The organism is Bradyrhizobium sp. SZCCHNPS1003 (assembly GCF_032381555.1).
In the GTDB taxonomy this organism is placed as follows: domain Bacteria; phylum Pseudomonadota; class Alphaproteobacteria; order Rhizobiales; family Xanthobacteraceae; genus Bradyrhizobium.
The window spans coordinates 113,213-225,362 of record NZ_JAUHIU010000012.1 but is presented as its reverse complement, the minus strand read 5'-3'; the positions used below and the strand labels follow the sequence as shown (position 1 = coordinate 225,362).

The following is a 112,150-nucleotide window of genomic DNA, read 5'->3' as shown; positions in this document are numbered from 1 at the left end:
CGATCAAAAGGAGGAGGTGTTGTGAGGCACTTTCCTTGTCTGGAGAGAAGAGTTCAGTCCGAACATTCTGGTTTCTGTTCGCGAATGTGCTGGGTGATCCAATGATCAGCTTTGCCTTCAAGCGGCTGTTGCTGGCCATCCCCACCTTGCTGGTGATGCTGACAGCAATCTTCGTGCTGGTGCGTCTCGTTCCGGGTGATGCGGCATCCGTCATCCTTGGCGACCAGGCAACCGAAGCCTCGCTTCGCGCGATGCGAGCCCGGCTCGGGCTCGATCAGCCGATCCAGGTCCAATATCTTCACTTTCTCGGTGAGGTGCTCACCGGAAATCTCGGGCAATCGCTGAGCAGCGGCCGGACTGTCGTGCAGGAGGTCCTGCTGGTGTTGCCCTCGACGATCCAACTCACCTTGGCGGCCATCGTGATCGGAATCGTCCTGGGTCTGCCGCTCGGAATCCTCGCCGCGCTCGGCCGCAACAGCTGGATCGACTACGTCTCGCGGCTGGTCTCGTTGGTCGGGCTATCGTTCCCAGCGTTTGTGTCAGGCATTCTGTTGCTCATCGTATTCGCAATCCAGCTGGGATGGTTCCCCGTTCTCGCGTCCGATAGCACTGATCCGATCGAGCGATTACGAAGCCTTGCCTTGCCTGCGCTGAATCTCGGCTTGATCCTGATGGCCTATGTGGTGCGTGTCACGCGGTCATCCATGCTGGGAGTCCTTGGTGAGGATTACATCCGCACAGCGCGCGCGAAGGGAGTGACTCCCACCCGCCTCGTCATGCGACACGCTCTGCGCAATGGCCTCATTCCGGTGGTTACCGTTGTTGGCCTCTACTTCGGTACGTTGATCGGAAATTCGGTGCTCACGGAGATCATCTTCAACCGGCCCGGCCTCGGCAAGCTCATCTTCGGGGCACTCAACGCTCGCGACTATACGCTGCTCGAGGGGCTGATGATCATCTTTGCCATCTGCGTCATCGTCGTGAATACGCTGACGGACATTACCTATGGGCTTATCGATCCGCGGGTGAAATACAAATGACGGTCGGGGTTGCATCGGCTGCAGTGTCGCAGCCTAGTCGATTGTGGCTGGCCTTCTCCAGAAATCCTCTCTTCTGGCTGGGTGCGCTGCTCCTCGCGCTCATCATCGTCGTGGCGGTGCTCGCGCCGCTGATCGCGCCTCATGACCCGCTGGAGCAGAATATCGTGGCCAGGCTCGAGCCGCCGTCAGCGGAGTTTCTGTTCGGAACGGACAATTACGGCCGAGATGTCCTGTCCCGTCTGATCTATGGAGCCCGCATCTCCCTGATGGTCGGTTTCGTCGCTATCCTGATTGCGATGACGATCGGCTGCACGATAGGAATCGTTGCGGGTTATGTCGGAGGAGCGCTGGATCAGCTCGTGATGGGGGTGCTCGATGTGATGCTCTCGTTTCCAGCTCTCCTGCTCGGCCTCATGATTGCGGCGATGCTCGGCGCCAGCCTTCAGAACCTGATCATTGCAATCGCAATCACGGAGATCGCGCCGTTTGCGCGAGTTGCCCGGGCGCCAACGATTGCATTGAAGCAGCAGGACTTCGTGATCGCGGGCCGAGCGCTTGGGTTCGGACCCGTCCGGATCATGGGGGTTCATATTCTCCCCAATCTCATCTCGGATGTGGTGGTGATGAGTTCACTATGGATGGCTTCCGCGATTCGCACGGAAGCATCGCTGAGCTTCATCGGGCTAGGCGTTCCGCCACCGACACCGACCTGGGGCAGCATGATCCGCGAAGGGTTCGACAACATCCTCGACGCCTGGTGGCTCGCGGTCTTCCCAAGCCTTGCGATCTTGTTGACCGTGCTCGCCCTCAATCTCCTGGGAGACGCTCTGCGCGACGCCATCGACCCAAAGCTGCGGGGGGAATAGCAGGCATGACATCGTTTCCTAGGCCAGCTCTCGACCTGCGCAATCTGCGGACCGAATTCCGAATCGGCGGCCATTGGTACCCGGCAGTACGAAACGTCTCGGTATCACTGATGCCAAACGAGACGCTCGCGGTCGTGGGCGAGTCGGGCAGTGGCAAGAGCGTCACGGCCCTGTCCATCCTACGGCTGCTTCCGCATGCCGGTGCTCGCATCCAAGGCGGAGAGGTGTTGTTCGAGGGTCAAGATCTGGTGACCTTGTCCGAGCGGGACATGAGCACGATCCGGGGCAATTCGATTGCGATGATCTTCCAGGAGCCGATGACGAGTCTCAATCCGACCATGACCGTGGGAGACCAGATCGCGGAGGCGATCCTCATTCATCGCGGAGGGTCGCGCATGGAGGCCAAGGCTGAGGCGCTTCGGCTCTTGGCGGAGGTCAAGATTCCATCGCCGAAGAGCCGACTAGATGAGTATCCGCATCAATTTTCGGGAGGGATGCGCCAACGCGTCATGATTGCCATGGCACTTGCCTGCCATCCGAGGGTTCTTCTGGCCGACGAGCCGACGACGGCACTCGATGTGACGATCCAGGCGCAGGTGCTGACTCAACTCGAAGAGCTCAAACAGGCCTACGGAATGTCGATGCTGTTCATCACGCACAATCTTGGCGTGGTTGCGCAGATCGCCGACCGCGTTGCCGTGATGTATGCGGGCGAGATTGTCGAGCTTGCGACTGTCGACGCGCTGTTCGCAAAGCCCATGCACCCTTATACGGCGGCGTTGCTGCGCGCCATGCCGCGAGCCGACCGGGCCAGCGAGAGTCTGGAGCCGATCCCCGGCAGCGTTCCCGCCCTGTCTGCTGTTCCAGCAGGCTGCGCCTATGCGCCCCGCTGCCCGTTCAAGGACCGCAGCTGTACCGAACTGCACCCAGAGCTCGTATCATCAGGTGATCCCGGACATTTGGTGCGCTGTCCCGTCAGACCGGTCGGAGGAGTGCATTGATGACGACATCCCTGGGAAGCGGCGACTTTGTTGTACGTCATCTTTCGAAGACCTTCGTGAGACACGGAGGTTCAGGCGCCAGATGCGTCCGGGCGGTCGATGATGTGTCTTTCCGCATTCCAAAGGGGGCTTCCCTTGGCCTCGTGGGCGAGTCCGGTTGTGGCAAGTCAACGGTCGCGCGTACCATCCTTCGGCTCATTGAGCCCGATAGCGGATCAATCTTATTCGACGGCATCGATGTCCGCGCCGCCAAGGGGGCCACCTTGCGCGCGTTGCGGCGCCGGATGCAGATCGTGTTTCAGGATCCGTATTCTTCGCTCAACCCGCGCCGAACAATCCGGCAGACTCTGGAAGAACCCCTTCGTGTTCATCTGCGACTCTCGTCCAAGGACATCCGCGAGAAGGCGGAAGCCGCCATGCTCGAGGTCGGGTTGCCGCGAGACGCACTGGAACGCTACCCGCACGAGTTCTCCGGCGGACAGCGGCAACGGATTGGCATTGCACGGGCGCTGGTCTTGGATCCCGAACTGGTCGTCGCAGACGAGGCCGTTTCTGCTCTCGATGTGTCGGTCCAGGCGCAAATTCTTCGACTGCTGGAGGGGCTGCGCGAACGCCGCGGCCTGTCGTTCTTGTTCGTTTCGCATGATCTCGGGGTGGTCCGCCATTTCTGCGACCGAGTCTCCGTCATGTATCTTGGGCGCATCATCGAAGAGGGGCCGACGGCAGATGTTCTTGACCGTCCGTTGCATCCTTACACCAGGCTTCTGCGCGACAGTTATCCAGTGCCGGATCCGAGGGCCCGCCGGCCTCTGATCCAGATCGTGGGAGAGGTTCCTTCTGCAGCCAATCCGCCTCCGGGCTGTGGCTTTCATCCGCGTTGCGCGCGAGCGGAAGGTCTATGTTCCGTCGAAAGGCCGCAGTTGGAGACATCGGGGGACGGCCGATTCCGGGCATGCTACTTCCCGGAAACAAGCGAGATCGCGTGGGGGGGCCTGCGCATCGGAGCGCGATGACTTGAAGCCCCGCCAAAGAAGTTCATTGGCGAGTGTGCCGTGATCGTAATCCAGTCGCCCAATTCCTTGGATTGAAGTCGACCGAGCGGAAGCTTCGCTGGAGGCTAGCGCGAGAGCCGCTCCCTGATCAGCGGCGAGCGGGGCTTATCCGATCCGATCGGTGCAGCATTCGCGCGTTGCTGACCGGCTCAGGTCGGGGAAGGTAGGTGGCAGGTCCGTCCGGGGCGAAGTCGAGCGAATAGCCCAATCCTCGCACCGTACGGATATAGTTCGGCTCGCCACGTTCACAAAGAGCCTTGCGAATCCGGCTGATATGAACATCGATTGAGCGAACGGCGTTCTCCTGAGTATGTGCTCGAATGCTGGATAGGATCTGCTCCCGAGAAAAGACCTTTCGGGGGCATTCGAGGAGCTGTTGCAAGATCCGATATTCGACGGGGCAGAGGCGAATGCAGCGCGCTCCTCGGGAGACGCGATGCGCGTCGGACTCCATGACAATGTCGGCAAATCGAAGCACTTTGGGACTGGAACAAGTCGATTCGCGCAGAAGGCCACGCAGCCGGTCGATGAAGATGTCCGGAAGAAACGGCTTCAATATATAGCTTGTCCGATCCGCATGGACGCACGCCTCCTCGAGGTGAGGCGATACGCTTGCCATGATCAGCGTCGGGACATTCTGCGTTGCAGGGTCCCGGTGCAACTGTTCGAGCGCGAAGGCTACGCGATCCCCGCACGATACATCGTCCAGGGCGATCAAGCCGGGGCGCGCGGCGGTGGCGGAGGCGATCGCATCTGTCAGGGTGTCAGTCAGCATGCAGTCGAAGCCGTTGCTCTCGAGAATGTATTTGAGCAGGCTCGTGAATCCCTTGTCGCCGACCAGCAGGACGCGTGGTCTCGAAGGCACGGAGATGGAGCGGCCTTCGTCGCGGGCTCTAGAACCAGGCGCGGATATCTGGTCGCATCCCGCCGCGGATTGGTCGACCCCCGAATCCGGTGTCCAGCCGGTCGCGAATGCAAGGCCCTTGTCCTGATTTTTAGCTGAGTTTGCGACACTGCAGAACTCCTCGGCAGGCTCGTCACTGCCAGCTAGGACTGCCTTGTGCACCATTCCAATCTCCATCATGTGTCTGCATCATCGGATGCAGTAGAGCAGCTTCCGGCGCGCGCGGAAGCTACCAAGCCGGATAGGGGGCTGGACGTGTACGGCTGCCGTCGGCAACCTTGGGACGGGTACGGATCCGTGAATGGTGATGCAATTCCGCATATGGCGGTCGTCGCTGCGGAACAAGAAGACTGCGCTCCGGACCGCGGACCTCTACCAGGGTTGGTAGTGGCAGTGTGTGGTCGGCCGCCCTATCTTTGCGGTGCAGGCTCTCCGTGCCGCAGCCGGTCGCAAGTCATCAAGCTTTGGCGCGTCCAGTCGAAGGATCCATGATATGATTTTCGGAGAGGCGCAGATGGTCAGCCGCATCGGATTTGTGCAGGGTGATCTGATGGAGCCGGCTGACAAGAGAGGACGAGGCTTTCTCACGGATTGCTGGCGCGAGGAATTCTCGGTTGCCCAAAAAGTCGGCTTCGAATTGATCGAGTGGAGAATCGGTGACGAGCCGATCCTGATGAATCCTGTGATGTCGACCACCGGACGAGATCAGATGCGGCGGCTTAGTCGCGAGTGCGACATCTGCATTCCATCGCTGTCCGCCGACTTCATGATGCAATCCCCCTTCTACAAGGTCACCGGCCGTGAGCATTGGGCGAGGCTCGATCTGCTCGGTGCCGTGATCGAGGCGTGTGCTGAGATCGGCATCAAGCTCCTCGTGGTGCCACTCGCGAACGGCGGGCAACAGCTTTCCCCCCGCGAGGCGGCGGCACTTCGATCCGGACTGGATCGGCTTGCGCCGCTCCTCGAGGCTTGCGGCGTCGTCCTCTCCCTTGAGTCTGATCTCGATCCGCCGCTCTTGGCATCGCTGATCGAACCATACCCGGCAGACCGGTTCGGCATCACATACGCGGTTGGATGTCGAGCTTCGACGAGCGCTGATGCGCATGAGGCCCTTGCCGCCTGCGGCAACCGGATCGTGAACGTCCACCTGAAGGACTGGAATTTGCACGTCAACCGCGCTTCGCCGTCTCGTCAGCGAACCAACCTCGCCGGCGCGCTCAATCAGCTGAGACTCGCAGGTTATCGGGGCGATCTTATTCTTCAATCGACCCCTGGTAACTGTCGAGCAGCATTGCTCGCCCAGTATGGTGCCATGGCTGCGACCTGGTGGAGCTTCGGTGGGCCAGATCATCTCAGTCTTGCTCCAGGGATGGTCGAGGCGAACGAGAACCTGCAACAGCTGTCGCATACGCGGTGAGCTTGGAGCTCGACGCCACGCCGAGACGAATTCCCTGCAGGCTGTGACTTCGCACCTCTCTGCATGAATTGGTGCGTCCCAGAGCTCGCTTTGGACGAAGCATGATCCTGGCGGTTGCCCTTGACCGAGCGAGGATGACGCCTCCGCGCGCGTGAACAAGTCGTGCAAAGATAAAGGCGATCTGTTGACTGCAAAGGCAAGTCAATGCGCGCATCTTTGCGTTTCCTCGCCAGCCCATTATTAGTGTCAGAGGCGCATACGTTAGCGAGATGCTTCCGTATGTTTACAGGATTATTATGTTGACCGGATCGCGCTGCTCCAAGAATACTTGAATCTACGTTAGGTTGCGTCATGGAGCAGCGACATGCAGACGTCGGTTTCGATCATTGGTGCCGGGAATTGCGGATGTGCGTTCGCGGCCGATCTTGCCAGTCGAGGAGCGAACGTACTGTTGTACGCGCATCCCGAGCATCGCCGGCACGCGGAGACAATCGACCGCAACGGCTATCTGGAAGCAGGCCTCAAGATCGAAGGCCGCTTCCATCCGGATGTCAGCTCGGACATGGCCGACGTCGTCCGGTTCTCCAAGTTCATCATCATCACGGTCCCGTCATATGGCCATGAGGCCGTCCTGAGCGAACTCGCAAAGTTCGACCTCAGCAAGCATGTCGTCATTTCGATCACGGGCAACTTCTTCGCTCTCATGGCGCGCAGACAAATCAATGCGCGGTACATCCTCGAAACCGCCACGGCGCCCTACGCCTCGAGAATGCAGGATGGCAAGGTGACGGTGATGGGCATCAAGAGCATCATGCCGATCGCAGCGATGCCGGTCGACGTCAGTGAAGCGTTGCGCGATGAGATTGGCGCGATCTTCCCGATGCCGCTGGAGTGGCGCAGCAATGTTCTCGAGATCGGCATGTCTTGCATTACCGGAGTGATTCATCCGACGCCGGCGCTGATGAACGCCGGATGGATCGAGACGCGAAGGGGCGACTTCTATTTCTATCGTGAAGGAATGTCGGCGTCGGTCGCCCGCGTCATCGACGAAGTCGACAAGGAGAGAATGGCGATCGCCAGGGAATTTGGCTTCAAACCGCAGTCTGTCGTGGCGATCATGAACAGCTACTACGACAGGGCCTTCGCCAGTTTCGGCGAGTTCGCCAGAGAGACGGTCGAACACAACACGACCAAGATGGCACCGACGCACATGCGCGACAGGTTTATTGTGCAGGACGTTCCATACGTTCTGGTTCCCTGGTTCGAGCTCGGCGTCAAGGTCGGCCTCCATTCCACCGCGATCAAGTCGATCATCGATCTGGCCTCCATCGTCAACGAGACGGACTATCTGGAGACCGGCCGAAATCTGCGCAGGCTGGGACTGGATGCGGCTTCCAAGGGCCAGGTGATCGAGACATTCAGCGCACCGCTTGCGCCCTGGGACGATGAGCTTCGCCGTATCGCGTAGATCTTGGCCGCTTCTCGACCATGAGGCTTGTATGACGATCATCAGCAGCCGGCAGGACGTGCCAAACAGCTCGGTGTCATCTCACCTGCCGGCGATCGGCTATAAGGTGCTCTCGGCAGCGGTGCTCGCCGTCATGTTCGCCTTGATCAAGAAGTTGGGCGGCGAGTACCCCGTGGGACAGATCGTCTTCGTTCGGAGTTTCTTCGCTCTGCTGCCGATTCTCTGGCTTGTCCGGCGTCTCGGCGGTTATCGCGTGCTTCGCACCGAGCGGCCGGGCGCTCATCTGCGCCGCTCCGTTGCCGGTCTTTGCTCCCTCTTCTTCAGCTTCACGGCGGTCGGGATGCTGCCGCTCGCGACCGCGACGGCGCTGGGCTACGCAGCACCGTTGTTCATTACGCTGTTTGCCATTCCCTTGCTCGGGGAGAGCATTCGCCTCCATCGTCTTGTTGCCGTCGTTTTCGGATTTGGCGGCGTGCTGCTGATGGCCCATCCCGATGGCCGGGGGCTCTCCTCGGGAGTCTTGTTCGCGCTGGCCGGTGCGGTGGCTACGGCCCTTGCATTGATCTCCATCCGCAAGATGCGGGACACCGAGACGAGCATGGCCATTGTTTTCTACTTTTCGCTGTCGGGCACATTGGTGAGCGCAGCGACACTGCCGTTCTCTGCAGTCTGGCCGAGCGTGACTGACTTGCCGATCCTCGTCACAATTGGTGTTCTGGGCGGCGCTGCTCAGATTCTGCTCACCAAGGCCTACCAGATGGCGCCGGCGAGCGTCGTTGCACCCTTCGAATACGCCACCTTCGTCTTTGGCTTTCTGCTCGGTCTCCTCGTCTGGCGTGAGATGCCGGTCCCGATCGAGCTGGCCGGGATTGCCGTCGTGATCGCCTCAAATCTCTTCATTGCGATGTACGAGCAGCTGGCCGGAGTTTCGCCAAAGCTTCGCCTGCCCGGCAAGTGGCACCACACCGCGACGGTCCGCGCCAAAACCGACTGAAATGATCGGCGCGGATCCGGCTCAACCCCATAACTCCGACGAATAGGTGCTCGCAAAATTCGACTTTGACTTCCTGCTGCCATTCGCGCGGAAGATGCTCAAAGGCCAGCTTCGTGCCACATCGATAGAGTTCGGTTTGCCAATCATGAGTCGGACGGCTGCGCTACCTCACCTCGTCCGATCAGCACACATGTTGAAGATCCCTGGAGGCCCGCATGACATACACCGCTGCCGAGCTGTTGGCCGAATGGGTCAGCGCGAGCAAAGTTCCAGAAGAAGCCCGGATCAGCGCGGCGAAATGCGTGCTCGATTTGATGACCGCCGCGATAGCCGGCCATGAGACGCCAAACGCGGTGGCCGTGCGCCGAATAGCGAGCGCGACCTGGGGCCATGGACCGGCGGCGATGTGGTTCTCAGGAGAGCGGTCGACCGCTGCGGGGGCAACCTTCGTCAATGCGGCCTGCGCGTGCTCGCTCGACCTGGATGATGGCCACCGCGCCGCTTCGGGGCACCCCGGCGCAGCGATCATTCCGGGGGTATTGTCACTGCTCGGCAGTCCGTCCTTGGATGGGCAACGGGCGCTTGCCGCCATTGCCATCGGATATGAGATAGGCATTCGTATTTCTGCTGCCCGGGATCTGCGAAGCGTCCCGACGGTGAACAGCGGCCTCTGGAGCGGTCAAGCCGTTGCGGCAGCGGTGGGTTGGCTGAGAGGGCTGTCGCAGAGCCAGATCGCACACGCGATCTCAATCGCTGGGACAACGGCACCGAGCCAGTCGGCTACTCCATACACCAGGTTCAGAGGCAACAGTGTCAAAGAGGGCATCCCATGGGGAGCTGCCAATGGCATCCTGGCGGCCGATCTGGCCAAGCAGGGCTTCACCGGACCGATCGACATTCTGGACAGTTCAGAACGTTACGATCGCGCGCGGCTTCTCGACGGGCTAGGAACGAGTTGGCTCATCAACAGCACCTATTTCAAGCCCTATAGTTGCTGCCGTTGGATTCACGCGCCGATTGACGCGCTGATCACATTGCTGAGCGATCATGACATTCATCCGGGAGCCATCATCAGCATCGATGTGGAGACCTTTGGGAGGTCGTTGACCCTGAGCAACGAGGTGGAGCCGCGTACGCTGGAAGGAGCGCAATACAGCCTTCCGTTCTGCCTCGGTGTCGCCGCGACCAGCGGCGCACCAGCGTTGCTCCCCTTGAGCAACGGGTCGCTGACAGACCAACGAGCCATCGAGATCGCTGGACGCGTCCACATGACGGTCAATCCCGAATTTGAGCTGATGTTCCCGGCTGCGGTTCCTGGGCGGGTTCGCATCACCACGGCTTCGGGCACCTTTGAGCGGACCGTGTTGGCGCCGAAGGGAGAACCTACGAACCCCATGAGCTGGGACGACATCGGGTTCAAATTCCAAGCCATTGCAGCTGGTCGCGCTGATGCTCGTGTCGCGGCTGGGATTCCAAATGCGATCGGCGCGTTGCGAAGGGGAGATGTTGCGCCGTTGCAATCGATGCTGGAAGCAAGGCTGTTCGCCAGCTCGAATGACGCGTCGCCCGTCGAGCGGCTTGAGGTCGCCCAGTAGGCCCAGCGAGCGATGAGACGGCGGCAAAGAGTCATCCTGGCAACAGGTCTATACAGATGGCTTTGTCCCATCCCCTGGACGGGAGCGTACGTGTGAAGCCGGCGAGGAGGGACCGGCCACTCAGTTTCTGCATATCGGGAAATCCTTCAGTGCGGTGAAGACGACGCTACGGTCGCCGTCGACGTGAAAGCGCCATACGTCAATCGGATCGACCTTTAGTCTCTGTTTGAAATCTTGTTTTGAGCAGCGAGAAGGCCGGCATGGTCAAGACACCAGTTTTCATCGGACCTAGCGTCGCAACGGATGCTCCTTCCCTTGCACGAGCGGATACTGCCCGTCTGCTCTGTCCCCATCGGGCAGATTGCGGGACGAACTGGCGGTGGTCAAAGGCGAACCTTGTGTTCGCAGCAAAGCTGCTCGGCTGCTTGCGCACAGGAACGTCACCGCCACCATCTGCGCTCGAATGGTCCGGATTTGTTGAGCACTGGACTGTCATCGTTCGCGACGACATATGTGTGCTTGAGGGAACGGTATGGCGTCTCCCATTGTGCCAGGGCAGCTTGGCTGCACCTCTTTTGGCTATTGATCCTGCCGCAGGGTGGGCGCGCGCGCTCGGGGAATGGCTTACGATAGGGGCGCCTCACAAGAGCACCGGCGTAGCAGGACTTCGTCCGGAGCTGATCTCCGATCGTGCTGCACGATGGCTGGAACATCAGCTCGCCCCCGCAGATTGAGCTGTGGCCCAGATCGCTTGACCGAAATTGCCAAGGGCGGACGAAGCGCTTCTCAAACGGGTGTGAGCGCCATTTGAGAGCGCGCGTGAGCTTCGAGCGTAAGCAAACTTGATAGGGTCGCGCGACCGCCGCCGATCTGCTGAAATCCTTAGCAAAGTGGACCTGAGGCAAGGCTGGTATGCCGCAGACAGCAGCGGGGCCTCATCATCGCTGCCCGGAATCGCGCGATTTGAGTGAAACCGAAAGTCCCAGGAATACGCAAAATCCACTGTGTTGCGCTCGATCGGTGTCAACTCCGCAGATTGATAGCCCCGTGCAGGAGCCCTCGTTGCTAGCCTCTGCATACGTTGGTGAGAGAGCGGAAATGGTAGGGACGAGTGTGTAATGAGCGAGTTCAACTGGCGGTCGTCCGAATCTTACAAGAAGCTCGAAACAGCCGATGCGGCCGACTTTGCCTGGGAATGTCTACGTCGTAATCCAGACTATCGGCGAGATTACAGCGATCTGCTTGCACAAGACAAAGACGGCCCGACCGATCCTGAATTCCGGCAGCGATGGGGGCTTTCTTTTCGCGGCTGACCCAATGCGCCGGTTTGATGCTCAGGCCATATTCTGGGCGCCGGAAGTGCTGCCGACTGTGCTTCGGGTTGCTCCGACCTCGCAAGGTGCGCTCGCGCCATTCTCTCATCTCGACCTTCGCGGATCGCCCGGCGCCGAGCTGAGACGGGCGTCCGACGGCTGGTACGCGGTGCTGCAGTTGGGCGGCGCCACGCACCGGCTGATGCTCTCCCGGCTTCCGGCGAAGGGGACGGCCGTGGCTGTCGAACTGCCGCTCGACCGTGATTTCGATTTGCAGACGCGCGCGGCCTATCGGCTTTGGACGGCGCTGAGACGAGGTCCGATCCGGCTGCCGGCTCACACCGGGCCCATTCAGCAGCGCCGGCGCCTCGTTCTTGCGCTGCGCGCCTTGGATGGCCGCCTCGAGGGCCAGAATTATCGGGCGATCGCCACGGTTCTGTTCGGGTCCGAGCGAGTTGAAGATCGGGGATGGAAAACGCACGACCTGCGCAGCCGGACGATCCGGCTGGTTCAAACAGGTCAGACCCTGATCCGAGGCGGCTATCGAAATCTGCTGCGTAGCCAACGGCGATCAGCATGATCGGCGCGCTGGTCCGTCTCGCAGCCGCCGCGGACGTCGACCCTCTGGCAAGGACTGCATCAGGGGATGCGAAAACTCAGTCATTCGGCTTGGCCGATGTCCTGAGCGCATTACTCGTCGTCGCGCGAGCGGAGAAGTTCAGCCATCTGCAGCGCCTTTCGGCGAAGCCGCTCGTCGGATATGCCGAAATAGAGCTCGAGCAGTTGGCGAGATTCGCGTTTGGTCACAAGCTCACCGAAGTCCACCGTCTGCTCATGAGACGCCTCTGGCACAGCGGCGCCTGCCTTGACGTCAATCTCGTCAAAGAACCACGTGATCGGAACAGCGAGCTGGTTTGCGATTTCGTACAGCCGAGATGCGCTGATCCGGGTCTCGCCCGCTTCATACTTTTGAATGAGTTGAGCTGTCACGCCGAGGCGTCTTGCCAGGTCATCCTGGCTGAGATCGAGCAGGTTCCGTCGCAGGCGCAAGCGCGTTCCCACGTGCTGATCGACATGATTGGGCTTCTTGGATGACCTCCTGAGCCGCTTGCCTTGGTTTGAAGCTTCGGCAGATCCTGGCAACGGCATGCGCCGGGATTGCCGCTCGAGGAGCAGCCGGACTATCATTACGGCCAATGGTCCGTGGCGTTTACGACTATGTGCTTCGTACAGGCAAGCCGCTCTTCGACGACGTTGATGCCGTCATCCGGCGCCCGCACCGAAATGACAGGTTGCGGGTGCACTACAGGCGCCTCATCCTTCCCTGCGGTTCGACTGGCTCCAGACCAGCTCGGCTTGTCGGTGCGTCTCTCGTCGAGAACGTTACATCAACCCCTTGATAGCTGCGCGATGCAGTACGAGGATGATTGATGCACCCCTGATGGCGAGTGGTTGAGTGCGGTCTTGCGAGCTTTCCGGCTGTTGAGCGGCCCGCTTGCAATGCGTCAATTGCCTTGAAACCTGGCAGTTCGTGCTTGGGTCCGCAGCAACGCGGCGCGGCATGCCTTTGGCTCAATTCAGGCGCGACATGTCGCAACCGTCTGCTCAACCGGAACCGTTGATTGCGCCGTCCCATGATATGACGCGGATGGGACGGTTCGGACGGCCACAGCGACTGCGAATGACCAAGCTGGCACCGGCAAGAATGGAAGATTGGTCCGTTCGCGCCACAGCATGCATTCTGACCGCGCGGGTGTTGAGGCTGGCCGTGAGGCGGGCCCGCGGAACATCTCAGGGCATGATCTGGGAGATCGAGGTTCATTCTGGATGGCGCAACGATCGGACCCCGCATCGGCTTCCAAACGTGCGTCCGCGCCATGACGGAGGCCGTTCAGCGCCGTGCCGAGTGAGGCGAACAGGTGACCTTGCCCCTCGGGCTTAATCCAGTTTGAAGTTCGTTCTGGCCCAACGAGGACCAGAGCATGAAGCGCAGCCGCTTTACGGAAGAGCAGATCATCGGGATTTTGAAAGAGCACGAGGCCGGCGTTCCGGTCGCCGATCTGTGCCGCAAGCATGGCGTGAGCGACGCCAGCATCTACAAGTGGAAGGCCAAGTTCGGCGGAATGGACGTCTCGGAGGCCAAGCGGCTGAAGACGCTGGAGGACGAGAACACGCGGCTCAAGCGGCTGCTGGCGGACGCCATGCTGGACAATGCAGCGCTGAAGGATCTCCTGGGAAAGAAGTGGTGACGCCCGCGGCGAAGCGGAAAGCTGTCGCACATCTCGTGGGCGTTCACGGGATGAGCGAACGGCGGGCGTGTAAAGCCATCGGCTGTTGCCGCATGACAGTCAGATATCGGACGAGCCGGGCCGATGATGCCGGGCTGCGGCAGCGCATGAGGGCGATCGCCCATGAGCGCCGCCGCTTCGGCTATCGTCGCCTGCACGTCCTGCTCAAGCGGGAGGGCTACCTGGTCAATCACAAGAAGCTGTTCCGGCTGTACCGGGCGGAACGGCTCACGGTGCGCCGCAGAGGTGGCCGCAAGCGGGCCCTCGGCACACGAGCACCGATGACGGTGCCGCTGCTCTCGAATGATCGCTGGTCGCTCGACTTCGTGTCGGATCAGATGACCGACGGCCGGCGCTTCCGCATCCTGACCGTGGTCGACGACTGCACCCGCGAGTGCCTGGCGCTGGTGGCCGACACTTCACTCTCGGGCGCCCGGGTCGCCGGGGAGCTGGACCGGCTGGTCGCCGAGCGCGGCAAGCCCAAGATGGTGGTGAGCGACAACGGCAGCGAGCTCACGAGCAATGCCATCCTGACATGGACCGATCAGAGCCGTGTCGCCTGGCACTACATCGCACCGGGGAAACCCATGCAGAACGCCTTCATCGAGAGCTTCAACGGCCGCCTGCGGGATGAACTGCTGAACGAGACGCTGTTCACCTCGCTCGCCCAGGCCCGCGTTGCGCTCCGATGCTGGCAGGCCGACTATAACGACGCTCGACCGCACTCCCAGCTCGGATGGAAGACGCCATCCGAGTTCGCGGCCACCTGCAATCCGCGTCGGGATCTGGCGCTGCGCTATGTCGAGAGCTCCGCGCCAGCTCCCGTCGCTACCACCGCCCGGATGGGCACATCCAACCGCCCGAACGAACTCAGATCTGGATAAAACTTGGGGGCAAGGTCAGGTAAACTATCGGAAAGCCGGCAACGCGCTGAGTTCACGATGGCAGACGCGTTCGCTGAGATGAAACCCTATTTCCGGCCGTAGTGCGAATGGTGGGTTTGGTCTCGGGAGACCGAAAATGCTCTATCTTTCAATAAGGATTGACTGACACTCTCTCCTACACGCTACGAAAGCAGTCCGGAACACACCAGCAGTCCCTCAGTTCTGATCATCGAGGTGTGATCCCGAATGACGGTGCTTGATGTCTGTTTCGAGTTCGGCCGTGCGTTCAATCATGCTGTGGACAATCGTTTCACGGTCGAGCTTGGTTAGTCCGCGGATGCCACGTTCTCGCAACTCCTCTTCGAGGATCGCGGCCATGATCGATACGACGCTCATTCGCTCCAATCCTTGCATCGAAATTGAGCAGCATGAAGATCTGTAAGACGCGACTATTTCTCTTCTTTTGAGTTCGACTCGAAGGAAAATGGTCTGGAGGCCACGTCGCACACCGCTTCAATCAAGGAACGAACAGCCCGGGCATCCCAGTCGATCTGATCAATCGGCGCATCCCAATGTTCGGAAACGACGTAGGCTGCATGGCGAGCTTTTACGCCCAGACCGGCTAGAGTTCGTGCTGGTGTGGCCATAATGGCCTGTTCTATGGGCGCTAGATCCGCGAGCATGCTTTCAATTCGTTCGAGATGACTTGGTAATGCCGGATCGTACAAGGCTGCTATTTTGGTAATAGCCTCTTCGAACTGCTTGCCCAATACGATCAAGCCTGAATCGTCGTCCATTGCCTTCAACCGTATGTTGGCGAAGTCTGAAGCTGAACGTCTGTAGGCCTTGTCGGGATTGTCGCCGTCACGGCTGCCAGAGTGAGAACCGACTTTGGTCTGAGACTTGTAAGACGGTCGGGACGAGGGGGTCTTCATTGTTCAGGCATCCTCAACGAACGGCAACATGCACCGAAAATTGCGCGGACGGCTCAGTTCGGAAATCTCGCGGCTATCCACATGAGATCTCATTGTCAGTAGGGTTTATAATACCCTTAAGAGGTGTATTTATAACCTTATAGTGGCGCTTTTGCTAGGGGTGTCGATGGTGATCTCATGATCACCTCTCGACAAATTCGGGCTGCTAGAGCGTTGCTTGGCTGGTCCCAGCAGCAACTCGCGGACAAGGCGATCGTGTCGCTGAACGCCGTTGCCAGGCTCGAAGGCGGTGTCGTGGATTCTCGGATAAGTACGGTGCAAGCTGTTCAGGACGCTTTGGTCAAGGCCGGCATAGAATTTCTCGACGCCGACCAGAAGGGCGAGGGCGTGAGGCTCAAGAGCCCCAAGGCCTAACCAGCCCCAAATCTGTGCGCCCCGCTTGCCCCGATCGACGGCGTCAGGACCGAGGTTCGCAACTCAAGTAAATGAATTGGCTTCTAACGACCAACCGCAACCGGCGATGGCGCCGTTTCGCGCTGAACGCATTTCTCACGAGTGGCGGGTGATGTGCTGCTAGCTCATCTCGGCTTCCGAGAGAGCTATCCATTGGGTGGCGCACCCGACACGATTCGAACGTGTGGCCTTCGCCTTCGGAGGGCGACGCTCTATCCAGCTGAGCTACGGGTGCCTGCGCTGCTTACGCAGTGCTTACGCGGAAACTTCGTGGCTGTGAAGCGATCCGCGCCGATTTCTTAAGTCTCTGAAAACTCGATTTCTTTTTAGTTTCGCGCTCCCGGAAAACAGCTTGACATCTGCCTTCGGAGGGCAACGCTCTATCCAGCTGAGCTACGGGTGCGTACGGCAAATCGTTTAGCCGATTGCCCCGGCGACGGCAACGGCCTTGGATGCTCCCGGACCGGGCGGACGGCCGCTCGCGCCGCGAGGCACGCGGGCAGTTCGGCGGGGGGCGCGGCCGGCCCGCTCCCGCCGACCGCCCTACGCCGGCACGATGGTCTTGCCGATCGGCCACAAGGCGAGCCCGGCGAGCTTCAGATGGGCCCAGGCGAAGGGCAGGCCGATGATGCTCACCGCGAGCACGATTGCGGTCAGGAGGTGGCCGAGCGCCAGCCACCAGCCGGCCAGCACGAGCCAGATGATGTTGCCGAGCAGGCCGAGAACGCCGGTTCCTACGTCCTCCATGCCGGTGAGCTCGTCGCGGCGGACCGCGCGCGAGCCGAACGGCAGCAGCGTATAGGCGGCGATGTTGAAGGCGGCGCGGGACCAGGGCAGGCCGACGATCGTGATCGCCATCACGACCGCGGCGACCAGCCAGCCGAACGCCATGTAGGCGCCGCCGCACAGGATCCAGAGGATGTTCAGAAGCATGGAAACCGGCTGCATGACGACCTGCCAACTCCGTTGTTGCCGCTCCGGATATAGGAACGCCGCGCCGAGGCCGGTAGCGGGCCGGTCGTCGAAATCTGCGTGGCCTCGCGCCGCAGCCTCGGCCGGGACGGCCGGGCGTGGACCGTGCCGGCGAGCCGGCTCAGCCGGCGACCTGCAGGCCCCCTGCCGCCGCCTCCAGGGCAAACAGCTTGCGCAGCTCGGCCGCCGGCTTCGGGGCGCTGAACAGATAGCCCTGCATTTCGGTGCAGCCGAGCTGGCGCAGCGCCGTCTGCTGCGCCCCGGTCTCGACGCCTTCGGCCGTGGTCGTCATGTTGCTGGCGGCGGCGATGCTCACCACCGCCTGGACGATCGCCGACGAGCTGCCGGCGCCGATGTCGCTGACGAAGCAGCGGTCGATCTTGATCTTGTCGAACGGGAACCGCTTCAGATAGCTCAGCGACGAATAGCCGGTGCCGAAATCGTCGAGCGCGATGCGCACGCCCATGTCGTGCAACTGGTGCAGGATGCCGAGCGCGGCGTCGTCGTCGCTGATCAGCACCGCCTCGGTGATCTCGATCTCGAGCCGTTCGGGTGCAAGGCCGGCCGCCGACAGCGCGCCTGCGATCCGCAGCGCCAGGGTCGGCGATTTGAGCTGCACGGGCGAGACGTTCACGGCGATGCGGATGTCGGCGGGCCAATGCGCGGCCTCGGCGCAGGCGGTGCGTAACACCCAGTCGCCGATCTCGTTGATGAGCCCGGTGTCCTCGGCGAGCGGAATGAAGTCGAGCGGCGGCACCATCCCTCGCTCCGGATGACGCCAGCGCAACAGCGCCTCGCAGCCGGTCATGACGTTCTCGCTGAAGCCGAGCAGCGGCTGGTAGTGCAGCTCGAACTGGCCTTCCGTGATCGCCCGGCGCAGGTCCTGCTGCAACTGCAGCCGCGCGCGCGCGTTTTCATCCATCGCCGGCTCGAAGAAACGGAAAGTGCGGCGGCCGCCGGCCTTGGCGGCATACATTGCGAGGTCGGCATTCTTGGTCAGCTGGTCGCGCTCGACGCCGTCCTGGGGCGCCAGCGCGATGCCGATGCTGGCGTCGGTCGACAATTGGTGGCCCAGGCATTTATAGGGCTCGCGGATCGCGTCGAGGATCTCCTTCACGGCCACGATGACCTCGTCCCGGTCCGCAACGGTGGTCAGCAGCACCGCGAATTCATCGCCGCCGAGCCGGGCCACCATATCCTCCGGCGCGAGGCAGCTTTCGATGCGGCGCGCGATCGTCTTCAACAGCTCGTCGCCGACATGATGGCCGAGCGAATCGTTGATGCCCTTGAACTCGTCGACATCGATGTAGAGCAGCGCGAAGAAGGTGCCGTGGCGCACGCGTTCCAGTTCCTCGTCGATGCGCTCCTGGAACAGCACGCGGTTCGGCAGCTCGGTCAATGCATCGAAATGTGCGAGATGGGCGATCTTCTCGTCGGCCAGCCGCCGCTCCGTGGTGTCCTCGATCACGTTGATCAGATAGCGCGGCCGCTGTGCATCATCCGCGACGGCGATGCGCCGCGATGTGATGTAGCGCAAGCCCAGTCCCGGACTCTGCCAGGGATGTTCGGCGAGAAACAGCCCGTCCGACTGCTCCAGAGCCCGGTCGTCGTCCGCCGTCACCTTTTCCGCGACCGGTCGCGGCAGCAGGTCGAACACCGTCTTGCCGACGATCTCGTCGCGTGGCACGCCGAAGCGCTGCTCGGTCGACTGGTTGACCAGCACGTAGCGGCGGTCGCGGACGTCCTTGACCATGATGTGTGACGGGATGTGGTCGATGATCTCGCGCAGGAATGCGTAGTTGCGGTCGCGCTCCTGCTCGATCCTGCGATGCTCGCTGATGTCCTCGATCGTCGTGACCCATCCGCCCGACGCCAGCGGCTTGTCGATGATGTTGAAGAAGCGTCCGGCTCCGCCCTCCGCGATCATCTGCGAGGTGCCGCCTGCTGCGGCTCTGTCGATGATGTCGGCGCAGAAGTCGGTCACGTCGCCGTTGAAGGATCCGCGCGCCTTGCAGTGCGCGATGACCTCGCTGAGGTGGGCACCGGGCCTGATCGCGTCTCTGGACAGGCCGAGCAGGTCGATGAAGCGCTGATTGAACATCACGACGCATGCGTTCGCGTCGAACGAGATCAGCCCCTGCGTCATGTTGTCCAGCGCAGTCTCGACCCGTTGCTTCTCGGTCTCCAGTTGACGCGTTGCCGCACGCCCCTGTCGCACGATCTGCCGGATCATCAGGCTGAACGTCAGGGCGATGACCGCGATCGCAAGCATCGCCGCACCTACGAGCAGCACCATCTGCGATCGCCAGTCCGCGAGCGCATCGTCGACCAGCCTATTGGCCGAGATGACGAGCGGGAAGCGCCCGATCCTGGAGGCGGACGCGATCTTCTCCAGGTTGTCGACGGAGCTCGTGAGCAGGGTCGTGCGCAGGCCACTCTCCGCGACCCCCTTCAGCAGCTCGTCGTTCCCGATCCTGGCGCCCATCAGGGATTCGGCGTGCGGGTAGCGCGCCAGCACGGCGCCGTCGGAATGGACCAGCATGATCGACGAGCCCTTCCCGAGAGCCATCGATTCCAGGAACGTCTCGTAGGTGTGCGGATCCACCCGGCGGGTCAGGAGGCCGAGGAATTCCCCGTTCGGGCCGTTCAGGCGATGCGCGACGATGGTCGCCCAGCCGCCGGTGACGCGGCTCATGACCGGCAGGATCACGAAGCTGTCCGGCCGCGATGCCGATTGCAGGTCCTTGAAGTAGGAGCGGTCCGCGACGTTGATGGCCGGCAGCGGGTCGTTGGACGACCAGTTCACGAAATTGCCGTCGACGTCGATGATCGTGAGGTCTCCCATATAGGACAGGCCACTGACCTGAGACCGCAGCATCTCGCTGATCTCGGGTTTTGCCATCTCGGTCCGGAACGCCTCCGGCGAACCGATCGACCCGAGCTGCATGCGGTGGATCGCATGCGACACCGCGGTCTCGGCATCTTCGAACTGCTGCGCGAAATGCCGGCTCAACAGCAGCACGGTATTTTCGAGCTCGCGCTCGTTGTTGGCGATCGCACGTGTCCGAAAGCCGCTGGCCATGACGATCGTCCCGATGACGATCGCTGCGATCAGAAGCGCGCCGCACGCGATCAGCCATGGCACCGGACCGCGCCAGAGGGACGTGCCAATCCGTTCCGGCTCGCTACCGCCGGTCCCTGACGTGTCTGCTGCGCCCTGCATGCCTTGATCGACCCGGGGAGGAAATGACTTGTTGCAAGCAAGCTTGATAACAAGGCACTGGTGCCGGACCGGTTAGGAAATGCGGTTAGCCGTCGCTTAAGGGCGCGTCGAAACTTCGCGGCAAACGATAATTTCCGCATGCGAATACCGTGCGGCCAAAGCTGCGGCGGCGCCGCAGCGCGGAATTTTAAGGGTACTTGCAGCTCAGCGTGTCGCGCCCGGCTTGTTGCGGAGGCGCCCGACGACGCCGGTCGGAAAGAAATAGACGCTGGCGATGAACAGGAGGCCGAGCCACAGCAGCCAGCGGTCGGGGTGCAGCAGGCCGGGCAGAAGCGGCAGTCCGGCGTCCGCCGCCGCGGTCGAAGCGATCCCCATCAGGGCCTGCAGATAATTCTGCGCCAGGATGAAGATCGCAGCCCCAATGATGGCGCCATAGATCGTGCCCATGCCACCGATCACCACCATCAGAAGGATGTCGAGCATGATCGAGAAGGCGAGGGAGGTGTCGGGGCCGGCATAGCGCAGCCACAGCGCGTTCAGCATGCCCGCGCACGCCGCGATGACGGCGGCGATGCAGTTGGCATAGGTGAGATGGAAGACGGTGCGGTAGCCGAGCGCCTCGGCCCGGAAGCGGTTCTCGCGGATCGCCTGCAGCACGCGGCCGAACGGCGAGTTCACGACGCGCAGCAGCGCCAGGATCATCAGCGCGCAGGCCACCAGCACCAGGTAATAGGTCAGGATGCGGCCGTTGATCGGGAAGCCGAACCAGTCCTTGCTAATGAAGACCGTGCCGGGTCGCAACAGCTCAGGCAGCTGAAAGCTGCGGCCGTCCTCGCCGCCCGTCAGCCACGAGAGTTGCGAGGCCAGCACCAGGAAGGCGGAGGCGACGGCGAGGGTGATCATCGCAAAGAAGATCGCCTCGACGCGCAGCGAGAACAGGCCGATCGCGAGCGCCAGCAGCAATGCGAGCGGCAGCCCGGCGGCGACGGCAACCGCCACCGCGGTCCAGTTGGGACCGAGCCCGTAGAGCGCGATCGCGATCGCATAGGAGCCGATGCCGTAGAACATCGTATGCGCGAACGACACCGAGCCGGTGTAGCCCAGCAGCAGATCGTAGGAGGCGACCAGCGCGGCGAAGATGCAGATCTTGGCGGCGACGTTGAGCGCCTTGGCGCCAGGAAAGATGAAGGGTGTCGCCAGCAGTGCCAGGATGATGACGGTGAGCAGGATGGACAGCGCGCGGCTGCGCGGTGGGTCGCCGGACAGGATCATCATCGGCTGGTCACCGCATAGAGGCCGCGCGGCCGCCACATCAGCACGGCGACCATCAGCAGGATGTTGGAGACGAGGGCGAGCTTCGGCACCAGGAAGCCGCCATAGTTGGCAACCATCGCGACCAGCATCGCGCCGATGAAGCAGCCGGTGATCGAGCCGAGCCCGCCAATGATCACGACGATGAATACCAGCACGGTGAGCTCGTCGCCGATCGAGGCATGCACCTGCTCGCGATACAGCCCCCACATCACGCCGCCGACGCCGGCCAGCGCCGAGCCGGCCATGAACACGCCGAGGAACAGCCGGCGGATGCGATAGCCGAGCGCCTCGACCATCTCGCGGTTCTCGACGCCGGCGCGGATCAACAGGCCGATCTTGGTCCGGTTCAGCACCAGCTCGATGGCGACGAAGATCGCGAAGCCGACGAGCATGGCCAGCAACCGGTATTTCGAGATCGCGACGTCACCGATGATGAAGGATCCACGCAACGCCGTGGGCAGCGGCATGGGAATGATCTGCGGGCCGAACAACGCATACAGGGTCTGCTCGGCAACGATGAGGCCGCCGGTGGTCATCAGGATCTGCTTGAGGTGCTGGCCGTAGACCGGCAGCACCAGCACGCGCTCGACGACGAGGCCGAGCGCGCCGGTCACGCCCATCGACAGCAGCGCAGCCGGGACGAGGACGGCGAGATTGGTCAGCAGCGAGTCGGACTGGGCCCAGCCCGCCAGCGGCAGCAGCACCAGGGTCGCAACGTAGGCGCCGACGGCGATGAAGGCACCGTGGCCGAAATTGAGCACGTCCATCAGGCCGAATACGAGCGTCAGGCCCGAGGCCATGATGAAGATCATCATGCCCATCGCGAGGCTCGCAACCGTCAGGGTAACCCAGGAACTCGCTGACCCGACCAGCGGGATCATCAGGAGCGCCAGCACGACCGGCAGCAGCAGCGGCGCGATGTCGCGCTTCGGCTTGGGCAGCGCATCGGTTGCCGCGATCTCGCTCATTGATGCGCCTCCAGGCTGAGGCCGAGCAGGCGCTCCTGCAGCGGCACGTCGGCCGCGAGCACGGCCATCTCGCCGCGATGGACGATGGTGCCGTTGTCCATCACCAGCACCTGGTCGCCGAGCTCGCGCGCGGCGTGAAAATTCTGCTCGACCAGCAGGATCGTGGCGCCACGGCGCTTGATCTCCTTGAGGCATTCGATCAGCGACACCACGATCGCCGGCGCCAGGCCCTTGGTCGGCTCGTCGATCAGCAGCAGCTTGCGCGGCTCGACGATCGCGCGCGCGATCGACAGCATCTGCTTTTGGCCGCCGGACAGGCTGCCGGCGCGGGACAACCAGAACTTCTTCAGGGCTGGAAAGAAGCCGAAGATCCAGGCGAGCTGGGCATCGTCGAGCGGACCGTTGCGCGCCGCCAGCACCAGGTTCTCCTTGACCGTCAGGTCGGAGAACACCGCCATGCTCTCGGGCACGTAGCCGACGCCGCGCTGTGCGATGTCGGGCGTCGCGAGCTTTTCGATCGCTTCGCCCGCGAGCGTGATGGTGCCGGTCTTCGCCTGCCACAGCCCCATGATGGTGCGCAAGGTTGTGGTCTTGCCGGCGCCGTTGCGGCCAAGCAGCATCGTGGTCTGGCCCTCGGGCACCTCGAAGTCGACGCCCTGCAGGATGTGATAGCGTCCGATATAGGTCTCGACGCCCGCAAGCTTCAGTAGCGTGCTCATGCCGCGCTCCGCGGCGCGACGCCGAGATAGGCTTCCTGCACGATGGGCGAGGCGATGACCTCCGCCGGCTCGCCGTCGGCGACCAGCTGGCCGTTATGCAGCACGATGATGCGGTCGGCGAGCGAGCGCACGACGTCCATCTTGTGCTCGACCAGCAGGATGATCCTGCTCTTGTCCTGCTTGAGCCTGCCGATCAGGTCGAGCACGACAGGGACCTCGTCGATGCTCATGCCGGCGGTGGGCTCGTCGAACATGAAAACCTTCGGCTCGAGCGCCATCATCAGCGCGACCTCGAGCTTGCGCTGGTCGCCATGCGACAGCGTCGTCGCGGTGATGCTCCGGCGGCTGCCGAGAGCCACCTGATCGAGGATTGCATCGGCGCGCGCAATCAGGTCACGGCGTGCCATCCAGGGACGCAGGAGATCGTAATGGACCCCGCTTTGGGCCTGGACCGCCAATCGCACATTCTCTTCGACGCTGAGATTGGGAAACAGATTGGTGAGCTGGAAGGCGCGGCCAAGGCCGGCGCGGGTGCGCAGCGGCGCCGAGAGATTGGTGATGTCACTGCCGTCGAAAACGATGGACCCCGCGGAGGCGCGCAACTGGCCGGAGATCAGATTGAAATAGGTCGTCTTGCCGGCGCCGTTGGGGCCGACGATCGCGGTCAGCTCGCCCGGCCGGAAGCTGCAGCTGACGCTGTTGACCGCGACATGGCCGCCGAAGCGGATGGTGAGATCGCGGGTTTCGAGGGTGAGGGCCATATCGTCAGCTGTATGACTTCCAAAGTGGACGTGCCCGGCGCGAGGGCCGGGCACGGATGTCAGCATCTCAGCGCTTGTTGCGGATCGGGACGGTCATCTCGTCGATCTTGATCTCGCGCACCGGCTCGTTGACGGCCCAGGCGAGGTTCGGGTCGACCTTGACGCGGAAGTGATACATGCTTTGCAGCGCCTGGTGATCCTCTTTCCGGAAGACCATCTTGCCCTTCGGCGTATCGAACTCCATGCCTTCCATCGCCGCAATCAGCTTCTCGGTATCGGTCGACTTGGCCTTGGTCACGGCGGTGACGACCGCCATCGCCGCGGAGAAGCCGCCCGCGGTGAAGAAGTCCGGCGGTGCGTTGAAGCGCTTCTGGTGCTCTGCCACCAGCCAGTCGTTCACGGGGTTCTTGGGAATGTCATAATAATAGTAGGTGGCGCCTTCCATGCCGGGCAGCCGCTTGTAGGCGGCAAGCGCCGGCAGGATGTTGCCGCCGGTCGACAGCTCGATGCCGTAGCGCTTGGGATCCATGTCCTGCAGCTTGGTGAGCGGATCGCCGGCGCCGGCCCAGATCACCCAGATGATCTTCTTGCCGGGCTTGTCCTTCAGCGCGTCGAACAGGCGCTGGCCGACGGCGGTGAAGTCGGTGGTGCTGGTCGGCACATATTCCTCGGCGCCCAGCGTCGCGCCGGTCTTGGCCAGCGCCTCCTTGAAGGCGGCGACGCCGTCGCGTCCGAAGGCATAGTCCTGGGCCAGCGTGGCGACGGTGACGCCGGGCTTGCCGATCGCGACCGCGTTGGAGATTGCGTCCTGCGAGGAGTTGCGGCCGGTGCGGAAGATGTAGCGGTTCCACTTCTCGCCGGTGATCTGGTCAGCCACTGCCGGCTCGACGATCAGGATCTTCTTGTTCTCTTCGGCGACCGGCAGGTTGGCGAGCGCCGCAGCGGAGGAGGTCGTGCCGATGGCGATGTCGGCGCCATCGTCCTGATAGGCCTCGGAGAGCGCCGCCTTCGACAAATCGGGCTTGCCCTGGTCGTCCTTGGTGATGATGACGATCTTGCGACCGTCGATCATGTTGGTGCCCTTGGTGGCATATTCGAAGCCGAGGCGAAGACCGGCCTCGGTCTGCTTGGCATAGGCCTCGAGCGGGCCGGTCTTGCCGTAGATGAGAGCGATTTTCAGATCGTCGGCCTGGGCGGCGGTGGCCAGCAGGGCCGCAGTCAGTGATGAAACAATGCCTTTGAGTATATATGACGTCTTCACGAGCCTTCCTCCCAGCTACCGGCGGCTGTTGTCTGCAACTGATAGTGTGCAGGCTCGGCCTGGGTCAAGGCGCTTTCGGCGGCACCCCGTGACGGCTCATTCCTCGGGCCGAGGGCTATTCCTCCTAAAACTCAGCGCCGATAGCGGCTGCTGCGCGCATAGGACTGGCGATTTTCCTGCACAGGGCGACTGGCGAGACTGATGCGCGCTTCGCTTGCAAGCGGGGCCGCCGGCTTCAGCTCCTCGAGGAAGATCGGACGCGAGAAGTAGTAGCCCTGCGCATAGCGGATCTTGGTCGCGGCCTGCAGATAAGCGAGCTCCTCAAAGGACTCGATGCCCTCCGCGATCACGGTCATGCCGAGCGCTTCGCTCAGGGATTCGATCGCACGCAGGATGCCCTGGCTGCGCGGCCGCTTATGAATGTCGGTGATGAAGGAGCGGTCGATCTTGATCTCGTCCGCCGTGATGTCGGCGAGCGCCGACAGCGACGAATAGCCGATGCCGAAATCGTCGATCGAGATGCCGACGCCGATCCCGCGCAGCAGCGGCACGATCTCGTCCTGGAAATGGCTGCGGGTCACGAACGCGTCCTCGGTGACCTCGATCATGAACCGCTTGGGAAAGCCGGTTGCTGCAATCGCCCGGGCGAAGGGCTGCATGAATTCCGGATTCGACGCCTGTTTTGCCGCGACGTTGATGCTGATCGTCGCCTCGGGTCCAAACGCGTCGTTGATCAGATCGATCGACTTGACGATCTCGGCCAGCACGAGATGGGCGAGCTCGTCGATCAGGCCGAGCTCGACGGCGAGATTGATGAAGGAGCCGGGAGCCTGGATCACGCCTTCATTGTCGCGCAGGCGCACCAGCGCCTCGATGCCCTTGATCTCCTCGGTGCGGATGTCGACCTTGGCCTGGAACGCGCAGCAGAAGCGCTTTTCGAGGATCGCGAGCCGCAGCGACTGCTCGACCTTCATGCGCGCCAGCGCCTCGTGCTCCATTGCGCTCGAGAAGAAGGCCAGTGCGCCCTTGCCGCCGTTCTTGACGCGATACATCGCGAGATCGGCGTTCTGGCGCAGCACGTCGTAGCTCGCGCCGTGCTCGGGAAACAGGCTGACGCCAACGGACGCCGAGGCGAATACCTCGGCGCCGTCGATGAAGAAGGGCGCGTTCAGGCGGTTCACCATGTCCTGGAGGAATTCGGCGACCTCCTCGGCGCGCTCGATCGGATGCAGCAGCAGCAGGAACTCGTCGCCGCTGATACGCGACAGCAGGTCCGATTCGCGCAGGTCGCGGCTGATACGCTTGGCGAGCTCGACCAGCAGCGCATCGCCGGTGGCGTGGCCGTAATAGTCGTTGATGTATTTGAAATTATCGAGATCGAGAAAGGCGAGCGCGAAGCGTCCGTCGACCCGGCCGCGCCGGACCAGATGGTCGGCGCGATGCTCGACCACGCGGCGCATCGGCAGGCCGGTCAGCTCGTCGTAATAGGCGGCCCGAAAAAGCTGGTCCTCGAACTCCTTCTGCTCGCTGATGTCGGCCGAGCTGGAGATGAGGACTACTTGGTCACCGATGCGGACCGGTCGATGCGCGGTCAGCAGGGTCTGCGCGCCGCGCTCGCCTGCCACTTTTTCCTCGCCGATCACCGTTCGCCCCCGGCCGAGGATCTCGCGGCAGGCGGTGCGCCGGTTATGGAGATGCGGCGCCGAGAGGCCGTCGATGCTGTTGGCGGCGGCGCCGAGCTGAACGGCGGCCGTATCGTTGACCAGCAGAAAGCGACCGTGCTCGTCCTGGACCGTGACGCCCGACGGCAGCTGGCTGAGGACGCTACGCAGGAAGCGCAGCTCGGCCTCGGTCGAGCCCAGCCCCTCGTTCGGCCCGGGGGAAAAGTTGAATCGGTCGCTGCTGTACATGCGCCGATTGTGCAAAGTTCCCGCTTCATTTTAGTTAAGCGCTACGTAGAAACACGGAACGCGCGAGCCAAGTATTGGAAATGACGGAGCTTTGTGCCGCGGCGTCATTAACCGTTCGTGAATCGGAGTAGCGACGCGGCCGCACGCATGCGGCGAAAGTCGTAGGCAGCAATGGCCGCCCGGCGGCCGGTTCAGTTCGGTGGCACGCGACACTGCAAGGTGCAGTGAAGGCCGGATTCGAGAAACCTGGTCTCGGTCCTGCCATCGAACGACGACAGCACGGACTTCAGCAATTTGCTCCCGAAACCGGGCTTGCCGATCGGACCGATCGGTGGACCCCCGGCCTCGTCCCAGGTCAGATCGAGGCGGTCCTCCTGCATCGTCCACGACACCTGAAGGAAGCCGCGCGGCGAGGCAAAGGCGCCGTACTTGCCGGCATTGGTCGCAAGCTCGTGAAAGATCAAAGCGAGGCTGACGGCGAGCTTGGCAGGCAGGAACAGCGGCGGGCCGTTGAGCTCGAAGCGGACATGGCCATATGGCCCGAGCTCCGAGACCAGCAGATCCTTCAGGTCGCAGCCCTGTCCGTCGGCGCGCGCGATCAGGTCGTCGGCGGTCGCGAGCGCGCGGATGCGCTGGTCGATGCGGCTCCACACCTGCGGCTGGTCGTACAGCACCTGATGCAGCACGGCGTGAATGGTCGAGGTCTTGTTCTTGAGCCGGTGATGCAGTTCGTCGACCAGGAGCTTGCGATACTGCTCCTCCTGGGCGAGGCGCCGGGCGATCTCGCGCTGTTTGCCGGCCAGGCGCCGGTAGTGATCGACGCCCCAGATCACCAGCATCGCCACGACCATATACATCGCCATCAGCGCGAGCCGGGCGCCATCGGCCGGACCGCCGCCAAAATCGAGCGTCAGGCCGAGCGCTGCGCCAGCGATCGCCGTTGCCAGGCCGACGCCCGATCCGCCCATCGCGGTGGCGAAGAAGACGGCCGCCATGTAGGGCGTGAAGAACACGTCGGGCCGCAGATGCGCCATGCCGTAGCGGATCGCCGTGGCTGCGAGCAGGCACATCGCTGCAAACATGCAGCTCCATGTCAGGGAAGGCTGCTGCTCGCCGCGCCAGATCCGCTTGATGTCGTCGATGAGTCGCGTCATGGACATCCATGAGCCTCAACTGCGCAACCAAATTAAGGCCGACGTGGCGGTAATTTGTCCGGTTGATGGAAGCCGCCTTGCGTGTGTTGCAGGTTGGCGCGCACGATGATGGTTCCGCGGCGGAACTCAGGCGCTTATTATTCCGTCGCCAAGAATGAGCACGCAGCAACAACGGAAGGAGCAGCGAATGGGACGGTTGGAGGGCAAGGTCGCCGTGATCACGGGCGCGACCAGCGGGATCGGGCTGCGGACGGCGGAGATCTTCGTGGCCGAGGGGGCGAAGGTCGTCGTTGCAGGCCGGCGCAGCGCCGAGGGTGAGGCGCTGGCGCGCCGGCTCGGAGCGGACTGCGTCTTCCGGCAGACCGACGTCACCGTCGACGAGCAGATGCGGGCATTGATCGATGGCGCGGCCGAGCGCTTCGGCCGGCTCGATTGCGTGTTCAACAATGCCGGCGGCCCGGCGCAGACCGGCGGCATCGAAGGGCTCGACGCCGATCGTTTCGACCAGGCCATGGCGGTGCTGGTGCGCAGCGTCATGCTCGGCATGAAATACGCCGCGCCCCACATGAAGCGGCAAGGCTCCGGCAGCATCATCAACAACGGCTCGATCGCCGGCCGGCTCGCGGGCTATTCGACCTCGGTGGTCTACAGCACGGCGAAGGCGGCCGTGATCCATCTGACGAAATGCGTGGCGATGGAGCTCGGCGAGTCCGGCGTGCGCGTCAACTCGATCTCGCCCGGACTGATCGCCACCGGGATCTTCGGCAAGGCGCTCGGTCTGTCGACCGAGGCCGCCGAGAAGACGCCGGAGACGATCCGCAACGCCTATGCCACGGCGCAGCCGATTCCGCGTGCCGGCCTGCCCGACGACATCGCCTACGCCGCGGTGTTTCTCGCCAGCGACGAAGCGAGTTTCATCAACGGCCATGATCTCGTCATCGACGGCGCCATCACCGGCGGCCGCAATTGGACCCAGCAGCAGCAGGGCTATCAGGCGATGCGCAAGCTGTTGGGGGATGCGGCGGAGTAGGGACGGCGAAGTATACATTTCGTCATGCCCGGACATCCACGTCTCTCATCCGCGAGTTGCAGCAGGATGGATGGCCGGGTCAAGCCCGGCCATGACGAGGAGGAAGACGAGGAGGAAAGCGTCCGCAACAAACCAAGATCCTTGGCGCCCTTGCTGTATCAATGCGCGCCGGTCACACCGCCTTCAGCATCACCTTCAGCCCGTCGCGCGGCTTCGGGATCGGCCAGACCTGCCAGCTCGGCTGATAGCCGGGGGCGAAGGAGACCTCGATGTTGGACAGGAAATGCCGCGCAAAGCATTTCACCTGCATGTAGGCGAAGTGCAGGCCGAGGCACATATGCGCGCCGCCGCCGAACGGCACCCAGGCGAAGCGGTGGCGGCCGCGCTGGGCCTCGTCGGTGAAGCGCATCGGATCGAAGCGCTCGGGCTCGGGCCAGATCTCCGGCATGTGATGCGTGAACATCGGATTGATGCCGACGCCGGTGCCGGCGGGAATCGCATAGCCCTTGAAGGTGAAGTCCCGGACCGGGCGGCGCGGCAATGACGGCACCGGCGGCATCAGCCGCAAGGTCTCCTGGAACGCCATCTCGGTGAGCTTCATCTTCTCCAGATGCTCCGAGCTCATCGGATCGCCCTCTGCAAGGCCGAGGCTCGCGACCTCGTCGCGCAGCTTCTGCTGCCACTCTGGATGCGCGGCGAGCTGGGCGACGAACGAGGTGATCGACGAGGTCAGCGTGTCGTGCGCGGCCATCATCAGGAAGCTCATGTGATCGACGATGTCCTGCGTCGACAGCAGCGCGCCGCGGTCGTCGGTGGCGCGGCACAGATGCGAGAACAGGTCCTCGCCGTCGCCGCGCGCGCGGCGCAGCGGGATCTGCTCGGAGAAATAGGCGACGATGCGCTGGCGGCCCTTGACGCCGCGCGCCATCTGCGTACCCGGCAGCGGCCGGCGGATCGGCGCCACCGCGGCCGCGACCATGTCGACGAAGGCGCGGTTGATCGCATCGACCTCGGGCCCGATCTCGCTCCCCAGGAAGGACGTCGCCGCGAGATCCAGCGTCAGCTGCTTGATCGCGGGATAGAACAGCATCTCGCCCGGATTTGCCTTCCACTGCGCGACGCGTGCGGCGATGCCGCGGTCGAGGCCGGCGAGATAGGACTTCATCGGCCCGGCCTTGAAGGCGACCGACAGCGCCTTGCGGTGCATGCGATGCTCCTCGAAATCGAGCAGCATCAGGCCGCGCGGAAACAGCAGATTGAGGATGTGGCCCCAGCCATGCGCCGACGAGAACAGCTTGGCCTGGTCGAACAGCACAAGCTCGTTGGCTTCGGGGCCGAGCAGCACGACGTTGACGTCGCCGAACATGTGGGTGCGGTAGACGGGGCCATACTTCCTGGCGTTGCGCTCGACGTGACCCTTGGGGTCGGCGAGCGTCTCGAATGTCTTGCCGATGATCGGCCAGCCTTCGTCGCCGGGGATATGGGTGAGTGAATTGCGCCGTGGCGGGGTCAGCCTGATCGCATCAGAGACCACATGCTGCATCGACATCGCGGGGCTTCCTCTCGTCTGATGGCCGGTGTCTCGGATCTGACTTCGTTTCGGTCAGTGGCACAGTGGCAGACACCGTGGCCTGCATTGTCGGGCGGTTGCGGCCCTGATGCAATACGCTCCGGTGTCTCATGATCCGCCAGTTGTGCTGCGTCGCACGCGGCTGCGATCTCGCGGCGCGTTGATGCGTCCGAGGGATGGAATATTCCGCCCTCCTGCAGACAGAGGGCACGGGGAATGCCGGGCGCTGGCCGCACCCATGGCCCGCCTGCAGAAAAAAATGCAGGCGGCAGGTACCACAGGTTCAGCCGAGGCATCCCGGCATTCCCCGCGCGATGGTTTTGACGGCTGCTTCGCGATCTCCTCGGTGCGCCGGGCTTTCTGGCCACCGTGAGCGACAACGCGCTTGCGCGCACTGCGCAGGACACCAGCATCGGGGTGCCAGGACCACGCGACTTGACCGTGCGCATCGCCGTCGTTCGTCCGCGCGGCATCAACCACGCTGCGACATCGACACGCCCACCGCATCCCGCCTCAACGTTCGTGACGACCGCGAAGCGCCCCTCTTATCGAGACGGGACGGTGGGAGAGAAGCATGAATTCTGATAAAGAGAAACAGGAATATTTTTGCGCGCAGGACTGGACAGGGGTGATGTGATTGAGGTGGTTCGCGAAATGAGTTTTTCGGCGCGCACCGTCTCGCGGCGATCGACCTGTGATCGGCAGGCCGGCGCGGTGGTGTTTCTTTTCTCAAGACGTTTTGCTGGAAGTGATTTGCCCGTCGGGCCTGACGGTCGCCATCAGCCTTCTGCTGTCGTTGATGCGCGACGCCGCGATATCGGCGATCGATCGACGCAGGTTCAGCGGATCATCTTTCGAGGCGATAAAGCCTCGTCGCCGTCAGAAGCCGCCACGCGTTCTGACGCGGACGCCAAGGCTGTCAGCCGCCCGATTTGTTGATTTTCTTCACCTTGGCGTCGGTTGCCTCGATCGAGGCCGCCAGCTCCAGGATCGCCTTTGCCAGGAGGTCGGCGGCCTCCTTGGGGTCCTGCGACCGTTCGGCGCGCAGCGCGTAGTTCTTGGCTGAGGAGAGTGACATTGGCGACCTTTCCCACGGAAAAGCCCGCCGGGTCGAGACGACGGGCTGCCTGACGCGTCCTACGCGCGAGCGGTCCCCTTGCAGACCGTGCGCGATTAGCCGCGAGAATGGCAGAGCGGGGTTAAGAAAATCCTCGTGACGCTCGCTTCGCCTATGCGTCGTCTGCCGCGCGCGTGGCCGCGTCGCGCACGAACGTCGGTTCGCGTCGAGGCGCCGATTTCAAAGCACGACGCCTTGGCGATAGGCGAGCTTGGCCCGGCCCTTTATCCGCATGCCTCGCCGCGAGACCTCGAGAGCGATTTGGTCGCGGTCGATTCGGGTCATCAGGACGCCGCAGCAGTCATAATGCGCAATTCCAATGTCGCGGCCTGTTTCGATGTGCAATTCCGTGCGGGCCGGGTCTGGGCCGAAATTGCGCACGATCGCGTCGTCGCCATAAAAGCGCTTGATCGTGTCCTTGATGAAAATGACTTCATCAGCAGACAAGGGAGCGGGCGGCTGCGGAGGGCACTGGGGTTTGGCAGCGGGCATGGCGCTCAAAGTAGCGCCCGGGCAGTTTGGAGCCAAGCCTCGCCTGCCCCATGGTTTGACTGTTCTCACTGTCATCGACGAGCGCACGACCGCTCGCTTCAGGACTAGCCGCGCCTCAGAACTTGTAGCCGACGCCGACCGTCGCCGTATTCGTTCGCGTCGTCACATGCGCGGTGAAGCGGTCGTCGAAGCCGACACCGACGCCGCCGGCGACGAAGAATGTCCGCCTCGCCACCGTGCTCGGCCTCGTCGTCTACCCGCAACTCCAGAAGCCGGTCGACCTGCCGGCCCTGCGCGAGACGCTGAAGCAGATCGCGACCATCGCCGACTGCGGGAAGCTCGTCGCGGCGGTGAGGTAGTCACGCGCTCGACCGTTCGAGTTGCGCCTTGCCGCCATATTAGAGTCCAACCATTAGGGCCGTCATGGCCGGACTTGTCCCGGCGATCCACGTCGTTCGACATGGTGGATGGACGTGGATGCCCGGGTCAAGCCCGGGCATGACGAGTAACTAATTAGCGGCATCAATGCCGCTATATTGCGCGTGCCGCGGAGCGGCTTCGCCCCACGCTCACCCTCGCTGTTTCGCCGCCGCCTCCTGCAGATCCGGGGCATTCACGGCCGGAATCGCGATCCGTCCTGGCCCCGTCTGCGACAGCGCGGCGGCGGCCTTGTCGTTGTCCATGATCTTGGCCATCACGGCCTGGCCGGCGCGGTCGAAGATGGCGCGGTTCTCGATGACGAATTTCTGCGAGCGGCGCAGGCCGTCGATGTAGCCGTTGATCTCCGGCACGACGTAGCGCGCGACCATGTCCCAGCTGCGCCGCGAAGCTTCCGGGTTGGCCCAGTCGTGCACGAAGCCGATGATGTGGCCGACGCCGCCCGACACCTGCATCAGGTTCTTGATCGTCTTGACGAGATCGTCCGGCGTGCCGATCGTCGACGCCGCGCCCTCGACGAAGGCGGTCTTGTCGACGGCCTCGTCCGGCGATGAGAAGGCCTTCAGGCCGGGCCGCATCAGGGTGCCGACGGTGTACTCGTTGTGCCAGCGCATCAATCCCGCGCCGGCCTCGCGCCGTGCCTGCTCGCGCGTCTCCGCGATGTGCCAGGATAGCAGCACGCGCCAGTTCGCGCGGCTCACGGTCGTGCCGTGCTTCTTCGCCGCGTCCTCGGCAAACTCCCATTGCTGCGGCAGCGCCATCAGCCCCTGCGTCGACATCGAGCCGAGCGAGATGATGCCGATGCCGTATTTGCCGGCCAACGTCATGCCGGACGGCGAGATCTGCGAGGCCACGACGAACGGCATCTCCTCCTGCAACGGCAGGATCTGCAAGGCCGCATCGTTCATCGTGAACCAGTCGCTCTTGGCGGTGACGCGCTCGCCGTTGAACAGGCGGCGGATGATGGCGATCGCCTCGTCCTGACGGTCGCGCTGCGTCATCGGATCGATGCCGAGTGTGTGGGCATCGGAGGCGAGCGCGCCGGGGCCCGAGCCGAAGATGGCGCGGCCGCCGGTCATGTGATCGAGCTGCACCATCCGCTGCGCGACGTTGTAGGGATGATGGTAGGGCAGCGAGATCACGCCGGTGCCGAGCCTGATGCGCTTGGTGCGCTCGCCGGCGGCGGCGAGAAACATCTCGGGGGAAGCGATCATCTCCCAGCCGCTGGAATGATGCTCGCCGCACCAGAACTCATCGTAGCCGAGCTCGTCGAGCTGCGCGACCAGATCGAGGTCGCGGCGGAATTGCAGCATCGGATGCTCGCCGATCGGATGATGCGGAGCGAGGAACGCTCCGAATTTGAGCCGCGCCATGCGTTTTCTCCCAAGCGGAATTCGTTGTTGCTTGCCGATCAGGCTAGTTGGCGCATCGGTGTCAGGCAATCACCTTGGCCCGTATGCCGATCGGTGCATGGCTGCCATTTGTTTGTTTACTGATCGCCGATCGGTACGGCACACTTCCCGCTGACATGGTCGATTCGCGATGTGGCTCGAATGATGATTTCCAAATCGCGGTCGTCGGCCTTTGCGGTTGCGGAGTCTGTCGCGTTCACGCCAGCGGCGATATTCGTGGTGCTCGGTTCGCATTTCGGTGATTGCTGCGTGAAGCGCCGCGTCGGCGTGGCATTTAGATCGCAGCAAGACCGAAATTCGCAATCAAATTGCTGACGTCCGGGATGGTGTGGGCTTTTTCTTTTGCACTGCAGCAACCATCTGGGTGATGGTGGATTGTCTACCCGCTGCCGTGAATACGCGAATGCCTAAGGAGCTGCCGTTGTCCCTCGCCGAAAATGTTGAGTATTTGCGACGGCTGCGCGAGCTGAACAGTATTACCGGATTTGCCGATTTTCATCGTCAGCCGCGTCGCGCTCCAGAGAATCCCCTGATCGAGATCGAGCACTTCGGCACCAACCCTGGGCGCCTGAAGATGTTTGCCTATGTGCCGGCGCAGCGTCAGCCGCTGGCGCCGCTGGTCGTCGTGCTGCATGGCTGCGGGCAGGGCGCCGCCGACTACGATCTCGGCGCCGGCTGGTCGACGCTCGCCAAGCATTTCGGCTTCGCGCTGCTGCTGCCGGAGCAGCAGCGGGTCAACAATCCGCAGCGCTGCTTCAACTGGTTTCAGTCCGAAGACATCACGCGTGATCAGGGCGAGGTCGCCTCGATCCGTCAGATGATTGCGCGCATGGTGGCGGATTGTGCCATCGATCCCAGGCGCATCTACGTCACCGGCCTGTCGGCGGGCGGCGCGATGACCATGGCGCTGCTCTCGGCGCATCCCGAATTGTTCGCTGCCGGCGCTGTCATCGCCGGGCTGCCGTTCGGCACCGCGCGCAGTATGCGCGACGCGATCCTGCAGATGCGGATGCCGCCGGCGCGCCCCGCAGGCGAGCTCGGCGATCTCGTTCGCCGTGCCTCGAACCACCGCGGCAAGTGGCCGAAGCTGTCGGTGTGGCACGGCACAGCGGACTACACCGTGCATCCGGACAATGCCGGCGAGATCGTCAAGCAGTGGCTGGACCTGCACCATCTGCCGCTGGCGCCGATGGCCGCGGCCGAGGTGAACGGCTATCCGCATGAGCAATGGTGGAATGCCGACGGCGAGACCGTGGTGGAATCGTTCACGATCTCCAACATGGCGCATGGCACGCCGATCGGGATCGCGGCCAACGACAAGCGCTATGGCAAGGCCGGGCCGTTCCTGCTCGAGGCCGGCATCTCCTCGTCCTATCACATCGCGAAATTCTTCGGCGTCACCGATTGGATTCGTCCGCTCAAGGCGGCCACGACGTCGCCGAGCACGAAGCTGATCCCGCAGGTGTCGCCGATCTCGGCGGTGCCGGCCTTCACCAAGATCTTGCGACGCGCGACGGACGCCCCATCGCCCACTGCGGAACCGGTCGACGTCAAGCCGGCCGAGATCAAGGTGGTCGAGCCCAGAATGTCGCCGACCGGCATGCTGCTCTCTGCACCGGCATCCGCTGCGGTCCCGCAGCCCGAGGTCGAGCCCCAGTCGCCGGCATCCGAGTCGCGGAAAGCGGCCAAGCCCAAGCCGGACCAGAGGCCGGAGTCCAAGCCCGTGGCCGTCTCCAAGCCCGCGGAGCCGAAACGGCTGGAGTCGGCGACCGGCGAATCTTCGATCAACGGCAGTGGCGCGAGCGCCAGGCCGCGGCGCCGGACCATCGACGTCGCTGCCGTGATCGACCGTGCCCTGCAAGCGGCCGGCCTGAAGTAGACGGCCACAACCGCAGCCGTTCAGAGCTCGCTCGCGAGGGACGCGCGGGTCAGACGTCGCCGGTCAGGAATGGGTTGGTCATGCGCTCCTGGCCGAAGCTCGATCCGGCGCCATGGCCGCAGATGAAGCCGACGTCGTCGCCGAGCGGCAGCAGCTTGTCCTTGATCGATCTGATCAGCGTCTCATGGCTGCCGCCGGGCAAATCGGTGCGGCCGACCGAGCCGTTGAACAGCACGTCGCCGACCTGGGCGAAGCGCATCTCCTTGTTGAAGAACACGACGCTGCCCGGCGAATGCCCCGGGCAATGCAGGATATCGAAGACGAGCTCGCCGATCTCGACGCGGTCGCCCTCCTCGAGCCAGCGATCCGGCGTGAAATCGCGCACGCCTGTGATGCCGAAGCGCGCGCCGCTGGTGACGACGTTGTCGAGCAGGAACTTGTCGGCGACATGCGGCCCCTCGATCGGCACCTTCAGCGCGTCGCGCAGATCGGCCGCGCCGCCGACGTGATCGATATGGCCATGCGTCAGCCAGATCTTCTCCACGGTGACCTTTGCCTGCGCGATCGCGGCCTGGATGTTGGGCACGTCGCCGCCGGGATCGATCACGATCGCCTTCCGGGTCGCCTCGCACCACAGGATGGTGCAGTTCTGCTCGAACGGCGTGACGGGCACGATCATCGCGCCGGCCTTCGCCTTGGTCTGGTCTCGCTCGCTCATGGCGCCAGCATGCCGATTTTTCGCAGTGCGCCAAGCAAAAAACACCGCGGTGCGGCGGCCTGACACTTCACCGGCATCGTCCATCGCCTACCACTCTCTTGACGCTCGATGTCGATGCGATCTGGCTGTCGCCGATCTTCACTTCGTCGGCCGCAAAGTACGGCTGACGGCCTGACGGCCGCCGCGACCACGATCAACACGCCGATGCCGGTCGGGATCGACGAGGCGACATTGTTGGCGTCTCTGAGGACGGAGATGTCCGACCCAAGGTGGCGCGTGCACGTGCAGGCGTTTTTCGCCGAGGTCGATGTCTCCGTGATCCATAGTCTTGTCGTCGGCCATGTCGTCACGTTCGCAGAGCTACGACGTCGACCTGGATTCGAGCGCCGCCCTGCGGGCGGCCGTCTGTTAAGCGGAAGGCTGGCGTCAGGTTCCGGTTCCCCGGTGATTAGCGTGCTTGGGCGACGCCCGGAATCGGCTATGCTGTGGCGCATGGAATCGTCAGCCGCCAGGATCAGCCTCGTTCCCATCGACCGCCGCCAATCCGAGACGGCGCTGGCGATCGCGCGCGGCACCTCGCGCTTGCTGCGCTCGCTCGGCTTTGCCACCATCAGCGAGCTGCCGCTGCCGTCGGGACGTCGCGCCGACCTGGTGGCGCTGAACGAGCGCGGCGAGATCTGGATCGTCGAGATCAAGTCGTCGGTCGAGGATCTGCGCGCGGATCACAAATGGGAGGACTACCGTGCCCATTGCGACCGGCTGTTCTTCGCCTTCACGCAGGATCTGCCGTGCGAGATCTTTCCGCAGGACACCGGCCTGATCGTGGCCGATGCCTATGGCGCCCACCTGCATTGCGAGGCGCCAGAGCACAGATTGCCGGCGCCGACGCGCAAGCTCATGACGGTGCGCTTCGGGCTCGCGGCGGCGCAGCGGATCAACCGGCTGATCGACCCGCAGGGCCACGCGGACCTCTAGAGAATCCTCAAATGCGGTCCACTGGACGGGGGTTCCCCGCCTAGGTAGGTGACAGAGGCTCCGTCAGGTCACGAGTCTCAAGATGAGAGACATCAGCATCGCTGAGAGCCGATCCGCATCACCACCAGCCTGGCCGATCGATCGCCAGGCATCGCCGTCAAAAATTGGCAGCGACGAGATCGTAGGATCCCCGGCTGCCGCGGACATAGACCCTGGCGGCGGCGGCGCAGATCCGCTCGCGGTTGGAATCGAACGCGGTCAGAAAGCCCGACTCGTCCGGACGGGTGTCGGGTTGAAGGCGTCTCAACGCGCCCTCGTCGACGAAGAACGACGCTTCCATCGCGCTGTCATAGCCCCAGAACCGTACGGCACGTCGCGTGCGGTCATAGGAGCGGCTGTGATTTGGAAACTCAATCATGTGTGTGTCCGATCAGGTTCGGAGGACGCCGCCGATAGGGCGGACGTCATCCAAGGGGCGTCGTTCGGCGGTGGTCGCCGGCGACAAAGGTTTGCGCGCATCTCAATCGAAAGCCGACGGCAACTCGCCGTGGCGGAAGAGGACCGTCGGCTCATCGTCATAGTCACCCATGTCGGGATCGCCCGAGGATGAGAAGGCGACGACGCCTGCCTTGCTCGACACCAGTCGTTCCGCAGTCCGGAGCGCGCTCGCTTCCGTCTTGCAGGCGATCGGCGTCTCGGCTTTCGCGCGTCCGCCCCGGCCGGCGCTGAACGCCTGAACGAAATAGATCGTTTCGCGCGCCATGTTCTGTCCTTTGGGCTGTCGAGTACGGTCGGCCGCGTCGCCGCATTGCGCGCGGCGTTGATTGCGCGCGGCCCTGCGGCCTTGCGGGAGAACCATCCAGACTGATGAGGACCGGAAATCTCCTAGCGCTTCTTCTTGTCGCTGGAAAAATCCGGCTGCCATGCTCCGGTCTTCTGGCTCGGCGCTGCGGCAATGCTCTTGGGCTTTTCCTTCTTGGGCTTCTTGGCTTCGCGATTGCCTTTTTGCTGACCTTTGGCCATGTCGATCTCCTCTCGGCTCGGGTTGGAGCTGGTTCAACGCATCGAAGGCGCCGCGTCGATCCTGCGTGCGCGGCGTCACTGCCTATCGGCCGGGTGGCCGTCGTCCACCGGCTGCCGACGGGGCGCACGGTGGTCTGATCTACGAATGCAGCGCGGCAGTTGCGAGCGCGAGAAGGATCAGCAGAAGCGGCACAATGATGGGTGGAACGATCCACTCGCTCAGACGAAACTGCGGCATTGGCTGTCCCTCGCGTGTTTGCGGCGGGAGCGCTCGTGACCCTCAGTCACCGATGAATGCCGTCGGAATGGCGGTGATCGCCATTGATACACCCTGGCTCCTGCAATAGCGAGCACCAAAGCGCAGCGACACGGTCCGATGACGCCCGGCCGCTCGTCACGTCGTGCTGATGAGAAAGCGGTGGCTATTGCCGGCCGTAAGGCGCATGCTCCGAAGAGCTCGAAGTTGCGACAAGCGACAGCGAGGCTGTCGCGAAAGGTAGGCGCAGATGAGCATCCGCTCGCGGCGCGAATTCGTCACCTTCAAACATCCGTTCCGGATCAGAAGCATCGAGCGTCTCTTGCCCGAGGGCACCTACGAGGTGGTCACGGACGAGGAGCTGATCGAAGGATTGTCCTTTGCTGCCTACCGTCGGGTTGCGACGATGATGATGCTGCCCGCCGCCGGCTCGCGCTCTGCGGCCGTCGAGATGGTGTCCGTCAGCTCGGTCGATCTTGCAGACGCGCAGCGTGTCGACGCGAGTGCGTCGGATGACTGACGAACCGCTCGATCTCGACAGACACCGCGGGATGAGCGCGCAGAAGGCCGTGGACCTGCGTCGCGCTCTGGCCGAGGCCGAAAGTCACGCGCGGGACCTGCGCGAGCGGCAGGCTGTTCTCGAGCAGCACTTGCTCGCCAACGCGGCTGCGTCGTGGCCGGAAGCCGCCGCGAAGGCGCGCTATCTCCTGAACATGTATGCCGCGAGTCTTGCGGAACAGGATACCAGGCACCGGGAGCTGATCGCCGCCGTCCTGGCCGACTTCTCCCGGCTGACGGGGGAGAGCTGACGCGAGCCGGGGCATCGGGGCGCCGCTTGGCCTTGGATCCCCCGCCCGATCCAAGACTGTTGCTGGCGCAACAACATTCGCTTGTCCCGCCCTCCCGGCAATTTCCCATCTCTGCCCGATAAATGCCCCGCATGGGGCGCAACATCTCGGAACATTTTTAAGGCTCGAGCGGTATCCAGCCGAGGGGTGCGAACAGGAACGACAGATGCGACGGGTGCTCTTGGCGTTGACACTGCTCTACGCGACCGGAGTTCGCGCGGAGGAGATGGCGTTTTACGTCCTGGGCGTGGGCGCCGATTCCTGCGAGCGCTTCATCACCGCCGCCGAGGAGCAGCCGCCCGGCACCTACAAGGCGATCGGCAATGCCGACGGCCCCTACGTCAACGCCATCTCAAAGTATCAGCAGTGGATGATGGGCTACGTCTCCGCCATCAATGCGGACCGCGGCGACGAGGGCCGGCAGATCAAGCTCGATCTGACCGAGGTCGACAGCTGGATGCGCAATTGGTGCAGCCGCAATCCGCGGCGCACCGTCTTCCATGCGCTGCAGGCATTCGTGAAGTCGCACTGAGTGCGGACGAGCCGCAAAAGCCTACTTCGGCGCGCGCTTGGCGAGGATGCGCTGCAGAGTGCGGCGGTGCATGTTGAGCCGGCGGGCCGTTTCCGAGACGTTGCGGTTGCACATCTCATAGATGCGCTGGATGTGCTCCCAGCGGACACGGTCGGCCGACATCGGATTCTGCGGCAGCTCGGACTTTTCGCTGGTGGTCGACAGCAGCGCTGCAACGACGTCGTCGGCATCCGCCGGCTTGGCGAGATAGTCGACGGCGCCCATCTTCACCGCCGTCACGGCGGTGGCGATATTGCCGTATCCGGTCAGCACGATGGCGCGGGCCTCGGGGCGCTTGCGCTTCAGCGCCGACACCACGTCGAGGCCGTTGCCGTCGCCCAGCCGGAGGTCGACCACGGCGAAGGCCGGCGCTGCCTTGCCGATCTGTGAAATACCTTCGGCGACGCTTTCGCAGGAGGTGACCGTGAAGCCGCGGGTCTCCATGGCGCGCGACAGGCGCTCCAGGAACGGCTTGTCGTCCTCCACGATGAGGAGAGAGCGGTCCGGGTGGTTCGTCAGTTCGGCGATGGCGCCCACGGTCATATCCTTGAGAAGAAGGCTCGATGGTTGCGAGACGTCTGGTCCATCCTCATATGGTCTGCCGACCGGCCGCTGCCAAGATCGCGGGTTGCCGCAGTGTGCGGCGTGACGCCGCGCGGGGCGGGTGTGCCGTATGCCAGGACCACGCCGGCGGCGGCTGCCGCCGAGGCTTCATTCCGGCTCCGCCTCGCCATCGTCGTCCTCGCTGGCCTCGAAGCGCCGTCGCGGCCACACGATCTGGACTACGGCGCCATGGTCGGGGAAGGTGCGATTGCTGAACGAGACCTTGGCTCCGGTCCGCTCCAGCAGCGTGCGGGCGATGAACACGCCGAGCCCGAGGCCGCCGCCCTGGTTACCTCCCGGGCCGTCCTCGGCGCTGGGCCGTCGCGACAGATAGGGCTCGCCGATCCGCTTCAGGATATCAGGCGCGAAGCCGGGGCCGTCGTCGGACACCACGATCTCGACCGTCTCATTGTTCCACCAGGCGTTCACCTCGACGGCGTTGCGCGCGAAGTCGACGGCATTCTCCAGGATGTTGCCGACGCCATAGAGGATCGCCGGGTTGCGCGAGCCGACCGGCTCCTTGGCCGCGGCCACGGCGACGCGCACCTTGATGTCGACGCCGAAGTCGCGATGCGGGGCCACCGTCTCCTCGATCAAGGTCGACAGCTTCATCCGGTCGTACATCGACCCGATCGAGGACAGCTGGGTGATCTTGCCGAGAATGTCGCGGCAGCGCTGCGCCTGCTCGCGCAGGGTCTTGATGTCGGAGGTGACCTGGCTGTTGTCCTGCAGGGCGCGCTCCAACTCGCGCGAGATCAGCACGATGGTCGCGAGCGGGGTGCCGAGCTCGTGCGCGGCGGCCGCCGCGAGACCGTCGAGCTGGGTGAGGTGCTGCTCGCGCGCCAGCACCAGCTCGGTCGCCGCCAGCGCGTCCGACAGCTTGCGCGCCTCCTCGGTCACCTGGAACGCATAGAGGCTGGTGACGCCGATCGCGAGCGCGATCGAGAGCCAGACGCCGAACAGATAGATCGGCGGGAAGATCAGCGGCTCCTCGCCTTCCCACGGCAGCGGCAGGTGCATGAAGAACAAGGCGGTTGCGCAGGCCACGGCGAGCAGGCCGAGCATGATCGTCAGGCGGACGGGGAGGGCGGTCGCCGAGATCAGCACCGGCGCCAGGAACATGTAGGAGAACGGATTCTCCAGCCCGCCCGTGAGATAGAGCAGCACCGTCAGCTCGACGATGTTGAGCGCGAGCAGGCCTCCGGCGTGGGCCGGCTCCAACAACTGCATCGGGTTGAAGGCGATCTGCAGGCCGAGATTGAGCAGCGCCGAGATGCTGATCACCGCGAGACAGGGCACCACCGGCAGGTCGAACTCCAGCCCCTGCACCACGATGAAGATCGCGCTCAACTGACCGAGCGCCGCCAGCCAGCGCAGCCGCAGGATGGTGTCGAGCCGGACGCGCTGTCGCGGATGGCGATAGTCGGTGTCGGGCGTGTCGATGATCAGGGCGTCGTCGGTCATGACGGGAACCTAATGCCGCGCAGGCGCGGCGACAAATCTGGCCGGCCGTTGGTGGCCTGTTGCGGTTTGCGGCACAATGCCTCAATGAACCCCTCCCATGACGCAAGATGACGCAGTGCCGACCCTCTCATCCGATTCCAGCTCGGTTTCGCCCGCGATTGCCGTGTCGCGGCTGACCAAGGTCTACAAGACGACGACCGCTGTCGACGGCATCTCCTTTGCGATCCGCCGCGGCAGCATCACCGGGCTGCTCGGCGGCAACGGTGCCGGCAAGACCACGACGATTGCGATGATCATGGGGCTGGTGCAACCGACCTCGGGCGAGGTCGCCGTGCTCGGCCACAGGATGCCGGACGAGGCTGCTGCCGTGCTGGGGCGGATGAATTTCGAGAGCCCCTATGTCGACATGCCGATGCGCCTCACGGTGCGGCAGAACCTCACCATCTTCGGCCGGCTCTATGCGGTGGACCACCTCAAGGAGCGGATCGCGGAGCTCGCCGCCCAGCTCGACCTGACCGACTTCATCGATCGTGCCAATGGCAAGCTCTCCGCCGGGCAGAAGACGCGCGTCGCGCTGGCCAAGGCGCTGATCAATGATCCCGAGCTGCTGCTCTTGGACGAGCCGACCGCCTCGCTCGATCCTGACACCGCCGATTGGGTGCGTGGCCATCTCGACAGCTACCGCAAGCGCCGTGGCGCCACCGTGCTGCTCGCCTCGCACAACATGCTGGAGGTCGAGCGTCTCTGCGACCGCGTCATCATCATGAAGCGCGGCCGCATCGAGGACGACGACAGCCCGGCGCAGATCATGGCGCGCTACAACCGCTCGACGCTCGAGGACGTATTCCTCGACGTCGCCCGCGGCCGCGACCGGGAGGCCGCGCAATGAACGATCTTTCGCTCCGCATCGCCCCGCACCGGATCGGCGCGATGATCCTGCGCTACTGGTATCTGCTGCTGTCGTCCTGGCCGCGGCTGCTGGAGCTGATGTACTGGCCGACCCTGCAGATCATCACCTGGGGCTTCCTGCAGACCTACATCACCGCCAATGCCGGCTTTTTCGCCCGCGCCGGCGGCACCCTGATCGGCGCGGTGATCCTGTGGGACATCCTGTTCCGCGGACAGCTCGGGTTCTCGATCTCCTTCCTCGAGGAGATGTGGGCGCGCAACATCGGCAACCTGATGATGAGCCCGCTGACGCCGATCGAATTCCTGCTGGCGCTGATGACGATGAGCCTGATCCGGTTGGCCATCGGCATCATCCCGATGACCCTGATCGCGGTCTGGTTCTTCGACTTCAACCTCTACAGCCTCGGCCTGCCGCTGGTCGCCTTCTTCTGCAACCTGATCTTCACCTCCTGGGCGGTCGGCATCTTCGTGTCGGGGCTGGTGCTGCGCAACGGGCTCGGCGCCGAGAGCATCGTCTGGACGCTGATGTTCGCGCTGATGCCGCTCGCCTGCGTGTACTATCCCGTTCAGGTGCTGCCGCATTGGCTGCAACTGGTCGCCTGGTCCCTGCCGCCGACCTACGTGTTCGAAGGCATGCGCGCGCTGCTGGCCGATCACGTCTTCCGATCGGACCTGATGCTGACCGCGCTCGGGCTCAATGCCGCCCTGCTGCTGGCGTCGTTTGCGGCATTCATTGCCCTTTTGCGTAGCGCGCGCCGCGCCGGCTCGTTGCTGGCGGCAGGGGAATAATTGCGCTTTTCCCGTGGATTTCCGGGCTCATTTCGTCGCTTTGCGGCGTTGACACGTACAACACCGCATTGACGCTTAATTGCGCATTCGGCAGTATGCTGCATTGCAGAGAGGTTGAACGAGAATGCCGATAGGTGAGTTTGGCGGTGCACCGCCCCTGGCGTCGGAAGGCAGTCCGGTCCTGACGACGCCGATGTACTGGATGTACGAAATGGCGCACGCCTCGCTCAATCCGGCGCGCGCTGTCACCGACGCCACCAAGATCCTGTTTCAGAACCCGCTCAATCCCTGGGCCCACACCCAGATGGGCAAATCGGTCGCGGCGGCCTGCGAGCTGTTCGAGCGCACCACGCGCCGCTACGGCAAGCCCGAATGGGGCCTCGACGAGACCGAGGTCAACGGCATCCGGACCCCCGTCGAGGTCCGCTCGATCTGGGAAAAGCCGTTCTGCCGGCTGCTCTATTTCGACCGCAAGCTGACCCGCCCGCTGCGCAGCCCCCAGCCCCGGCTGCTGATCGTGGCGCCGATGTCCGGCCATTACGCGACCCTGTTGCGCGGCACGGTGGAAGCGTTCCTGCCGACCCACGAGGTCTACATCACCGACTGGTCTGACGCGCGGATGGTCCCGCTGGCCGAAGGCCGCTTCGATCTCGACGACTACATCGACTATGTCATCGAGATGCTGCGCTTCCTCGGCACCAACATGCACGTCATGGCGGTGTGCCAGCCGGCGGTGCCGGTGCTGGCGGCGGTGTCTGTCATGGAGGCCGAGCGCGACCCGTTCGCACCGATCTCGATGACCCTGATGGGCGGCCCGATCGACACCAGGCGCAACCCGACCGGCGTGAACAATCTCGCCCAGGAGCGCGGCATCGACTGGTTCCGCAACCACGTCATCACCAAGGTGCCGTTCCCGCATCCAGGCGTCATGCGCGACGTCTATCCGGGCTTCCTGCAGTTGAACGGCTTCATCAGCATGAACCTCGACCGCCATGTCGACGCCCACAAGGCGCTGTTCGCCAACCTCGTGAAGGGTGACGGTGACCAGGTCGACAAGCACCGCGACTTCTACGACGAGTATCTCGCGGTCATGGACCTGGCTGCGGAATATTATTTGCAGACGGTGGAGACCGTGTTCGTCAAACATGCGCTGCCGAAGGGCGAGATGACCCATCGCGGCACGCTGGTCGATCCGTCGAAGGTCACGCGCGTGGCCTTGATGACAGTCGAAGGTGAGAAGGACGACATCTCCGGTCTCGGTCAGACCGAAGCGACGCACGGACTCTGCTCGTCGATCCCGGATCACCGCCGGGTTCACTACGTGCAACCGGGTGTCGGTCATTACGGCGTGTTCAACGGCTCGCGATTCAAGTCGGAGATCGTGCCGCGCATCAACGATTTCATGCTGTCGGCAGCCGATCCGAAGTCGCTGCTCGCCATTGCGGCTGAATGAGCGAAGACGATGGTCACCGCGCATCCGAATCCGGATGCGGGGTAACCCTTTGAAGGGACGCTAGAAACCGGAACTCAGGAGTGACTCAAGCAGTGAATGTGGCGTCGCTTCTTGAGCGATGCTTTTGAATCTGAATTCATGTTTTTGGGGGCGCGCGAGGCCCAACCGCTAGGGTGCGGAACCTTCCGAACCCCTGTATGTTGGGCAAATGATTTGTTTTTGCGCCGAGCGCTTTCCCTGGCGGTGGATATGGCAAAATCCGGGCGAGTTCTTCCCTCCCGGACTGACAGAAATGGCCACTCGCGCGCTACTTTATCGGCGGCCCGCCGAACCTTCGCGTCTTCTCGTCAAGCATGGCTCGCAAATCTACTCGATTAGATTGCGGCGTCACCGTCGTGCGCGACGTTATACCCTGAGAATTCATCCGTCGGATCGCGAAGCGATCCTCACGATGCCTCCGCGCGGCACGATCATCGAAGCGAAAGACTTCGCGCAGCGTCATGGCGCGTGGATCGCGGCGCGTCTTGGCCGTCTGCCGAAGGCGGCGCCGTTCCTGCCGGGCACGTTGGTGCCGTTGCGCGGCGTGCCGCACAAGATCGTGCATCGCGCGGGCGAGCGCGGCACGGTGTGGACCGAGACGCGAGACAGTGGCGAGAAGATCCTGTGCGTGGCCGGCGGGATCGAGCACACCGAGCGCCGGGTGCTCGACTTCCTGAAGCGCGAGGCGCGCCGTGACCTGCAGAAGGCCGCCGACGCCTATGCCGAGCAGCTCGGCGTCAAGGTTAAGCGGCTGTCGATCCGCGACCAGTCGAGCCGCTGGGGCTCATGCACCTCGGCCGGCTCGCTGTCGTTCTCGTGGCGCCTGATCCTGGCGCCGCCCTTCGTGCTCGATTATCTTGCCGCGCACGAGGTCGCTCATCTGATCGAGATGAACCACTCGCCGCGGTTCTGGAAGGTGTGTGGCAGGATCTGCTCCTCGGTCGAGCGCGCCAAGAAGTGGCTCGACACCTGCGGCAACGATCTGCATCGCTATGGCATCGACGACTGAGGTCTCGACGATAGAGCATCTCGACGATGCGAGTCCCAATGGCCCGGCCTTCTGGTCCGGGCCATTTCTTTGTCGAGTTCCAATCTGCATCGATGAACTCAGAACCCGCGTGCGGACTATCGAATTCTTAAGCCTTCTCGCCTGCAGTCGGAGGATATTGCTCAATTCGGCGGCGCCTTAACGCGGCCGTAACGCTGCGCTCGCCAGATTTACCGCGATCAACCCCAAGGTGACGTCCCAGCGAGCTGCCGGGTCGTTCGCTGCAACCAAAGCGCCGATCGTTTCTCTCGAAACGTGCAGCGCGCCTCGAATCGAACGATGCCTGCAAGCGAGTTCCAACCGGCCGCATCCACACAATTGCTCTCGGCCGCGCTCGACGGTGCCTCCGAGGCGATCCTGTTTCTCGACGCGCTGGGCCATGTCCAGCACGCCAACCAGGCGGCGTCGGTGCTGCTGCGGCGTGAGCCGGCCGCTCTGATCGGCGCTGACCTCGAAAGCCTGGGTCTGCCCGCGGATCTGATCCCGGCGCCCCCCTGCGACGAGACGACGGACGCGCAGCAGGAGGCGGACCAGTCCGAAGCCCGCGAAATGACGATGCGCCATGCCGATGGCGGGCGGACCCGCCTCCGCCTGTCGCTGTGCGCTCTCCCGCCGGGCCGTGACGACGAGCCGGTCCGTTCGCTGCTGTTCATTCGTGACGTGACCACCGAAGTCGACATGCGCGAGCGCAATGCGCTGCTGACGTCGGTCGCCGACCGGACCAACCGGGCCGTCATCGTCACCGATCGCGAGCTCAACGTCCTCTATACCAACGCCGCCTTTGCCGGCCTGTTCGGCTACACGCCTGAACAGGCGATCGGGCGCCGCGCCGAGGAACTGCTGATCGGCCCCTGCACCGATCCCGCCATCATCGACCGGCTGAGGCAATGCCTCGAGGACGATCGCGGCATCGAGGAGGACGTGCTGGTCTACGACAAGGACGGCCGCGAGATCTGGACGACCGCCTATGTCAAGGCGCACCGGACCAAGCGGGGCAAGGTCAGATATCTGTTCGGGCTGCTCACGGACATCCGGGAGACCAAGCAGTTGCGCTCGCTGCAGCAGCTGATCATGGCGTCGCTGGCGTCCGACGTTTCGATCACGACCATCGCCGATCAGCTGTGCCGCCGGGTCGAAGAGCTCGCCCCGGACGTCGTCTGCTCGATCCTGCACGTCGATTCCGATGGCCGCATGCATCCGCTCGGCGGCCCCAGCCTTCCGCCCGCTTATTCGGCCAGCCTCGACGGCGTCGCGATCGGGCCGGACGTCGGCTCCTGCGGCACCGCCGCCCATCTCTGCGAGCCGGTGCTGTCGCACGACATCGACAATGATCCGCGCTGGCAACCCTACAAGGCCGGCCCGCTCGCCGCCGGCCTGCGCGCCTGCTGGTCGTCGCCCATCAAGGGCAAGGACGGCCGTGTCATCGGCACCTTTGCCTTCTACTTCCGTGAATGCCGCGGCCCCAGCTCCTGGCACGAGCAGATCGTGGCCGCCTGCGTCCAGCTCGGTGCGCTCGCCATCGAGCGCCAGGAGGTCCGCTCGACGATCTCACAGGTCGCCTATCATGACATGCTGACGGGCCTGCCCAACCGTGCCCGCATCCCGTCGCTGATCGCCGAAGCCATCAAGGCCTGTCCGGAAGGCGGACACGTCGCCGTCGCCTTCCTCGACGCCGACAATTTCAAGGACGTCAACGACACGCTGGGCCATGCCGCCGGTGACGAGTTCCTGGTCGGCTTCGCCAACCGCCTGCGAGCGCAGATCCGCAACGGCGACATGCTGGGCCGTCTCGGCGGCGACGAGTTCGTGATCGTGCTGCAGAACCGCGATGCCCTGGAAGCCTCGCTCGCGGCGGCGCGCATCACCGCCGCGCTGGCGATGCCGCTGACGATCGGCAAGCGCCAGGTGCCGATGTCGGCGAGCATGGGGCTCAGCCTCTATCCTGATAATGCCAAGGACATCGAGACCCTGATCAAGCAGGCCGACGCGGCGATGTACAAGGCCAAGCGCGGCGGCCGGGCGACCTACCGCTTCTTCAGCGCCGACATCGACAAGCTCGCCGAAGAACGGCTGATGCATTCGACTGCGCTGCGCGAGGCGATCGCCAGCGAGGCCCTGACGTTGCACTATCAGCCGCAGATCCGCACCCGCGACGGCGCGATCCACGGCGTGGAAGCGCTGGCGCGCTGGCACGATCCGGTGCTCGGCGAGGTCTCGCCCGCCAAGTTCATTCCGCTTGCCGAGGAATGCGGCCTGATCGAGCAGATCGGCGTGTGGTCGATCAAGCTGGCCTGCCAGCAGATGGCGTCGTGGCGGCGTGCCGGTCTCGACATCCCCTGCATCTCGGTGAACCTGTCGCCGATCAACTTCCAGAACGTCAATCTGGCGGCGATGGTGGCGCAGATCCTGGCCGCCAACGATCTGCCGGCGAAGATGCTGATGCTGGAGATCACCGAGGGCGTGATCCTCAACGAGCGCGCCACCGTGATCGCGACCATGAACGAGCTGCGCAACATGGGCGTCGGCCTGTCGCTGGACGATTTCGGCACCGGCTATTCGAGCCTCAGCCGGCTGGCCCAGCTACCGATTGACGAGTTGAAGATCGATCGCAGCTTCATGCGCGATTTCGAGAACGACAGCGGCACGCGGGCGATCGTGACCGCGGTCGTGCGCGTCGGCCAGAGCCTCGACGTGGCCGTGGTCGCCGAAGGTGTCGAGACCGAGCCGCAGCGCAAGCTACTGGCCGAGCTCGGCTGCGATGCGATGCAGGGCTTCCTGTTCGCGCGGCCGATGGCCGCCAGCGCCTTCAGCCGCTGGCTGCTGGACTACAGCGCCCATCGCGCGAGCCTGATGCTGCGGCTCGTCGGACGCGCGCTGGCGCAGGCCTCCGGTGATGCGAAAGGCGAGGGTGCTGCGAAAAGCGAGCCGTCATCGCGGCCCGTTGCGGCCGCCGCGGGCTGATCAGGCCGGACTCACTGTCTTCCCCTGACGAGCATCGCTCGTTGCGTCGCACCACGCAGCGCATTTGCGCTTCCGTCGTCATTCCCGGGCAATCGTCAACGCGCATCCGCGCGTTGAACATCGAGATTCCGAGTTCGAGGCCTGCGGCCTTGCCCCGGAATGACGGTGGTCGTGGTGCAATCAAATCAGCGCCGGCCGCCGAACAACCGGTCCACCAGCCAGCCGTCGAGCCCGGCCGCGGGCTCCGGACGAACATTGCTGCGGCTCGGGCTCGGCGCCGCCGAGCGCGCCGAGTAGGCCGCATTGGGCGCGGGGGCCGACGGTGCTGAAATCTGCGAGGCGATCTGCGCCAGCGTCGGCACAAGGCCGGAGCCCTGCGCGTTCGGCAGCGCCGCCACCGGCACGCCCTGATGCGCCGCGCGCATGAAGCGGGTCCAGACCTCGACGGGTAGGCCGCCGCCGGTCGCCTTCCTGGTCGGCGAGTTGTCGTCATTGCCGAGCCAGACGCCGGTGACGAGGCGCGCGGTGTAGCCGATGAACCAGGCGTCGCGGAAATCCTGGCTGGTGCCGGTCTTGCCGGCGGCGATCCAGCCCGGGATCTCCGCCTTCTTCGCGGTGCCGGAGATCAGCGTCTCCTGCATCATCTGGTTCATCATCGCCGCGTTGCGCGGCTCGATCACCTGCACCGGCTGCTCGGCCTGGCGCATGTAGAGCAGTTTGCCGTCGAGCGTCCTGATCCGCGTCACCACATGCGGCGAGACGCTGACCCCGCCATTGGAGAACGGCGCGTAGGCGCCGACCAGCTCGATCATCGACACCTCGGAGGTGCCGAGCGCGATCGACGGGTTGGGATCGAGCTTGGAGGCGATGCCCAGGCGGTGTGCGGTCCGCACCACGTTCTTCGGTCCGACCTCGAGACCGACACGCACCGCGACCGTGTTGAGCGACATCGCCAGCGCCTGGGTCAGCGTCACCGGGCCGAAATATTCGCGGGTGTAGTTCTCCGGCTTCCAGCCCTTCAGGTCGAGCGGCGCGTCCTGGCGCACCGTGTCCGGCGTCAGGCCCTGCTCGATGGCGGTGAGATAGACGAACGGCTTGAACGCCGAGCCGGGCTGGCGCTTGGCGGTCACGGCGCGGTTGAACTGGCTGTCCGCGTAGTTGCGGCCGCCGACCATCGCACGCACGGTCCCATCCGGCGTCATCGCCACCAGCGCGCCCTGGCTGACGTTGAATTTCACGCTCTTGGCCGCGAGCTCGTCGATGATGGCGGCCTCGGCGACGGATTGCAGCTTCGGATCGATCGTGGTCTCCACGACGATCGACTCCTCGACCTGGCCGACGAGGTCGTCGAGCACCTCGCCGATCCAGTCGGCGACGTAGTTCACGGTGCCGGCGCCGGCCGGCTTCACCGCCACGGAAGGATGCGCGATCTGGGCCTGCGCCTGGGCGTCGGTGATGAACTTGGCCTCGGCCATCGCCGCAAGCACGGTCTGCGCGCGCTTGGCCGCGCCCTCCGGGTTGCGGTTCGGCGCCAGCCGCGACGGCGACTTGACGAGACCTGCGAGCATCGCGGCCTCGCCGATCGTCACCTGCCGCGCGGACTTGCCGAAATAGCGCTGCGCCGCCGCCTCGACGCCATAGGCGCCGGAGCCGAAATAGACCCGGTTGAGATACAGCTCGAGGATCTCGCGCTTCGAATATTTGCGCTCCAGCCACAGCGCCAGCTCGGCCTCCTGCAGCTTGCGCGCCAGCGTGCGCTCCTGGGTCAGGAACAGGTTCTTGGCGAGCTGCTGCGTCAGGGTCGAGCCGCCCTGTGATACGCCGCGATGCAGGATGTTGGCGACGACAGCGCGGGCGATGCCGATCGGGTCGATGCCGAAATGCTGGTAGAAGCGGCGGTCCTCGATGGCGATGAAGGCCTTCGGCAGATAGGGCGGCAGATCCTTCAGCGCGACATTGGCGCCGGCCATCTCGCCGCGCTGCGCCAGCATGGTGCCGTCATAGCCCACGATCTCGATCGTCGGCGGCCGCTTGGGGATCTCCAGCGACTGGATCGGCGGCAGATGCGCGCCGGCCCAGATCACGACGCCGACCAGCGCGATCACGCCCCACAGGCCGCAGACCAGCGCCCAGTAGAACATGCGCCCGATCGGCAATCCCCAGCGCGACCTGCCGCGGCTCGGCTTTGGTTTCGGTGTTGAGGTCTTCGGCTCGCGCGCCGGCACATCGTCCTCGTCGTCGGGCTCGACCGGCCTTTTCTTCGCAGCGGACTTCTTGGGCGCGTTGTTGCCGGAGGGGATGCGATCCTTGGGGTCGAGGCGCAGATCGGCCATCGCGGCCGCAAGACCGAATCGCGGCTCCTTGCGTCCGCCGCTCTGTTTCCGTCCCCGCGCCATACGCAACCCGAGCCCGCGACCCCGCCGTCCGACCACGGTAATGTCCGGAGTTTAAGGGGCAGTTAGGAAGAGCTTAACGCGCGATTAGGAGTTTCGCGCCGCTAACGCCGCGTTATGGTTAAGCGAAGGTCAACAACAATCAGGCGAGGGAATTCATGGGCCATATCGATCCCACCAAGGAGGTGTTCGCGCAGTTCCGGGAGAATGACCGCCCGGGTCCGATCCACATGCTGAACCTGGTGCGGCTGCGCAAGGAGGCGGCCTATCCCGATGGACGCAAGGTCAGCGGCGCGCAAGCCTATGCCGCCTATGGCCGCGAGAGCGGCCCGGTGTTCGAGCGCCTCGGCGGCCGCGTAGTCTGGCAGGGTCGTTTCGAACTGATGCTGATCGGTCCGCAGGAGGAATACTGGGATCACTGCTTCATCGCCGAATATCCGAGCGTGCAAGCCTTCGTCGAGATGATCCGCGATCCCGTCTATCGCGAGGCAGTGAAGCACCGCCAGGCTGCGGTCGAAGACTCGCGCCTGATCCGCCACGCTGTGCTGCCGGTGGGCAAGAACTTTGGCGAGGTGCCGGCGGGGTAAGTCTGACTACACCCGCAAGATTGGTAGTCCGCAGTCGCCAAGCAAAAGGTACGTTCCCTCCCTCCTTGTGGGGGAGGGAGCGCGGCAGTGGGCTGAGTGAGAGCGAGTCCTGATCCAGAAGCGCCCAGGCGCGTCGCTCTGCTCGAAGACATCTGCGCTCTCAGCCTCCGATGCCGCTTGCATGACACATAAGTTTATGCTTATGTGTTGGCATGATCGAGAGTGACATCTTCAGGGCCCTGGCTGATCCGACGCGATACGCGATCTTCGAGAAGCTGGCGAACGGCAGCATGAATGCCAGCGCGCTTCGCGAGGGTCTGACGATCAGCCAGCCGGCGATGTCCCAGCACCTCGCGGTTCTCAGAAGCGCGGGATTGGTGAGGGAAGAACGGCAGGGTCGCTTCGTCAACTATGAGGTCGATCCGGAGGGCCTGGCGCAGATCGCGCGCTGGCTGGCGAAGTACCGCGCCTACTGGCCGTCGCGGGTCAATGCGTTGAAGGCCGTGCTGAAGGACATGGACCAATGACCGATATCAAGGCTGACCGGCAGAGCGACGATCTGGTGCTCGACTACGAACTCGACGCTCCGCCGGAGAAGGTGTGGCGGGCGATCAGCATTCCCGCGCTGCGCGAGAACTGGCTGCCTTCAGGAGAATTGGCCGATGCCGCCCCGGTCTCCTCGACGCCCGGCGAAGAAGTTCGCTACCGGATGCGCGACGACGAACCGCCGTATCTTGAGAGCATCGTGACGTTCCAGGTCATGCCCAACGCCGCAGGCGGGACCAGGCTGAGAATCATTCACGGACTGGTCGTCACAAAGCTGATGCGGCGGACGCCGCCGGTGGCGAACAGCAACCGGCGCAGCCTGATGCGCGCGGCTTGACACTCTAGTTCACTAACAACTCACTGAAACCGGGAGCTCGCGCATGCGCGACACGATGCAACTCGTCCCTATGGTCATCGAGCAGTCCAGTCGGGGCGAACGATCCTTCGACATCTATTCGCGGCTGCTCCGTGAGCGGATCGTCTTCCTGAACGGCGAGGTCAACGACACGGTGTCCGCCCTGGTCTGCGCGCAACTGCTGTTTCTCGAGGCGGAAAACCCAAAGCGGCCGATCCATCTCTACATCAATTCACCCGGCGGCGTGATCACCAGCGGCCTCGCGATGTATGACACGATGCAATTCGTCAAAGCACCGGTACACACGCTCTGCATGGGAACGGCGCGATCGATGGGCTCGTTTCTTCTGATGGCGGGAGAGCCCGGCGAGCGGACGGCGCTGCCCAATGCAAGTCTTCACGTCCATCAGCCGCTCGGTGGTTTTCAGGGCCAGGCGTCCGACATCCTGATTCACGCCAAGGAGATGGAGCAGACCAAGCGCCGCATGATCAGGCTCTACGCCGAGCATTGCGGACGTACGTATGAAGACGTCGAGCGCACCCTGGATCGCGATCACTTCATGACCGCGGACGAAGCCTTACAGTGGGGCTTGATCGACCGGGTCGTCAAGCAACGAGACCAGGGTGAGGTCATCAACGACTGACACTTCCTCGACGCGACGGCGGATCCTACCGCAACAGCCGTTGTCACCCGCGATGCGGTCGAATGGCCGTCGGCGAGCGCACGCAGCGGCGAACGGGCGCAACCCGTGCCGCAATGCAGAACGGGGCCGCGCTATCCCGCAGCCCCGTCCCATCGATGTTGACCGCGTCATTCCGGGGCGATGCGCAGCATCGAATCCGGAATCTCGAGGGTCCGGGCTCGTCGCTATCGCACGCCCTGGAACGACGTCGAGTGCAGCTAGCCCGCCGCGCCCTTGTCCTCCAGGATCGGGCCGAACAGCTCCCAGCGCTCACCGTTGAACTTCATCATCTGTAGTTGCTTGTTGACGCGATAGTCGGTCGGCGAGGTGTTGATCTTCATGCCCGGCAGCGACAGGTCGCCGACGACGTCCTTCAGCGACGCCGCCTGCTTCATGACGTTCTCGCGCGTCAGGTTGTCGCCGCACATCTGCAGCACCGTCACCAGGAGCTGTGCGTTCCCGTAGCCATAGACGTTGAAATTGGAGTTCTTGTCGCCGTCCGGATAATACTTGGCCATGAAATCCAGATAGCGCTTCATGCCCGGATCGTCCTTCCAGGTCGGATCGAGCGGGTCCTTGCCGTAATTGACCGAGATCACGCCCTTGGAGGCTTCGAGGCCGGCCGGTTGCATCACTGCGCCGACAGAGGTGGCATTGATATCGACGATGTGGACGGGGTGCCAGTCGAGCTCATGCAGCTTCTTGATGGCCTGAGCGGCTTGCTTCGGCGTCGCGGCGGAGAACAGCAGGTCGGCGCCGGCGGCCTTGATCTTGAGGATCTGCGAGTCGATGGTCGGATCGGACACCTCGTAGGAGGCATCGGCGACGATCATGGTCGATGCCTTGTCACCCAGGCCGGCCTTGATCCCGTTCAGATAGTCCTTGCCGAGATCATCGTTCTGATAGAGCACGCCGATCTTGGCGTTGGGATGCTCCTTCAGAATGTACTGGCCGTAGATGCGGCCCTCGGTGAAGTAGTTGGGATTGTACCCCATGGTCCAGGGGAAGTTCTTGGGGTCGGTGAACTTGGTGGCGCCGGTGGCGGCGAACAGCTGCGGCACCTTCTTCGCGTTGAGGTATTTCTGGACCGCGGCGTTGGACGGCGTGCCGATGATCTGGAAGGTCAGCAGCACCTCGTCGTCCTCGACCAGCTTGCGGACCTGCTCGACCGCCTTGGGCGGCGAATAGGCGTCGTCATACTGGATCAGCTTGATCTTGCGGCCATTGATGCCGCCCTGCTCGTTGATCATGTTGAAGTAGGCGGCCTGGGTCTTGCCGATCGAGGCATAGGCCGAGGCGGGGCCCGAGAACGGCACCGTCTGGCCGACCTTGATCTCGGTATCGGAGGCGCCGGGATCATACTTCTTCTGGGCCGAGGCTGACGTGACGGAGAGGGTGACGGCCAAAGCGGCCGCGCCTGCAAGACGGAAATATCCCTGTCGCATGGGGTCTGCATTCCTCCTGAATGTTGTTGTGCGGCTGGTCTGCCCGGACGGGCGCCATCGCTACAGGCAGTGTGGAGGAACGGCTTGGCGGACGCAAGGCGAGCCGCCACCGGGACTGCGGCGGTTCCGCGGGGCGAGAGCTTAGGATGCAAGCTCGATGATCGTGACTTCGCACCATTGCGAGCCAAGCTGCCCCCTGACATTCAGTGTCGTCCCGGCCAAGCCCTGGCGTCGCGCAGCGACGTCAGGGCGCAGAGCCGGGATCCATAACCACAGGCCGCCCTGTGGCGAAGACTCGGAGTTGCGATCCTGCCTCGAACGTCGCCCGGGAGTATGGGTCCCGGGTCGGCGCACGCCGTCGCGTTGCGCCGCCGTGCTTGCCCGGGACGACATCTGTGGTCGCTGCTTCAAAACGGCTTCGCCATTTTGCGCGCGAATGTCCCGGAATGATGTCCTCATGGGCACCGACATCGTCCGCAGGCGTCTCGAAAGACGGCCGCGGACTCGGTGCTGATCAAGCCGCCAGCCAGACGAGCATCAGGCCGACTGCTGCCGGCACGCTCTGGATGAACAGGATCTTGCGGCTCGCCGTGGCGGCGCCATAGAGGCCCGCGACGAGCACGCAGAGCAGAAAGAACACCTTGATCTGAAAAGCGAACACCGGCGCCGGATGCGCGAGGCCCCAGAACAGGCCGGCGGCGAGGAAGCCGTTGTAGAGGCCCTGATTGGCGCCGAGCACCTTGGTCTGCTCCGCGCGCTCCGGCGTGTTGTTGAACGCCCTCAAGCCGGCCGGCTTGGTCCAGAGAAACATCTCGAGTACGAGAATGTAGACGTGAAGCAGGCCGATCAGCCCGACGACGATGTCTGCAATCAATGCCATGGTTCGGCTCCCCCAAGCCTGCCGGGACCGGCGGTGGTGCCGGCCCCCTCGTTCAAATCTTCTCCGAGCGGCTCAGGGCCGCGCGATGGTCTCTCATGCCGCCGGTTGGGCGGCCGCGTCGTCGTTCGCCAACAAATGCAGCAGCGCGCTCTTGATCGCCGCCTGCCGGGTCGGCGCGTTGATCTGCGCGCCCAGGAGGTCGGTGACGTAGAACACGTCGCGGGCGCGTTCGCCGAAGGTGGCGACATGGGCCGACGCGATGTTGAGATTCAGCTTCGAGATCGCCGTCGTCAGCTCGTACAGCAGGCCGGGGCGGTCGAGGCCGGAGACCTCGATGACGGTGTAGAGCTCCGACCATTGATTGTTGATGGTCACTTCCGGCTCGACCGAGAACGCCTTGTGCTGCTTGCCGCGCGTCGTCCGCCGCGCCACGGCGTCCGGCAGCCGCAGCTTGCCCTCCAGCACCTGCTCGATGGTCTCGCCGATCCGGGTCGCACGCCGGCCCTCGTCCTCATCGCGCTCATACTCGCGGGAGATCGCGATGGTATCGAGCGCGCGGCCGTCGGTCGTGGTATAGATCTGGGCATCGACGATGTTCGCCCCGGCGGAGGCGCAGGCGCCGGCGATGATCGACAGCAGCCACGGATGGTCCATCGCGAAGATCGTCAGCTCGGTCACGCCGCGCGCCGGATCGAAGCCGACATTGATCGCGAGCTTGTGGCCGGCATCCTCGCTCGATCGCACGAAGCGGGCATGGCGGATCTTGCGCGGCAGCTCGACCTTGAGCCAGTAGGCCGGATAATGCCGGCCGATATAGGTGTTGAGCTCGTCCTCGGGCCAATCGGTGAAGGCGTTGCGGAATTCAGCCTGCGCCGCGGTGATGCGCTTGGCGCGGTTGACCTCGGAGAAGCCGCCGGTCAGCACCGGCTCGGTCTCGTAGTAGAGCGTGCGCAGCAGTTGCGCCTTCCAGCCGTTCCAGACGCCGGGGCCGACGCCGCGGATGTCGGCGGTGGTCAGGATCGTCAGCAGCTTCATCTGCTCGACGGACTGCACCACGGCGGCGAAATTCTCGATCGTCTTGCGGTCCGACAGGTCGCGCGACTGCGCCACCGTCGACATCGTCAGATGCTCCTCGATCAGCCAGGCGACCAGCTCCGTGTCGGCATTGTTGAAGCCCAGCCGCGGGCACAGCCGGCGCGCGATCTTGGCGCCAGCGATGGAATGGTCCTCGGGCCGTCCCTTGGCGACGTCGTGCAGCAGCACGGTGATGTAGATGACGGCGCGGTGCTCGGGCCGGATCTTGCGCATCAGGTCGGAGGCCAGGGTGAACTCGTCGATGCCGCCGCGCTCGATCTCCTGCAGAAAGCCGATGCAGCGGATCAGGTGCTCGTCGACCGTGTAATGATGATACATGTTGAACTGCATCATCGACACGATGCGGCCGAAGGCGCGGATGAAGTGGCCGAGCACGCCGGTCTCGTTCATCCGCCGCAGCACGACCTCGGCATCGTTGGAGGTCAGGATCTCCATGAACAGCCGGTTGGCCTCGGGATCGTCGCGCAGCTCGGTGTTGATCAGGTTCAAGGAGCGCGTGACCGCGCGCATCGCGTCGGGATGGAAGGCGAGGTTGTTCTTCTGCGCCAGCCGGAAGATGCGGATCAGATTGACCGGATCGTGCTTGAAGACGTCGGGCGCGGCGAGGTTGATGCGGTTGTTGTCGACGATGAAGTCGTCACTCTCCGGCACGCGCCGCCAGGTCGAGCCGGTGGTCAGGCGCGAGATCATCCGGCTCAGCACCGGCGCCGGCTTGGCCTGTTGGTCCTCGAGCTTGGCGCACAGGATGGCGGTAAGATTGCCGACCTCCTTGGCGACCAGGAAGTAGTGCTTCATGAAGCGCTCGACATCCTGCATGCCGGGATGGCTGGTGTAGCCCAGCCGCACCGCGATCTCGCGCTGCAGGTCGAATGACAGCCGTTCTTCCGGACGCCCGCTGACGAAATGCAGGTTGCAGCGCACCGACCATAGGAAGTCCGCGCAGCGCCGGAAGGTGCGGTATTCATGCGCGTCGAACACGCCGCGCTCGACCAATTCGGCGGTCTCGCGCACGCGATAGACGTATTTGGCGATCCAGAACAGCGTATGCAGGTCGCGCAGGCCGCCCTTGCCGTCCTTGACGTTGGGCTCGACGAGATAGCGCGACTGGCCGCCGCGGCGGTGCCGCTCCTCGCGCTCGGCTAGCTTGGCGGCGACGAACTCGGCGGCGGTGCCCTGCACCACCTCGTTGTCGAAGCGCGCGACCAGCTCGTCATAGAGCGGCCGGTCGCCGGCGAGATAGCGCGTCTCCAGGATCGCGGTGCGGATGGTCATGTCGCCGCGCGCCTGGCGGATCGACTCGTCGACCGAGCGGGTCGCATGGCCGACCTTCAGCCCCATGTCCCACAGCGAGTACAGGATGGCTTCGGCGACCTGCTCGCCCCAGGCGGTCTGCTTGTAGGGCAGGATGAACAGGAGATCGATGTCGGACTCCGGCGCCATCAGGCCACGGCCATAGCCGCCGGTGGCGACCACCGCCATGCGCTCGGCGCCGCTCGGCACCTGCGAGCGGTAGAGGTGCTCGGTGGCGGCGGCGTAGAGGATGCGAATGATCTCGTCCTGCACGAAGCAGAGCTGCTCGGCGCAGCGCCGGCCATGGCGGTCCTTCAACAGTTGCGCCTGGGCGGCCGCGCGCGCCTTGACCAGCTCGGCCTTGAGGAATTGCACTACGGCGGCGCGGAACATGTCCTCGCGTCCCGAATGCTGCGCGGCCAACGCGTCGACCGCAGCGGCGATGCCGGCGCTATCGAAATCGGAAAGGCTATCAGGGTGGGAATTGGGGGCGACGCTGTCCATGGATGCAACCGGATATCGAACAAGGCCTGTGCTGTCACGAAACTTCCAATGCAACAATCGATCCATGCTGTCATCGGTGGTCACGGGATGATGATCGTTCTGAATGGTGCCGTCGAAAGGAAAAGCAATTCTCGCGTGCCCCTGGCATAACTCATTGAAACCACAGCAATGTTTCTTGAGGCTTGGAGGGATGACGATGGGTGGATTGTCGAGGCGCGGATTTGCTGCGGTTGCGGCCGTGGTTCTCCTGGGATGCGGCGCTGCACGCGCGGCCGAGCCGGTGAAGGAGATCCGCTTGGACTGGGCGACCTACAATCCGGTGTCGCTGGTGCTGAAGCAGAAAGGACTTCTGGAGAAGGAGTTCGCCAAGGACGGCATCAGCATCGTCTGGGTGCAGTCGGCCGGCTCCAACAAGGCGCTCGAATTTCTCAACGCCGGCTCGCTCGATTTCGGCTCGACCGCCGGCTCCGCCGCGTTGGTCGCCAGGATCAACGGCAATCCGATCAAGTCGGTCTACGTCTATTCGCGGCCCGAATGGACCGCGCTGGTCACGGCCAAGGATTCCAAGATTGCCTCCGTGGCTGACCTCAAGGGCAAGCGGGTCGCGGTGACCCGTGGCACCGATCCGCACATCTTCCTGGTGCGCGCGCTGCTGTCAGCCGGCCTCAGCGACAAGGACATCACGCCGGTATTGCTGCAGCACGCCGACGGCAAGGCGGCGCTGATCCGCGGCGACGTCGACGCCTGGGCCGGGCTCGATCCGATGATGGCGCAGGCCGAGGTCGAGGAGGGCGCCAGGCTGTTCTACCGCAAGGCCGACGCCAACACCTGGGGCATCCTCAACGTCCGTGAGCAGTTCCTCAAGGACAATCCCGAGATCGTCCGCCGCGTGCTCGCCACCTACGAGGTCGCACGCAAGGACGCGCTGGCGAATTACGACGACCTGAAGAAGACCTTCATCGCCGTGACCAAGCTGCCGGAGACCGTCGTCGACAAGCAACTCAAGGAGCGCACCGAGCTGACCCACAGCCGCATCGGCGCGCCCCAGCGCGAGTCGATTTTGGCTGCTGGCCTCGCTTTGCAGCAGGCCGGTGTCGTCGATGCCAAGGTGGATGTGAAGGCGACGCTGGATGCCCTGATCGACGACCAGGTCCCGCTGCCGACGAACTAGAACGCACGAAGCACTGTTGCAGATACAACCAATGCTGCAGACAAAATAACGGTGTCGTCCCGGACAAGCCCGCCAGCGCGGAAGCGCTGGCGGGCGCAGATGCGGGACCCATACTCCGTGAAGGTCGTTGGGAGGCAGGCTGGAGCGGCATCTCGTCTCACCACGGCGGCCGCGGAGTATGGGTCCCGGCTCAAGGCCGGGACGACAGCAAGTTAGGAGCGCCGTCCTCGGCCCCATTACCATCCACCACCATCACCACGCCTTGCATTCCCGCGCGGGACACTGTTCTCACTATGACCATGACCGTCGAATTGCAGGCGCCGGCTGCCGCCACACCGCAGACCGCCAGCCAGCCATGGCTCACGCGGCTGACGCGCCCGCTGCTCGGCTTGCTGCTGCCGCTGTCGCTCGCACTCGCCTGGGAGCTTGCCGTCCGGGCCGGCTGGTCCAACGGCCGGCTGGTGCCGCCGCCCTCGAAGGTCTTCACCACCATCGCCGAGCTCGCCCGCTCCGGCGAACTCTCCCGCCACATCACGATGACCTTGACCCGCGTCGGCGTCGGTTTTGGCCTCGGCGTCATTGCCGGAACTGTCCTCGGCGGCATCTGCGGCTATTGGGGCCTCGCCCGGCGGCTGGTCGATCCCACCATCCAGGCGCTGCGCGCGATTCCCTCGATCGCCTGGGTGCCGTTGTTCATCTTGTGGCTCGGCATCTTCGAGACCTCCAAGGTGGCGCTGATCGCGGTCGGCGTATTCTTCCCGGTCTATCTCGGCCTGACCGGCGCGATACTCTCGGTCGACCGCAAGATCGTCGAGGTCGGCCGCATCTTCCGTCTCTCCGGGCCGGCGATGATCCGCCGCATCCTGCTGCCCGCGGTGCTGCCGGCGTACGTCGTGTCGCTGCGCGTCGGCCTCGGCTTGGGGTGGATGTTCGTCGTCGCCGCCGAGTTCATGGGGGCGTCGGAAGGGCTCGGCTACCTCCTGATCGACGGCCAGCAGCTCGGCAAGCCGGCGCAGATCGTGGCGGCCATCGTGATCTTCGCCATCATCGGCAAGGCGACCGACTGGCTCCTGGAGATCGCCACCGCGCCGCTGTTGCGCTGGCAGGACAGCTTCGCACGCCAGAGCGGGGCCGCCTGATGTTGTCGTTGCAAGCCGTCACCAAGGTCTATCCCAACGGCGTCCACGCGCTGGAGCGGTTCTCGGCCGAGATCCAGCTCGGCGAGATCATCGCCATCATCGGCGGCTCCGGCTGCGGCAAGTCGACCTTGCTGCGCGCCGTCGCCGGGCTCGACCGCGCCAGCGCCGGCACCGTGACGCTCGACGGTGAGGCGATCATGGCGCCGCATCCCAAGGTCGGCATCATCTTCCAGGAGCCGCGGCTGCTGCCGTGGCTCACGGTCGCCGACAACATCGGGTTCGGCCTGTCCGAGTTGCCGGCGGCCGGGCGCCGCGATCGCGTCGCGCGCGCGCTCGAACGTGTCGGCCTCGCCGACAAAGCGAAGGTCTGGCCGCGCGAATTGTCCGGCGGCCAGGCGCAACGCGTCGCGATCGCCCGCGCATTGGTGGCGCGGCCGGAGGTGCTCCTGCTCGACGAGCCGTTCTCTGCGCTCGATGCCTTCACGCGCAAGGACCTGCAGGACCACCTGCTCGACCTCTGGGCCGATACGCGCCCGACCCTGGTGCTGGTCACGCACGACGTCGAGGAAGTCGTGGTGCTGGCCGACCGCGTGATGGTGATGCGGCCGCATCCCGGCCGGCTGTTCGAGGAGATCACCATCAATCTGTCGCGGCCGCGCGACCGCAACGCGCCCTTGTTCGACCAGTTCAGGCGCCATGTGCTCACTGCACTGGATCGCTCGCTCGACCGGACGATGCCGGACGCGCAGGGCAGGCGTGACGCCGGCGGCAGCCTGTGGTGGTGACTTTGGCGGCCCGGCCCGGTACATCTCGTCCGAAATGACTCCGGGAGAGAACGACAATGGATGCTGCCGAGCTGCGCGCCATGCAGGCGCCGATCAAGGAACGCTACAAGGCCGATCCGTCCGCCGCCGTCATCACGCTGAAGGCCAAGGGCGAGGTCGGCGGTGAGGGCCTGACCTGCAAGCTCGAGACCGGGCGCGCAATGGCTGTGGCCGGCCTGCATCCGGGGACCGGCGGCTCGGGGCTCGAGCTGTGCTCCGGCGACATGCTCTTGGAAGCGCTGGTCGCCTGCGCCGGCGTCACCCTGAAATCCGTTGCGACCGCCGTCGAGGTCCCGCTCAAGAGCGGGCTGGTGCTGGCCGAAGGCGATCTCGATTTCCGCGGCACGCTCGGCGTCGACAAGGAGGCCCCCGTCGGCTTCCAGGAAATCCGCCTGCGCTTCGAGGTCGACACCGACGCGCCGCAGGACAAGCTCGACCTCTTGCTCAAGCTCACCGAGCGCTATTGCGTGGTGTATCAGACCATCAAGAACGGCCCGAAAGTGTCGGTCAGCCTGAAGCGGGTGTGAGGTCGCCCTCGCCTTGCCGCTGATGACGACAAGCTGGTGAGGCTTGTGCGGTCTGCGCCTCCCCCGCGTGCGGGGGAGGTCGCCGTGCATCGCAGATGCGCGGCGGGTGGGGGAATTCTCTCCACACAACGCACCCATCATCACCACCCGAGCCGCGCCCCCACCCCGGCCCTCCCCCGCAGGCGGGGGAGGGAGCCCACCGCCCGCGCCGCATGAGCTGATGTCCCTCGATCTCTCCTTCCTGCTGCTGCTCGGCCTGCGCATGGCGATCGCGGCGTCGTTCGTGGTGTCGGCGTCGATGATCGCCGAGCGCACCGGGCCTGTCATCGGGGCGCTGGTCGCGACCCTGCCGATCTCGGCGGGGCCGACCTACGTTTTCCTGGCGCTGGATCACGATGCCGCCTTCATCGCGCAGGGCGCGCTGACCAGCCTGCCGATCAATGCCGCCACGATCTTCCTCAGCCTTGCCTATGCCGTGCTGGCGCAGCGCCGCAGCGTGCTGGTGGCAAGCGCCACCGCGGTCGCGGTGTGGCTCGGTCTCGCCGCGCTGATCAAGAGCGTGCAATGGACGCTCTTGATGGGCATCGCCGCCAACGTCGTGACGTTCGCCATTTGCCTGCCGCTGCTGCAGCGCTATCGCCATGCCAAGATGCCGCTGATCACGCGGCGCTGGTACGACGTGCCGCTGCGCGCTTCGCTGGTGGCAACGCTCGTCGCCACCGTCACCTCGGTCTCCGGCTGGGCCGGCCCCAGCGTCTCCGGCATCCTGGCGCTGTTTCCGATCGTCTTCACCTCCATGATGCTGATCCTGCAGCCGCGCATCGGCGGGCCCGCGACGGCGGCCGTGCTGGCCAACGGCGCCTGGGGCCTGATCGGCTTCTCGCTCGCCGTCGTCGTGCTGCACCTCGGCAGCCTGCATCTCGGCGCGGCGGTCGGCCTCAGCGGCGCGCTGGCGACCTGCGTCGGCTGGAATCTCGGCCTGTGGTGGCTGGGGCGACGAAAGGCAGCTCGTCAGCTTGCGTAGGGTGGGCAAAGCGAAGCGTGCCCACCGAGTTGCATGTCACGCTGCAAATGGTGGGCACGACGCCTCGCGTCTTTGCCCACCCTACGGCACCGTGAACTCATCTCTCTGTCATTCCGGGGCGACGCCGCAGGCGGCGAGCCCAGAATCCATCTGGCTGCATGCGCTGACGAAGGATGGATTCCAGGTTCGCGCTGCGCGTGCCCCGGAATGACGGCAACTACTTGTTCGGCAGTTTCGACTTCAGTTGATACAGCGCGTCCATCGCCTCGCGCGGGGTCATCTCGTCCGGATGCAGCGCCTTCACGGCGGCGATCAGTTCCTCTGCCTCCTTCGACATCGCGGGCTCCGCAGCCGCGCGCGAGGGCACCGCGAACAGCGGCAGGTCGTCGACCAAAACGCGCGCGCTCTGGCCGCGGTCCTGGGCCTCCAGCTTCGCCAGCACCGATTTGGCGCGGCTGATCACGGCCGGCGGCAGGCCGGCGAGCTTCGCGACCTGGATGCCGTAGGAGCGATCGGCGGAGCCGGGCAGCACCTCGTGCAGGAACACCACGTCGCCCTGCCATTCCTTGACGCGGACCGTGGCGTTGAACAGCCGTGGCAGCTTGGCGGCGAGGGCGGTCAGCTCGTGATAATGCGTCGCGAACAGCGTGCGGCAGCGGTTGCTCTCGTGCAGATGCTCGATCGCGGCCCAGGCGATCGACAGGCCGTCGAAGGTCGCGGTGCCGCGCCCGATCTCGTCGAGGATCACCAGCGCGCGCTCGCCGGCCTGGTTGAGGATCGCCGCGGTCTCGACCATCTCGACCATGAAGGTCGAGCGCCCGCGTGCGAGATCGTCGGCGGCGCCGACGCGCGAGAACAGCCGGTCGACGATGCCGATGCGGGCACGGCTCGCCGGCACGAACGAGCCAATTTGGGCCAACAAAGCAATGAGCGCGTTCTGGCGCAGGAAGGTTGACTTACCCGCCATGTTCGGGCCGGTGAGCAGCCAGAGCTGACCGCTCTTGTGCCCCGGCGTCGGCGACAGGTCGCAGGAATTGGCGATGAACGGCTGGCCTTCGCGTTTGAGTGCCTGCTCCACCACGGGATGGCGGCCGCCCTCGATGGCAAAGCCGAGCGAGCCGTCGACTTCGGGGCGGACGTAGTTGTCGTCGACCGCGAGCTTGGCCAGCGCAGTGGCGACATCGAGCATCGCAAAGCCGTGCGCGGCGGCGCGCAGATCGTCGCCGATCGCCATCGCCGACGCGCACAGCCGGTCGAAGATCTCGAGCTCGAGATTGAGCGCGCGCTCGCCGGCATTGGCGATCTTGGCCTCGATCTCGCCGAGCTCCGACGTGGTGAAACGCACCTGGCCGGCGAGGGTCTGGCGGTGGATGAAGGTCGCGTTCAGCGGCGCCGACATCAGCTTGTCGCCATGCTGCGCGGTGACCTCGACGAAATAGCCGAGCACGTTGTTGTGGCGGATCTTGAGCGCCTTGACGCCGGTCTGGTCGGCATAGCGCGCCTGCATCGAGGCGACGACGAGGCGCGAGGCGTCGCGCAGATTGCGTGTTTCGTCGAGCGTCGCATCATAGCCGGCACGGACGAAGCCGCCGTCGCGCTTGATCAGCGGCAGCTGCTCGTCGAGCGCGCGGGCGAACTCCTCGGCGAGCGCCCGCGCTGGCCTCGCCAGCGCCGTCATCACAGCCGTGACTTCCTGCGGTGGCTGGTCGAGCGCGGACAGCCGCGCCAGCGCCTGGTCGGCGGCGAGGATGCCGTCACGCAAGCTTGCGAGATCGCGTGGGCCGCCGCGGCCGACCGACAGCCGCGCCATCGCCCGGGTCATGTCGGGCGCACCGCGCAAGATGGAGCGGATGTCCTCGCGTGCGGCGCCATCGGCAACGAACGTGGCGACTGCATCGAGGCGCCGGCCGATCTGCGCTGGCTCCGTCAGCGGCGCGGCGAGCCGCTGCGCCAGCAGCCGCGAGCCGGCGGATGTGACCGTGCAGTCGATGGCGTCCAGCAGCGAGCCGCGCCGCTCGCCGGCGAGCGTGCGCGTCAGCTCGAGATTGGCGCGCGTCGCCGGGTCGATCGCCATGGTGCTGCCGGTCGCCTCGCGCGCCGGCGGGGCCAGCGGCGGGCGCTGGCCCACTTGCGTGCGCTCGACATAGGTGACGCAGGCGGCAGCGGCCGTGGCCTCCAGCCGCGACAGCACCGCAAGCCCGTCCATGGTCGCGACCGCGAAATAATCGCACAGCCTTCGCTCGGCGGTGGCGCCGTCGAACACGTCGCGCGTCAGCGGTGTGACCGCGGCGAGTTCGCGCAGCACCGGCTCGAAGATCGCATCCGAATACAGCGCATCCGAGATGATCACCTCGTTCGGATTGATGCGGGCGAGCGTCGCGGTCAGCTCGGCGAACGCGCATTCGGTGACGATGAAGTCCGAGGTCGAGATGTCGATCCAGGCGAGCCCGAGCCGGTCGCCGCCGGAGGAGCCGCGGCTGCGCGCGATCGATAACAGATAGTTGTTGGCGCGCGCATCGAGCAGATTGTCTTCCGTCAGCGTGCCCGGCGTCACCACGCGCACCACGCCGCGCTTGACCACGCTCTTGTTGCCGCGCGCCCGCGCCGCCGCCGGATCCTCCATCTGCTCGCAGACCGCGACGCGGATGCCCTGCGCGATCAGCCGGTGCAGATAGTCCTCGGAGCGCTCGACCGGCACGCCGCACATCGGGATGTCCTGGCCCTGGTGTTTGCCGCGCTTGGTCAGCACGATGCCGAGTGCCTTCGATGCGACCTCGGCGTCCTCGAAGAACAGCTCGTAGAAGTCGCCCATCCGGTAGAACAGCATCAGGCCCGGATGCGCCGCCTTGATCTCGAGATACTGCTCCATCATCGGCGTGAGCTTGGCCGGCGCCTCGGCGGGCGCGGCGTCGGGCGGAACCGGGGCGGAGATGGGCTGCTGGATCGTCATGGCGCGGAAACTAGCCAATTTGCCCGGACAGTCCTACCGCTTTGCGGGCGATGTCCCGGTTTTCCACGATGAGCGGTGCCTGCTGTTGCACCTCCCCCGCTTGCGGGGGAGGTCGTATCGCATCGAAGATGCGATACGGGTGGGGGAAGTCTCTCCTCACGGGGATTCTCGCTTGGGGCTGCCCCCACCCCAGCCCTCCCCCGCAAGCGGGAGAGGGGGCGCACCGGTCGCGCGGTCAACGGCGTCGTCTATGACGGGCTCCACGCATGCCACCCCGCGCTCCCGTCATTTGACCTGCTCCCATCGCACTCCTAAAACCGCCGTCAATTCTGACCAGAAACACGAAAGTTCGGGAGAGAGCGATGCGAGACGTGTTTATTTGTGATGCGGTGCGGACCCCGATCGGCCGCTTCGGCGGCTCGCTGGCGAAAGTGCGCACCGACGATCTCGCGGCGACACCGCTGAAGGCGCTCAAGGCCAAGCATCCAAATCTCGACTGGGCGGCGGTCGACGAGGTGTTCTTCGGCTGCGCCAACCAGGCCGGCGAGGACAACCGCAACGTCGCGCGTATGGCGCTGCTGCTCGCGGGCCTGCCGGATTCAATTCCCGGCCAGACCTTGAACCGTCTCTGCGCCTCAGGTCTCGACGCGGTCGGCGCGGCGGGACGTGCGATCCGCGCCGGCGAGGTCGATCTCGCGATCGCCGGCGGCGTCGAATCGATGACGCGGGCGCCGTTCGTGCAGGGCAAGGCGACGGAGGCGTTCTCGCGCTCGGCCGAGATCTTCGACACCACGATCGGTTGGCGCTTCATCAATCCCTTGATGAAGCAGCAGTATGGCGTCGATTCGATGCCGGAGACCGGCGAGAACGTCGCCGAGGAATTCCAGGTGTCGCGCGCCGACCAGGACGCGTTCGCGATCCGCTCCCAGCAGCGCGCCGGCAAGGCGATCGCGTCGGGCTATTTCGCCGCCGAGATCACGCCGGTGTCGGTGCCGGGCGGCAAGGCTGGGCCTGTGATTGTCGACAAGGACGAGCATCCGCGCCCCGAGACCACGCTCGAAGGTCTCGCCAAGCTGAAGCCGATCGTGCGCAATCCGGGCACCGTCACCGCCGGCAATGCCTCGGGTGTCAATGACGGCGCGGCCGCGATGATTCTCGCGTCGGAGGCCGCCGTGAAGAAGCACGGCCTGACTCCGCGCGCGCGTGTGCTCGGCCTTGCCTCCGCCGGTGTGCCGCCGCGCATCATGGGCATCGGCCCGGTGCCGGCCGTGCGCAAGCTGATGGAGCGGCTCGGCCTGAAGATCACCGATTTCGACCTGATCGAGTTGAACGAGGCGTTTGCCAGCCAGGGCATCGCCTGCCTGCGCCAGCTCGGCGTCGCCGACGATGCCGATTTCGTCAACCCGCATGGCGGCGCCATCGCGTTGGGACATCCGCTCGGCATGAGCGGCGCGCGCATCGCGATGACCGCGGTGCACGGCCTCGAGGTCCGCGGCGGCAAGCGTGCGCTCGCCACGATGTGCGTCGGCGTCGGCCAGGGCGTCGCGCTGGCGGTCGAGACGATCAAATGACGAAGCGCTAAGCGCTTCGTCATTCCGGGGCAGCCCGCAGGGCTGAACCCAGAATCTGGAGATGAGTCCCAACAATTTCGAGATTCCGGGTTCGATGCTTTCGCATCGCCCCGGAATGACGGAGAATTGACCATGATCATCTCCCGCGAACAGGACGTCACGCCGGCGGTGCTGGCGGTGATGGAGCAGACCACCAATCCGCGGCTGCGCGAGATCATGGTCTCGCTCGTCAAGCACCTGCACGGCTTCGTCCGCGATGTCCGTCTCACCGAAGCCGAATTCCGCGAGGCCGCGGCGATCATCGCCGAGCTGGGCCAGCGCACCAACGACACCCATAATGAAGTGGTGCTCATGGCCGGCTCGCTCGGCGTCTCGCCGCTGGTCTGCCTGCTCAACAATGGCGATGGCGGCAACACCGAAACCGCGCAGTCGCTGCTCGGCCCTTTCTGGCGGCTCAACTCGCCGGTGACCGCGAACGGCGGTTCGATCGTGCGTTCGGCAACCTCAGGCCCGGCCTTGTTCGTCAACGGGCGGGTCGTCGATCCCGATGGCGCGCCGGTCGCCGGCGCCGAGGTCGACGTCTGGCACGCCTCGCCGGTCGGCTATTACGAGAACCAGGACCCCGATCAGGCCGACATGAACCTGCGCGGCAAGCTCATGACCGATGCCGATGGCCGCTTCTGGTTTCGCTCGGTGATGATGGTCGGCTATCCGATTCCAACCGACGGCGTCGTCGGCCGGTTGCTCAAGGCGCAGGGCCGCCATCCCTATCGCCCGGCGCATCTGCATGCGCTGATCGTCAAGCAAGGCTTCAAGGTCCTGATCTCGCAGGTCTACGACCCCAACGACCCGCACATCGACAGCGACGTGCAGTTCGGCGTCACCAAGGCGCTGCTCGGCAATTTCATCCGCCACGACGAGCCGCATCCGACGGACGCCGACGTCGCCGCGCCGTGGTACGCGCTCGATCACGTCTATCGCATGGAAGCCGGCGACACCGTGCTGCCGCGCGCGCCGATCAAGTAGCGCTCTCTTCGATTCCCGTTTAAGGTCGGTGTCGCTGTAACCCCGAAGGGACGGCGCCCGCATGACCTCCACTGACATGCCGTTCGCCGCCGAGCCCACCGCGTTGACGGCCACGATGCGTGACGCGGGCGTGCTGGACGACGCGGTGGTCTCCAATGTCGCTCTCATCAGCGACCGCCCGATGCTGATCTCTCGCATCATCCGTCTCGGCTTGACGTATGAGGGAAACGCCGCGGATGCGCCCAGGACGCTGATCCTGAAAATTGCGATGCCGGCCTTTGCCAAGACGCTGTGGCGGGGCGGTCGCCACGAGGTCAGCTTCTATCGCGATCTGGCGCGCCTCATGCCGCCGGGCCTGGTGCCCGGCTGTTACGGCGGCGCCTGCGACGAAGCCACGCTCACCTGGCATCTATTGCTCGAGGATCTCACCGACACGCACCAGACGGCAACGCAATGGCCATTGCCGCCCGCTCTGCCACAGGCCGAGGCCATCGTGCGGGCACTGGCGCGGCTGCATGCGGCGTGGTGGGACGATCCGCGGCTTGGCGTGTCCATCGGCAGCTTCGCGACCGCGGACGAGCGCGCCGAGCGCGGCAGGACCTTTGCCGGCCACTATCAGCGCTTCGCCGATCAGTTGGGAGACCGCCTGAGCGCGGACCGGCGCGCGGTCTACGAACGCCTGATGGCGGCGACGCCGCGGCTCTCGGAACGCTATCTGTCGCGGCGAAACCTCAGCATTGCGCATGGCGACGCGCATGTCTGGAATTTTCTGGTGCCGAAGGCCGCCGACAGCGACGACGTGCGCGCGTTTGATTTCGACCAGTGGCGGATCGGCGTGCCCGCGAACGATCTCGCCTACATGATCGCGCTGCAGATCTATCCCGACCGTCGGGCGCGGATCGAGCGGCCGTTGCTCGACAGCTATCATCAGACATTGGTCGCAGGCGGTGTGACCGGCTACGACAGGGCGTCGCTGGATCAGGACTATCGTCTCGCCGTGCTCTGGCACATCGCCCAGCCGGTCTGGCAATGGGCGATCCAGCTCCCGCCGGTGATCTGGTGGAATAATCTCGAGCGCATCTTCCTTGCGTTCGACGATCTCGGCTGCCAGCGAATTGCTGGACTGACGGCGCTTCCCTCGAGACAGGGCCGCACGCGCGCGGCGAGGTCTTTGTCGGTACACGTCACTGCGGTGCATTTGCCGTCGTCGCTACCAGCGCCCTCAACGATTACCAGGGATTGTTCGCCGGCCTTGAACCGCCGGCCAGCATCGGCGCGACATATCGGCATGGGCATGGCGTCGAGGCGAAGTTCGTCGACGGCCTGCGCTCGGTCGCGGCGACGATGGAGCTGCTGGACCTGCAGGAGAAGCGCTCGGAGTTCGTCAAGCACGTCCAGGCCGCGGTCGAGGCCGACGTGCAGTCCAACGGCCTGGAGCTGGAATCGGTCTCGCTGACCAAGCTCGACCAGACCGACATCTCGTTCTTCAACGCCGAGAACTTCTTCGACGAGCGCGACATCGCCAACAAGACCGCGAGCACCCGTGCCGAGGTGGCGAGCGCGACGCAGACGGCGTGGCAGACGGGTCGGCGCCCGCTGACGCTCTGCGTCATCGGGCTTGCCCGGGACGACAGCGGAGGTTCTCGGTTTGGGATTCTTGATACCGTCAGCCCGCGACGCGAGCGACCAATTCCCCCGGGGCTGGGGGCGGCGCTGGAGGAGCCACCGCCCCCGCCCGGCACATCACGAGTGGGGCGCTCATGAAGTGCAGTCCCTGCGCGCAACTCATACGCAGAGAACCGAGTGGGGTGAGCAGAAGATAGCCGGAAACGCGCCGGATTGAAGTTACAAATCCATCACGTCGCGGTCACCTTTTTGCTATCCCGGTCCCGCTGCGTCTCAACAGCGCACGCTTTTTCCGTCGCGGGGAACGGTCACTCCATCACCGCGTGATCGGCCGGTGCCGCCTGCGCGCGCAGTGCCGTCCGAGTCGAGCCGATCATGACCGCGAGCGGGATCGAGACCAGGATGAACATCATGACCAGCTGGTAGTCGTGCGAGAAGGCGAGGATCTGCGCCTGCACCATCACCATCGCATCGGCCATCGCGCGACCGGCATCCGTGGACAGGTTCAGCAGGCCGGCAACATTGGGCATCTGCAGCGCGTGATTGAACGGGTTGATGTGCTCGACCAGGATCGCATGGTTCCGCCGCGTTCCCTCGGTGAGCTGCGCGATCGCAATGGAGATGCCGATCGAGCTTGCGACATTTCGCACTAGGGTCAGCATCGAGGTTCCATCAGTCCGTAGCTCGCCCGGCAGCGTCAGGAACGCAACCGTCGACAGCGGCACGAAGACGAGGCCGAAGCCGAACCCCTGCATGATGCTGATGGTGATGATCTCCGGCACGCCGGTCTGGTCGGTCCACGCCGTCATCTGGAACAGCGACAGCGCCGTCAGCGCCAGGCCGACGATGATCAAGGTGCGGGCCTCGATATAGCGCAGCATCCGCCCGACCAGCATCATCGCGACGAACGTACCGCAGCCGCGCGTCGCCAACAGCACGCCGGCGGTGATGATGGGATAGCCGATGACGTTCTGCAGATAGGGCGAGGACAGCGCCATGGTCGAGAACAGCACGAGGCCCATCACCGTCATGAACACGCAGCCGCCGACGAAATTGCGGTCCTTGAACAGCGCGAACTGGATGAACGGGCGCTGCGTCGTCAGCGAATGCGCCAGGAAATAGTAGAAGCCGACGCCGGCGACGATGAACTCGATGATGATCTCGTTGCTCTCCAGCCAGCCCAGATCCTCGCCGCGGTCGAGTGCGATCTGCAGCGAGCCGATGCCGATGGCGAGCGCAGCGAAGCCGAACCAGTCGAAGGTCAGCTCCGCGTTCGGCTTGGTCTCCTCCATGAACGCCATCAGGCCGAGCACGGTCACGGCGCCGAACGGCAGGTTGACGAAGAACACCCAATGCCAGGAATAGGTCTCGGTCAGCCAGGCGCCCAGCGACGGCCCCATGATCGGGCCGAGCATCACGCCCATGCCCCAGATCGCCATCGCCTTGGCGCGCTCATGCAGCGCGTAGGAATCGAGCATCACGGCCTGCGACAGCGGCACCAGCGCGGCGCCGAACACGCCCTGCAGCAGGCGGAACAACACCATCTGCGTGATGTCCTGGGCGAGCCCGCACATCACGGAGGCGATGGTGAAGCCGGCCGAGCAGACGATGAAGGTGCGCTTGCGGCCGAAGCGGTTGGCGATCCATCCCACCGGCGCGGTCATGATCGCGGCCGCGACGATGTAGGACGTCAGCACCCAGTTGATCTGGTCCTGCGAGGCCGACAGCGTGCCCTGCATGTAGGGCAGGGCGACGTTGGCGATGGTGGTGTCGAGCGCCTGCATGATCGTCGCCGTCATGGCGCAGATCGTTACCATGTTGCGGCGGAATCCCGGAACCGCCGATGATGAGGCCGCCGGCGCAGTCATGGCGCGCTACTCCTCCTTCTCCGCCGCATGCGCCGCTCCGAACAGCCCGGCCAGCGTACGCTCGTGGCCGGTGTCGATCGATACGTTGACGCTCATGCCGGCCTTCAGCCTGGCGACGAACCTGTCGGTCTTGTCGAAATGGATCCGCACAGGCACGCGCTGCACGACCTTGACGAAGTTTCCGCTCGCGTTCTGCGGCGGCAGGATCGCGAACTGCGCGCCGGTGCCCGGCGACAGCGAGCCGACCGTGCCCTTGAAGCGATGGTTCGGGAAGGCGTCGACGTCGAGTTCGACCGGCTGGCCGACCGCGACATAGGTGAAGTCGCTTTCCTTCGGATTGGCGTCGACCCAGGGATTGCTGACGTCGATCACCGAGAACACCGGCGTGCCCGCGGTGACGAAGCGGCCGAGCTGGATCTGGTCGACCTGCGTGGCGATGCCGGGCATCGGCGCGCGCAAGGTGGTGTGGTCGAGATCGCGCTGGGCGTCCTCGAGCTTGGCCTTGGCCTGGATGTAGGGCGGGAACTGCTCCAGCGGCAGCTCGGGATTGCCGAGCAGCTGCGTTTTCGCGTTCGATAGCTGCTGCTTGATGTACTGCGCCTGCGCGCTCGCCGTCACCAGCGCATTCGCGGCGTTGTCGAGGTCGAGCTGCGAGCCGAAATTGTTCTTGGCGAGCGTCTGCTTGCGTTCGACGTCCTTCTGCTTCAGCTCGATGCCCTGCTGGGCCAGGTCGAGCATCTGGCCGTAGATCTTGATGTTGGCGGTGAGGTTGTCGTAGGTGGTCCGCGCCTGCTCCAGCGCCGCCTTGGTCTGGTCGACCGCGAGGCGGTAGGGCACGGGATCGATCTCGAACAACTCGTCGCCCTTCTGCACCTGCTGGCCTTCCTTGACGACGACCTTGATGATCTTGCCGGAGATGTCGGGGGTGATGAGCACCTTCTGGGCGCCGACATAGGCGTCGTCTGTCGTCACGTAGCGGCCGCCGTTGAGATAGAGCACGAGGCCGCCGACGGCGGCGACGAGCGGCAGCACGACCAGCAGCAGCGTGCGACGGTAGCGGCGCACGAATCCGGGGCGCGCCGGCTTTTCGGCGGCGGCCGCCGCATCCGGGCCGGCTTTCTGTTCGGGGGCGAGTTTCAGGGCGGGCTCAGCCATAGCGCTGCTCCTTTCGCTGCTCGTCGCACAACGACTGCAGGGCGTTTCTCACGTTTTCTTTGATGGCCTCGAGGTGGGTCATCAGCCGCTCGGCGTCGTCGGCGCTGATGCCCTGAAGGGCGGTGTCGGTCAGATCGCCGCGCAGCACCGCGAGCTTCGCGAGCAGCGGACGCGCGGCCTTCTTCAGATAGAGCCGGTTGACGCGGCGGTCGGTGTCGTCGCCGCGCCGCTCGATCAGCCCGGCCTCGGCGAGCTTGTCGATCAGCCGCGTCAGCGTGATCGGCTGCATCTCCATCTGCTCGGCGAGCTCGGACTGCTTCACCCCCTCGTTGCGCTCCACCTTGGCCAGCACGGCCCATTGCGCGCGGGTCATGCCGAAGCGCGCCGCCTCCTTGTCGGCATAGGCGCGCACCAGGCGCTGCAGCTCGCCGAGCGTAAACAGGAAATTCACGTCCGCGGACGTGCGGGTCATGGCGGATCTCGATTCAGTGGCGGAAGAAATTGAGCTTTGGCTGTAATAAGCCTCCGATACAATAAGCAAGCTTATGAATATTTGATGGCCCCGCCGAGCGCACCGGCCCCGCCGAAGATGCATGGCTCGGCCGCGGCCTTTGGCGAGACCGGCCCGAGATGCTAGATTGTCAGCAATGACCCTCGCAAAGCCCACCTTCCCGGCGCCGGACCACGACCATGGCCGCTGCGCGGCCGATGCCCTGGACCATGCCGAGCGCATCTGCGCTCAGCGCGGCCAGAAGTTCACGTCGCAGCGCCGCCAGGTGTTGGAGGCGCTGCTGTCGAGCCACCGGCCGCTCGGGGCCTACGAGATCATCGAGGAACTTGCCAAGGTCACCGCGCGGCCCGCGCCGATCACCGTGTACCGCGCGCTCGAGTTCCTGATGGCGAACGGCCTGGTGCACCGCATCGAGAGCCGAAATGCCTTCCTCGCCTGCGCCCACGACCACGAGCAGACCGCGCTGGTGGCGTTCCTGATCTGCGAGAGCTGCGGCGCCGTTGGCGAGGTTCCGGCAGCGCCGATCGCGGAAAGCCTGAAGCTGGCCGCTGCGGCAACGGGCTTCACACCGAAGCTTTCCGTCGTCGAGATCACCGGGTTGTGCGCGCATTGCCAGAGGGCCGCGTGAGGTCCGTCACTGCGGCCGAAGCTATACACGTGTGAATGACTGTCGTATTCGAGGTTCAGCGCGAGACCGGTGCGCGCAGGGAGAGGCGAGCACCGCCGCCGCTCTACCTCCGCATCATCTCCGACCGACAAAGACAAAGCTGACCACACCTTGATGGCGGTCCGAATACAAAGAAACGCGCCAGGGAGCCAACGTCCTCGTGTCCGCAACGTCAACCTCATCCGCCGCGACCCGGCCGCTCGGCCTGGGCGCGATCGCCGTCATCCTCGTGCTGTGCCTGTCCTGGGCGTTCAATCAGATCGCGGTGAAGCTCGCGCTGCCTGAAATTCCGCCGCTGCTGCAGGCCACCTTCCGTTCGCTCGGTGCGCTGCCGGTGCTGCTGGTGTTCGCGCGGGTGCGCGGCGTGAAGATGTTCGAGCGCGACGGCACGCTGGGGCTCGGCCTGGTGGCAGGCCTGCTGTTCGGCTTGGAATTCGTGCTGATCTATCAGGGCCTGCTGCTGACCTCGGCGTCGCGCGCCATCGTGTTCCTGTATACCGCGCCGTTCTTCGTCGCGCTCGGCTCGTTCCGCTTCCTCGGCGAGCGGATGGGGCCGGCGCAATGGGGCGGGCTGGCGCTCAGCTTCACCGGTGTGGCGCTGGCGATCGGCATTCCCCAGGCCGATGTCGACGGCCGCGTGCTGCTCGGCGATCTCCTGGTGGTCGGCGGCGGCCTGCTGTGGGGCGTGACCACCGTGTTCGTCAAAGGCACGCGCCTGCGGTTGATCGCGCCGGAGCGGGCGCTGGGGTACCAGGTCGCGGTCTCGGTCCCGATCATGGCCGCGGCGGCCCTGATTGCCGGGGAGCGGTTGACCCAGGTTCCCAGCCCGTTCGTGATCGGCCTGATGGCCTACCAGTCGATCTGGGTGGTCGGGACCACGTTCACGATCTGGTTCGCGCTGATCAAGGCCTACTCGGCCAGCAAATTGTCGGCATTTACCTTCATCACCCCTTTATTCGGGGTGGTGGCGAGCTATTTCATCCTGCATGACGCCCTGACGCTGGCCTTTGGGCTCGCAGCCGTGCTTGTGATCATTGGGCTTTTTCTCGTCAACCGCCCGAACCGCGTGGTCCTGGCTGCGACTGATCCATTGCTGAATGTCACCAAAACCTGATATCCGAGCGCTCATGAACAAGCCCGAGATCCTGACCGAGAACACCTCAGCGTCCGATGTCGCCGGACCCGCTCCCCGGCATCAGACCACCCGCGTCATGGTCGGCAACGTCGCCGTGGGCGGCGGTGCGCCGATCGTGGTGCAGTCGATGACCAACACCGACACCGCCGATATCGACGGCACGGTGGCCCAGGTTGCAGCGCTGGCGCGCGCCGGGTCCGAGATGGTCCGCATCACGGTCGACCGCGAGGAGGCCGCCGCGGCCGTCCCGCAGATCCGCGAGCAGCTCGACAAGCGCGGCATCACCACGCCCCTGATCGGCGACTTCCACTATATCGGCCACAAGCTGCTGACCGACTATCCGGCCTGCGCCGAGGCGCTGGCGAAGTACCGCATCAATCCCGGCAACGTCGGTTTCAAGGACAAGCGCGACACGCAGTTCTCGACCATCATCGAGCTCGCCAACAAATACGGCAAGCCGGTGCGCATCGGCGCCAATTGGGGCTCGCTCGATCAGGAGCTGCTCAGCAAGCTGATGGACGAGAACGCCGCCTCCGCGAACCCGCGCGATGCGCGCGCGGTGATGCGCGAAGCCATGGTGCAGTCGGCATTGCTGTCGGCCGCCCGGGCCCAGGAGCTCGGCATGCCGAAGGATCGCATCATCCTGTCGGCCAAGGTCTCGGCCGTGCAGGACCTGATCGCGGTCTATCAGGACCTCGCCGCACGCTCCGACTACGCCATCCATCTCGGCCTCACCGAGGCCGGCATGGGCTCGAAGGGCATCGTCGCCTCCTCGGCGGCGCTCGGCATCCTGCTGCAGCAGGGCATCGGCGACACCATCCGCATCTCGCTGACCCCGGAGCCCGGCGGCGACCGCACCCTCGAAGTGCAGGTCGCGCAGGAGCTGCTGCAGACCATGGGCTTCCGCACCTTCGTGCCGCTGGTTGCGGCGTGCCCGGGCTGCGGCCGCACCACCTCGACCACGTTCCAGGAGCTGGCACGCTCGATCCAGGACTTCATCCGCGAGGAGATGCCGGCCTGGAAGACGCAATATCCCGGCGTGGAAGCGCTCAACGTCGCCGTCATGGGTTGCATCGTCAACGGCCCCGGCGAATCCAAGCACGCCAATATCGGCATCTCCCTGCCCGGCACTGGCGAAGCCCCGGCCGCGCCGGTCTTCGTCGACGGCAAGAAGTTCCGCACCCTGCGCGGCCCGAGCATCGCCGCCGACTTCAAGGCGCTGGTGATCGACTACATCGACCAGCGCTACGGCAGCGGTGCCAAGGGGCCGGAGAGCGTGACCGCGGCGGAGTAGGGCGGCACGCCGGTCCCGGCTCAGCCAGCGGCGCCTCCTGTCCGCTGGGTTGATCGCGCGGTTGCTTGCGGCGAGAAGGCCTGACCATTCGTTACTCCGTCATGCCCGGGCTTGTCCCGGGCATCCACGTCGTTCCGAGGATGCCGAGCGGCGTGGATGGCCGGGACGAGCCCGGCCATGACGATGTGGCAGCAGACGGTCGCACAACTCCGATCGTCATATGCGATCCCTCTGTCGCAGGCGGGGAGCTTGAGAAAGAGTCCTCAGCTAGATTTCATGTCCAATCGGCCTGCCGTGAGAGCGACAGCCGACCTGCAACCGACGGCTGCTTGTGCCGCGCGCCGCGGTCTGAAATTTTTGCACGCGGATCGGCTGCAACGCACGCCGTGATGTCGCGGTTGCCCCCATCAGAACGGCGCCCGCCCCACTGCTGCCCGCATGATCAGCACCTTGAGGCTTGCTGAAGAGGACGCCTCGATGAATCTCGACATCCGCGAAATGGAACTCGCCGAGACCTCGATGGTCATCGACTACTTCTATTCGTCGAGCATCGAGCAGCTCGACCTGATGGGCATCGATCCGACGCGGATGCCGACCAGGCAGGTGTGGACCGGACTGTTCCAGACGCTCTACGACACGCCCTTGGCCGAGCGCGCGGCGCTGCTGGTGATCTGGCGGCTCGACGGCCGCGCCATCGGCTTCTCCAGTTGCGACCGCATCGTGTTCGGCAACCGCGCCCACATGCATCTGCACGTCACCGAGCCGGAGCTGCGCGGCCGCGGCCTCGGCACCGCATGCGTCCGCCGCACCATCGATTTGTATTTCGAGCGGCTCAAGCTCAAGCAGCTGTTCTGCGAGCCGCACGCATACAACACCGCCCCCAACCGCGCGCTGCAGAAGGCCGGCTTCCGCTACTTGAAGACCTACAAGACCGTGCCCGGCCCGATGAACTACCATCAGGCCGTGACGCGCTGGATGATCGAGCGGTGAGGGTGAGGCTCCCCTCGATAGCGGGGAGAGATGTGCGCGGCTCTATCCACGTCATTGCGAGTGCAAGCGAAGCAATCCAGGGCCGCGCAAGGATTTCTGGATTGCTTCGCTGCGCTCGCAATGACGGCGTTTGCCGCAACATCGCGTCCTACAACCCCGCCACCAGCCCTCAGCTCCTACAGCGGCACGTGCCCATATTCGCGATTGGCGAGGCTCGCCTCTTCCAGATCGAGATCGCGCTCGATGCGGCGGCGGGTCTCGTCGGTGATCTTGCCGTCGCGCAGCATCACGTGGATGAATTTGCGTTCTGCCGTGATCAGCTCGCGGGTCAGCTCGATGCCGAGCGCGGAGGCGTCGTTGTCCTCGGGCCTCAGACCTTCCGGGAGCTGGTTGGTCCGTACCTCGTGGCGCGCCCGCAGCAGCCGCACCACCTCGTCCGACAGCTCGCGATCGCTGGTCATCGTCTCCAGCGACCGCAGGGCGCTGTCGAGCGCCTCGCGCCGGGCCGCGATCTCCTGCTCATGCTCGCGCTGATGCTCGGCGCGACCCTGGTTGCCGACCCCGAGCCAGCGCACGACGGCCGGCAGGGTCAGGCCGAGACCGATCAGGGTGAAGAAGATCACGCCGAAGGCGATGAACAGGATCTGGTCGCGATAGGGAAACGCATCGCCGGTCGAGAGCGTCAGCGGCAGCGCCAGCGCGGTGGCGAGCGAGACCGTGCCGCGCACGCCGGTGAAGCCGATGATGAAGGTCTGCCGCCACGGCGGCAGCGGATCGCGGGCCCGGAGCGAAGAGCTCAGGAGGCGCGGCAGGATGGTCGCCGGAAAGGTCCAGGCGAAGCGCGCGATCACGACGATGGCGAGCACCAGCGCGGTCGCGATCATGATCTCGTCGAGCGGGAAGATCTTCGACTTCTCGTAGATCAGCCGCATCTGGAAGCCGGTCAGCAGGAACAGCATGCCCTCGATCAGGTAGACCATGAGGTCCCAGAAGAAGACGCCCTGCAGGCGGGTTGCCGAGGAGATCCACAATGGGCCGTTCCAGCTCATGTAAAGGCCGCAGGCCACGGTCGCGATCACGCCGGAGCCGCCGACATGCTCGGGGATCCAGAACGCCAGATACGGCGTCAGCACCGACAACGTGATCTCGACTTGCGGGTCGCGCGCGTGGTGACGGGCGCGCAGCATCAGCCAGCCGACGCCGATGCCGAAGGCGATCTCGCCAACCACGATCAGGCCGAACTCGCCGGCCGCGACCGGAAAGGAGAAGGCGCCGGTGGTGGTGGCGGCCACCGCGAAGCGATAGAGGATCAGCGCTGTCGCGTCATTGGCGAGGCCCTCGCCTTCGAGGATCACCATGACCCGGCGCGGCAGATGCAGCCGGCGGGCGATGGCGAGCGGCGCCACGACGTCGGGCGGCGCGACGATGGCGCCGAGCAGGAAGCCGATGCTCCAGGGCAGGCCGAGAAGATAGTGGGTCGCCGTCGCCACAGCGGACGCCGTGAAGATCACGCAGCCGACCGCGAGCAGCACGATCGGCCGCAGATTGCGCTTGAACTCGCGCCAGCTCATCGCGACGCTCGACGAATAGATCAGCGGCGGCAGCACCACCAGCAGCACCAGCTCGGGCGGCAGCGCGAAGGCCGGCATGGTCGGCACGAAGGCGAGCGCGATGCCGGCGAGCATCAGCAGGATGGCCGGCGCCAGGTTTGCCCGCCGTGCAAGAAGTGCGGTTCCTGCCAGCACGGCCAGCAGGACCAGGAATGTCTGAAAATGGGCTTCCATAGATATCAGCCGGGCATCGTTGCGCCGGCCTCAATCCCGGAGGTCGTAGCGGTAGGACTTCGACACGATCTGCCAGCCGTCCTTCAGTTTCATCGCCACGAGATAATCGGTGAAATAGCGCGGCGGCAGCTGGCAGCGCACCTTGATGAAGGCCGTCTTGTCGTCCGAACGATCGATGGTGACGATGAAGTCCTCGCGCGGCTTGCCCTCGCCCTTCGCCGACGGGCGCTTGCGCACCCAGGCCAGCCAATCCGGCACGGTCAGGATCTTGAGCTCGCCATTCTCGACCCAGCGCAGGTCAGCGGTGGGGTGGAACACGGCACCGAGCTTGTCGGCGTCGCCCTCGTAGAGCGCATCGAAATAGCCCTGAACGACGGCCTCGACGGTGGAACGGTCTGTGCTCACGGCCAACTCCCTGGGAACCTGGACAAACAAGGATCGCATTTTCGATGCAAAGCGGCGCTTGGCAAGGCATGAACTGGCGTCATTGCGCCAGCGACAGACTATAATGGCCGAGGCCAGGTCGATCGGGAATAAATCTGCGTGATCCCGGTCACAAGCCGAATGGGCTGCACTCTGATAGGCAGGTCCCAGCAGATCTCCCAGCGGTATGGGGTGGGTACGATGTCTTGGTCACTTCGATTGGGCGGTTACATCCTGACGGCAGCGCTGCTGCTGATCGGCCACCCCGCGCTCGCCGAGAAGCGGGTGGCGCTCGTCATCGGCAACTCCGCCTATCAGAACGTGCCGCAGCTCACGAACCCCGCCAATGACGGCGCGGTGATGACCGCGACCTTCAAGAGCGCCGGCTTCGACGTCGTCGATTACAGGCGCGATCTCACCGCCCGTGAGACCCGGCGGGCGCTGCGCGATTTTGCCGACGCCGCGCGCGATGCCGACATCGCCGTGGTCTACTATGCGGGCCACGGCATGGAAGTCGAAGGGGCCAACTACCTGATCCCGATCGATGCCCGGCTCGAGCGTGATACCGACGTCTATGACGAGACGCTGTCGCTCGACCGCATCCTGGTTGCCGTCGAGCCGGCCAAGAAGCTGCGGCTGGTCATTCTCGATGCCTGCCGCGACAATCCGTTCACCCGCAACATGCAGCGGACGGTGGCGACCCGCAGCCTCGGCCGCGGCCTCGCCAAAGTCGAGCCGACCAGCCCCAATACGCTGATCGCCTACTCCGCGAAGGCCGGCTCCACGGCGCAGGACGGCGACGGCAAGAACAGCCCCTTTACACTGGCGCTGTCGCGGCACATCGCGACGCCCGGCCTCGACGTCCGCAAGGCGTTCGGCTTCGTGCGCGACGAGGTGCTGAAGTCGACCGGCAACCGCCAGGAGCCGTTCGTGTATGGCTCGCTTGGCGGTGAGGACGTGCCGCTGGTTCCTGGCGTGCCGCGCGTCGTCACGCAGATGCCGGTCGCGCCGCCCGCAAATCCGCAGGCCGACATCCGGCGCGACTACGAGCTCGCCATGCAGGTCGGCAACAAGGGCGCGCTGAACGCGTTCCTGGCGCAATATCCGGACGGCTTCTATGCCAGCCTTGCCAAGTTGCAGCTCGAAAAGCTCACCGCCGAGGAGAATCGCGCCGCCGCTTCCGAGAAGGCCCGCGCCACCGAGGCCGAGCGCGCGCGACTCGTCGCGGAGGGCGCGCGCAAGGACACCCTCGCCAAGGCGGAGGCCGAGGCCAAGGCGGCCGAGCAGGCGCGCATTGCTGCCGAGAAGGCCAATCAGCTGGCACAGCAGCAGGCGGCCGACGCCGAGAAGAAGCGGCAGGAGCAGCAGCTCGCGGCGGCCGACAATCCGCGCGCGGCGACATCGCCGGGCGCGCCGGCGGCCGCAGCCCTGCAGCAGGGGCCGGAGGTCGCCTCGCTGACTCCCCCATCGCAGCCGGCTGATCTCGCCAAATCTGTTCAACTCGAGCTTCGCCGCGTCGGCTGCCTCAGCGAGGACGCCGATGGCGACTGGGGCTCGGCCTCGCGCCGCTCGCTGTCGCAGTTCAACCGCTATGCGGGCACCAAGCTCGACACCCAGGCGGCCTCGGCCGATGCGCTGCAGGTGATCAAGCTCAAGCAGGCCCGCGTCTGCCCGCTGGTCTGCCAGCATGGCACCAAGCCGGACGGCGACCGCTGCACCCGCATCGTTTGCGCCGAGGGTTCGTTCGTCAACGACGACAATGAATGCGAGAAGCGGCGCGAGAAGAAGCCGGTCGCCAAGCGCGGGCAGGACGACGAGGACATGCCGTCGCGCCGTCGCGCCCGTGCTGCTCCCGAGCCCGGCCTGCCGCTTCCCAATGCCGGCGTCGGCCTCGGCATCGGGTCGGCGCCGGGCTACGCCAGGCCGCAGACCCAGGCCGCCCGGCCGCCGAAGTCCACCGGCCAGATCTATTGCGATGCCTATCTGTGCCGCGCCGTCAGGCCCGGCTGCCGTCTCGAATATCGTGGCGGCGGTGGTCCGGCCAACAACGCCAGCGTCGAGGTGTGCAACTGATCAGGACGAGATTACGCTGGCGGCGATGTTGACCATCAGGGCGACCAGCGCGGTGTTGTAGACGAACGAGATGATGCCGTGCACGGTCGCGGTGCGGCGGATGATCTTGTCGGTGATGCCGACGTCGGAGACCTGGGCGGTCATGCCGATGACGAAGGAGAAGTAGACGAAGTCCCAGTAGTCGGCGTGCTCGTCCGTGTCGCCGCTGGGGAATTGCAGGCCACCGGGCTTGGCGCCGCGGTAGTAGTCATGAGCGTAGTGCAGGGCGAAGGTCGCATGCACTGCGGCCCAGGACAGCGAGACGGTGAGCAGCGCCAGCGTCAGCGCCGGGGCGTCGCGCTTGGAGGCGCCGAGCTCGAGCACGATCGCCGCGATGCTGGCAAAGGCGCCGAGCGCCGTGACCAGCAGGATCACGAAACGGCCGTCGTCCTGCATGATCGCCTTGCGGCGGATGTGATGATGCTCGCTGCGCAGCATCATCGCCGCGACCAGCACGAGGTAGAGCGCGGTGAAGATGTCCCAGGCGAGCAGCAGCCGCGTGATCAGGCGGAGCGCCTGCGGCAGCAGGAAGAACGCGATGATCGCGATGCCCAGCGAAACGAAGGTGCGCGGCCGCGCATAGATGACGCGCAACGCAGCCGGCATGCTTGCGAAGCGGGCGAGGTCCGGATCGTCGGGATGGACTCCGGCCAACGCCTCGCCTCAGCTCTTGCGCTCGGCGACGAAGTGGGCGGCGGCGCGCAGCACGTCGCCCTTGGCGCCGAAGATCGACAGCGCGGCATCGCCGCGGGCGAGGAGGTCGCGGACGCGCTGCCTGGCGCCCTCGACGCCGAGCTGGGTGACGAAAGTGGTCTTGCCGAGCTCGGCGTCGGCGCCGGCCGGCTTGCCGAGCGTCGCGGCATCGCCCTCGACGTCGAGCAGGTCGTCGGCAATCTGGAAGGCTTCGCCGAGCGCGCGGCCGTAATCGTCGAGCGCCTGGTACTCAGCTGCCGACGCCTGGCCGAGCAGGGCGCCGGCGATGCAGCCGAAGCGGAGCAGGGCGCCGGTCTTCATCTGCTGCACGCGAGCGACGTCGACCGGGTCGCGGTCGCCGAACCGGCCTTCGCCGGCCAGATCGAGGATCTGGCCGCCGGCCATGCCGCCGACACCGGCGCAGCGGGCCAGCGCGCGGGTCAGCGCCAGCCGGACGCCGGCGTCGGCATGGATCTCGTCGCGGGTGATGATGTCGAAGGCGATGGTCAGCAGCGCGTCGCCGGCCAGGATCGCGGTGGCGTCGTCATAGGCCTTGTGCAGGGTCGGACGTCCCCGGCGCAGGTCGGAATTGTCCATCGCCGGCAGGTCGTCATGGATCAGGGAATAGCAGTGGATGCATTCGAGCGCCGCGCCCGCCATCAACGCGCCGCGCCGGGGCACGCCGAACACGGCGGCGCTCTCGACCACCAGGAACGGGCGCAGCCGCTTGCCGCCGTTGAGGCTCGAATAGCGCATCGACTCGATCAGCCGCTTCGGCCTGATGATCTCGTCCGCCAGCGGCGCATCGCCGAGGAGCTCGCCGAGCAGGGCTTCGGTCTCTTCCGCGGTCTTGTCCAGGCGTTGGGTGAAGTCGGTGAGGGCCGTCGCAGTCATTTAACAAGAGCTCCAGGGGCAAAATTCGCCGGACAATCGTTGATGGCGGCGACTTCGTCAATTGCCGGGGCGGTGGCGGCTTTCGGCCGCAACTGCGGAAAAAAGCAGGAAACCACATCGAGATGTCGGATAATCCCGGCCAATTGTCCGCCGCCGCGGCGGTCGAACCCGAGCGACGCCTGCCCTTGCGTACCGTCAGAACCATCCTCCTGATCGTCGTGCTGGTGCTGCTCGTGCCCTACGCGCTGACGCCGTTCTATGCCGTGGGTCACCCCGTCTCGACCCTGATGCTGTGGCGGTCGGTGACGGGGCAGCCGGTAACGCGGCACTGGATCGACCTCTCGGCGATGTCGCCGTATTTGCCCCGCTCGGTGGTGGCCGCGGAGGATGCCAAATTCTGCGGCCATCACGGCATCGACTGGGGGGCGCTGCGGGAGGTCATGGACGACGCCGAGGACGGCGAGGTCAGCCGCGGCGGCTCGACCATCACCCAGCAGGTTGCCAAGAACCTGTTCCTCTGGCAGGGCCGCAGCTATGTCCGCAAGGCGCTGGAACTGCCGCTGGCGCTATGGATCGATCTCGTGCTCAACAAGCGGCGCATTCTCGAGATCTATCTCAACATCGCCGAGCTTGGCCCATCCGGCCAGTTCGGCGTCGAGGCGGGCGCAAATTACGCCTTCAACCGCTCCGCCGCGGGGCTCGGCCCGCGCGAGGCGGGGTTGATGGCCTCGATCCTGCCGAACCCCGTCCGGCGCAGTGCCCGGGTTCCGGGGCCGGGTGTGCGGCGGCTGTCCGCGACCTACATGGTGCGGGCCCAGGCCTCCAGCCTGCAGACCTGCTGGGGGGAGCGGCGTTGAGACCCGAGCGGGCGCAATTTTGGCCAAAAATGCCTCGGAGAGCCCTAGCCATGCCGCACCCCTTCCTCTATAAGCGCGGCCTTGATCGGCATCCGGCTCGCCAGCTTCATGGCTGCAGCCGTCCCTTTGCGGACGATGCCTTCCGAAATACCCCTAGAGGATACCGATATGGCCGTCCCCAGAAGAAAAACTTCGCCGTCTCGCCGCGGCATGCGCCGCTCGGCTGACGCCATCAAGAAGCCGACCTATGTCGAGGACAAGGATTCCGGCGAGCTGCGTCGTCCGCACCACCTGGACCTGAAGACCGGCATGTACAAGGGCCGCCAGGTTCTGAAGAAGAAAGACGCCTGATTGTCCGCGCGGGCCGCTTTCCAAGCTGCCCGAATTCGGCCATCGATGGGGTTGAAAGCGGTCCCGTGCGACGTGATTCGCCGGGACCGTTGCGTATCTGTGTCGCGTGATCCCGTCTCGCTGTCATCATCTTCGCACCGATTGATTTTGCGCCGGGCCGCCGCCCGCGCCATCCAAGGCTTCAACCGATGTCCATGGTCGGTTTCCCGCTGCTGCTGATCCCGCTGGCGATCTACAACATGATCGTCTTCCTGATGCCGGGGGTCGCCTTCAGCGAGACGCTGCTGCGCCTTCAGCTTCCGTCCGGCGAGGTCTGGACGATCTCGCTCGGCGACATGCTGCTGGCCCTGGGCGTGCTGCTGCTGCTGCTCGAAATCATCAAGGCGGCGAAGCCGAACGGGAAATATCTGACCGATCATCTGCTGTCGCTGCTGGTCTTCGGCGGCGCCGCGGCGGAATTCGTGATGTGGCAGAAGTTCGGGAATTCGACCTTTCTGCTGCTGACCCTGCTGGCGATGGTCGATTTCTTCGGCGGCATCTCGCTGCGCACCAAGCGCGCCGCCCGCGCCGTCGTAGCCGCGCCTGCTCCCGCGCCGGTTCCTGCCGACGTGCCCGTCTCTGATCCCGAGCCCGAGCTGATCGAAGAATCGGCCAAAGAACCGGCCAGGGCAGAGCTTCAGCCGGCGGATGCCGCTGTCCCTCCTGCACCCGACGAGGAGTCCACCGATGCCGTGCCGGCAGCGGCCTCGGTCGCCGAATCGGTGCTGCTCGATCGCTCGGTGCCGCGGCCGGCTGCTGCGGAGCCGAAAGGCGCCGCCCCGGAGTTGCAGGCCGAGGTGACCGGCCCGGGGGCCCATGAGCCGCCAAAAACCGACACGCCAAAGGCCTGACGCGCAGGCGAGCCGCGCTCAGATCACCTGCCGGGTCCGGCCGACGGCCCGCGTCACCGGTTGAAGCCTCGCCGCATAGGCGTTGTGCACGTCTGCCGGCGCGGCACGCCTCAGCGTGCGGGTCTGTGGCAGGTGCTCGGCGGTCGCGATCAGATGGGTGACGAAGCTGGCGTCGGGGCGGGAGGCGCGGACCATGCCCGCGCGATGCTCGTCGCTGGTGCCGGCCGGCAGCAGCACGACCGAGCGCGACGTCTCCTCCGTTCGGTCCAGGCGGCCCTCGTCCTGATCAATCGTTAACATTGCCCAACCATTACCGGCGCGCGTGTCACGTTATGGGACGCCGGAGCCTTTCGCCATTCCAACTCGCAAAGCCAATGCCGTTCCAAGCGCGTCGGGCGCTGTACGTTCCAAAGATGGTTGACGCGTCTCGGACACGCGCTCGTCGTCTCGGCATGCTCTCCGTTAACCAGAGATGCGTAGTCTGATTCGCGAAGTCGGCCGCCGCCGCTCGCGCAGATACGCGTCGGCCGTTCCCAAATCAGCGCCGGTCTTGCCGGCCTGTGCCGAAACGAGGCGATCTTGACATCCGAATTGCCACAGACCGCGATGATCCTGGCATCCCTGGGCCAAGCTGCCTTCGTCTGGGATCTGGCGAGCGACGTGATCGTCTGGAGCGATCACGTCGGGGCGGTGTTTGCCGACGTTCCGCTGCCGCAACTCTGCAACGGCGCCGAATTCAGCAAGCTCATCGAGCCGGACCGCAGCATCCGCTCCGAGATCATGCACCAGGCGGCGCCGCTGCATGGCGCCGCCGGCACGCCGTACCGGATCGAATATGGCGTGCGCACCCACGCGGGTGCGCCGCTGATCTGGGTCGAGGAGACCGGCTGCTGGTTCGCCGGCCCCGATGGGCGGCCATCGCGTGCCCAGGGCATCGTGCGGATCAACAACGAGCGCCACGCCCGCGAGGAGCAACTGCTCAAGCTGTCACGCCACGATCCGCTGACCGGCGAGCTGAACCGGACGCACCTGTTGGCGACGCTTGCCGAGGTGATCGAGGAGTCGCAGCGCTTCCGCTTCTCCTGCGCCTTCATGCTGGTCGGCATCGATCATCTCGCGCGCATCAACGACGCCTTCGGCTTCGACGTCGCCGACGGCGTCGTGCTGGAGATCGCCCAGCGCATCCGGGGCCGGCTCCGCGGCGGCGACACGCTCGGGCGGTTCTCGGGCAACAAGTTCGGGTTGATCCTGAAGAACTGTACGATGGACGACATGAACACCGCCGCCGAACGCTTCCTCGCGACGGTGCGCGACGAGGTGGTGCCGACCAAGTCTGGTCCGGTCGCCGTGACCGCGACGATCGGCGCAGTCAGCGTTCCCCGTCACGCCCGCTCGGTCGAGGAGGCGGTCAACCGCGCCCATGAGACGCTCGACGCCGCCAAGCGCCGCCGCATCGGATCGTTCTCGACCTGGCGGCCGAACGTGGAGCGCGACGCGCAGCGCAAGGTCAACATCCGCGTCACCGACGAGATCGTGACCGCGCTCAATGAGCGGCGCATCGTCACGGCGTTCGAGCCGGTGGTGAATGCCAACACGCTTGCGCCCGCCTTCTATGAATGCCTGGTGCGGATGCGCCAGGATGACGGCCGGGCCCTCCTGGCGCCGGACGTCGTGCCGGTCGCCGAACGTCTCGGCCTGATCCGCCTGGTCGATCACCGCATTCTGGAGCTGGTGGTGGCGGAGCTTGCGAGCACGCCCGACGTCACCCTGAGCCTCAACATCTCGCCTGAGACCACCATGGATCCGGACTGGTGGGCCTCGATCGAGTCCATGATGCGCGCCCATCCGGGGGTCGCCGAACGGCTGATCGTCGAGATCACCGAGACGGTCGAGATCCAGGACGTCGACGATCTCCGCGGCTTCGTGACGCGGCTGAAAGATCTCGGCAGCCGAATTGCCATCGATGATTTCGGCGCCGGACACACCTCGTTCCGCAATCTGCGCAAGCTCGGCGTCGACATCGTCAAGATCGACGGCGCCTTCGTGCAGAATCTCGTGCGCTCGGCTGACGACCGCGCCTTCGTGCAGACGCTGGTCGAGCTGGCGCGACGGCTGCAGATCAAGACGGTCGCGGAATGGGTGCAGGACGAGGCGTCGGTCGCGCTGCTGCGCGACTGGGGCTGCGATTACATCCAGGGCCGGGTGATTGGCCTCGCCTCGGTCGATCGGCCGTGGATCGGTAACGGCACGGTCGAGTTGCCGGCGGCGAGCTGATCGGCCGCCGGCCTTCGGCGTCAGCCTTGCTGCTCGTCCTTCTTCGGCTCGGACATGCGGTCGAGCCGGTCCTGCATTTCCTTCATCTGACGACGCAGCTCGTCGATGTTGTCGTCGGCGGCCGGGGTCGGCTCGGCCGCCTTTTCCTCCCCGCGGGCCGGCGGCGCGAACGGCTTGAACATCGAGAAGGTCTGCTGGAACAGCTCCATGTTGCGGCGCACCTGCTCCTCGAGCGGCGCGAATGGCGTCCCGCTGAAGGTGTCAGCGATCTGCTTGCGGAACTTTTCCTGCTCTCTGGTCAGGGTATCGATCGACTGCTCAAGGTATTTCGGTACCACCATCTGCATGCTGTCGCCGTAGAAGCGGATGAGCTGGCGCAGGAACGTGGTCGGCAGCAGGTTCTGGCCGGCTTTGTTCTCCTGTTCGAAGATGATCTGGGCGAGTACGGAGCGTGTGATGTCGTCGCCGGTCTTGGCGTCGTAGACCAGGAAATCCTCCCCGTTCTTAACCATCGAGGCAAGATCTTCGAGGGTCACGTAGGTACTCGTCCCGGTATTGTAGAGCCGCCGGTTCGCGTATTTCTTGATTGTGGTGGGTTGGTCAGATTTCGCCATGAGCTCACACATGCAAACCGAGAACAGGGAACCCGGCGGCGTCGCCGCAGGGCGAAGAGCTACGCAATGCAATAACGTAATCACTTTCGGGCGAGTTCGGCTACGGTTTTGTGCGGAACGGTTAATCCCGCAGCAGAAATCTTGCTCACGAAACGGCCAAGCATCCCAATTTGAATGCGCTGCAACAGGAATTGCTGATGCCGCCAATTGACATGTCGCAACGACGTTAACAGGATGAAGCGCGAAGGTTTCGCACTCGCCAATCCGGGGCTTGCGGACGGCCGGCACGACCGTGAACTGAAAAGATCATTTTCATTTCAAATACCCTCAAGTTCTCAAGCCCTCGCTTTCACGTCCAAGATCAAGAACCCCAGGAGATGCCCATGTCAGACGATGTCGTCATCGTCAGTGCCGCCCGTACCCCGGTTGGAAGCTTCAACGGTGCCTTTGCCAGTGTTCCGGCCCATGAGCTGGGCGCTGTCGCAATCAAGGCCGCACTGGAACGCGCCGGTATCGAGCCGGGCCGTGTGTCCGAAGTCATTCTGGGGCAGATCCTGACCGCAGCTCAGGGCCAGAACCCGGCCCGTCAGGCCTCGATCGCCGCCGGCATTCCGGTGGAAAGCCCGGCCTGGGGCATCAACCAGCTGTGCGGCTCGGGCCTGCGCTCCGTCGCGCTGGGCTACCAGGCGCTCGTCAATGGCGACTCCGACATCGTGGTTGCCGGCGGCCAGGAGTCGATGAGCATGGCGGCGCATGCGCAATACCTGCGCGCCGGCGTGAAGATGGGCTCGCTCGATCTGGTCGACACGATGATCAAGGACGGTCTGTGGGATGCCTTCAACGGCTATCACATGGGCAACACCGCCGAGAACGTTGCGAAGCAATATCAGATCACCCGCGCGCAGCAGGACGAGTTCGCCGTTGCATCGCAGAACAAGGCCGAGGCCGCTCAGAAATCCGGCAGGTTCAAGGACGAGATCGCGCCCGTGACGGTCAAGAGCCGCAAGGGCGACACCGTGGTCGACACCGACGAATACCCGCGTCATGGCGCGACGGTCGAGGCCATGGCCAAGCTGCGTGCGGCCTTCGAGAAGGACGGCACGGTCACCGCCGGCAACGCGTCGGGCATCAATGACGGCGCAGCGGCCGTGGTGCTGATGACCGCCAAGCAGGCAGCCAAGGAAGGCAAGACCCCGCTCGCCCGGATCGTGTCCTGGGGACAGGCCGGCGTCGACCCGAAGATCATGGGCACCGGCCCGATCCCGGCGTCGCGCACGGCGCTGAAGAAGGCCGGCTGGAATATCGCCGACCTCGACCTGATCGAAGCCAACGAGGCGTTCGCCGCGCAGGCCTGTGCCGTGAACAAGGACCTCGGCTGGGATCCGGCCAAGGTCAACGTCAACGGCGGTGCGATCGCGATCGGCCATCCAATCGGTGCATCCGGCGCGCGCGTGCTCGTGACCCTGCTGCATGAGATGCAGAAGCGCGACGCCAAGAAGGGCCTCGCGACGCTGTGCATCGGCGGCGGCATGGGCATCGCGCTGTGCGTCGCACGCGACTAAAAAGCCGGCACTGACTGCGAACCGTTGAGTCTTCGCAATCGCGTCCAGCTCAACTAAAGATCAACGCCCGGCGATCTCGCCGGGCGTTTTGTTCTTGATGTCCGTCAAACACGTCGCATAATCGACCACTAAAAAAATGGAGTTGAGCGAGCATCGAGGGTCATGCGGCAAGTTGATCGTCGCACGACGTTTCATGATCCAATAACAACGGTATGCACGGTGGCAGCCAGAGGTTGTCCTGTGCGATCAGTCATCGAGGGAAGGATTCGACATGGCACGTGTGGCGTTGGTGACCGGGGGGACGCGCGGTATCGGAGCGGCGATCAGCAAGGCGCTGAAGGCGGCAGGATACAAGGTCGCGGCGAATTACGGCGGCAACGATGCCGCTGCGGAGAAGTTCAAGAGCGAGACCGAGATCCCCGTCTACAAATGGGACGTCAGCTCGTTCGAGGCCTGCGGCGAAGGCATCAAGAAGGTCGAAGCCGATCTCGGTCCCATCGACGTGCTGATCAATAATGCCGGCATCACCCGTGACACGGCCTTCCACAAGATGACGCTCGAGCAGTGGAGCGCCGTCATCAACACCAATCTCGGCTCGCTGTTCAACATGACCCGCCCGGTTATCGAGGGCATGCGCGCGCGCAAGTTCGGCCGCATCATCAATATCTCCTCGATCAACGGCCAGAAGGGCCAGTTTGGCCAGGTCAACTACTCCGCGGCGAAGGCCGGCGACATCGGCTTCACCAAGGCGCTTGCGCTGGAGACGGCCAAGGCCGGCATCACCGTCAACGTGATCTGCCCGGGCTACATCAACACCGAGATGGTGCAGGCGGTGCCGAAGGACGTGCTCGAGAAAGCCATTCTGCCGCTGATTCCGGTGGGGCGCCTCGGCGAGCCCGAGGAGATCGCGCGCGCCGTGGTGTTCCTCGCGGCGGATGAGGCGGGAGCCATCACCGGCTCGACGCTGTCGGTCAATGGCGGCCAGTACATGGTGTGATCTGCGCCGGCGGCGTTGCCTCCGGCCGCCTTCTGCGGTTAAGGAAATCGAACGCCCGCGCTCGCCGCGGGCATTCACGTCTTGGACGCTTCCCGCACGGACGAAGGCGTGGTGGCCGGCATGAGCCGGCCGTGACGGAGCCTGCCGCCTGATGTCCCAGCGAACTGCGACCCTGATCGGTCTGACCGCGATCCTGATGTGGTCGCTGCTCGCCTTGTTGACGGTGGCGACGGGTACGATCCCCGCCTTCCAGCTTGCGGCAATGACCTTTGCTGTCGGCGGCGCGGTCGGCCTGCTCAGTGTGTTGCGTCGACCGGATGGGCTGCAGGTGTTGCGGCAGCCGGCGAGGGCGTGGGCCGTGGGCGTCGGCGGCCTGTTCGGCTATCACGCGCTGTATTTCCTGGCGCTGCGCTTCGCGCCGCCGGCGGAAGCCGGGCTGCTGAACTATCTCTGGCCGCTGCTGATCGTGATGTTCTCGGCCTTCCTGCCTGGCGAGCGCCTGGCGGTCCATCACGTCATCGGCGCCGCGATCGGTCTCGTCGGAACCGCGCTGCTGTTGCTCGGCAACGGTGCGAGCTTCGCTGCGAGCCAGTTGCCGGGGCTTGCGGCCGCCTTCGTCGCGGCGTTCGTGTGGGCGATCTATTCGGTGCTCTCGCGTCGTCTGAAGGCGGTGCCGACCGATGCGGTCGCCGGCTTCTGCCTGGCGACGTCCGCGCTGGCGGCCCTGGTCCATGTTGCGGTCGAGCGAACGGTCTGGCCCGACAGCCCGACGCAGTGGCTCGCTGTTGCCGGTCTCGGCATCGGCCCGGTGGGTGCTGCGTTCTACGCCTGGGACATCGGCATGAAGCGGGGCGACATTCGGGTGCTCGGTGCGGCGTCCTATGCGACGCCGCTGCTGTCGACGGCGTTCCTGATCGTTGCCGGCTACGCGCGGCCGAGCGCGACCATCGCCGTGGCGGCGCTGCTGATCGCCGGCGGCGGTCTGGTCGCGGCCAAGGACATGTTCCTTCTGCGCAAGCGCTGACCGCGTCAGGTTGAGCGAAAGCCAGGCGGTGCCCGCTCGCATGCGGACTTCGGTACGGCGGCCCGAATCCGCCGGTTATCCTTGATGCGCACTTAACCGTGCGCAAAACCAGCGCGCCGGCCGGTAGCTCACAACCGCCGATTACGGTTTGGCGCGGTCTGCACCTAACCCGCCCTTTACCCGTCCCGCGCGATAGTTCGCGGCAAATGGTGCTGACAACGGGGCGGCGATGCCGGACGTGAGACGTTACATGGCCCGCGCGGGGGAGTTGTTTCGCGTCCCCGCCGACAATCCCGAGCTGACGCGCGCGCAGTTCCAGGCGTTCTCGAAGCAGGTGCCGCTGCTCTATTTCATTCTCATCACCAACAGCCTGGCGCTCGCCTACACGTTCCTGCCGCTGGCGCCGACGTGGCTCACGATTTCGGTGCCGGCCCTGCTATCGACGATTACCGGCGCGCGGATGCTGTGGTGGCTGCGGCAGGGCGAGGCCGCCAGCAACGACGCCGAGGTGCTGCGCAACCTGCGCGTCACCAACCGGATCGCCGGCCCGATCGGGGCGCTGTTCGTCGTCTGGTCATTCGCGTTGTTTCCCTATGGCGATCCGTTCGCCAAGGGGCAGGTCGCGTTCTACATGGCGGTCACGGTCATCGGCATCATCTTCTGCCTGATGCATTTGCGCTCCGCGGCGCTGATCGTGACCCTTGTGGTCATCGTCCCCTACGTCATCTTCTTCATGTCCACGGGCGTTCACGCGCTGCGTGCGATCGCGGTCAATCAGTTGCTCGTGTCCGGCGCCATGGTCACGGTGCTGTTCATCTACTATCGGGATTTCGCCGCGCTCGTCGCCAGCCGCAAATCGCTGCTCGCGGAGCAGGCCGCGACGCAAGCGCTGTCGGATGAAAACTTCCGCCTCGCCAATCTGGACGCGCTGACCGATCTGCCCAATCGCCGCCGCTTCTTCTCGGAGCTCACGCAGGCATTCGCCGAGGCCGAGCGGGACGGCACGCGGCTCGCCGTCGGCATCATCGATCTCGACGGCTTCAAGCCGATCAACGACACCTATGGACATACGGTCGGCGACCGCGTGCTGATGGAGGCCGCGCGCCGCGTCCGCGACGCCTGTGCCGGCCATGGCGACCAGGTCCATCTCGCCCGGCTCGGCGGCGACGAGTTCGGACTGGTGGTCGCCGGCAACCCAACGGACGACGATCTGCTCAACCTCGGACGGCAGATCACCGAGCTGATCAAGCTGCCCTATCAGTTCGACACGACGCATACCGGCCTGTCGTGCTCGACCGGCTTTGCGCTATATCCGCGCTCGGCCATGGCCGCGGATGCGCTGTACGAATGCGCCGACTATGCGCTCTACCACGCCAAGCGCCGCGCCCGCGGCCAGGCCATCATCTTCTCGACCGAGCTCGAGGCGGAGATCCGCAGCCGCAGCGTGATCGAGCACCTGTTGCGCACGGCCGATTTCGAAGCCGAGATGGATCTGGCGTTTCAGCCGATCATGGACGCGACGAATTCGCGCACCACCGGATTCGAGGTGCTGGCGCGCTGGCACAGCCCCAAGCTGGGGACGGTGTCGCCCGCAAGCTTCATCCCGGCGGCCGAGCGGATCGGCGTCATCCGCAGCCTGACGCGCTGTCTGCTGGTCAAGGCGCTCGCGGCGGCGCGGACCTGGCCGGACGACATTCGCGTGTCGTTCAATCTCTCCGCGCACGACATCTGTTCGCCGGACGGTGTTCTTCCGCTGCTGGCGGTCATTCATGCCAGCGGCGTTCCGCCGCGCCGAATCGAGTTCGAGATCACGGAAACCGCCGTCACCTTTGATTTCGCCCGCGCCGAGCAGTCGATCGCGGCGCTGAAGGCGATCGGTTGCGGCATCTCGCTGGACGATTTCGGCACCGGCTACTCGTCGCTCAGCCACGTTCACCGGCTGCCGCTCGACAAGCTCAAGGTTGACCGCAGTTTCGTGAGCGACGTCAATGCCAACCCGATCAGCCACAAGATCATCAAGTCGCTGACCGGCCTCTGCGCCGACATGGAAATCTCGTGTGTGGTCGAAGGTGTCGAGACCAAGGAGCAGCTCGACAGCCTCCGGCGTTTGGGCGCGGACTACATCCAGGGCTACTACTTCGCGAAGCCGATGCCGGCCGACGCGATTTCCGGCTTCCTCGCCCAGGAGCGCCAGCGCTTCGCCGAGCCCGCCGCGAAGGTCGCGGGCGCGAGCGCCTGACTCAGACCTCCGGCTCCCAGCCGGGCGGCGCGAGTTCGAATCCTTCGAACATGAAGCCCGGCGCCACCGTGCAGCCCACCAGCGTCCAATCGCCGGTGCTCTCGGCGGCTTGCCAGGCATGGGCAGGGACGATCGCCTGCGGTTGCTGGCCGGCTGCGAGGTCGATCCCCAGCGTCGTCATTTGCGACGCCTGGCCTTCGGCGGCGATCCGCAAGGTCAGCGGTGCCCCGGCATAGAAATGCCAGGTCTCGACCGCGTCGACCCGGTGCCAATGCGAACGCTCGCCGCGGGCGAGCAGGAAATAGATCAGGGTCGACGCGGCGCGGCCGGAGGCGTCCACGGCCGGATCGCGGAAGGTCTCGCGAAAATGTCCGCCCTCCGGATGCGGCTGCAGACCAAGGCGCGCGATGATGTCGGCAGCCGAGAGCGTGGTCATCGTCGTCCTCAGCCTTACGACTTGTTCTTGCGCTCGCGCAGTTCGCCGAACACCTGCTCGGCGCTGGCGCCCTTCATGCGCAGCCGCAAAGCGACGGCCGGATCGTCGGCGCGCAGGAACACGTTGGCGGTCTTCTCGTCGCCCAGCAGCGACGGAATGGTCGGCCGGTTGGCGGCACGGAGCCGCGTGACTTCCTCGGCGCGAGCCTTCAGCGCCTCGTTGTCTCCGTCGACGGTGAGCGCGAATTTGACGTTCGAGGCTGTGTATTCGTGGCCGCAATAGAGCCGGAAGTCGTCCGGCAGCGCGCGCAGCTTGAGAAGCGAGTCCCACATCATCGGATAGGTGCCTTCGAACACGCGGCCGCAGCCGACCGAGAACAGCGTGTCGGCCGCAAACAACGCCTTGTCGGCGTCGAACACGTAGGAGACGTGGTCGAGCGTATGGCCGGGCGTTTCCAGCACGCGCGCGAGCAGCTCGCCGATCTTCACGACATCGCCATGGGCGACGCGCAGGTCGACGTTGGCGATCGCCGTCGTCTTGTCGTGCGGCGCGACCACCCGGCAGCCATATTTCTGCTTGAGCTCGGCGACGCCGCCGACATGGTCGTGATGATGATGCGTGATCAGGATGTCGGTGAGCGTCCAGCCTTCGGCGTCCAATTGCCGGACGATCGGTCCGGCCTCGGGGGCGTCGATCGAGGCAGTCGCGCCGGTCGCGGGGTCATGGATCAGATAGCCGAAATTGTCGGACAGGCAGGTGAAGACGCGGATGTCGGCGGCCATGATGTCTCCGTCGGCGGGACCGGGCGAGGCACGATGGTAGCGCTCGCGATGCCAGAAGGTCGTGGAAGCGGAGCCCGGGCGCAGCGCTGCGGGGCGGCCTCCGATGTCCCGGGCAGAGATATGGCGTTAACGCTGGAGGCGCAACGCAATATTCGGCGCGCGGCAGCGCGCGCCCGCATGATACATTGACGTCATGGACGTGATCGATCTGCGGAATTTCTATTCGGGTCGCCTCGGGATCGTCGCGCGGCTCTTGATCAACCGCGGCATCCGCGCGCGCTGGCCGAACGCGGCCGGGCAGCGGGTGCTCGGCATCGGCTATCCCACGCCCTATCTCGGCTTGTTCCGCGAGGATTCCGAACGCTGCATCGCCTTTATGCCGGCGGCGCAGGGGGTGCTGAAATGGCCGACGGCGCGGCCGACCCTGGCCTCGCTGGTGGACGAGTTCTCGCTGCCGCTGCCCGATGCGGCGGTCGACCGCATCCTGATCGTGCATGCGCTGGAGATGTCGGACGACCCGGCCGGGCTGCTGCGGGAGATGTGGCGGGTGCTGGCGCCGGCGGGACGCATGATCATCGTGATCCCGAACCGGCGCGGCGTCTGGACGCGGACCGACAACACGCCATTCGGCCATGGCCGGCCCTATTCCCGCTCGCAGATCACGCAGTTGCTGCGGCAGACCTGGTTCACGCCGACCGGCTGGGGCGAGGCGCTGTTCATGCCCCCGGTCGGTGGCTGGTTCCTGAAATCGGCGATGGCCTGGGAGCGCGTCGGCGCTGCGCTGTCGCTGCCGTTCGCCGGTGTCCACATCGTCGAGGCGACCAAGCAGGTCTACCGGGTGATCCCGGCGCGCCGCGAGCGCATCCGGCTGATCCCACGACTCGAACCCGTGCTGGCGCCGTCACCGTCGGCCCCAGGATCCGGTGGCTCCGGCCGCCGCGAGGTCGGTCTGCCGTCGCGTGACGGATGACACCGGGTCGCTCCCTGCGTGCCTCTCAGCGCAAAGAAAAACGGGTGGGCTCAGGGCCCACCCGTTTCGTCATGACGGAGCGAAATCGCTATTCGCCCGGATTGAGGTCCTCGCTCGGCGCCGGCGCAGCAGCGGCTGCTTCACCGCGCGGACCATGCGGACGCCGGCGGCGGCGCGGATAGCGCTCGGCAGCGCCCTCGAAGGCGGCCGGGGCATTGGCGATCTGCGGCTGCGGGCCGGTGATGAAGGACGGCAACCGATCGACCCCGCTGTCGGCGATGACGGGCTGGGGTTGCGGCTGGGGCTGGTACTGGACGGGCTGCGGACGCTCGCGGTGCTCGCGCGGCTCCCGCTCACGATGCTCACGCGGTTCACGGTGCTCCCGCGGCTCGCGGTGTTCGCGCGGCTCGCGATGCTCACGCGCTTCGCGATGCTCGCGCGGCTGCTGCTCGCGCTGATAGGGCTGGTTGTCGCCGCGCTCGCGCTGGCCGCCTTCGCGATCGCGCATGAAGGGTTGGGGTTGAGGCTGCGGCTGGGCCGGAACGAAGCCGGGCTCCTGGCCGAAATGCGAGAAGCTCTCGCCTTCATCATCGAGGTCGTCGACGGTCAGGTCATCGGCGTTGCGCGGTTGCTGCTGCGGCTGGTTCTGGCGGAACTGCTCCTGCGCGGCGGCAATCAGGCGGAAATAGTGCTCGGCGTGCTGGTAGTAGTTCTCGGCGGCAACGGGGTCACCCGAGGAGCGGGCGTCGCGGGCAAGCTGGACATATTTCTCGGCGACATGAGAGGCGGTACCGCGGATCTTGATGTCCGGTCCATTGGACTCGAACACCCTGGTCAGCGGATTCTGGCCGCGCCGGTTATTGTTGTTGTTACCGCCGCTGTTCCGGTTGCGCATCCGCTTGTTGTTCTGACCGTTTCTCATGTCCTGCCTTTATTCCAACCCTGCGTTAGGAGCACCGATTGCTGAGCACTGATAGTGAGCACTGATTGTTATCGGAATACCGAAAGCGTATTGAAATACCTTCGCCGGGCTCGGACGCCTCGTGCGCGGTCCAAATGGCCATCCGCCCCATGCCGGTTCCGACATGCCGGTTCGACCCATGCCGATGTGATCGACAGCCGATTCTCTCGACAAAAGCGCGTTCAAAACGCGTTCCCCACCCGCCAGCCCCTGGGACCGGCGAACCACGTCATTCAGCCAGCCAGGGCGAGATGCGCCACGACCGACCCAGTTTGCTTAGCGTAAGACCTCAAGTGCAAAGTCAGGCTTTCGTTCGCTTTGCAGTCGCGGGCTGCGCAGCCATCCGGCTCTCGCGCTCAGCAGATCTGCGTTCTGGAACCTATCGCCCGGCGCGGCTCTCTGGCATCTGACTGCTGCGATGTTCCGTGAATACCGCTCGTCGTGGCCTGCGCCGGTGCTATGGGTGGAACGTAGTCGCTCCCGGGGGATATTCCAAGAGCTTTTTCTCTATCCCCCGGCCTTTACCGGAGCTTTTTTAGGCCCATGACGGTTCGGGGAATACCGGCCAGATCGGCCCGGATCGTCGAGGAATCGGCCGCCAGGCCAGCCCTCACCATCAATGCAGCGACGTCGTCACTCTGGCCAAGCCCGACCTCCACGATGACAGCGCCGCCGGGCCGAAGCAGGGCCGCTGCCTGCGGGATCAGCGCGCGGTAGGCGTCGAGCCCGTCCTTGCCCCCGTCCAGTGCGCGCAGCGGATCATGAGTGCGCACCTCGGCGTCGAGCGCGCCGATCTCGGACGACGGGATGTAGGGCGGGTTCGACACGATTAGGTCGAAACCCACAGCCAGCGCTGCGGCGTAGGAGCAGGCGACGAAGCCGGCGCGGTCGGCCAATCCGAGCGCGCGCGCATTGTCCCGCGCGGTCGTCAGCGCGGCCAAGCTGATGTCGGTGCCCAGTCCAAAGGCCCGCGGCAGCTCGGACAGCAGCGCCAGCAGGATCGCGCCGGAACCCGTGCCGAGATCGGCGATGCGCAAGCGACGCTTCAGGCCGCCGCCGGCCGCGAGATGTTCCAGTGCCAGCTCGACCACGGTCTCGGTGTCCGGTCGCGGCACCAGCGTATCGGCCGACAATCGCAGGTCCAGGCCCCAGAACTCTTTGGTGCCGAGGAGGCGGGCGACCGGTTCGCCGGCCAGCCGGCGCTGCATCAGCGTTTCCAGGCGCTGCGCGTCGTCATGGGAGAGCTGTCGTCTCCCGTGCATCACGAGCCCGGTGAGGTCGAGCTGCAGCGCATGGCCGACCAGCAGCCGCGCATCCAGCTCGGGCGAGTCGAGGCCCGCATCTGCAAAGCGCGCGGACAGGGCACGGCGGGCGGCATCGATGGTCACGCCGGCGATGAGGCCGGTCATCGCGCAAGCTCCCTCCACGCGTCATCCCCGCGAACGCGGGGATCCATACGCCGTGCCGTTGCGGGACGGGCGGTCGGAGTTGCCTTCTGTGACAGCCACGAAGGCCGGTGGTTATGGGTCCCGGCGTTTGCCGGGACGACACCGTTTGTGTCGGGGCAGCGTCGCATCGCCTCCTGCAATGCGCCGGTGCGCATCACGCCGCCGCACCTTGCGCGGCGAGCTGGGCTGCCTGGTGCTCGGTCGTCAGCGCATCGATCAGTTCGCCCAGCGCTTCGCCCGCGATCACCTGTGGCAGCTTGTAGAGCGTCAGGTTGATGCGGTGGTCGGTGACGCGCCCTTGCGGGAAATTATAGGTACGGATGCGCTCGGAGCGGTCGCCGGAGCCGACCTTCTCCTTGCGCTCGGCCGAGCGCGCCGCGTCGACCTTCTGCCGCTCGGCGTCGTAGATGCGCGAGCGCAGGATGTTCATCGCGGAGGCGCGGTTCTTGTGCTGTGAGCGGCTGTCCTGCATCATCACGACGATCCCGGTCGGGATGTGGGTGATGCGGATCGCCGATTCCGTCTTGTTGACGTGCTGGCCGCCGGCGCCTTGGGCGCGCATGGTCTCGATGCGCAGGTCGTCTTGCTTGATGTCGACATCGACCTCCTCGACCTCCGGCAGCACGGCAACCGTGGCGGCCGAGGTGTGGATGCGCCCCTGGGTCTCGGTATCGGGCACGCGCTGCACGCGGTGCACCCCGGATTCGAATTTCAGCTTGGCGAAGGCGCCGCGGCCCTGCACCTCGGCGATGATTTCCTTGTAGCCGCCGACGGTGCCTTCGGAGGCCGAGATCACCTCGACCTTCCAGCCCTGCAGGGCGGCGAAGCGCTCATACATCCGGAACAGGTCGCCGGCGAACAAAGAGGCCTCGTCGCCGCCGGTGCCGGCGCGGATTTCAAGCACGACGTTGCGGTCGTCCATCGCATCCTTCGGCAGCAGCGCGACGCGGATCTGCTGCTCCAGCTCGCCGCGGCGCGCGATCAGCTCGTCGCGCTCGGCCTCGGCCATCGCGCGCATCTCGGCGTCGGTGGTGGGATCGGCGATGAGCGCCTCCGTCTCGGCGAGCTCCTTGACGCCGGCGCGATACGCCTTCACCGCGTCGATCAGCGGATTGAGCTCGGCGAGCTCACGGGTGATCTGCACGTAGCGGTCGGAATTGACCTGGCCTAGCAGCTCCGCTTCGAGCGAGGCGTGATGCGCGAGCAGGACATCCAGTTTGGCTTCGGGAAGCGACGACATGATGCAATCTGATCTAGGAGCAAACGATACGAACGGAAGACGCTTGGCGCGACGGGCCCGCTACAGCGCGAGGCCTTCGCTCTCGGCGAACTCGGTCAGCTTCTGCCGCATCGAGAAGCTGCCAGCCGGTGCGGCCAGCCATTCGGCCATCTTCGTCGCCGCCTTGCCGGCGTCGAGTTCGAGGATCATCGCCTTCACAGGGCCGTGCGCGGTGGCCGACAGCGACAGCGAGCGGTAGCCGAGCGAGATCAGCGCCAGCGCGCCGATCGGCTTGGAGGCCATCTCGCCGCACAGCGACACCGACCGCTTGGCCGCCTTGGCCTTGTGCACGATCTGCTGCAACGCCCGCAGGATCGGCGTCGACAGCGTGTCGAAGCGCTCGGAGACCTTGGCATTGCCGCGATCGACCGCGAACAGGAACTGGAACAGGTCGTTCGAGCCGACCGAGATGAAATCGACCTTCGAAAGCAGCTCGTCGAGCTGATACAGCAGCGCCGGGACCTCGAGCATGGTGCCGACGTCGACGCGCTCCGGCAGCGTGTGGCCGTGCTGGCGCAAGTAAGTCAGCTCGCGCTCGACGATCGCCTTGGCCGTGTCGAACTCGGCGACTTCCGAGATCATCGGGAACATGATGCGCAGCGAGCGGCCGCCGCCGGCGCGCAGCAGCGCCCGGATCTGGCCGCGCAGCAGGCCCGGACGGTCGAGGCCGAGGCGGATCGCGCGCCAGCCGAGCGCCGGATTCTCCTCGATCACGGTCTCCATGTAGGGCAGCGCCTTGTCGCCGCCGATGTCCAAAGTGCGGAACGTGACGGGCTTGTGGCCGGCGGCGTCGAGAACCGTGCGATACAGCGCCAGCTGGTCGCTCGAGCGCGGCAGGCTGGCGGACACCATGAATTGCAGCTCGGTGCGGAACAGGCCGATGCCGGCGCTGCCGGTGTCCTCGATATGCGGCAGGTCGATGACCAGGCCCGCATTGATCATCAGCTCGATCGGCTGGCCGTCCTTGGTCACGCAGGGCTTGTTGCGCAGCTCGCCATATTGCGCCTGGCGGCGAGCGCGGAAGCGCACCCGCTCGGCATAGGCGGACTCGATCTCGGACGACGGCCGAACGTAGATCGAGCCCGACGTGCCATCGACGATGATGGCGTCGCCGGGATCGGCGATGCCCGGCGCGTTCGGCACCTCGCCGACGGCGGGAATGCCGAGCGCACGCGCCACGATCGCGACATGCGAGTTGGCAGTGCCTTCCTCGAGCACGAGGCCGCGCAGCCGCTTGCGGTCGTAGTCGAGCAGCGCCGCCGGGCCCATTGCGCGCGCGATCAGGATGGCATTGTCGGGCAGGTGCTCGCGCCGGGGCGCGTGGTCCTGGCCCACCAGTTGGCGCAGCAGCCGGTAGCCAAGGTCCTCGAGATCGTGCAGCCGCTCGCGCAAATACGGATCGGTGGAGCGCAGCATGCGGGCGCGGGTGTCGGACTGCACGCGCTCGACGGCGGCTTCCGCCGTGAGGCCGGTCGCGACCGCCTCGTGCAGCTTGTGCGACCAGCCCTGGTCGTTGGCGAACATGCGATAGGCTTCGAGCACCTCGCGGTGCTCGCCGCCATCGGCGACGTCACCGCGCTCCAGCATGCGGTCGAGGTCGGCGCGCAGCTTGAGCAGCGCGGCGTCGAGCCGCTTGATCTCCTTGGGCAGGTCCTCGGCGATGTAGTTGTTGATGACGACGCGCGGCTCGTGCAGCACGACGTGGCCGAGCGCGATGCCATCGGACAGCACGGTGCCGGTCTTGTGGATCGAGTGCCGCGCCGCCGGCTCGGCGCCGGGCTGGGCGAGCGCTGCGAGCTCGCCGGAGGCGATCATCTCGGCGAGCACCATCGCGGTGGTCTGCAGCGCCTCGACCTCTTCCTCGACATAGGTGCGCTTGGCGCGGTTCTGCACCACCAGCACGCCGAGCGTGTTGCCGGCGCGCAGGATCGGCACGCCAAGGAAGGAGTGGTAGATCTCTTCGCCGGTTTCCGGCCGGTACGAGAAGGCGGGGTGGCTCTGCGCGTCGTTCAGATTGAGCGGCGTCGCCTCGCTCGCGACGAGGCCGACGAGGCCCTCATGCGCGCTCAGCACGGTCATGTGAACGGCGTCGCGGTTCAGACCTTCGGTGGCGTAGAGCTCGAGCGTGTTGTCGACGCGAAGCACATAGACCGAGCAGACCTCCGCGACCATGTTGGCCGCGATCAGCACCACGATCTTGTCGAGTCGCTCCTGTGCCGAGACCTGCTCCGCCATGGTCTCGCGAAGCCGTCTGAGCAGGACGCGGGGGCCTCCCGACGCGCTTCGCATGTGGCACAATCCCCCTTCCTGGGGCCAGCCCGGCACGCGGCCGGATCTGGCGCTAAACTCGCGGCATCGAACAGCTTTCTCGATTCGGCACTATCGCACGCTCAGAGTGCCGGCCCGAACCAGAACAACCATCACTGGAGCACAGTTTGCGGCTGCCATCCTGCGATGGCGTATAGCGAATTAGGGCTTGTTTTGCCAAGCAAAACGCCTGCCACCGCGGGCGGCGTCAACGGCTTTCGAACGACCTCCGGCCCGTCCCGCTGTCACATAACGGGACAGGTGTGGTTGCGGAGGAGGATTTTCTAGGCCTGGTCCAGTCCGTAGAGCGTGTGCAGCGTGCGGACGGCGAGCTCGGTATAGGCGGCGTCGATCAGCACCGAGAACTTGATCTCGGAGGTCGTGATCGCGCGAATGTTGATGTTGCGGGCGGCGAGCGCGGCAAATCCCTTGGCGGCGACGCCGGCATGGCTGCGCATGCCCGAGCCGATCACCGAGACCTTGGCGACGTCGGTTGCGGTATCCAAGCGCTGGTAGCCGATCTTGTCCTTGGCCGCGGTGATGGTCTCGCGCGCCCGGTTGTAGTCGGTCGCCGGCACCGTGAAGGTCAGATCGGTGGTCTTGCCATCTTCGGAGACGTTCTGGACGATCATGTCGACATTGATGTTGGCATCAGCCAGCGGTCCGAAGATCGACGCGGCAACGCCCGGCTTGTCCTCGATCTGGCGCACCGAGATCTGGGCCTCGTCCTTGGAGAAGGCGATGCCGGTCACGACGTGATTTTCCATGATTTGTTCCTCGCTGCAGATCAGCGTCCCCGGCGGCTGGTTGGCGTGCGGGTCGATATCCTCGGGCTTGTCGAATGAGGAGCGGACGAAGATCGGCATGTTGTGCACCATGCCCAGTTCCACCGAGCGGACCTGCAGCACCTTGGCGCCCTGGGACGCCAGCTCCAGCATGTCCTCGAAGGCGATCTTGTCGAGCCGCTTGGCCTTCGGCACCACCCGGGGGTCGGTGGTGTAGACGCCGTCGACGTCGGTATAGATGTCGCAGCGGTCGGCCTTGATGGCGGCCGCGATCGCCACCGCCGAAGTGTCCGAGCCGCCGCGGCCGAGCGTGGTGATCCGCCCGGTTTCGGCGTTGATGCCCTGGAAGCCGGCGATGACCGCAACTTCCTTGCGGTCGCGGAAGCGCTGGATCAGCTCGGCGCCGTCGATATCGACGATTCGCGCCGAGGCATGGGCGTCGCTGGTCTTGATCGGGATCTGCCAGCCCTGCCACGAGCGGGCCTGGATGCCCATGCTCTGCAGCACGATCGCCAGCAGGCCGGACGTGACCTGCTCGCCCGAGGCCACCACGGCGTCGTATTCGCGCGCATCATGCATCGGCGACGCCTCGGTGCACCAGGCGACCAGCTCGTTGGTCTTGCCCGACATCGCCGAGACGACGACGGCAACCTCATGACCGGCATCGACCTCGCGCTTGACGTGGCGCGCGACGTTGCGGATGCGGTCGATGTTGGCGACGGATGTGCCGCCGAATTTCAGCACGAGGCGACCCATGACGACGCGCTCATTCCCATCAGGAGGATAAGTTGACCGGCTGAGCGCGAAACCGGAGGCGCGCCAGCCGAAACGCGCGTATACATAGCGCCGCGGCTGGGGGCAAGACGGTTCCTTGTGGTGACAGGGTCAGGTTGGTGACAGGGTCAGGTGAGAGGCTTGGAATGGCGCGTTACATCGACGAAATCCTGCAACCCGGCGAGAAGGTGCTGTATTCGACCAACGCGCATTGGATGTTCTACCTGCCCGCGATCGGGGCCTGGATCGTCGTGTTTGGATTGCTCGTCCTCTCCCGCATGACCGTGAACGACAGTTTGGTCATGCTGTGCCTGGCCACCGCCGCCGTCATCGCCATTGTCGCCCTGTATTGGACGGTCCGGGCCTGGTTCCATCGCCTCACCACGGAGACGGACGTTACCAATCGTCGCGTCGTCCATAAAACCGGTTTCATCAAGCGCCGTACCTTCGAGATGGCCCTCGACAAGGTCGAGAGCGTCGACGTCAACCAGACCATCATGGGACGGGTTCTCAATTACGGCGACGTCACCATCTTGGGTGTGGGCGAGGGCAAGGAAACCATTTCGACCATCGCGGAGCCGCTGGCGTTCCGGAACGCCATCACGGCGCGTTAGCCCCGGTACGGCGCCGCAGCTTCGATCATTGAGTATTCAGCGATGACAATGCCTCAGGATTCCCGCAGCACTTCTGTTCCCCCCAGCTCGACCGTCGATCCGGCCGAGATCGCGAAGTTCTCGAAACTGTCCGAGACTTGGTGGGACCCCAAGGGGAAGATGGCGCCCCTGCACAAGATCAACCCGCTGCGCCTGACCTACATCCGCGATGCCGCCTGCCGGAAATTCGAGCGCAACCCCAAGAGCCTGAACTGCCTCTCGGGACTGCGCATGCTCGACATCGGCTGCGGCGCGGGATTGCTGTGCGAGCCGTTCACGCGGTTGGGCGCGCAGGTCGTCGGCGTCGATCCCTCGGCCAGCAACATTGCCGCTGCCAGGCTGCACGCGGAAAAGGGCCATCTGTCGATCGACTACCGCTGCACCACGATCGAGGAGATGGATCCGCGCGAGCGCTTCGACATCGTGCTGGCGATGGAGGTCGTCGAGCACGTCACCGATGTCGGTGCCTTCCTCGGCCGCTGTGCCGCCGTGCTGAAGCCGGGCGGCATGATGGTGGTCTCGACGCTGAACCGCAACTGGAAGAGCTTTGCGCTCGCCATCGTCGGTGCCGAATATGTGCTGCGCTGGCTGCCGCGCGGCACGCATGAGTGGAGCAAGTTCGTCACGCCGGACGAGCTGACGAAATACCTGCTCGACAATCGTCTGGTCATCACCGAGCAGAGCGGCGTCGTCTACAGCCCCTTCGCCGACCGCTGGAGTCTGTCGACCGACATGGACGTGAACTACATGATGGTTGCCGAGCAGATGGTGTAGCGCGGCGTCGCGCTTCGGTTCGGCCGGGATGCTGCTCCACAACCGGTGTCGTCCCTGCGAACGCAGGGACCCATAACCCCAGGAAGTGGTTCGGGGCACGCTAGGAGATCAGGTCGCTGGCGGGCTTTCCGTGGCGCGACAGGTTCAACGTGCAGCCTGCCCCAAGACAGATCATGCGGTATGGGTCCCGGGTCTACGCCCGCTGACGCGTCGCGTCATCGGGCTTGCCCGGGACGACAGCTTTGCTCCCCCTCGCCAGCTTCATTCTCGGTTGTCGTCGGTCCAGCCAGATGCCGCTCCACCAAAGGTGTCGTCCCTGCGAACGCAGGGACCCATAACCACAGGGATTGGTTTGTGGCACCCTAGGAGATCAGGTCGCTGAGATCGCGCCATTCGAGATTGTCGCGCTCGATCAGCTCGATCTTCCAGTCGCGCTTCCAGCGCTTGAGCTGCTTTTCGCGGGTGATTGCTTCCTCGGCGATATTGTAGGTCTCGATGTAGACCAGCCGAAAATCTCCGTATTTCTTCACAAAGACCGAGCCTTGGCCGTCGCGGTGCTGCTGAAGCCTTTTGTGGATCGAGTTGGTGACGCCGATATACAGCGTGCCGTGGCGACTACTCGCCAGAATATAGACGTAGTACATTGCCGCACCATCGCTTGGATGGATTGTCCAACCTAGCTGAAGCTGGTGGTTATGGGTCCCTGCGTTCGCAGGGACGACACCGTCGTTGTGACGCGAGCTTACCACAAACTGCAGATAGTGGTTTGTCATCCCGCCGCGATCTGCAATCCTGACATGCGACTGAATTGCCGCCTGAGCTGTTGACCCGACGCCTCGCGCTGGTCACGGTGGCCGGCCTTCACAGCCGCTCCGTGCCCGCATGCTCTCCATCGCCTCGCTCTGGATTCCCTTCACGCTGGTGGCTGCCGCCGGTCAGGTCGCACGCAATGCGATGCAGCGGTCGCTGACGGCGAAGCTCGGCACCTGGGGCGCGACCAACATCCGCTTCCTGTTCGGCTTCCCGTTCTCGCTGGTGTTCCTGACCGCGGTGCTGCTGGCCACCGGCGACCATCTGCCGTGGCCGTCGGCGGCGTTCTGGCCGTGGCTGCTGCTCGGCGCGCTCAGCCAGATCATCGCCACCGGGCTGATGCTGCTGGCGATGACCGACCGCTCCTTCGTCGTCACCACGGCCTATCTGAAGACCGAAGCGATCCAGACCGCGATCTTCGGCTTCATCTTCCTCGGCGATCCGCTCTCGGTGCCGAAGGTAATCGCGATCCTGATCGCCACCATCGGCGTCGTCGTCACGGCGCTTCGGCCCGGTGGCGACAAGAGCTTTGCGGAGTTGAAGCCGACCGTGACCGGCCTCGTTGCGGCGGCGGCGTTCGCCCTGTCGGCGGTCGGCTTCCGCGGCGCCATCATCACCGTCGACGGCGTCTCCTTCGTGACCGCCGCATCGTACACGCTGGTCTGGGGCCTGTTCGTGCAAACCGCGATCCTGACCGTCTACCTGCTGGCGCGCGCGCCGGACATCCTGCGCGGAATCCTGTCGCTGTGGCGGCCGTCGATGATGGCCGGCTTCGTCGGCGCCTTCGCGTCGCAATTCTGGTTCCTGGCTTTCGCGCTGACGGCGGCTGCCAACGTCCGCACGCTCGCGCTGATCGAGGTGCTGTTCGCGCAGGGCGTGTCGTACTACTCGTTCAAGCAGCCGGTTTCGCTGCGCGAGGTCTGTGGCATCGTGCTGATCGTTGCCGGGGTAGCGCTGCTGATCGCAGTATAGTCAGCCCTTGATCGCGATCAGCACGGCGCCGGCCGCGATCAGGACGATGCCGATCCAGCCCTGCAGGCTCGGTCGTTCGCCGAGAAACACGACGCCGAACAAGGCGACCAGCACGACGCTGAGCTTGTCGATCGGCGCGACCAGCGTCGCGGGGCCGAGCTTCAGGGCACGGAAATAGCACAACCACGAGGCGCCGGTGCCAAGCGCCGACAGCGTCAGGAACACCCAGCTCTTGGTCGAGATCGGTCCCGGGCTGGTGAGCTGGCCCGTCGCGAACAGGATCAGCGCCAGCGTCACCAGCACGATCGCGGTGCGGATCAGCGTGGCAAGATCGGAGTTGAGACCTTCGACGCCAACCTTGGCGAAGATGGCGGTGAGGGCCGCAAACAGCGCCGACAGCAGAGCCCAGAGCTGCCAGGAGGAGGAGAGGGGGGACATGTCGTCACACCGGCGAAAGAGAGAGTGCAGGCCGAGATCTCTCCCCCGTCATTGCGAGCGAAGCGAAGCAATCCAGAATCTGTCCTCGACTCCTGGATTGCTTCGCTTCGCTCGCAATGACGAAGAGGCCTTCTCGATTGCTCAATTCCGGTCGTCCGGCAGCACCGGGATCGGGGCGACCTCGATGCCTTCCTCGATCAGTTCGCGGGCCTCGTCGAGCGAGGCCTCGCCATAGATCGGCCGGTGCTCGGTCTCGCCGTAATGCATCTTGCGCGCTTCCGTTGGGAAACGCTCGCCGACATCGTCGGCGTTCTTGACGATGTGGTCGCGCAGCTCCTTGAGCTTGGCGCGCAGCTCGCGCTCCTGCGCCATCATCAGCGCGGTCGATCCCGGCGAAATTACTTCCTGCGCTGGCGGCGGTGAGGCCGGCACTGGCACTGGAACGGCCTCGCGGCCCTTCTTGCTGACGATGCGCGGCGCCATGATCGCCTTCTCGACCTTGGTCGAGCCGCAGGTCGGGCATTCCACCAGCTTGCGCTTCACCTGCGAATCGTAGGTCGAGGAGCTCTGGAACCAGCTTTCGAACGTGTGGTCACGCTCGCAGCGCAGCGCATAGCGGATCATGCCGAGCCCCGCACCAGGTGCAGATAGTCCGGACCCGCGTTGGGGTCGGCGATGCCGAACCGGCGGCCGTGCTGCAGCGAAGGAATGGTCTGGCGCACGCTCTCGACCCGCGACGGATCGATGCGCGCCACGATCACGCCGGGCTCGACGCCGCCCTCGGCGAGAATCTCGCCCCATGGATCGATGATCAGCGAGTGGCCGAAGGTCTCGCGCTTGTTCTCGTGCAGGCCGCATTGGGCGGCGGCGAACACGAAGCAGCCGGTCTCGATGGCGCGGGCGCGCAGCAGCGTGTGCCAGTGCGCCTCGCCGGTCTTGCGCGTGAAGGCGGAGGGCACGCTGATGAACGAGGCGCCGCTCTCGGCCAGCGCACGATACAGCGCCGGGAAGCGCACGTCGTAGCAGATCGTCAGCCCCAGACGACCCCAGGGCAGATCCGAGATCACCGCCGTCTCGCCCGGCTGATAGTTGGCCGACTCGCGATAGCTCTCACCGCCCGGTAGGTCGATGTCGAACATGTGGATCTTGTCGTAGCTCGCCAGCACGTTGCCCTCGGGGCCGATCAGGAACGAGCGGTTCACGGCCTTGTCTGCCGAGAAGCGCAGCGCCAGCGATCCGATGTGCAGATGGATGCTCAGCTCCTTGGCGAGCGCCTGATAGGCTTTGAGAGAGGGATCGTCCGCCTCGCTCTTGAGCTGCTCGAACAGCGCCGTCCGGTTGAGCTGCATCATGTTGCTCACTTCCGGCGTCTGGACGTACTCCGCGCCCTGCGCGACCGCTTCCCGGATCAGCCTGGTGCCCTGCTCGAGGCTCGGCTCGGGCAGGAGCGAGGTGCGCATCTGCACCATGGCGGCGGTAAAGCTGCGGTCGTTGCTCATGATGTCGCCTTGTCTCCCGCCAGCATGGCGTCGAGTCTGCCCTCGCGATCGAGCGCATAGAGATCGTCGCAGCCGCCGACATGGGTGTGGCCGATGAAGATCTGCGGAAAGGTCGAGCCCGGGCCGACACGATCATACATCTTCTGCCGGATCGTCGGATCCTTGCCCGCGTCATGCTCGGTGAAGGGAACGTTCTTGCGGGTCAGAAGCGATTTGGCGGCCGTGCAGTAGCCGCACCCCGGACGGGTATAGATTTCGATCGCAGCGGTCATGTCGCGCTCAGCTGTTACGGAACGACAGATTATATGGGAGCGCGGGGGGCATCGACAACCCGGGCGAAAACCAGCACGCTGACCTCGGCCGCCTTGGCGCGCAGCAGAGCGCGGGCGCAGGCATCCACCGTCGCGCCGGTGGTCAGCACGTCGTCGACGATCACGATGCGGCGCCCCTGCACGTCATGCAGGCGGTCTGAAGATACCTGGAATGCGCCTTGCACATTGCTGGCGCGCTGGGCGCGCGACAGGCCGACCTGCTGCTCGGTCGCCCGCACGCGGCGCAACGCATCGCCCTGCATTCGGACGCCGCTGGACCGGGCGATCACCCGCGCCAGCGCGCCGGACTGGTTGTAGCGGCGGCTGAAGCCGCGCCGCCAGTGCAGCGGCACGGGCACCACGAGGTCGGCCTCGGCCAGCAGCTCGCGGCCGGCGCGAGCCATCCAGCGGCCCATGATCGGCGCCAGATCGGTGCGGTCCTGATATTTCAGCTGATGCACCAGGGTGCGCGCGACCTCGTCATAGCGCACGGCGGCGCGCGCCCGGGCATAGGCCGGCGGCGCCGCGATCGCCTCCATCGACAGCAGCTCGGGGCCGGGATCGTAGACGAAGGGGATGCCGAGCTTCGGGCAATACGGCCGCTCGATGAACGACAATTTGCCCCAGCAGGCGGGACAGACGCCCTCGCCGTCGACCGGCTCGCGGCAGGCGATGCACAAGGTCGGCAGTGCAATGTCGAGCGCGAGCTTGGCTGCGTGGGCCATCACGCCGCAGACCGAGCCAACGACGGAGCGAACGGGATCAGGCAAGGAGATCATGATGCTCGCCCAGGATGGCGCGCGCCGTCCTGCTCCTACGTCCGTGCCCGCCAACGATCGCATCATATGCCGCTCGCATCTGGCGTGCGGCTTGACGTGGCGGCACGGCCCCGATG

105 protein-coding genes, 1 tRNA gene and 2 pseudogenes (2 of these 108 cut by a window edge) are annotated in these 112,150 nt (G+C 65.0%); 56 read left to right on the top strand and 52 right to left on the bottom strand.

What is annotated here, in order from left to right:
* The 5 genes from QX126_RS21335 to QX126_RS21315 all read left to right on the top strand — a co-directional run.
* A protein-coding gene (locus tag QX126_RS21335) for an FAD-dependent oxidoreductase (protein ID WP_315783444.1) crosses the window boundary here: on the top strand, nt 1-25 show its final stretch. Its footprint begins 1,373 nt before the window's first position; only the last 25 of its 1,398 coding nucleotides appear in the window; its start codon lies off the left edge, out of view; the stop codon is at nt 23-25.
* Between the two features lie 76 nt (nt 26-101).
* A complete protein-coding gene (locus QX126_RS21330) occupies nt 102-1,040 on the top strand; it encodes an ABC transporter permease (RefSeq protein ID WP_315754288.1) in 939 nt (312 codons plus the stop codon).
* Nucleotides 1,037-1,906 carry an ABC transporter permease gene (locus QX126_RS21325; RefSeq protein ID WP_315783442.1) on the top strand — a complete coding sequence of 290 codons (870 nt, stop codon included), beginning with the start codon at nt 1,037-1,039 and terminating at the stop codon, nt 1,904-1,906. Before QX126_RS21330 ends, QX126_RS21325 begins: the two co-directional genes overlap by 4 nt.
* Nucleotides 1,907-1,911: 5 nt before the next feature.
* The gene (locus QX126_RS21320) at nt 1,912-2,907 is read left to right on the top strand and encodes an ABC transporter ATP-binding protein (RefSeq protein ID WP_315716419.1); all 996 of its coding nucleotides are present in this window, start codon (nt 1,912-1,914) and stop codon (nt 2,905-2,907) included.
* Complete coding sequence (locus tag QX126_RS21315; protein ID WP_315783440.1) at nt 2,907-3,920, top strand: oligopeptide/dipeptide ABC transporter ATP-binding protein; 1,014 nt, start codon at nt 2,907-2,909, stop codon at nt 3,918-3,920. The genes QX126_RS21320 and QX126_RS21315 overlap by 1 nt, the downstream gene beginning before the upstream one ends.
* Nucleotides 3,921-4,047: 127 nt before the next feature.
* Here the strand turns inward: QX126_RS21315 and QX126_RS21310 are convergent, their stop codons facing one another.
* Nucleotides 4,048-5,028, bottom strand: coding sequence for a response regulator transcription factor (locus tag QX126_RS21310; protein ID WP_315783438.1), 981 nt, complete (start codon nt 5,026-5,028; stop codon nt 4,048-4,050).
* Nucleotides 5,029-5,356: 328 nt separating this feature from the next.
* Between QX126_RS21310 and QX126_RS21305 the strand changes: the two genes are divergently transcribed.
* The 6 genes from QX126_RS21305 to QX126_RS21280 all read left to right on the top strand — a co-directional run bounded on the left by QX126_RS21305 (nt 5,357) and on the right by QX126_RS21280 (nt 12,230).
* The gene (locus QX126_RS21305; RefSeq protein WP_315783437.1) at nt 5,357-6,280 is read left to right on the top strand and encodes a sugar phosphate isomerase/epimerase; all 924 of its coding nucleotides are present in this window, start codon (nt 5,357-5,359) and stop codon (nt 6,278-6,280) included.
* 364 nt (nt 6,281-6,644) lie between these two features.
* Nucleotides 6,645-7,748, top strand: a complete 1,104-nt coding sequence (locus QX126_RS21300; RefSeq protein WP_315773519.1) for an NAD/NADP-dependent octopine/nopaline dehydrogenase family protein — start codon at nt 6,645-6,647, stop codon at nt 7,746-7,748.
* A 31-nt stretch (nt 7,749-7,779) separates the two neighbouring features.
* Nucleotides 7,780-8,742: a DMT family transporter gene (locus QX126_RS21295; protein ID WP_315783436.1), complete on the top strand. Its 963-nt coding sequence runs from the start codon at nt 7,780-7,782 to the stop codon at nt 8,740-8,742.
* A gap of 215 nt (nt 8,743-8,957) precedes the next feature.
* Nucleotides 8,958-10,337, top strand: coding sequence for an MmgE/PrpD family protein (locus QX126_RS21290; RefSeq protein WP_315783433.1), 1,380 nt, complete (start codon nt 8,958-8,960; stop codon nt 10,335-10,337).
* 1,118 nt (nt 10,338-11,455) lie between these two features.
* Nucleotides 11,456-11,650, top strand: a complete 195-nt coding sequence (locus QX126_RS21285; RefSeq protein WP_315754303.1) for a transcriptional regulator domain-containing protein — start codon at nt 11,456-11,458, stop codon at nt 11,648-11,650.
* A 4-nt stretch (nt 11,651-11,654) separates the two neighbouring features.
* The gene (locus QX126_RS21280; RefSeq protein WP_315773526.1) at nt 11,655-12,230 is read left to right on the top strand and encodes a DUF2285 domain-containing protein; all 576 of its coding nucleotides are present in this window, start codon (nt 11,655-11,657) and stop codon (nt 12,228-12,230) included.
* Between the two features lie 110 nt (nt 12,231-12,340).
* On the opposite strand, the gene QX126_RS21275 is transcribed toward QX126_RS21280, so the two are convergent.
* A complete protein-coding gene (locus QX126_RS21275) occupies nt 12,341-12,838 on the bottom strand; it encodes a helix-turn-helix domain-containing protein (protein WP_315783431.1) in 498 nt (165 codons plus the stop codon).
* Nucleotides 12,839-13,632: 794 nt separating this feature from the next.
* On the opposite strand from QX126_RS21275, the gene QX126_RS21270 reads away from it, so the two are divergent.
* Nucleotides 13,633-14,822, top strand: a protein-coding gene (locus tag QX126_RS21270; protein ID WP_315783430.1) for an IS3 family transposase whose coding sequence is annotated in 2 segments (ribosomal slippage) — nt 13,633-13,882 and nt 13,882-14,822 — 1,191 coding nt in all. Because the reading frame shifts where the segments join, the coding sequence is not laid out codon by codon here.
* Nucleotides 14,823-15,038: 216 nt separating this feature from the next.
* Here QX126_RS21270 and QX126_RS21265 read toward each other — a convergent pair.
* Together QX126_RS21265 and QX126_RS21260 are read right to left on the bottom strand one after the other, a co-directional pair.
* Entirely contained in the window at nt 15,039-15,218 is a 180-nt protein-coding gene (locus QX126_RS21265) for a hypothetical protein (protein ID WP_315783428.1), read from the bottom strand.
* Between the two features lie 53 nt (nt 15,219-15,271).
* Nucleotides 15,272-15,757 carry a hypothetical protein gene (locus QX126_RS21260; RefSeq protein WP_315783426.1) on the bottom strand — a complete coding sequence of 162 codons (486 nt, stop codon included), beginning with the start codon at nt 15,755-15,757 and terminating at the stop codon, nt 15,272-15,274.
* 177 nt (nt 15,758-15,934) lie between these two features.
* On the opposite strand from QX126_RS21260, the gene QX126_RS21255 reads away from it, so the two are divergent.
* Entirely contained in the window at nt 15,935-16,171 is a 237-nt protein-coding gene (locus QX126_RS21255; RefSeq protein ID WP_015670204.1) for a multiprotein-bridging factor 1 family protein, read from the top strand.
* Between the two features lie 197 nt (nt 16,172-16,368).
* On the opposite strand, the gene QX126_RS21250 is transcribed toward QX126_RS21255, so the two are convergent.
* From QX126_RS21250 to QX126_RS21205, 10 genes are all read right to left on the bottom strand, one after another.
* Nucleotides 16,369-16,445: transfer RNA gene (locus tag QX126_RS21250), tRNA-Arg, on the bottom strand.
* Between the two features lie 308 nt (nt 16,446-16,753).
* Nucleotides 16,754-17,158, bottom strand: coding sequence for a YccF domain-containing protein (locus QX126_RS21245; protein ID WP_315735400.1), 405 nt, complete (start codon nt 17,156-17,158; stop codon nt 16,754-16,756).
* A gap of 145 nt (nt 17,159-17,303) precedes the next feature.
* Nucleotides 17,304-20,405: an EAL domain-containing protein gene (locus QX126_RS21240; RefSeq protein WP_315783422.1), complete on the bottom strand. Its 3,102-nt coding sequence runs from the start codon at nt 20,403-20,405 to the stop codon at nt 17,304-17,306.
* Nucleotides 20,406-20,609: 204 nt separating this feature from the next.
* On the bottom strand, nt 20,610-21,680 hold the full coding sequence (locus QX126_RS21235) for a branched-chain amino acid ABC transporter permease (RefSeq protein WP_315783420.1): 1,071 nt from the start codon (nt 21,678-21,680) through the stop codon (nt 20,610-20,612).
* The gene (locus tag QX126_RS21230; protein ID WP_315783418.1) at nt 21,677-22,687 is read right to left on the bottom strand and encodes a branched-chain amino acid ABC transporter permease; all 1,011 of its coding nucleotides are present in this window, start codon (nt 22,685-22,687) and stop codon (nt 21,677-21,679) included. Before QX126_RS21230 ends, QX126_RS21235 begins: the two co-directional genes overlap by 4 nt.
* The gene (locus QX126_RS21225) at nt 22,684-23,406 is read right to left on the bottom strand and encodes an ABC transporter ATP-binding protein (protein ID WP_315783416.1); all 723 of its coding nucleotides are present in this window, start codon (nt 23,404-23,406) and stop codon (nt 22,684-22,686) included. Before QX126_RS21225 ends, QX126_RS21230 begins: the two co-directional genes overlap by 4 nt.
* On the bottom strand, nt 23,403-24,167 hold the full coding sequence (locus QX126_RS21220) for an ABC transporter ATP-binding protein (protein WP_315783415.1): 765 nt from the start codon (nt 24,165-24,167) through the stop codon (nt 23,403-23,405). Before QX126_RS21220 ends, QX126_RS21225 begins: the two co-directional genes overlap by 4 nt.
* Before the next feature lie 67 nt (nt 24,168-24,234).
* Nucleotides 24,235-25,428 carry a substrate-binding domain-containing protein gene (locus QX126_RS21215; RefSeq protein ID WP_315783413.1) on the bottom strand — a complete coding sequence of 398 codons (1,194 nt, stop codon included), beginning with the start codon at nt 25,426-25,428 and terminating at the stop codon, nt 24,235-24,237.
* A 131-nt stretch (nt 25,429-25,559) separates the two neighbouring features.
* Nucleotides 25,560-27,338: a putative bifunctional diguanylate cyclase/phosphodiesterase gene (locus QX126_RS21210; RefSeq protein WP_315783411.1), complete on the bottom strand. Its 1,779-nt coding sequence runs from the start codon at nt 27,336-27,338 to the stop codon at nt 25,560-25,562.
* 191 nt (nt 27,339-27,529) lie between these two features.
* Nucleotides 27,530-28,498, bottom strand: coding sequence for a sensor histidine kinase (locus QX126_RS21205; protein WP_315735382.1), 969 nt, complete (start codon nt 28,496-28,498; stop codon nt 27,530-27,532).
* Between the two features lie 181 nt (nt 28,499-28,679).
* Between QX126_RS21205 and QX126_RS21200 the strand changes: the two genes are divergently transcribed.
* The gene (locus QX126_RS21200) at nt 28,680-29,522 is read left to right on the top strand and encodes an SDR family oxidoreductase (RefSeq protein WP_315783409.1); all 843 of its coding nucleotides are present in this window, start codon (nt 28,680-28,682) and stop codon (nt 29,520-29,522) included.
* 172 nt (nt 29,523-29,694) lie between these two features.
* On the opposite strand, the gene QX126_RS21195 is transcribed toward QX126_RS21200, so the two are convergent.
* Complete coding sequence (locus QX126_RS21195; RefSeq protein WP_315773234.1) at nt 29,695-31,071, bottom strand: cytochrome P450; 1,377 nt, start codon at nt 31,069-31,071, stop codon at nt 29,695-29,697.
* A gap of 654 nt (nt 31,072-31,725) precedes the next feature.
* On the opposite strand from QX126_RS21195, the gene QX126_RS21190 reads away from it, so the two are divergent.
* On the top strand, nt 31,726-32,031 hold the full coding sequence (locus tag QX126_RS21190) for a hypothetical protein (protein WP_315773232.1): 306 nt from the start codon (nt 31,726-31,728) through the stop codon (nt 32,029-32,031).
* On the opposite strand, the gene QX126_RS21185 is transcribed toward QX126_RS21190, so the two are convergent.
* Nucleotides 32,012-32,170: a hypothetical protein gene (locus QX126_RS21185; RefSeq protein ID WP_213737209.1), complete on the bottom strand. Its 159-nt coding sequence runs from the start codon at nt 32,168-32,170 to the stop codon at nt 32,012-32,014. The two genes, QX126_RS21190 and QX126_RS21185, sit on opposite strands and share 20 nt — an antisense overlap.
* A gap of 219 nt (nt 32,171-32,389) precedes the next feature.
* Nucleotides 32,390-32,701: a hypothetical protein gene (locus QX126_RS21180; RefSeq protein ID WP_315773231.1), complete on the bottom strand. Its 312-nt coding sequence runs from the start codon at nt 32,699-32,701 to the stop codon at nt 32,390-32,392.
* A 236-nt stretch (nt 32,702-32,937) separates the two neighbouring features.
* On the opposite strand from QX126_RS21180, the gene QX126_RS21175 reads away from it, so the two are divergent.
* Entirely contained in the window at nt 32,938-33,060 is a 123-nt protein-coding gene (locus QX126_RS21175) for a hypothetical protein (protein WP_315775741.1), read from the top strand.
* Nucleotides 33,061-33,270: 210 nt separating this feature from the next.
* Here the strand turns inward: QX126_RS21175 and QX126_RS21170 are convergent, their stop codons facing one another.
* Entirely contained in the window at nt 33,271-34,512 is a 1,242-nt protein-coding gene (locus QX126_RS21170; protein WP_315735365.1) for an LLM class flavin-dependent oxidoreductase, read from the bottom strand.
* Nucleotides 34,513-34,954: 442 nt separating this feature from the next.
* Here QX126_RS21170 and QX126_RS21165 point away from each other — a divergent pair, with 442 nt between their 5' ends.
* Nucleotides 34,955-36,430, top strand: coding sequence for a PHB depolymerase family esterase (locus QX126_RS21165; protein ID WP_315773227.1), 1,476 nt, complete (start codon nt 34,955-34,957; stop codon nt 36,428-36,430).
* 49 nt (nt 36,431-36,479) lie between these two features.
* On the opposite strand, the gene QX126_RS21160 is transcribed toward QX126_RS21165, so the two are convergent.
* Nucleotides 36,480-37,148, bottom strand: coding sequence for an MBL fold metallo-hydrolase (locus QX126_RS21160; protein WP_315773226.1), 669 nt, complete (start codon nt 37,146-37,148; stop codon nt 36,480-36,482).
* A 492-nt stretch (nt 37,149-37,640) separates the two neighbouring features.
* Here QX126_RS21160 and QX126_RS21155 point away from each other — a divergent pair, with 492 nt between their 5' ends.
* Nucleotides 37,641-38,123 (top strand): MmcB family DNA repair protein, encoded by a 483-nt coding sequence (locus QX126_RS21155; RefSeq protein WP_315735358.1) that lies wholly within the window; start codon nt 37,641-37,643, stop codon nt 38,121-38,123.
* A gap of 157 nt (nt 38,124-38,280) precedes the next feature.
* Here the strand turns inward: QX126_RS21155 and QX126_RS21150 are convergent, their stop codons facing one another.
* The 3 genes from QX126_RS21150 to QX126_RS21140 form a co-directional block, all read right to left on the bottom strand.
* Entirely contained in the window at nt 38,281-38,541 is a 261-nt protein-coding gene (locus tag QX126_RS21150) for a DUF1488 domain-containing protein (protein WP_315735356.1), read from the bottom strand.
* A 102-nt stretch (nt 38,542-38,643) separates the two neighbouring features.
* Nucleotides 38,644-39,048 carry a hypothetical protein gene (locus tag QX126_RS21145; protein WP_315735354.1) on the bottom strand — a complete coding sequence of 135 codons (405 nt, stop codon included), beginning with the start codon at nt 39,046-39,048 and terminating at the stop codon, nt 38,644-38,646.
* Nucleotides 39,009-39,146: a hypothetical protein gene (locus QX126_RS21140; RefSeq protein ID WP_315735351.1), complete on the bottom strand. Its 138-nt coding sequence runs from the start codon at nt 39,144-39,146 to the stop codon at nt 39,009-39,011. The genes QX126_RS21145 and QX126_RS21140 overlap by 40 nt, the downstream gene beginning before the upstream one ends.
* 506 nt (nt 39,147-39,652) lie before the next feature.
* Here QX126_RS21140 and QX126_RS21135 point away from each other — a divergent pair.
* The 3 genes from QX126_RS21135 to QX126_RS21125 all read left to right on the top strand — a co-directional run bounded on the left by QX126_RS21135 (nt 39,653) and on the right by QX126_RS21125 (nt 40,782).
* Nucleotides 39,653-39,922 (top strand): hypothetical protein, encoded by a 270-nt coding sequence (locus tag QX126_RS21135; protein ID WP_315735348.1) that lies wholly within the window; start codon nt 39,653-39,655, stop codon nt 39,920-39,922.
* Nucleotides 39,915-40,211: a hypothetical protein gene (locus QX126_RS21130; protein ID WP_315735346.1), complete on the top strand. Its 297-nt coding sequence runs from the start codon at nt 39,915-39,917 to the stop codon at nt 40,209-40,211. The genes QX126_RS21135 and QX126_RS21130 overlap by 8 nt, the downstream gene beginning before the upstream one ends.
* Nucleotides 40,212-40,416: 205 nt before the next feature.
* Nucleotides 40,417-40,782, top strand: a complete 366-nt coding sequence (locus tag QX126_RS21125; RefSeq protein ID WP_315735343.1) for a hypothetical protein — start codon at nt 40,417-40,419, stop codon at nt 40,780-40,782.
* Between the two features lie 21 nt (nt 40,783-40,803).
* Here the strand turns inward: QX126_RS21125 and QX126_RS21120 are convergent, their stop codons facing one another.
* Together QX126_RS21120 and QX126_RS21115 are read right to left on the bottom strand one after the other, a co-directional pair.
* Nucleotides 40,804-41,358: an ActR/PrrA/RegA family redox response regulator transcription factor gene (locus tag QX126_RS21120; protein ID WP_315715137.1), complete on the bottom strand. Its 555-nt coding sequence runs from the start codon at nt 41,356-41,358 to the stop codon at nt 40,804-40,806.
* A 174-nt stretch (nt 41,359-41,532) separates the two neighbouring features.
* Nucleotides 41,533-42,888, bottom strand: a complete 1,356-nt coding sequence (locus QX126_RS21115; RefSeq protein WP_315735341.1) for an ActS/PrrB/RegB family redox-sensitive histidine kinase — start codon at nt 42,886-42,888, stop codon at nt 41,533-41,535.
* A 97-nt stretch (nt 42,889-42,985) separates the two neighbouring features.
* Here QX126_RS21115 and QX126_RS21110 point away from each other — a divergent pair, with 97 nt between their 5' ends.
* The 5 genes from QX126_RS21110 (at nt 42,986) to QX126_RS21090 (ending at nt 50,087) form a co-directional block, all read left to right on the top strand.
* On the top strand, nt 42,986-43,777 hold the full coding sequence (locus QX126_RS21110; RefSeq protein ID WP_315756844.1) for an ABC transporter ATP-binding protein: 792 nt from the start codon (nt 42,986-42,988) through the stop codon (nt 43,775-43,777).
* Complete coding sequence (locus QX126_RS21105; RefSeq protein WP_315773163.1) at nt 43,774-44,586, top strand: ABC transporter permease; 813 nt, start codon at nt 43,774-43,776, stop codon at nt 44,584-44,586. The genes QX126_RS21110 and QX126_RS21105 overlap by 4 nt, the downstream gene beginning before the upstream one ends.
* Before the next feature lie 124 nt (nt 44,587-44,710).
* Nucleotides 44,711-46,039, top strand: a complete 1,329-nt coding sequence (locus QX126_RS21100; protein ID WP_315735335.1) for a polyhydroxyalkanoate depolymerase — start codon at nt 44,711-44,713, stop codon at nt 46,037-46,039.
* A gap of 208 nt (nt 46,040-46,247) precedes the next feature.
* Nucleotides 46,248-47,087: a SprT family zinc-dependent metalloprotease gene (locus QX126_RS21095; RefSeq protein ID WP_315735333.1), complete on the top strand. Its 840-nt coding sequence runs from the start codon at nt 46,248-46,250 to the stop codon at nt 47,085-47,087.
* Nucleotides 47,088-47,405: 318 nt separating this feature from the next.
* Nucleotides 47,406-50,087, top strand: coding sequence for an EAL domain-containing protein (locus QX126_RS21090; RefSeq protein ID WP_315783407.1), 2,682 nt, complete (start codon nt 47,406-47,408; stop codon nt 50,085-50,087).
* Nucleotides 50,088-50,272: 185 nt separating this feature from the next.
* On the opposite strand, the gene QX126_RS21085 is transcribed toward QX126_RS21090, so the two are convergent.
* Nucleotides 50,273-52,483, bottom strand: coding sequence for a penicillin-binding protein 1A (locus QX126_RS21085; RefSeq protein WP_315783405.1), 2,211 nt, complete (start codon nt 52,481-52,483; stop codon nt 50,273-50,275).
* A 155-nt stretch (nt 52,484-52,638) separates the two neighbouring features.
* Between QX126_RS21085 and QX126_RS21080 the strand changes: the two genes are divergently transcribed.
* The 4 genes from QX126_RS21080 to QX126_RS21065 all read left to right on the top strand — a co-directional run bounded on the left by QX126_RS21080 (nt 52,639) and on the right by QX126_RS21065 (nt 54,611).
* The gene (locus QX126_RS21080; RefSeq protein WP_315756848.1) at nt 52,639-53,067 is read left to right on the top strand and encodes a DUF1330 domain-containing protein; all 429 of its coding nucleotides are present in this window, start codon (nt 52,639-52,641) and stop codon (nt 53,065-53,067) included.
* Between the two features lie 212 nt (nt 53,068-53,279).
* Nucleotides 53,280-53,594: a metalloregulator ArsR/SmtB family transcription factor gene (locus QX126_RS21075; protein WP_315783403.1), complete on the top strand. Its 315-nt coding sequence runs from the start codon at nt 53,280-53,282 to the stop codon at nt 53,592-53,594.
* Entirely contained in the window at nt 53,591-53,950 is a 360-nt protein-coding gene (locus QX126_RS21070; RefSeq protein ID WP_315783402.1) for an SRPBCC domain-containing protein, read from the top strand. Before QX126_RS21075 ends, QX126_RS21070 begins: the two co-directional genes overlap by 4 nt.
* Nucleotides 53,951-53,993: 43 nt before the next feature.
* On the top strand, nt 53,994-54,611 hold the full coding sequence (locus QX126_RS21065) for an ATP-dependent Clp protease proteolytic subunit (RefSeq protein ID WP_315783399.1): 618 nt from the start codon (nt 53,994-53,996) through the stop codon (nt 54,609-54,611).
* 257 nt (nt 54,612-54,868) lie between these two features.
* Here QX126_RS21065 and QX126_RS21060 read toward each other — a convergent pair whose 3' ends face one another.
* The 3 genes from QX126_RS21060 to QX126_RS21050 all read right to left on the bottom strand — a co-directional run bounded on the left by QX126_RS21060 (nt 54,869) and on the right by QX126_RS21050 (nt 59,864).
* The gene (locus QX126_RS21060) at nt 54,869-56,095 is read right to left on the bottom strand and encodes an ABC transporter substrate-binding protein (protein WP_315735318.1); all 1,227 of its coding nucleotides are present in this window, start codon (nt 56,093-56,095) and stop codon (nt 54,869-54,871) included.
* A gap of 514 nt (nt 56,096-56,609) precedes the next feature.
* Nucleotides 56,610-56,975: a DUF1304 domain-containing protein gene (locus QX126_RS21055; RefSeq protein ID WP_315783397.1), complete on the bottom strand. Its 366-nt coding sequence runs from the start codon at nt 56,973-56,975 to the stop codon at nt 56,610-56,612.
* A 93-nt stretch (nt 56,976-57,068) separates the two neighbouring features.
* The gene (locus QX126_RS21050) at nt 57,069-59,864 is read right to left on the bottom strand and encodes a [protein-PII] uridylyltransferase (protein WP_315783395.1); all 2,796 of its coding nucleotides are present in this window, start codon (nt 59,862-59,864) and stop codon (nt 57,069-57,071) included.
* A gap of 196 nt (nt 59,865-60,060) precedes the next feature.
* On the opposite strand from QX126_RS21050, the gene QX126_RS21045 reads away from it, so the two are divergent.
* The 5 genes from QX126_RS21045 (at nt 60,061) to QX126_RS21025 (ending at nt 64,549) form a co-directional block, all read left to right on the top strand.
* Nucleotides 60,061-61,035 carry an aliphatic sulfonate ABC transporter substrate-binding protein gene (locus tag QX126_RS21045; protein ID WP_315783392.1) on the top strand — a complete coding sequence of 325 codons (975 nt, stop codon included), beginning with the start codon at nt 60,061-60,063 and terminating at the stop codon, nt 61,033-61,035.
* Between the two features lie 293 nt (nt 61,036-61,328).
* Nucleotides 61,329-62,174: an ABC transporter permease gene (locus QX126_RS21040; RefSeq protein ID WP_315783390.1), complete on the top strand. Its 846-nt coding sequence runs from the start codon at nt 61,329-61,331 to the stop codon at nt 62,172-62,174.
* On the top strand, nt 62,174-62,959 hold the full coding sequence (locus QX126_RS21035) for an ABC transporter ATP-binding protein (protein WP_315783388.1): 786 nt from the start codon (nt 62,174-62,176) through the stop codon (nt 62,957-62,959). The genes QX126_RS21040 and QX126_RS21035 overlap by 1 nt, the downstream gene beginning before the upstream one ends.
* A 56-nt stretch (nt 62,960-63,015) precedes the next feature.
* Nucleotides 63,016-63,525 (top strand): OsmC family protein, encoded by a 510-nt coding sequence (locus QX126_RS21030; RefSeq protein ID WP_315756858.1) that lies wholly within the window; start codon nt 63,016-63,018, stop codon nt 63,523-63,525.
* 220 nt (nt 63,526-63,745) lie between these two features.
* The gene (locus QX126_RS21025; RefSeq protein WP_315783386.1) at nt 63,746-64,549 is read left to right on the top strand and encodes a hypothetical protein; all 804 of its coding nucleotides are present in this window, start codon (nt 63,746-63,748) and stop codon (nt 64,547-64,549) included.
* A gap of 217 nt (nt 64,550-64,766) precedes the next feature.
* Here QX126_RS21025 and mutS read toward each other — a convergent pair whose 3' ends face one another.
* Nucleotides 64,767-67,499 (bottom strand): DNA mismatch repair protein MutS, encoded by a 2,733-nt coding sequence (gene mutS, locus QX126_RS21020; protein WP_315783384.1) that lies wholly within the window; start codon nt 67,497-67,499, stop codon nt 64,767-64,769.
* A gap of 362 nt (nt 67,500-67,861) precedes the next feature.
* On the opposite strand from mutS, the gene pcaF reads away from it, so the two are divergent.
* The 4 genes and pseudogenes from pcaF to QX126_RS21000 form a co-directional block, all read left to right on the top strand.
* Nucleotides 67,862-69,070 (top strand): 3-oxoadipyl-CoA thiolase, encoded by a 1,209-nt coding sequence (pcaF, locus tag QX126_RS21015; protein WP_315783382.1) that lies wholly within the window; start codon nt 67,862-67,864, stop codon nt 69,068-69,070.
* Nucleotides 69,071-69,202: 132 nt separating this feature from the next.
* Nucleotides 69,203-70,096, top strand: coding sequence for a dioxygenase (locus QX126_RS21010; protein WP_315783381.1), 894 nt, complete (start codon nt 69,203-69,205; stop codon nt 70,094-70,096).
* A 61-nt stretch (nt 70,097-70,157) separates the two neighbouring features.
* Nucleotides 70,158-71,027, top strand: a pseudogene (locus QX126_RS21005) (phosphotransferase); the annotation flags it as partial.
* A gap of 368 nt (nt 71,028-71,395) precedes the next feature.
* Nucleotides 71,396-71,671: pseudogene (locus QX126_RS21000) on the top strand (SPFH domain-containing protein); the annotation flags it as partial.
* A gap of 359 nt (nt 71,672-72,030) precedes the next feature.
* Here the strand turns inward: QX126_RS21000 and QX126_RS20995 are convergent.
* The 3 genes from QX126_RS20995 to QX126_RS20985 are packed head-to-tail and all read right to left on the bottom strand — an operon-like array spanning nt 72,031 to nt 75,217.
* Nucleotides 72,031-73,590 (bottom strand): DHA2 family efflux MFS transporter permease subunit, encoded by a 1,560-nt coding sequence (locus QX126_RS20995; protein WP_315783379.1) that lies wholly within the window; start codon nt 73,588-73,590, stop codon nt 72,031-72,033.
* A gap of 6 nt (nt 73,591-73,596) precedes the next feature.
* Nucleotides 73,597-74,745: an HlyD family secretion protein gene (locus tag QX126_RS20990; protein WP_315783377.1), complete on the bottom strand. Its 1,149-nt coding sequence runs from the start codon at nt 74,743-74,745 to the stop codon at nt 73,597-73,599.
* Nucleotides 74,738-75,217: a MarR family transcriptional regulator gene (locus tag QX126_RS20985; protein ID WP_315783375.1), complete on the bottom strand. Its 480-nt coding sequence runs from the start codon at nt 75,215-75,217 to the stop codon at nt 74,738-74,740. Before QX126_RS20985 ends, QX126_RS20990 begins: the two co-directional genes overlap by 8 nt.
* Nucleotides 75,218-75,392: 175 nt before the next feature.
* Between QX126_RS20985 and QX126_RS20980 the strand changes: the two genes are divergently transcribed.
* The 4 genes from QX126_RS20980 (at nt 75,393) to QX126_RS20965 (ending at nt 79,342) form a co-directional block, all read left to right on the top strand.
* Nucleotides 75,393-75,884, top strand: coding sequence for a Fur family transcriptional regulator (locus QX126_RS20980; protein ID WP_315756867.1), 492 nt, complete (start codon nt 75,393-75,395; stop codon nt 75,882-75,884).
* 199 nt (nt 75,885-76,083) lie between these two features.
* The gene (locus tag QX126_RS20975) at nt 76,084-77,037 is read left to right on the top strand and encodes a DMT family transporter (protein ID WP_315783373.1); all 954 of its coding nucleotides are present in this window, start codon (nt 76,084-76,086) and stop codon (nt 77,035-77,037) included.
* A gap of 13 nt (nt 77,038-77,050) precedes the next feature.
* Complete coding sequence (gene ispG / locus QX126_RS20970) at nt 77,051-78,352, top strand: flavodoxin-dependent (E)-4-hydroxy-3-methylbut-2-enyl-diphosphate synthase (RefSeq protein ID WP_315783371.1); 1,302 nt, start codon at nt 77,051-77,053, stop codon at nt 78,350-78,352.
* 477 nt (nt 78,353-78,829) lie between these two features.
* Nucleotides 78,830-79,342 (top strand): GNAT family protein, encoded by a 513-nt coding sequence (locus QX126_RS20965; protein ID WP_315783369.1) that lies wholly within the window; start codon nt 78,830-78,832, stop codon nt 79,340-79,342.
* A 176-nt stretch (nt 79,343-79,518) separates the two neighbouring features.
* Here QX126_RS20965 and QX126_RS20960 read toward each other — a convergent pair whose 3' ends face one another.
* Together QX126_RS20960 and QX126_RS20955 are read right to left on the bottom strand one after the other, a co-directional pair.
* The gene (locus QX126_RS20960) at nt 79,519-81,126 is read right to left on the bottom strand and encodes a Na+/H+ antiporter (RefSeq protein WP_315783367.1); all 1,608 of its coding nucleotides are present in this window, start codon (nt 81,124-81,126) and stop codon (nt 79,519-79,521) included.
* Between the two features lie 30 nt (nt 81,127-81,156).
* Nucleotides 81,157-81,531: a nuclear transport factor 2 family protein gene (locus QX126_RS20955; RefSeq protein ID WP_315775717.1), complete on the bottom strand. Its 375-nt coding sequence runs from the start codon at nt 81,529-81,531 to the stop codon at nt 81,157-81,159.
* Between the two features lie 219 nt (nt 81,532-81,750).
* On the opposite strand from QX126_RS20955, the gene QX126_RS20950 reads away from it, so the two are divergent.
* A complete protein-coding gene (locus QX126_RS20950; RefSeq protein ID WP_315783365.1) occupies nt 81,751-83,622 on the top strand; it encodes a caspase domain-containing protein in 1,872 nt (623 codons plus the stop codon).
* Here QX126_RS20950 and QX126_RS20945 read toward each other — a convergent pair whose 3' ends face one another.
* A complete protein-coding gene (locus QX126_RS20945; RefSeq protein ID WP_315783363.1) occupies nt 83,623-84,315 on the bottom strand; it encodes a DUF1345 domain-containing protein in 693 nt (230 codons plus the stop codon).
* Between the two features lie 9 nt (nt 84,316-84,324).
* Nucleotides 84,325-85,248 carry a farnesyl diphosphate synthase gene (locus QX126_RS20940; RefSeq protein ID WP_315756873.1) on the bottom strand — a complete coding sequence of 308 codons (924 nt, stop codon included), beginning with the start codon at nt 85,246-85,248 and terminating at the stop codon, nt 84,325-84,327.
* A 185-nt stretch (nt 85,249-85,433) separates the two neighbouring features.
* On the opposite strand from QX126_RS20940, the gene QX126_RS20935 reads away from it, so the two are divergent.
* The 3 genes from QX126_RS20935 to QX126_RS20925 all read left to right on the top strand — a co-directional run bounded on the left by QX126_RS20935 (nt 85,434) and on the right by QX126_RS20925 (nt 87,346).
* Nucleotides 85,434-86,105, top strand: coding sequence for a transglycosylase domain-containing protein (locus QX126_RS20935; protein ID WP_315783491.1), 672 nt, complete (start codon nt 85,434-85,436; stop codon nt 86,103-86,105).
* Nucleotides 86,106-86,273: 168 nt separating this feature from the next.
* On the top strand, nt 86,274-86,456 hold the full coding sequence (rpmF, locus tag QX126_RS20930) for a 50S ribosomal protein L32 (protein ID WP_006610266.1): 183 nt from the start codon (nt 86,274-86,276) through the stop codon (nt 86,454-86,456).
* A 188-nt stretch (nt 86,457-86,644) separates the two neighbouring features.
* Complete coding sequence (locus QX126_RS20925; RefSeq protein WP_315783361.1) at nt 86,645-87,346, top strand: hypothetical protein; 702 nt, start codon at nt 86,645-86,647, stop codon at nt 87,344-87,346.
* 18 nt (nt 87,347-87,364) lie between these two features.
* Here QX126_RS20925 and QX126_RS20920 read toward each other — a convergent pair whose 3' ends face one another.
* Nucleotides 87,365-87,646, bottom strand: a complete 282-nt coding sequence (locus QX126_RS20920) for a hypothetical protein (RefSeq protein ID WP_315783359.1) — start codon at nt 87,644-87,646, stop codon at nt 87,365-87,367.
* Between the two features lie 306 nt (nt 87,647-87,952).
* Here QX126_RS20920 and QX126_RS20915 point away from each other — a divergent pair, with 306 nt between their 5' ends.
* Nucleotides 87,953-89,620, top strand: coding sequence for a bifunctional diguanylate cyclase/phosphodiesterase (locus QX126_RS20915; protein ID WP_315735742.1), 1,668 nt, complete (start codon nt 87,953-87,955; stop codon nt 89,618-89,620).
* Between the two features lie 20 nt (nt 89,621-89,640).
* Here the strand turns inward: QX126_RS20915 and phaR are convergent, their stop codons facing one another.
* Nucleotides 89,641-90,234 carry a polyhydroxyalkanoate synthesis repressor PhaR gene (gene phaR / locus QX126_RS20910; protein WP_315735740.1) on the bottom strand — a complete coding sequence of 198 codons (594 nt, stop codon included), beginning with the start codon at nt 90,232-90,234 and terminating at the stop codon, nt 89,641-89,643.
* A gap of 383 nt (nt 90,235-90,617) precedes the next feature.
* On the opposite strand from phaR, the gene QX126_RS20905 reads away from it, so the two are divergent.
* The 4 genes from QX126_RS20905 (at nt 90,618) to QX126_RS20890 (ending at nt 96,056) form a co-directional block, all read left to right on the top strand.
* Entirely contained in the window at nt 90,618-91,796 is a 1,179-nt protein-coding gene (locus QX126_RS20905; protein ID WP_315775712.1) for an acetyl-CoA C-acetyltransferase, read from the top strand.
* A 271-nt stretch (nt 91,797-92,067) separates the two neighbouring features.
* The gene (locus QX126_RS20900) at nt 92,068-92,793 is read left to right on the top strand and encodes a beta-ketoacyl-ACP reductase (protein ID WP_315715178.1); all 726 of its coding nucleotides are present in this window, start codon (nt 92,068-92,070) and stop codon (nt 92,791-92,793) included.
* 151 nt (nt 92,794-92,944) lie between these two features.
* Nucleotides 92,945-93,817: a DMT family transporter gene (locus QX126_RS20895; protein WP_315783357.1), complete on the top strand. Its 873-nt coding sequence runs from the start codon at nt 92,945-92,947 to the stop codon at nt 93,815-93,817.
* 229 nt (nt 93,818-94,046) lie between these two features.
* Nucleotides 94,047-96,056, top strand: coding sequence for a putative bifunctional diguanylate cyclase/phosphodiesterase (locus tag QX126_RS20890; RefSeq protein WP_315783355.1), 2,010 nt, complete (start codon nt 94,047-94,049; stop codon nt 96,054-96,056).
* 1 nt (nt 96,057) lies between these two features.
* Here the strand turns inward: QX126_RS20890 and QX126_RS20885 are convergent, their stop codons facing one another.
* On the bottom strand, nt 96,058-96,492 hold the full coding sequence (locus tag QX126_RS20885) for a cupin domain-containing protein (RefSeq protein ID WP_315735268.1): 435 nt from the start codon (nt 96,490-96,492) through the stop codon (nt 96,058-96,060).
* A gap of 14 nt (nt 96,493-96,506) precedes the next feature.
* On the bottom strand, nt 96,507-97,274 hold the full coding sequence (gene gloB, locus QX126_RS20880; RefSeq protein ID WP_315756882.1) for a hydroxyacylglutathione hydrolase: 768 nt from the start codon (nt 97,272-97,274) through the stop codon (nt 96,507-96,509).
* A gap of 193 nt (nt 97,275-97,467) precedes the next feature.
* On the opposite strand from gloB, the gene QX126_RS20875 reads away from it, so the two are divergent.
* Nucleotides 97,468-98,244: a class I SAM-dependent methyltransferase gene (locus QX126_RS20875; RefSeq protein WP_315735264.1), complete on the top strand. Its 777-nt coding sequence runs from the start codon at nt 97,468-97,470 to the stop codon at nt 98,242-98,244.
* An 88-nt stretch (nt 98,245-98,332) separates the two neighbouring features.
* Here the strand turns inward: QX126_RS20875 and QX126_RS20870 are convergent, their stop codons facing one another.
* From QX126_RS20870 to QX126_RS20850, 5 genes are all read right to left on the bottom strand, one after another.
* The gene (locus QX126_RS20870; RefSeq protein WP_315775709.1) at nt 98,333-99,166 is read right to left on the bottom strand and encodes a DUF4167 domain-containing protein; all 834 of its coding nucleotides are present in this window, start codon (nt 99,164-99,166) and stop codon (nt 98,333-98,335) included.
* A 560-nt stretch (nt 99,167-99,726) separates the two neighbouring features.
* Nucleotides 99,727-100,614 carry a peptide chain release factor N(5)-glutamine methyltransferase gene (prmC, locus tag QX126_RS20865; protein WP_315783353.1) on the bottom strand — a complete coding sequence of 296 codons (888 nt, stop codon included), beginning with the start codon at nt 100,612-100,614 and terminating at the stop codon, nt 99,727-99,729.
* Nucleotides 100,615-100,807: 193 nt separating this feature from the next.
* On the bottom strand, nt 100,808-101,893 hold the full coding sequence (gene prfA, locus QX126_RS20860) for a peptide chain release factor 1 (protein ID WP_315783351.1): 1,086 nt from the start codon (nt 101,891-101,893) through the stop codon (nt 100,808-100,810).
* Between the two features lie 60 nt (nt 101,894-101,953).
* On the bottom strand, nt 101,954-104,221 hold the full coding sequence (gene ptsP / locus QX126_RS20855; protein WP_315735256.1) for a phosphoenolpyruvate--protein phosphotransferase: 2,268 nt from the start codon (nt 104,219-104,221) through the stop codon (nt 101,954-101,956).
* A gap of 302 nt (nt 104,222-104,523) precedes the next feature.
* Nucleotides 104,524-105,780 carry an aspartate kinase gene (locus QX126_RS20850; protein WP_315775706.1) on the bottom strand — a complete coding sequence of 419 codons (1,257 nt, stop codon included), beginning with the start codon at nt 105,778-105,780 and terminating at the stop codon, nt 104,524-104,526.
* 164 nt (nt 105,781-105,944) lie between these two features.
* Here QX126_RS20850 and QX126_RS20845 point away from each other — a divergent pair, with 164 nt between their 5' ends.
* Together QX126_RS20845 and ubiG are read left to right on the top strand one after the other, a co-directional pair.
* Nucleotides 105,945-106,412 (top strand): PH domain-containing protein, encoded by a 468-nt coding sequence (locus QX126_RS20845; RefSeq protein WP_315735252.1) that lies wholly within the window; start codon nt 105,945-105,947, stop codon nt 106,410-106,412.
* A 48-nt stretch (nt 106,413-106,460) separates the two neighbouring features.
* A complete protein-coding gene (gene ubiG, locus QX126_RS20840) occupies nt 106,461-107,225 on the top strand; it encodes a bifunctional 2-polyprenyl-6-hydroxyphenol methylase/3-demethylubiquinol 3-O-methyltransferase UbiG (RefSeq protein WP_409999115.1) in 765 nt (254 codons plus the stop codon).
* Nucleotides 107,226-107,587: 362 nt separating this feature from the next.
* Here ubiG and QX126_RS20835 read toward each other — a convergent pair whose 3' ends face one another.
* Nucleotides 107,588-107,869 (bottom strand): GIY-YIG nuclease family protein, encoded by a 282-nt coding sequence (locus QX126_RS20835; protein ID WP_315783347.1) that lies wholly within the window; start codon nt 107,867-107,869, stop codon nt 107,588-107,590.
* A 238-nt stretch (nt 107,870-108,107) separates the two neighbouring features.
* Between QX126_RS20835 and QX126_RS20830 the strand changes: the two genes are divergently transcribed.
* The gene (locus QX126_RS20830) at nt 108,108-109,007 is read left to right on the top strand and encodes an EamA family transporter (protein ID WP_315783345.1); all 900 of its coding nucleotides are present in this window, start codon (nt 108,108-108,110) and stop codon (nt 109,005-109,007) included.
* On the opposite strand, the gene QX126_RS20825 is transcribed toward QX126_RS20830, so the two are convergent.
* From QX126_RS20825 to QX126_RS20800, 6 genes are all read right to left on the bottom strand, one after another.
* Complete coding sequence (locus tag QX126_RS20825) at nt 109,008-109,445, bottom strand: EamA family transporter (RefSeq protein WP_315783343.1); 438 nt, start codon at nt 109,443-109,445, stop codon at nt 109,008-109,010.
* A gap of 141 nt (nt 109,446-109,586) precedes the next feature.
* Complete coding sequence (locus tag QX126_RS20820) at nt 109,587-110,069, bottom strand: DUF1178 family protein (RefSeq protein ID WP_315783341.1); 483 nt, start codon at nt 110,067-110,069, stop codon at nt 109,587-109,589.
* Entirely contained in the window at nt 110,066-110,944 is an 879-nt protein-coding gene (locus QX126_RS20815) for a carbon-nitrogen hydrolase family protein (protein ID WP_315735240.1), read from the bottom strand. The genes QX126_RS20820 and QX126_RS20815 overlap by 4 nt, the downstream gene beginning before the upstream one ends.
* Nucleotides 110,941-111,216, bottom strand: a complete 276-nt coding sequence (gene grxC, locus QX126_RS20810) for a glutaredoxin 3 (RefSeq protein WP_315735238.1) — start codon at nt 111,214-111,216, stop codon at nt 110,941-110,943. The genes QX126_RS20815 and grxC overlap by 4 nt, the downstream gene beginning before the upstream one ends.
* 29 nt (nt 111,217-111,245) lie before the next feature.
* Nucleotides 111,246-112,034 carry a ComF family protein gene (locus tag QX126_RS20805; protein WP_409999114.1) on the bottom strand — a complete coding sequence of 263 codons (789 nt, stop codon included), beginning with the start codon at nt 112,032-112,034 and terminating at the stop codon, nt 111,246-111,248.
* Nucleotides 112,018-112,150, bottom strand: partial view of a macro domain-containing protein gene (locus QX126_RS20800; protein WP_315783339.1) — the 3' end only. Its footprint extends 422 nt past the window's final position; 133 of the gene's 555 nt are visible here — the last part of the coding sequence; its start codon lies beyond the right edge, outside the window — the gene reads right to left on this strand; it ends in the stop codon at nt 112,018-112,020. The genes QX126_RS20805 and QX126_RS20800 overlap by 17 nt, the downstream gene beginning before the upstream one ends.

Excerpts from the sequence above, each read along its gene's own strand:
- gloB (WP_315756882.1), bottom strand. The coding sequence starts at position 97,274 with ATGGCCGCCGACATCCGCGTCTTCACCTGCCTGTCCGACAATTTCGGC.
- QX126_RS21325 (WP_315783442.1), top strand. The coding sequence starts at position 1,037 with ATGACGGTCGGGGTTGCATCGGCTGCAGTGTCGCAGCCTAGTCGATTG.
- QX126_RS20980 (WP_315756867.1), top strand. The coding sequence starts at position 75,393 with ATGACCCTCGCAAAGCCCACCTTCCCGGCGCCGGACCACGACCATGGC.
- QX126_RS21160 (WP_315773226.1), bottom strand. The coding sequence starts at position 37,148 with ATGAGCGAGCGAGACCAGACCAAGGCGAAGGCCGGCGCGATGATCGTG.
- QX126_RS21225 (WP_315783416.1), bottom strand. The coding sequence starts at position 23,406 with ATGAGCACGCTACTGAAGCTTGCGGGCGTCGAGACCTATATCGGACGC.
- QX126_RS20875 (WP_315735264.1), top strand. The coding sequence starts at position 97,468 with ATGGACGTGATCGATCTGCGGAATTTCTATTCGGGTCGCCTCGGGATC.
- QX126_RS21010 (WP_315783381.1), top strand. The coding sequence starts at position 69,203 with ATGATCATCTCCCGCGAACAGGACGTCACGCCGGCGGTGCTGGCGGTG.
- QX126_RS21255 (WP_015670204.1), top strand. The coding sequence starts at position 15,935 with ATGATCACCTCTCGACAAATTCGGGCTGCTAGAGCGTTGCTTGGCTGG.
- QX126_RS21185 (WP_213737209.1), bottom strand. The coding sequence starts at position 32,170 with ATGTCACTCTCCTCAGCCAAGAACTACGCGCTGCGCGCCGAACGGTCG.
- phaR (WP_315735740.1), bottom strand. The coding sequence starts at position 90,234 with ATGGCGAAATCTGACCAACCCACCACAATCAAGAAATACGCGAACCGG.
- QX126_RS21285 (WP_315754303.1), top strand. The coding sequence starts at position 11,456 with ATGAGCGAGTTCAACTGGCGGTCGTCCGAATCTTACAAGAAGCTCGAA.
- QX126_RS21205 (WP_315735382.1), bottom strand. The coding sequence starts at position 28,498 with ATGTCCATGACGCGACTCATCGACGACATCAAGCGGATCTGGCGCGGC.
- QX126_RS20885 (WP_315735268.1), bottom strand. The coding sequence starts at position 96,492 with ATGACCACGCTCTCGGCTGCCGACATCATCGCGCGCCTTGGTCTGCAG.
- QX126_RS21280 (WP_315773526.1), top strand. The coding sequence starts at position 11,655 with ATGCGCCGGTTTGATGCTCAGGCCATATTCTGGGCGCCGGAAGTGCTG.
- QX126_RS21065 (WP_315783399.1), top strand. The coding sequence starts at position 53,994 with ATGCGCGACACGATGCAACTCGTCCCTATGGTCATCGAGCAGTCCAGT.
- grxC (WP_315735238.1), bottom strand. The coding sequence starts at position 111,216 with ATGACCGCTGCGATCGAAATCTATACCCGTCCGGGGTGCGGCTACTGC.
- prfA (WP_315783351.1), bottom strand. The coding sequence starts at position 101,893 with ATGTCGTCGCTTCCCGAAGCCAAACTGGATGTCCTGCTCGCGCATCAC.
- QX126_RS21210 (WP_315783411.1), bottom strand. The coding sequence starts at position 27,338 with ATGTACAGCAGCGACCGATTCAACTTTTCCCCCGGGCCGAACGAGGGG.
- QX126_RS20870 (WP_315775709.1), bottom strand. The coding sequence starts at position 99,166 with ATGAGAAACGGTCAGAACAACAAGCGGATGCGCAACCGGAACAGCGGC.
- pcaF (WP_315783382.1), top strand. The coding sequence starts at position 67,862 with ATGCGAGACGTGTTTATTTGTGATGCGGTGCGGACCCCGATCGGCCGC.
- QX126_RS20960 (WP_315783367.1), bottom strand. The coding sequence starts at position 81,126 with ATGGAAGCCCATTTTCAGACATTCCTGGTCCTGCTGGCCGTGCTGGCA.
- QX126_RS20815 (WP_315735240.1), bottom strand. The coding sequence starts at position 110,944 with ATGAGCAACGACCGCAGCTTTACCGCCGCCATGGTGCAGATGCGCACC.
- QX126_RS21060 (WP_315735318.1), bottom strand. The coding sequence starts at position 56,095 with ATGCGACAGGGATATTTCCGTCTTGCAGGCGCGGCCGCTTTGGCCGTC.
- QX126_RS21155 (WP_315735358.1), top strand. The coding sequence starts at position 37,641 with ATGGAATCGTCAGCCGCCAGGATCAGCCTCGTTCCCATCGACCGCCGC.
- QX126_RS20890 (WP_315783355.1), top strand. The coding sequence starts at position 94,047 with ATGCCGGACGTGAGACGTTACATGGCCCGCGCGGGGGAGTTGTTTCGC.
- QX126_RS20845 (WP_315735252.1), top strand. The coding sequence starts at position 105,945 with ATGGCGCGTTACATCGACGAAATCCTGCAACCCGGCGAGAAGGTGCTG.
- QX126_RS20965 (WP_315783369.1), top strand. The coding sequence starts at position 78,830 with ATGAATCTCGACATCCGCGAAATGGAACTCGCCGAGACCTCGATGGTC.
- QX126_RS21030 (WP_315756858.1), top strand. The coding sequence starts at position 63,016 with ATGGATGCTGCCGAGCTGCGCGCCATGCAGGCGCCGATCAAGGAACGC.
- QX126_RS21195 (WP_315773234.1), bottom strand. The coding sequence starts at position 31,071 with ATGTCGATGCAGCATGTGGTCTCTGATGCGATCAGGCTGACCCCGCCA.
- QX126_RS21320 (WP_315716419.1), top strand. The coding sequence starts at position 1,912 with ATGACATCGTTTCCTAGGCCAGCTCTCGACCTGCGCAATCTGCGGACC.
- QX126_RS20915 (WP_315735742.1), top strand. The coding sequence starts at position 87,953 with ATGATCCTGGCATCCCTGGGCCAAGCTGCCTTCGTCTGGGATCTGGCG.
- QX126_RS21200 (WP_315783409.1), top strand. The coding sequence starts at position 28,680 with ATGGGACGGTTGGAGGGCAAGGTCGCCGTGATCACGGGCGCGACCAGC.
- QX126_RS21245 (WP_315735400.1), bottom strand. The coding sequence starts at position 17,158 with ATGCAGCCGGTTTCCATGCTTCTGAACATCCTCTGGATCCTGTGCGGC.
- QX126_RS21310 (WP_315783438.1), bottom strand. The coding sequence starts at position 5,028 with ATGGTGCACAAGGCAGTCCTAGCTGGCAGTGACGAGCCTGCCGAGGAG.
- prmC (WP_315783353.1), bottom strand. The coding sequence starts at position 100,614 with ATGACCGGCCTCATCGCCGGCGTGACCATCGATGCCGCCCGCCGTGCC.
- QX126_RS20805 (WP_409999114.1), bottom strand. The coding sequence starts at position 112,034 with ATGATCTCCTTGCCTGATCCCGTTCGCTCCGTCGTTGGCTCGGTCTGC.
- QX126_RS21180 (WP_315773231.1), bottom strand. The coding sequence starts at position 32,701 with ATGCCCGCTGCCAAACCCCAGTGCCCTCCGCAGCCGCCCGCTCCCTTG.
- QX126_RS21075 (WP_315783403.1), top strand. The coding sequence starts at position 53,280 with ATGATCGAGAGTGACATCTTCAGGGCCCTGGCTGATCCGACGCGATAC.
- QX126_RS20990 (WP_315783377.1), bottom strand. The coding sequence starts at position 74,745 with ATGGCTGAGCCCGCCCTGAAACTCGCCCCCGAACAGAAAGCCGGCCCG.
- QX126_RS20895 (WP_315783357.1), top strand. The coding sequence starts at position 92,945 with ATGTCCCAGCGAACTGCGACCCTGATCGGTCTGACCGCGATCCTGATG.
- QX126_RS20920 (WP_315783359.1), bottom strand. The coding sequence starts at position 87,646 with ATGTTAACGATTGATCAGGACGAGGGCCGCCTGGACCGAACGGAGGAG.
- QX126_RS21265 (WP_315783428.1), bottom strand. The coding sequence starts at position 15,218 with ATGAGCGTCGTATCGATCATGGCCGCGATCCTCGAAGAGGAGTTGCGA.
- QX126_RS21095 (WP_315735333.1), top strand. The coding sequence starts at position 46,248 with ATGATTTGTTTTTGCGCCGAGCGCTTTCCCTGGCGGTGGATATGGCAA.
- QX126_RS20950 (WP_315783365.1), top strand. The coding sequence starts at position 81,751 with ATGTCTTGGTCACTTCGATTGGGCGGTTACATCCTGACGGCAGCGCTG.
- QX126_RS21220 (WP_315783415.1), bottom strand. The coding sequence starts at position 24,167 with ATGGCCCTCACCCTCGAAACCCGCGATCTCACCATCCGCTTCGGCGGC.
- mutS (WP_315783384.1), bottom strand. The coding sequence starts at position 67,499 with ATGACGATCCAGCAGCCCATCTCCGCCCCGGTTCCGCCCGACGCCGCG.
- QX126_RS20900 (WP_315715178.1), top strand. The coding sequence starts at position 92,068 with ATGGCACGTGTGGCGTTGGTGACCGGGGGGACGCGCGGTATCGGAGCG.
- QX126_RS20835 (WP_315783347.1), bottom strand. The coding sequence starts at position 107,869 with ATGTACTACGTCTATATTCTGGCGAGTAGTCGCCACGGCACGCTGTAT.
- QX126_RS21115 (WP_315735341.1), bottom strand. The coding sequence starts at position 42,888 with ATGACCGACGACGCCCTGATCATCGACACGCCCGACACCGACTATCGC.
- QX126_RS21125 (WP_315735343.1), top strand. The coding sequence starts at position 40,417 with ATGCGACGGGTGCTCTTGGCGTTGACACTGCTCTACGCGACCGGAGTT.
- QX126_RS21090 (WP_315783407.1), top strand. The coding sequence starts at position 47,406 with ATGCCTGCAAGCGAGTTCCAACCGGCCGCATCCACACAATTGCTCTCG.
- QX126_RS20905 (WP_315775712.1), top strand. The coding sequence starts at position 90,618 with ATGTCAGACGATGTCGTCATCGTCAGTGCCGCCCGTACCCCGGTTGGA.
- QX126_RS21035 (WP_315783388.1), top strand. The coding sequence starts at position 62,174 with ATGTTGTCGTTGCAAGCCGTCACCAAGGTCTATCCCAACGGCGTCCAC.
- QX126_RS21085 (WP_315783405.1), bottom strand. The coding sequence starts at position 52,483 with ATGGCGCGGGGACGGAAACAGAGCGGCGGACGCAAGGAGCCGCGATTC.
- QX126_RS20830 (WP_315783345.1), top strand. The coding sequence starts at position 108,108 with ATGCTCTCCATCGCCTCGCTCTGGATTCCCTTCACGCTGGTGGCTGCC.
- ubiG (WP_409999115.1), top strand. The coding sequence starts at position 106,461 with ATGCCTCAGGATTCCCGCAGCACTTCTGTTCCCCCCAGCTCGACCGTC.
- QX126_RS21145 (WP_315735354.1), bottom strand. The coding sequence starts at position 39,048 with ATGGCAGCCGGATTTTTCCAGCGACAAGAAGAAGCGCTAGGAGATTTC.
- QX126_RS20820 (WP_315783341.1), bottom strand. The coding sequence starts at position 110,069 with ATGATCCGCTATGCGCTGCGCTGCGAGCGTGACCACACGTTCGAAAGC.
- QX126_RS21135 (WP_315735348.1), top strand. The coding sequence starts at position 39,653 with ATGAGCATCCGCTCGCGGCGCGAATTCGTCACCTTCAAACATCCGTTC.
- QX126_RS21235 (WP_315783420.1), bottom strand. The coding sequence starts at position 21,680 with ATGATGATCCTGTCCGGCGACCCACCGCGCAGCCGCGCGCTGTCCATC.
- QX126_RS20850 (WP_315775706.1), bottom strand. The coding sequence starts at position 105,780 with ATGGGTCGCCTCGTGCTGAAATTCGGCGGCACATCCGTCGCCAACATC.
- QX126_RS21070 (WP_315783402.1), top strand. The coding sequence starts at position 53,591 with ATGACCGATATCAAGGCTGACCGGCAGAGCGACGATCTGGTGCTCGAC.
- QX126_RS21275 (WP_315783431.1), bottom strand. The coding sequence starts at position 12,838 with ATGATAGTCCGGCTGCTCCTCGAGCGGCAATCCCGGCGCATGCCGTTG.
- QX126_RS21290 (WP_315783433.1), top strand. The coding sequence starts at position 8,958 with ATGACATACACCGCTGCCGAGCTGTTGGCCGAATGGGTCAGCGCGAGC.
- QX126_RS21105 (WP_315773163.1), top strand. The coding sequence starts at position 43,774 with ATGAACGATCTTTCGCTCCGCATCGCCCCGCACCGGATCGGCGCGATG.
- rpmF (WP_006610266.1), top strand. The coding sequence starts at position 86,274 with ATGGCCGTCCCCAGAAGAAAAACTTCGCCGTCTCGCCGCGGCATGCGC.
- QX126_RS21330 (WP_315754288.1), top strand. The coding sequence starts at position 102 with ATGATCAGCTTTGCCTTCAAGCGGCTGTTGCTGGCCATCCCCACCTTG.
- QX126_RS20995 (WP_315783379.1), bottom strand. The coding sequence starts at position 73,590 with ATGACTGCGCCGGCGGCCTCATCATCGGCGGTTCCGGGATTCCGCCGC.
- QX126_RS21025 (WP_315783386.1), top strand. The coding sequence starts at position 63,746 with ATGTCCCTCGATCTCTCCTTCCTGCTGCTGCTCGGCCTGCGCATGGCG.
- QX126_RS21230 (WP_315783418.1), bottom strand. The coding sequence starts at position 22,687 with ATGAGCGAGATCGCGGCAACCGATGCGCTGCCCAAGCCGAAGCGCGAC.
- QX126_RS21295 (WP_315783436.1), top strand. The coding sequence starts at position 7,780 with ATGACGATCATCAGCAGCCGGCAGGACGTGCCAAACAGCTCGGTGTCA.
- QX126_RS21055 (WP_315783397.1), bottom strand. The coding sequence starts at position 56,975 with ATGGCATTGATTGCAGACATCGTCGTCGGGCTGATCGGCCTGCTTCAC.
- QX126_RS21100 (WP_315735335.1), top strand. The coding sequence starts at position 44,711 with ATGCCGATAGGTGAGTTTGGCGGTGCACCGCCCCTGGCGTCGGAAGGC.
- QX126_RS21170 (WP_315735365.1), bottom strand. The coding sequence starts at position 34,512 with ATGGCGCGGCTCAAATTCGGAGCGTTCCTCGCTCCGCATCATCCGATC.
- QX126_RS21080 (WP_315756848.1), top strand. The coding sequence starts at position 52,639 with ATGGGCCATATCGATCCCACCAAGGAGGTGTTCGCGCAGTTCCGGGAG.
- QX126_RS21315 (WP_315783440.1), top strand. The coding sequence starts at position 2,907 with ATGACGACATCCCTGGGAAGCGGCGACTTTGTTGTACGTCATCTTTCG.
- QX126_RS21240 (WP_315783422.1), bottom strand. The coding sequence starts at position 20,405 with ATGCAGGGCGCAGCAGACACGTCAGGGACCGGCGGTAGCGAGCCGGAA.
- QX126_RS20825 (WP_315783343.1), bottom strand. The coding sequence starts at position 109,445 with ATGTCCCCCCTCTCCTCCTCCTGGCAGCTCTGGGCTCTGCTGTCGGCG.
- QX126_RS21050 (WP_315783395.1), bottom strand. The coding sequence starts at position 59,864 with ATGGACAGCGTCGCCCCCAATTCCCACCCTGATAGCCTTTCCGATTTC.
- QX126_RS21140 (WP_315735351.1), bottom strand. The coding sequence starts at position 39,146 with ATGGCCAAAGGTCAGCAAAAAGGCAATCGCGAAGCCAAGAAGCCCAAG.
- QX126_RS21300 (WP_315773519.1), top strand. The coding sequence starts at position 6,645 with ATGCAGACGTCGGTTTCGATCATTGGTGCCGGGAATTGCGGATGTGCG.
- ispG (WP_315783371.1), top strand. The coding sequence starts at position 77,051 with ATGAACAAGCCCGAGATCCTGACCGAGAACACCTCAGCGTCCGATGTC.
- QX126_RS21040 (WP_315783390.1), top strand. The coding sequence starts at position 61,329 with ATGACCATGACCGTCGAATTGCAGGCGCCGGCTGCCGCCACACCGCAG.
- QX126_RS21165 (WP_315773227.1), top strand. The coding sequence starts at position 34,955 with ATGCCTAAGGAGCTGCCGTTGTCCCTCGCCGAAAATGTTGAGTATTTG.
- QX126_RS21150 (WP_315735356.1), bottom strand. The coding sequence starts at position 38,541 with ATGATTGAGTTTCCAAATCACAGCCGCTCCTATGACCGCACGCGACGT.
- QX126_RS20985 (WP_315783375.1), bottom strand. The coding sequence starts at position 75,217 with ATGACCCGCACGTCCGCGGACGTGAATTTCCTGTTTACGCTCGGCGAG.
- ptsP (WP_315735256.1), bottom strand. The coding sequence starts at position 104,221 with ATGCGAAGCGCGTCGGGAGGCCCCCGCGTCCTGCTCAGACGGCTTCGC.
- QX126_RS21305 (WP_315783437.1), top strand. The coding sequence starts at position 5,357 with ATGATTTTCGGAGAGGCGCAGATGGTCAGCCGCATCGGATTTGTGCAG.
- QX126_RS21130 (WP_315735346.1), top strand. The coding sequence starts at position 39,915 with ATGACTGACGAACCGCTCGATCTCGACAGACACCGCGGGATGAGCGCG.
- QX126_RS20940 (WP_315756873.1), bottom strand. The coding sequence starts at position 85,248 with ATGACTGCGACGGCCCTCACCGACTTCACCCAACGCCTGGACAAGACC.
- QX126_RS21260 (WP_315783426.1), bottom strand. The coding sequence starts at position 15,757 with ATGAAGACCCCCTCGTCCCGACCGTCTTACAAGTCTCAGACCAAAGTC.
- QX126_RS21045 (WP_315783392.1), top strand. The coding sequence starts at position 60,061 with ATGGGTGGATTGTCGAGGCGCGGATTTGCTGCGGTTGCGGCCGTGGTT.
- QX126_RS20925 (WP_315783361.1), top strand. The coding sequence starts at position 86,645 with ATGTCCATGGTCGGTTTCCCGCTGCTGCTGATCCCGCTGGCGATCTAC.
- QX126_RS21110 (WP_315756844.1), top strand. The coding sequence starts at position 42,986 with ATGACGCAAGATGACGCAGTGCCGACCCTCTCATCCGATTCCAGCTCG.